Here is a 98,487-nt window from a genome sequence, read left to right as displayed (position 1 = left end):
ACGACTTGGTTGACTGCTTCTTGTTTAAATTCGCCTGAGTAACGGATACCTTTACCCATGATTTACCTCTTATGGTTTAAGTTACATTTTTACCATAAAAAGTGTCTAAGGTTTTCAGGCCGTACCAATAGATAGTAATCCTAGAGCCAAGAGTTTGTATGAAACTAAAGGTTTTGTGGCTACCCATAAAGAACACTTTCCTTATCTAGAGTGGCTAATAGGTTTTACAGGCTCAACAACGATGGTAAAAGAAGTAGTTAAATATGCTTAGAAAAACCTGTATTTAACAAAAAGCTTTATTTGTAACCTGTTGTTTAGGCTGTAGGAGTGATGCGTTATTTTTATTTTATTCTGGTATCTAAAAAGTGATCAAAATGGTTAAAGAGTTCTTAAATGTATGCACTTTTGCTTTGATTGTCTATTTAATGCTTGCTTTGGCACTTTTTTTATTTCAACGGAGTTTCCTCTACTATCCTGATAGTGTTAAACCATCAGAAAAGCTATTAACTGCAGAAAGTTTGCGCTTTTGGCCATCATCTCAAAACTATCGAGGTGTGATAGCTGCAAGGGAGCTGGACAATACTAAAGGTACAGTTATCATTTTTCACGGAAATGCTGGATCAGCCTACCATCGTACTTATTATATAGATGCCTTATCACAGTACGGCTTTAGAGTTATTTTAGCTGAATACCCTGGATATGGTGGTCGAGATGGGCAACCCAGTGAGTCCGTACTAGTGGATGACGCTATAGAAACAATTAAGCTTGCACATCAGACTTATGATGAGCCTTTATATCTTTGGGGAGAGTCTTTAGGTAGCGGCGTGGTTTCGAGTGCAGTTGCCAAACTGGATGTTCCAATAGCAGGATTGGTTTTGTTTACACCTTGGGATTCATTACCTAGTTTGGCACAAACACACTACTGGTATTTGCCGGCACGTTGGTTGGTTTTAGATCAGTATAACAGCGTAGAGAACCTCGAAAAATTTAAGGGTAAGGTCGCAGTTGTTTTAGCTGAAATGGATGAAGTTATTCCGGTAAAACACGGTAAAGCACTATATGATGCAATAGGAACACAAAAAAAGCTTTGGCTGTTTGAAAAGGCGGGACATAATTCTACACCAATAGCTGCAAGAGAGTTATGGTGGAAAGAAGTTAGCAATTTTCTTATCCAGTAAATCGACTATCCTGTGTGATTACATCTTTTAGAGTAGTCACGCTTAACTATACATATACAACTTATATCCTTCACAATTAGGGGAGCGAAGTTTGGCGCTATGAGTAGGAAAATAAAGTAATATGTACTCATATACCCAATACGAATGGTTTTTAGATGTGGCCATCGAGTGACGAAGCCCCATGAGCCTATATTAATAGGTGATTGGGGTGTGGAGTGAAGATAACAAAACCTAGAAATCATTCGTGAAGGGTATAGTTATGTGTCTACAAATAAAGAGAGGTTTCCCATTGCCTGTAGAGTCTGTTATTAGTTTTGCCATAATTGTTGCGCTTAGTGCGATGCTTCCTGGTCCTAATGGATTACTAATAGTTAACAATTCAGTTTCCTACGGTAGAAAAACAGCATTTGTGACTCTGGCTGGCACGCTGTCAGCCTTTTATGTGCATGGCTTATTCTCAGTCATTGGTGTTTCAGCGCTGATTATGAGTTCGGCTACAGCATTTACAGTGTTTAAATATATTGGTGTCGTCTATTTGCTGTATCTTGGAGTAAGCTCGCTAGTCCAAGCAGTGTCTAAACCTTCAGCAACATATACACCAGTTTCAGCATCCAGGGCATCTTGTCTTTCTTGGCGCAAGGCATGGTCGGCAGGTTTCATCACAAACCTGTTCAACCCAAAGGTATCAATGTTCTATCTAGCGCTGTTTCCTCAATTTGTCACAGAAACATCAAGCTTACTGTTAACGACCTTATTTCTTGTAACCTTGCAGGTAATTATTGTTGGGTGTTGGTTTTCTTCGGTAGCCATTGTAGCGGAGTCTGTTGCCAAAAAAGCTAGTGGTAACTTGTCGCGTATTGTAAAGGGAGCAGCTGGATCGGTAATGGTCTGGTTCGGTATCAGCCTCGCGCAGGTTCAAACGCGGACATAACTTTCGGTTCAAATGGAGTTTTGAAAAGGTCGTGACCATTTGGCCTAGTTATTAATTGAATAAGGAAAGGTTGATGATGGTGCTTAAAATTGATGAATCGAAACTATTGACTGATATGTACTCGGATGAGTATTTTCCAAATCACCTTGTTGATAAGGTTAAAAGTATTCTTCTGACGGCTTGCAAAGAAATTGAATCTCAAAAACCAAAAAAGCTAGAAGAACTTTATACAATAACCTGCCAAGCAACTGAACTCATTAATGATTTACAAGGTGAGTTCGAAGAAAGTGATAGTGAAATAGAGACTGTAGCAAGAGATGATATCGTTTCATCATTTGAGTATATTGCGACAATGTATGGTTTTACGAATGCAGATGTAGAGGGATTAGTAGCAACGCGAGACTGGTAGTTTAGGGCCTTTTAACACACCACTGCTTACGACGTACTCGACAGGCGTTATGTATACCCAATACGAATGGTTTTTAGGTGCGACCATCGAGTGACGAAGTCCCATGAGCCTATATAAATAGGTGATTGGGGTGTGGAGTGAAGATAACAAAACCTAGAAATCATTCGTGAAGGGTATAGAACGAACGGTTGCTGCCTTGTTGGACAAGGGACAGGAAAAACCTTAAGGAGGAGTTTATGGAAACGAGCTTTAAGGAGATAATTACGATTGCAGGATATGCGATTGAGGCATTTGGTGTTTTGGTCGTGATAATTGGGTCGTGGGTATCTACTTTTGCTTACCTCAGAACGTATAAAAAGCTCCACGAAGGTAGTGCTTATAAAAAATATCGGCAAGAGCTTGGCAGGTCGATCATCCTAGGATTAGAGTTTCTTATTGCTGGAGACATAATACGAACAGTTGTTGTTGCAGACTCTTTAGAAAATGTAGGAATACTAGCATTAATCATAGTGATCAGAAGCTTTTTAAGTATTACGTTACATTTAGAAGTCGAGGGAAGGTTACCATGGAAAAAAGAGCAAGTGTCGTGACATACTCACTCTGGCTACTACAGTATAAATAGCTAAAAGAATAATGTAACTAATTTAACGAGTAGTTCTGGTTGTAAAATCATTAGCCCATAAAAATTCAAGGAAGAATAAAGTTATGCCATGGAAAAGGTTTGGGTATATATGTAGAAAAGCAAGTGCTGACTATAAAGATCATGAGGATATTTCTGCTTGTTTAAAGAGAGCGGAAAATGATGATTCTTGAAATTTATACGATGGTATTATAGTTGTTGATAACTGACCCGTTTGAGTAAAGCGCTATGGATAAAGCGCTTAAAAATGATTCGTGAAGGATATACGACAGTTATAGTTAGTGTTATCGTTATAGTGTCGCTCATTAGTAGTATATAGTAGGAGTTTTCTACAAGATGGAAATTGAATCGAAGCGTTTGAAAATGAGGCCCATTAGAGAAGCTGACTGGGTACTATTCCTTCAGCTTCATACGGATCCGAATGTTATCTCACTGTGCTTTGATGAGCCTGAAATTGAGGTTATTCGAGATAAGTTTGAGGCCCGTCTAGTAACTTGGAGTCCAACCTCGAACGCTTGGCTGTGCTTAGTCATAATAGACAAAGTAACAGATAATGTAATGGGAATAACAGGCTTTATTGTTGAGGATAATACTGCTCATGTGGGATATCTTTTATTGCCAGAGTTTCATGGTAAGCAGTATGGTACAGAATCGCTTTTAGCGTTATTGGATTGGGCGGAATCAATCGATACAATCACTCATTATAAAGCAGTGGTTACCGAAGGCAACGTTAGCTCAGAAAGGGTACTGGTTAAGTGTGGCTTTCAGCTTCAAAGTGTGATACCTGAAGCTTATGAAATAAGTGGTAAGTTATACGCTGACCACATCTATACCCGAGATGCTAAAGTTACATAACAATGATATTCAAATAGTGTTAACAGGCCCTAGCTTGGTTTGTGTTTTGGTGACTATTCGGTGTTAGGTGCTGGCTATCTTCATATTATTGATCAATCTCATGGGTCAAAAAATATGTTAAAAAAAGAAATTTCCGGAGGGGTGGTTCATAGTATTCCAGAGGATTTAGAACAGGCCCTTGTTGACGATAGTAATGCTTTAGTTATGTGGGAGGACATAACGCCTATCGCTCGTAATGAGTGGATTTGCTGGATTAATGATGCTAAAAAACTCGATACAAGACAGCGTCGAATAGCAAGAACTAGAAGTGAATTAAAAGAGGGAAAGCGTCGGCCTTGCTGCTGGCCAGGCTGCTCTCATCGATAGAAAAGTGGGTGTGAACAGTATCAATATACCTACCTTGTTGATATCACGAATTAAGTTGACTCTCGAATGATGCTTTAGTATTTGAGTAGTTTTTAATAAGGTAAAGTCATTGAGCCATCAAAAATATCCCTTGGTTACGATTATAATATCCCTGGTGACAGTCATTTATTCTCTGTATGTTAATTATGAGATTAGTGGATCTTTATTAGGTAAAATTAAAATTACACAGCTAGAGCAATATGGTGGTATAACATTTGAGCATCTTTGGAATTTAGAGCTATGGCGTTTATTTGTATCTCAGGTGGTTCATGTTAAGCAGCCTCATATGTTTTTTAACGTAGCTTCGTTTTTATTGCTTGGCATAATACTTGAGCGGTATATTGGTGCTATTCGTTTTTTTCTTCTCTGGTTTATATCTGGAGCAGTAGGTACTCTTATAAGTACATTGACGGTTGAACCACCTTGGAGTTTAGGTACTGGTGCTTCACAAGCTATATTAGGTGTAGCTGCGTTTGGTGTTTTATTACTTTATAAAAAAATTGATGCATCTTTGTTTTTAAAGTTTGCTGTTATATTTGCAATTCTACCAGCATTGCTTCTTGATTTGATTTTTGTTCACTATCCTAAGTTAGGACATGTTACAGGATTTATGGTTGGCTGGATAATAGCTTTTTTCTATTATTCACAAAGAGAAAAATCTTTAAAAATATTATTATGAATAATGCAGCTTTTCTAAGAAGTGTACACCAGCGCCTTATATCTGAAGGGGTGAATAACTATGTCTTTGGTGGTTGGGCTGAGGAGTTTCATAATATTAGAGAGCCCGGTTTACATAGTGATATCGATCTTCTGGTAAAAGCTGATGATTTTGAAGTTGTCGATGACTTAATCAAATCTGCAAGTGATTTTTATGAAATTATAGAGAAAAGGTTTACCCATAAACGTGCTTTTGAGTTTAACAGTATTCGTATTGAATTGTTTATTGTTAGTCCAAAGTCGTTAACTACTAACTTTTTTTCTGGCAGTTATATTTTTCGATGGCCTTGTGATACTTTTGTCGACAAGCTAGGCGTTAAAGGCTTACAAATATGTAGTAAGCATGCTTTGGTTGCATATCGACAAGCACATAAAAAAATTGTTTCCTTACGAAGCAAGTTAGACCATAGCTAGTATCATGTATTACTCATTGAGGAGGGGATATGTACAAAGTCATTGAGGAAGTTATTGATGTCGAAAACTTTCTTCGATTGAGAGTCGTTACAGGTTTAACGCCTAGAACAAAAGAAGCTGCTGTAAAAGCGCTGCCAAATAGCATCTATGGTGTACATATTCTGTATGATGGCAAACCTATTGCTATGGGTCGTGTTGTGGGGGACGGTGCTCTAAACCTTGAAATAGTAGATGTTGCTGTTGATCCTGAACATCAAGGTAAAGGTTTAGGCCGTAAAGTAATGGAGTATATTATGAGTTATTTTGAAAAATATATTCCAAAAGGCGCTTACATTACGTTAATGGCAGATGTACCTGAGCTTTATGAAAAGTTTGGATTTAAACTAACAAGGCCTGGTAGTGAAGGAATGTATATTCTCAATTAATTTATGGGCACCTCTAAAAATGCACTTTTTTTCGTAATAGCTGTGTTAACAGGCCCTAGCGCGTTTATAAAATACTTAAGGTTACTATCGCTAAGCCTACAACAGTTGCTTAGCCCTCATGTATTCCTTAAACACTGCTGTTCTCCGTGCAGTGCTTCCTTGCTCTTGCAAAAAAATCACTATTTTTAGAGGTACCCTTACAGTTATTTTTCTATTTGGATGAGTGGGTATTATACTTCAGCACCACCTCCAAGCACTTTAAATAGTGTTACTCGATTACTGTATTCTGTTCGTTGTAATAAAATCAGTGACTGTTGTGCACTATACAACGCTCGTTGTGAATCTAAGGCATCAAGATAACTGTCTAATCCGTTACGATAACGAGAGCTGGATAAAGTAAAGCTTTGTGAGTTTGCATCAACCAGGGCTGTTTGGGCTTTCATTTGTGCATCGAGTGATGCACGTACGGCTAGCACATCAGCCACTTCTTTGAATGCAGTTTGGATCGTTTGCTCATATTCTGCAACAGCAATATCACGTTTAATTTTAGACTCTTTAAGAGACGCTTTTAAACTACCAGCATTAAAAATGGGTAAGTTAATACTGGGGGTAAATGACCAGCTACGATTTTTGCTGCTAAATAAATCGTTTAACTGATTGCTGCTGCGTCCTGCTGATGCTGTGAGAGAAATACTCGGAAAAAAAGCTGCGCGAGCTGCACCAATATTCGCATTAGCTGCTTTTAAACTATGTTCTGCTGCAAGCACATCAGGCCGCTTTAAGAGCACATTAGAATTCAGGTTTGCAGGAATGGGTGCTAATGCAATAGGTTTATCAAGTTGAGTAGAAGGAAGATAAGCCTCTTCTATTTTATTACCGACTAATAACTCCAACGCATTTCGGTCTTGGGCTACTTGAGACTGATAAGCTGCCACATCAACGCGAGCACTTTCGACACTGGACTGTACTTGAGTTAAATCCAGTTTTGAGGCAACCCCTTGGTTGTACATTTTCTGTGTCAGTTTAAGTGTAGATAATTGGCTATTCAGCGTCTGTTGAGCCAGTGCTTGCAGTTGTAAATTGGTTGCCAGTGTTAGCCAACTGTTTGCAACTTCAGCAATTAAGCTTATACGGGTGCTGTGTTGAGTTTCCACTGTGGATAAAAAGTTTTCCAAAGCCTCATCTTTAAGACTGTTTATACGACCAAACAAGTCTAATTCATAGCTACTAAAGCCAATACCTGCTTCATACTGATGGCTGATTGTTGCGCTGTTACTGTTGTTCACTGAGCCTGGAGTGCGAGACGCGGTCTTGCTGCTACTGACAGATACGGAGGGCCATGAGTCTGCTTGTTGAATACCGTATTGAGCACGTGCCTGCTCAATATTAAGCAGTGCAATCCGAAGATCGCGGTTATTTTCAAGCGCCAGGGAAATCACCTGGCGCAATTTAGGATCTTGAAAATAAGTCTGCCACTGAATGTCAGCAACAGCATTATGGTTTTGGGTGACACCAGAACCTTGGTGTGCGGCTTTAGTATCACGCCATTCAGCTGTTACTGGTGAGTCAGGTCGCTGGTAGTCGGGGGCGAGGCTGATACAGCCTGCTAATGTTAAGGTTGGTATTAGGCTACAGGCTTTATAAAGTGCTCTCATACTTCAGCCTCCGAGGTATAAACTGCTTGATTTTTAGGCTTTTTGGAAAATAGCGAGCGGATAATCATGTAAAACAAGGGGACAAAAAAGATGCCTAAAAATGTGGAAAATAAAGTCCCACCCAATACCCCTGTGCCTAAAGCATGACGCCCACCTGATCCCGCACCAGTACTGATAACCATTGGCAGAACACCCAGCAGGAAGGCTAAGGAGGTCATAATTATGGGGCGAAGTCGCTGGTGAGCGGCTTGTAAGATGGACGATAGTAATGACTCACCTTTTGCTTCAAGGTCTTTGGCGAACTCAACAATCAGAATGCCGTTTTTTGCTGCTAGCCCCATTGTCGCTAATAAACCGACCTGGAAATAAATATCATTGGATAGATCTCTTAACCAGGTTGCGAGTAAGGCCCCCACAATGCCAACAGGGACTGCCATGATGACTGAGACCGGAATTGACCAGCTCTCATATAGTGCCGCCAGACACAAGAATACGAATACCAGAGATACGGCATAAAGTAACCAGGTTTGCGTGCCAGCCGCTTGCTCTTGGTAAGACATATCAGACCAGGAATAGCTTATACCGTCGGGTAATTGGCTGACTAAGCTGGCAATTTCGTCCATGGCAACACCAGAGCTGACACCTGATGCTGCACTGCCTGTTATTTCCATGGACTCAGTACCATTAAAGCGGCTCAAAACTTGGGGTTTATAACTCCACTTTCCATTGGAAAATACCGAAAAAGGCACCATTTCACCGTTATCATTTCGCACATACCAGCGCTTAATATCCTGAGGTAACATGCGTGCTGATGCCTCACCTTGTACATACACTTTCTTCACCCGACTCTTATTGATGAAGTCGTTGACATATGAACTACCTAAGACTGTCGATAACGTATCATTAATATCCGATGATGCCAGGCCTAGTGCTCCAGCTTTTTGGTCATCAATATTTACGTGGTAAACAGGCGCATCATTCAAGCCATTGTAGCGAACGGAGGTTAGCTTGTTATTTTGGGCGGCTAGCTCAAGAAGCTGGTTTTTGGCTGCAACCAGCGTTTCATGTCCACTGCCCCCTAAGTCTTGTAACTGCAGCGTAAAGCCAGAGCTAGTACCTAAACCTGCGATGGCTGGAGGGTTAACGACAAAGACCTGAGCATCTTTAATGGTTGACATCATTTTCTGGGTAATGCGGCCGGCAATCTCTTGGGCTGAGGCTTCCCGTTCACTCCAGTCTTTCAGTTTAATAAACCCCATCCCAGCATTTTGGCTATTACCTGCCATACTGAAGCCAGCTACGTTGAAGATACCCTCAACTTCTGGTTGCTGGAGAACATAGTCAGCGACTTTGTCCATACTTTGCTGGGTACGTTGTTGGGTTGCGCCAACAGGGGCATTGTAAATAACCATCAACATACCTTGATCTTCTTCAGGCACAAACGAAGTTGGCAGGCGCATAAACAGCAGGCTCATGACTCCGATGATGGCAAAGTAGCACAACATGCTGGTTTTCGGATGGTTTACAACATGTTTTACGCCGTTGCGGTAACGGTTTGCACTAAGATTGAAGGCTTGATTGAACCAAGTAAAAAAGCGTCCTAATGGTCCTTTGCTTGAGGTATGTCCACCTTTTGCAATGGGCTTTAAAAGTGTGGCGCACAGGGCAGGACTAAGCGTTAAGGCTACCACCACAGACAGCATCATAGACGCTGCAATCGTGACTGAAAACTGTCGATAGATAGCACCCGTTGAACCTTCAAAAAAGGCCATTGGAATAAATACCGCAGTTAATACCATGGCTATTCCGATTAAGGCGCCTGTAATTTGGCCCATGGACTTGCGGGTAGCATCACGGGGAGAAAGGCCCTCTTCTGACATTACCCGCTCTACGTTTTCTACTACGACAATGGCATCATCCACCAATAGGCCAATGGCGAGTACCATGCTAAACATCGTCAGGGTATTGATGGAGTAGCCGAGTAGTGCTAACACACCAAATGTTCCTAGCAGTACGACAGGTACAGCAATGGCGGGAATTAATGTTGCTCGCCAATTTTGTAGGAACAGGAACATGATTAATATGACAAGGCTAATAGCCTCAAGCAGGGTTTGAACAACTTCTTCGATAGAAATTTTGACAAATGGGGTGGTGTCATAAGCAATGGTGTAATCCAAGCTATCCGGAAAGTAAGGCTCAAGTGTCTTCAGTTTAGCTTTGACAGCCTCAGCCACATCCAGAGCATTAGCGCCTGTTGCCAGTTCTAAGCCCATGCCTGCGGCCGGTTTACCGTTAAACTTGGCTGATGAGCTATAGCTTTCGGCGCCTAGCTCTATGTTAGCAACATCACGTAAGAAGACAGTTGCACCACTGGTGTCAGACTTGAGCACAATGGCTTCAAACTGCTCTACCGTTTGCAGCTTACTGCGGGAGGTGACGGTAGCATTAAGTTGCTGACTATTGACGCTAGGTAAGTCACCCAATGAGCCAGAGCTGACATCGGTGTTTTGCTCTGAAATGGCCTTGGAAACATCGGAAGGCATCAATGCATATTTGCGCATTTTTTCTGGGTCAAGCCAAATACGCATGGCATATTCTGAACCAAATACATTGACGCTACCTACACCACTGACCCGACTTATAGAGTCTTGCAAGCTGGATACCATGTAGTCAGCAATGTCAGTATCACTCATGCTGCCATCATCAGAGGTGAATGCCAGCACCATAAACATGCTGCTGCCACCGGATTTGGATACGGTAACCCCAGCATTTTTAACTGTGTCGGGTAGCATAGATTCAGCTTGGGATACTTTGTTCTGCACCTGAACTTGCGCAGTATCGGCATCGGTACCCGCTGCAAATGTTAAGGTAATGCTCGCACTACCTGATGAGCTGCTAGAAGATGACATGTAAAGCAGGTTATCCAGGCCCGTCATCTGTTGTTCAAGGATTTGGGTAACCGAGTTTTGTACGGTTTCTGCTGAAGCACCTGTGTAGGTTGCACTGACTGAAATGGTCGGCGGTGCAATATCTGGGTATTGCTTGAGTGGTAGACTAAAGATAGATAATAAGCCGCCCAGCATGATGGTAATGGCGATCACCCAGGCGAATATCGGTCGGTCAATAAAAAATCGAGCCATGAATACTACTCCTAATTCGCTAGCTGATCTTTGCTGGAGGTAGTGTCAGTGGAAACACTTTCCGCCACTTCTATATCATCTTGCTTAAAAGCTATTGTCTTAACGGTTTGGCCTGTCCTGATTTTTTGTACACCTTCTACAACAATGCGTTCGTCTACGTTCAATCCAGAGCTGATCAGCCACAGGTCTTTTACGGCTTTACTTGTTGTGATAACACGCTGCTTTACGGTGTTGTCATCAGCAACGACCCAAACTGTTGCTTCTCCTTTTGAGTTACGGGTAACGGCTTGCTGAGGGATTAGAATGGCTTGCTCATCAGTGCCGACATAGAGTGTGGCATTAACATACATGCCAGGTAGTAACCGGTATTGAGCGTTTTTAAAAATGGCTCGTAATTCAACAGTGCCTGTAGTTTCATCTACAGCATTGCCAATAAATTCCAGAGAGCCTTCTTCGCTGTAATCTGAGCCATCTTCCAGCTTTAACTTAACTTGAACTTTGCCATCCGTCTTTTTCAGCTTGCCTGAATCCAGCTGACGCTGAAGTTTGAGGCCATCCACACTGGCAAAACTGAGGTCGACGTTGATGGGATCGAGCTGATTTATGGTGGTCAGCGCTGCTGCCTGATCGGCAGTAACTAAGGCGCCAGGTGTGGCAGAGGATTTACCAATACGACCTGATATAGGTGCTTTAATTTGCGCATATTCAAGGTTGATCTTGGCGCTTTGGAGCTTGGCCTCTGCGGCGACCACAGCTGCTTCGGCTTCTCTCAGCGTGGCAACAGCTTCATCTTTATCCTGTTTACTCACAGCACCTTGTTTGACGAGTCGTTGATAACGCTCTGCTTTTGGCTTTGCAGACTGTACAGCTGCTTTAGCCTGCGCCAGTTCGGCCTGGGCGCTGTCAAAACTTGCTTGATAGGAGGCAGGATCAATTTGATAGAGCACTTGGCCTGCTTCTACATTTTGTCCCTCAGTAAACAGGCGTTTTTGTAAAATACCGCTAACTTGTGGTCGGACATCAGAGGTTTGATAAGCTTGAGTACGACCAGGTAACTCAACCGTAACAGGAAAGGTTTGGGCTTTTAGTGTCACAACACTGACCTCGGTGGTTGGCATTGCGCCAGGACCAGCACCAGCACCAGGCCCTGCAGCAGGTGCTGAATCCTGTTCTAAACAGCCACTTAAACCAAACAGTAATATGGGAATAAGCAACAATTGCCGGTGAACACCAGCACAGGTACTGATTTTAAAAGGCATGGGCAAAATCTTCTCTAAGTAAACTTAAACGCTGCCAAGTTGATTAATTTGCATAAATGTTGAAGCGGGTTAGTCAACGTAGGCATGACTACTTTTGTTGTAAGCTTTGGGCTGGGTATACCTGCACAAGCTTACGTTAGCAATTTACAGAAGGGTGGGTTAATGGAAGGTTAACTAGTTAAATAAAAGTATGAGGTGTTTGTTAAATTCATTTTGTGTCTGGAAATACCAGTGTAACGGAGTGACCCATTGCTTGCTGCTCATTTTGATAGTGCCAAGCCAAACGCTGGCATAATCGTTCAGTAAGTTGTAAGCCTAAGCCAAACCCAAGGTCTTCTTGCTCCGAGTTGGCATGTTGTTCGTTAATTATTTTTACGGTGTTTTTTTCTTGGATAATATTAACGTTCCCTTCCCATGTATGCTGGAATGCATTGCGGATTAAATTACCTAGTACAATTCGGGCTGCTGCCTCTGGTAAATAAAGGGTATAGGGTTTTGTTTCTATAGTTACGGTAACTTTTTTTGACGCTAACAGATAGCGCATATCATCCACTAGATGCTGTATAACATCATTGAGTTGACATTCTTTCATCGGAAGTTGCTCAGCTCGATCATGATGAAGCCAAAGCAATGTTTCTGTCAGGTGCTTCATTGTTAGGCTGGCGCGATCGATACGCTCAATAGCCAACTGTTGATGGCGTTGATTTGATTTTGCATCCAGTTTTTTTAACAGCTCCACATTACTGCGTATGGTGGTGATGGGGGTGCGTAGCTCATGACTGGTATGACGAAGAAAATGTTGTTCTCGCTCGGTGGTTTCTTGAACGGCTTTCAAGTTGCTACGAATGAGTTCTGCGAATGCATTAAGTTCCGGGTAGTTAAAGTTTGGTGTGGGCTGATTAAGCTTTTCTGAAGTAAGGGTTCTGGCCCATTGTCCGAGACGAGTAATTGGACGACCTAGGCGCCAACTCAGTAAAAGAATGACTAAGGCTAAAGATAGTGCGCTTAACATACTAATTATGATTAATGTTCGAAAGTCGCTGGCGATATTTTGTAATGTTAAAGCAGAGGTTGTATTACGAGACATACCATAGGAAACGTAGACTTTTTGATCATGAATAATGGCATGAAATAAAAATTTTACCCTTGGTGGACTTTCTTCTGGTAAATGGGCTTTGTAGAGCTTGCTAGGCATTATTTCTGACTGTTTAAAAAGACCTTTTATATCCTCTGGTAACTCAGACCATTGAGATGTCACCACATAGTTATAGTATTTTTGGGGACGTTTTATAGTATCATTAGCTGTTTCAAGTGCAAAATGATCAGCGACATGCTCCATATTGCTGATAACAATATTATCCATCCCTTGAATTAAGTAGTGAGCGGTCAAAAAAGAATAACCCACTACCAGTATTAATCCTTGCACTAAGAACGCAATGACAACAAGCCACTTTAAGCTGAGGCCTCTTTTCATTGGTTGTCCTTATAGGCATCGATCACTTTAATAGCAAATCCTTGTCGGGCGACCGTATGAAGCAAAGGGGTCTTGAATGGCATATCAATGGCTTTGCGTAAATTAAATAAATGAACTTTTAAGCTGTTACTGTCGGGTATTTCATCCCCCCATAATGCCTGTTCTAATTGTTTTCGTGAGACTACTGATGGCGATGCACGTAATAAGGTTTCAAGTAAGGTCCATCCTGTTGGTGAAAGTTTTATGGGCTGTCCTTGGCGCGTTAGGGTTTTGTTGGTGAGATCCATGCTTAAGTCACCACAACTAAGCTTACGCACTTGTCCACTCCGGCGCTTGGCAAGTGCCCGAACACGAACGACAAGCTCCTGCATTTCAAAGGGTTTGACTAAATAGTCATCCGTACCAGCATCGAAACCAAGCAGTTTATCGTTGATTTGATCGCGAGCGGTTAGCATCAGTATTGGTGTGTCATCACCTGCTGTTCGTAGTCGCTGACAGACAGACAATCCATCGAGCCGTGGTAGGTTTAGATCTAAGAGCAAGGTGTCATAGTGGTGTTGCGACATGAGTTCTAGCCCTGCTACACCATTGCTAGCATAATCACAACTAATGTCTTCTAATGCGAGATACTGAATCAAGGTATCAGCTAAATCCCGATCATCTTCCACCAATAATACAGTTAACATGTGATTTTGACTTTTCTCTTTTATCAAAACAGCGTAATAGCAGCCAGCAGCCAGCAGCCAGCAGCCAGCAGCCAGCAGCCAGCAGCCAGCAGGGCCAGTTATATTCTCAACGAAAGATATATGATCCTCAAGGGTAGTAGCACACCCCGCTTGGAGTACGCTATGATCACTATATACCCTTCACGAATGATTTCTAGGTTTTGTTATCTTCACTCCTCACCCCAATCACCTATTAATATAGGCTCATGGGGTAATATAGTCTCATGGGGCTTCGTCACTCGATGGCCGCACCTAAAAACCATTCGTATTGGGTATAGCTTTCGTTGTATGTACTAGATTAGTGAAGGTTTAAAGTGCTGTTAATCTTTGGTGCACTTTAAAGGGGGGTAGGTTAATAAAAGGTTAACATATACTTAAATTTGGTCATCTCGTTTTAGTGCTTTGAATCTGGTTTAATCAATCATTCGACAATAAGGACTTGCTCAGCTAGTTCCCCTTTTAAACAGCGTGGAATATTTACAGGGTCATTACTTGCAGCATGATAATGATAAATGCCCCAAGGATAATGTAGGGTTGATGTAATATGACCACTGCATTGATCCAGGTTATCTGGTTCTTTACCAAATAAATCTGCAGATCCATAAATGGGGAATCCATCCATAGCATAGCCAATCAGCTCACTATCATACTTTTGGTAAATAGCTTCGCACTGTACTTCAAAAATATTGTTTTTTATTAGTTTTTGATTAATGGTTTCTGGGAAAATATGTGAGTGATAGAAACCTTCGTTGATATGCCCACCACAAGGGTCAAGAGCGGGTAAGCCTGATGGAGCATTAGGTATACCATCAATTACGGAAGGTGGTGTTCCGTTAATAGGGACACCATTAAAGGATAGACCTACAATATTGCTGGCACCTTCCATTGAGGTAGGTTCCGTTGCAAAACGAGGTAAGGCTGGGATAAAGTAATGAAGTTTTAAACGTAAATCTTTTACAGCTTCAATACAGTATGTATACTCTGAACTTATAGGTTTATCTCGAGTATCTATCAATTGAATTCTAATATTTCCTTCATTATCAATAATATCTAAACCATCATTTTCCATATCTTCAAATAAAGCACGACTTAATAAGCGCAGGCCAGGGTTTGTAGGTCCATCATAGGGATAAATTCCGCCTATATCATGAATTGTTTTGGGGCAATAGGGACCATCTTCAATAGGTGTACTTTTTACACTCATTTTAAAACAAAGGCTGTTGATTTTGTTTGCTAACGTGCATGGAACCAATGTGATATCAGCCAGGAAATTTTGATTATCATAATATCCAGGATTTAATATGAAAAAATTTGGCTGGTTGAAGGCAAATACATTGAATGAATAGCTGGAAAAATAAAAAGCTATTGTTGTAAATGTAAAAAATTTATTTTTTGCCATGAAGTCCACCCTATGACTTTGCCACACTCCTACCGTGAATCCTAAAACTCATTTTTTATGAAAGATAAAAATGAATTGGCTATGTGGAAAAACTAGATTAAGTTGACCTGACTACCCAGAATAAAAATGTATTGTTATTTAGTGAATTGTTTAAAAGTGTGTCAGTGTGAGAGTAATAAAAAGAAAAGCCTATGGAAATCATTGTTTGCATAGGCTTTGTATTGTTTGAATATCGACTTGGATATGCAGATAATCACATGGTGACCAAGGATTATTTATCGGGTGACAAAACCTCCATTGATCAATAAGGTCTGTCCAGTGACCCAGCGTGATTTTTCTGAGGCTAAAAACTCTATCATAGGAACAATATCAGCTATTTGACCTAAGCGGCCAACCACGCTGGCTGATTTTAGGTAAGCGACAGTTTGTTCGTTTTCTTCTCCATGAAAAAAAGGCGTGTCGATGGGGCCTGGTGCTACGGTATTAACGGTTATTCCACGGCTGCCTATTTCTTTAGCCAGTGCGCGAGTAAAATCTTCCAAAGGTGCTTTTGATCCCGCATACACTCCATAGAAGCCAGTAAAGGCTGCAAGTAGTGATGTTCCTATATTAATGATACGACCTCCCTCTTGCAGGTGAATTGCTGCTTGTTGCATGACTAAAAAGGGTGCTTTTGCATTAATTGCAAAGGAACGATCGAAGTCTTCTTCAGAATATTCTATTAGCGGTTTTTTTATGACCATCCCAGCATTATTAATGACGATATCTACTCTGCCAAAAGTTTGTAAGATATCGTTGAAAATACCTTCAACAACTTGGGGTTTAGCAAGGTCCCCTTGTACTAAGAGTGCACGTTGACCTTGGTCTTGAATCAGACGTGCTGTTTCTTCTGCATCTGCAGCTGAATTATTTGAGTGATAATGAACAACAATATCTGCACCCTGAGCTGCTAATGCTGCAGCAAATGCTCTTCCCATATTACGTGCAGCGCCAGTAATTAATGCAACTTTACCTGTGAGTTCGTGTGAACTATTCATGTTCAGTTCCTTTATTGCTTGCTTGGTATGAGTGATGGTTTCATCTTAATTGCTTGAACTAGATTCAGGTAGAGACCAAAATTGCATTTACTAATTGCAAAATTTGCAAAAAGTATCCGTAATCAATCGATGGGATCAAAGGATGTGGCATGGAGTCTCCTGAGCAAATCTATTTACGTGTCGTCGAGGCAGGAAGCCTAAAGGTAGCTGCAGAGCAGTTAGGAACGGATCCTTCTTCCATAAGCCGAAAAGTTGCAACGTTAGAAGCTCGCCTTGGGATAAAGTTATTGCAGCGATCAACGCGACGTTCTTCTCCAACAGAGGCTGGACAGATTTATTATGAAGGTATGCGTCGCCTGCAGGATGAACAGGCAGCACTGGAGGCAATGGTTGCCGGGGAAGCGGATACCCCTAAAGGTCTATTACGGGTTACTGCGCCTTTAGATTTTGGCGCTCGCTTTGTGGCACCTGTTTTAAAAGATATGTTGCAGGAATTTCCTTCACTCAACGTTGAGCTGGTGTTGGGCAGTGTTTTTGAAGATATCACTGCACAAAATATTGATGTGGCCATTCGGATTGGTCAGTTACCTGATTCTAGTTTGATTTGTCGGCGTTTAGGTGAGGTACCAAGAGTATTGGTTGCATCACGTGCTTATCTTGCACAGTTTGGTACCCCCACAACGCCAAAATCTTTGATGGACCATTCGTTTGTCTTTTACTCGCATCGACAAAAGCAGCGTCAGATTGAGTTTTTAGGGCCAAATGGCAGTGAATCTATCATTGTTTCTGGGCACTTTACGGTTAATAGTGTCACGGCAGTTAAAGTATTGGTGGAGGAAGGTATGGGTATGCATGTTGGACCCGTATGGGCTTTTAAGGAAGGTTTACGAAGTGGAGACTTGGTAAGCGTGTTACCGGAGTATAAACTTGCCGCATTTCCACTTCATGCGCTCTACACGTCGACCGCATTTGTGCCTGCCAAAGTACGCTCTTTTATTGATGCTATGATTAAAAGTGAAATCAGTAAGAAATGTGCTTTATAGCGTGTAAATATCGAAAGTGACGTTTTTTAAAAGCCCAGAAGAACATACCTTCAATGGTGGGTATATATTTTATTTCGAAGAGGAAAATAACCCATGACTGATTTCCATATGTAATAATGGAAAAGGTTTCCCCATACCATCTTTTTCTGAGCGTCCAATAACTTTAAAACCTAGGTGCTGATAAAAACCTACTGCTTGGTCGTTTTGTTCATTTACATCCACTTTTGATGCACCTAGTTCACGAAGTGCGTATGAGAGTAACTTTTTACCTACGCCTTTACCTCGATGGGCTGGGTCAATAAATAGCATTTCAATATTATTTTCGGCGGTTCCGATAAATCCTAAAATTTGGTTATCAGTATTTTTGATACACGTGAGAGCGACCTGTGGAAAAAACTGGTCTACTAACATGGGCTTATAAAACTGAATATCATGTTCTGTTAGAAAGTCATGAGTTGCTCTTACTGATGATTCCCAAACGGATACTAACTCAGGGTAATCGTTTTGACTGGGAGTCGTTATTTCCATTGTTTAGCCTACTTCTAGAGTATTACGTTTTTATCCCCTCTCGCTGGGGATATGCTACTGGTAACAATTTAACAGGTCCTATCATTTATATAAGTATACTGACGTATAATTATATGTGTGTCACTGGGAATAAAAAAGTCCTGCGGCTAAGCGCAGGACAAGGGTTGCAGTAGTTATCTTGGACACACGGTTTGCAACAAAAAATTAGGCCACAGAAGGTGCTAAACGTGCTTCAGACTCCTCTGGTTCAAGATGTCGATGCGGATGGAATAGCATTGCAAGCATTAAACTAAGAACACTGCATACCGTGAGCAATAACCAGGCATTAGCAAAGCTTGTCATTACATCGCGTATCATGCCTGCAATCCATGGTGAAAATGCAGCTATTATATAGCCAATACCTTGAACAAAAGCGGCTAATTTTCCAGCACTTACTGGGTTGCTATGGTGGTCCATGGTGACAATTAATGACATTGGAAAGATACCGCCAATCGCTAAACCTAAGAACCCACTCCACAGCCATAAACCCTGCTCAGGTGCATAAGCTAATCCAGCAAAGCCTATTACCATCATGACACATAGCGTCATAATAACGGGGCGACGGTCTTTCCTACGAGCAGCAATAATAGGACAGATCAATCCTGAAACAACTTCAAGTGTCGTTAAAAAGCTTAACAGCCAGCCAGCGTCTTTTTGTGAATAACCAAATTCGATTGCGTAAGGGGATAACCACGCTAAAACGCACGTGTAAGCAGCTGTGCCTAAGCCAAAAAATAAGGCGAGTGTCCACGCACGATGTTTAGTCCAATAGTTTATTGGTGCAGTTTGTTTGCCTCTAACGCTATGAAAATGGAAGTGCTTGTGATTTATTTTCCACAAAACAAGTGCCACGATACCTAACAAACTCCAGCAGGCAAGACCTAGTCGCCAGTTGGTTGAAATATTTTCAACATAAGGGCTGCCTGCAGCAGCAATCGCTGCACCACTCATAATAGCAGTAATGTAAAAGCCCATTAGAACAGGCACTTTTGTTGGGAAGTTTGCTTTTATTAATGCAGGCATAAGGGCTTGAATTAACGCAATACCTACACCTGCTAAAAAAGCAGTTATGGTTAATATTAATGTTGAATCTACCCAGTAGCGTGCAGCGGTTGCAGCACTTAATAAAATAATTGAATACGTCAATAGTCGTGCTTCCCCCAGGCGTTTGGCTAAACTGAAGCCTGAAAAAATAGCCAATCCCATGGTCAGTACAGGTAGCGTGGTCAGGAGGGATGCAGCGCTAAACGATAACTGAATATCCGCTTGAATAGAGCCTAACAAGGGGCCAATTGAGGCTAGACTGGGTCTTAAATTCAGACCTATGAGAATAATGGTCAGTAATATGATAAAACCCGCTGACTGAGGTTTATCAAATGATTGTTGTTTACTCATAAGGGGGGCTCCGGAAAATAGCTTCTCCATTAGCTATCTATCTTAATATAATATATCTTTATATAAAGATAAATTCACTATAAGGCATAATCAGCTGTTGGTAAAGTATCTTTATATAAAGATACTTGCACAGTTTATAAGGTTTTAATTAAGATTCGGTATTGGCAGTGAGTGACCTTGTAGAGGCAAATGAATGAAAAACAACAAGTTGCAAGCAGATGATATTGACCGATTGGTAATTCAGTGGCAGCAACAGGGCATATCAGAAGACTTGCTACCGATGGCTATTTATGGACGCTTAGCCCGAATTTACAAACAACTTGAGCGTGTTATACAACAGTGTCATGCAGCGTGTGGATTAAAACCTGGGGAGTTTGATGTATTGGCATCATTAAGACGCTCTGGAGAACCATTTTCGCTCTCACCTACGCAGTTATATCAGTCGATGTTGCTTAGTTCGGGGGCGATGACCAACCGTTTAGATAAGTTAGAAGAGAAGGGGTTAATTAAGCGCAGTCATTGCAGTGATGACCGGCGTTCGGTGCAAGTAAAGTTGACTAATGAAGGTAAAGCATTAATAGATGAAGCTTTTCAAAGTCACTTGTCCTTACAGCATGATTTTATTGCTGGGCTTTCAAAGAGTGACCAAAAAAGCCTTAACACGTTGCTAAAGCATTGGCTGGTTGAGTTAACTAAATAGAAAGAAAGTTTGTGAAGAAATCTCAGGCATAAAAAAACCTGCTGAATAAGCAGGTTTTTAGATTAACCTTCCTAGCGGCTAGTCCTTTTAGCCAATCCTTTCACCTAAAGCGACTTAGGTTTTTTCGCTGGATTTCCTGGTGCTTCCTTTCTCTAAGCTCCTGTGGCCTTCCTGACCCTCAGCGATTTGTTGAGTACATGATGCTACAAATTACGCTGAGAGCAAACGGCTAAATGTTAGTACGGTTTGTAGGAAATCTGCCATATTAATGTAAGTAATTAGTCATATAGTCTGTATTGCCTATGAGTTTAAGAGGGTCGTACCTGAAACCCTAAAGAACATTTGGTTTGCTTTTCATCATTCTAAGTCCTTCTCGTTTAAGGCATTCCGCTAGTGGGTTTTCAACCATATCGATACGCCATATAAATGATAATGTTCGTTCCATATTAAGTTCTGGAACATTGAGCGTAACCAGTTGGCCTTGTTCAATAAATTGCTCAACATCCAAGTAAGGTAGACACGTCAGGTAAGGTCCATTTGCAACCATGCTACGTAATACGGGAACGTGCTCATATTCTCGCCAGACATCAAGGTCTGAAATTAAGTGGTGAATTGAGCTATCAAAAATTTTTCTTGTACCTGAGCCATGTTCTCGCAAGACCCATTTTGCTTGTTCCAGTTGAGCTAAGCTAACCTGCTTGCATTGAGCAAAAGGATGATGAGAGGCTGCTATGACAGTTAAGTGGTCTCTGCACCAGACGTCTTGGGCTATCCGGTTATCATCGCAACGACCTTCTATAATACCCAAATCGTACTGATAGTCGAGAACGCCATTAATGATGCTATCAGTACTTTGTACTCCTAGTTTTATTCTAATTTCCGGAAAGTCATTATCAATAATACTGATCAGGTCAGGTACCAGGTGTTCAGCGGGCGTTTGGCTGGCACCCAGTTTAATTTCGCCACTTAAAAGGTGTTGCCCATGAAAACCATACTCAATTTGCTGTGCGTCTTGTAAAAGCTTTTTAGCCTTGGGCCTTAACCACATTCCCCAGTGTGTAAGTGTCATCATTTTTCCTTGTCGTTCAAACAAAGGATGCCCCAGCATTTTTTCTAACTGGGCGAGTGACATGCTGGTAGCGGACTGAGTGAGTGACAATTTTTCAGCGGCTTGACTGACACTTCCTGAATCTGCAACAGCATCAAATACAGCTAATTGCTTTAATGAATAACGCACGCTCTTACCTTAAACGCTAACAAATGACTAACTTTTTTAAAGCATATTTCTTAAAACGGTTTCGACGTGAAAAAGTTTGTGTCCTATTGTACACGCAATTTAAGGCCTATCAATAAAGTTGATATACCCTTTAAAAATTATAAATTTTACCGATGGTAAAATACGCCGTAATCTTAAATTACCCACAACCGAGGGTATAAAGGCCTAAAAAATAAGCAGCTGCTGACTCACTATTAATCTTAACAGGAGACATGTTATGCATATATGGGAGAGTAGTGCCTATGTCAGTACCTAGCTCATTATCTAATCAGTTCTTCTCACCACCTGAAATGATGGGAGAAGCAGAAAAGTTTGCGTTAAGTAAAACAAGTAAAAGTACAACCGTTAGCATCTGTCTAGCGATAATGGCTGGGCTGTTTATTGGTTTGGCTTTTCTTTTTTATATTACAGTAACAACAGGTAGTACAGAACAGGTCGGGTGGGGGTTAAGTCGTCTCGCGGGTGGAATTGCTTTTAGCTTAGGGCTGATTTTGATCGTTATTTGTGGTGGTGAACTGTTTACCAGTACCGTCTTGTCGAGTATTGCGTTGGCCAATAAACAAATTACTTTTAAAAAAATGTTCTCTATTTGGAGTAAAGTTTATTTAGGAAATTTTATTGGTGCTTCAATACTATTGATTTTAGTAACAGCTGCTGGTCTTTATCAAATGGACCATGGGCAGTGGGGTGTGAATGCATTGATGATTGCACAACATAAGTTACATCATACGCCTATACAAGCTTTTGCCCTGGGAGTGTTGTGTAATCTTTTAGTATGTCTTGCTATTTGGATGAGCTTTAGTGCTGCAAATGCTTTAACGAAAGCTTTTATGGTGATTTTACCTGTTGCTATGTTTGTCAGTAGCGGTTTTGAACACTGTGTAGCGAATATGTTTATGGTACCTCTTGGCATTAGTATTCAAAGCATGGCTCCTCCTGAGTTTTGGACTCAAGTTGGTTTAAGTCCAGATCAATTTACTGATTTAAATTGGCTGCAATTTATTTCAGCAAACTTAATCCCTGTAACCTTGGGGAACATTATCGGTGGTGCAGTATTAGTAGGCTTGGCCAATTGGTTTATTTATCGACAAGTACAATGTAAAGCTGTTATCACCCAATCTAATGTTTCAATTATAAAAACCCAACCTACACAAAACTTGCCTAAAAAGGAGTCCACTATAATGACCGCAAAGCAAACTGTTAAATCAATTCTACAGCACCAAGCTTTTTCACTTAATACTGATATGTTAACAGCTACAGCGTTAGATAAACTATTGAAAAACAATTTGGAAGGTGCGCCTGTTATTGATAAAAATGGTCAGTTGGTGGGCTTTATGTCATTACATGATGTGCTTGTTGATTTATGGTGTCAGGGTTATATCCCCGTTGAAGGTCAGAAAGTGGTCGACTTAATGAGTCGAGAAATAGTTGCGATTAACGCTAATGATTCATTAATCGACTTGGTTGAGTTTATGTGTATTGATAAGGAAAAACTATTTCCTGTCACAGACAGTGGCATAGCGACACATTTATCTACTTTATCTTTAGAAGAGCGGGCTAAGCAAATGCATGTTTCGCGTCCTCATATCTTACCTGTGGTTGAAGAGGGTAAATTAATTGGCGTTGTTACTAGATCTGATGTTGTAAGAGCACTTCGATCTGTCTATGGAGAAAACTTAAAAGACGTGAGTAAAAATGCCAGTCTAGAAATAGCTTAAATATGATCAACTGCCCTCGATGAGTTATTTTGATAGGGGGCAGTTGATCATATCTACTATGAAAAATTAAAAAAAGAAACTATAAGCTAACCCTGGCCATTAAAAAAACATCTGCATACTCACCATTTTTATAAGCAAATGCTTTTGCGGTCCCTTCAATATTAAACCCTAGTTTTTTATAGAGCTTAATGGCTGGTTCATTATCCGTGTACACTTCTAACTCAATACGTTTGATAGCTAACCATTTAGTTGAAAGCTCAATTGCTGCGTTTAAAAGTGCAGAACCTGTACCTTTATTTTGAAACTCTTCACTGACAGCCATACCTATGCTTGCCACATGTTTGCGTCGAGGAGATGGATTAACTGTTAGGCCAAGCTGTCCAATGATTTTACCCTCAACTTCTGCGACCAGGCTATATACATCATTATCAAGTTGCGTTAAACGTTTTTCCCAAAGCTGTTCAGAAGGAAAAGGGAGCTGAAGTGTGCCGGTAAAACAAGAGAGTTGCTCATAAATTTTCTTAATGGCGTTAATATCATTAGCTTCACTGTGTCTTATTGTTATTTCCACACTTTACTCCTTAATAAGGGTGAAGGGCAGTCTCATATAAATTTGCGTGTAAAAAGATTTTTTGAGCCCCTTTGTCCTGTCAGACTATACACCGAAATATCACAGTTGTTTATTTATGCAGGGTTGGAGGGTTGAGCAAATGGGTTTGCTATGGAAAATGGTTTTTCTTAAGATGACGCCAAACCCTATTTGTGAAGAGGGGGGTAATTATGCAAATGATTAAAAACTATAGACATAAAAAAACCTGCTATTTAAGCAGGTTTTTTTAACGACCACCTTCCTGGTGGCTCGTCCTTGTAGCCGGTCCTTCAACCCATTCACTTGGGTTATACGCTGGAAATCCTTTTGCTTCCTTTCGCTTTGTTTCCTTTGAGCTTTCCTAGCTGCCAGCGCTTCGATGGGTATATGATCCTACAACTCGTGATTTGAGCCAACCGACAAACGCCAGAAGAGTTTGTAGGATATTTGCCATTCCTTTGTAGGTTGATTGCCTGCTTTCATGGCGGGTATACCATTCTAGTAGGTATTCCTAGCTCTCTGGCGTTGTTTCAAATTCTTTTTTAAGCAGCTTTCCTATGCAGTTGGTGAAGGGGATCACTCGTTGCATCTCTGCTTCTGTCTGTTTGTTTGGGTTGAGGTTTGAAATGCTAAAGTCTCCGGTAGACTCTGGCTTTGATTGATTTTGAGTATCAATGGTTGCTTCAAGAAACAGCTTGTACTTTTCACCTGCAGGTAACAGTTGAGTACATTTTTCTAGCGGAGCTAAATTCTCATCGCTGATGCCAGGCTTTGATGGGTTGCTGAAGCAACCACTTAATAATGCAGCACATACTAAGCTAAGTGTCAGTTTGATCATTCTCATTACAAAATACCTTATATTTACTTCTGTAAGCTGCAGTAACCCTCAGTGGATTGGCTGCAAGCATCACTTTTGGTTACCTAAAAGCTAGAGCACATAATTTAGTTGCCAGCAGGGATTTGTTGGGTGATGCAGTGAATATTGCCTCCACCAAGCAGAATTTCTCTAGCGGGGATACCTACTATTCGATGCTCAGGGAAAATCGCTTGTAACTGTTGCTGTACTAGGCCATCTTGCTGTGGGTCCAAAAAAGGCATTACTATAAGCTGGTTGGTTATCAGAAAGTTGACATAAGAGGCTGCGAGTCGGTCATCTGCTTGTCTAGGCCAAGTAGAGTCACAAGAGAGTAAACCACGAGCTTCAACGTCCGTCATGTACAGAGGACCTGGCTGAGGTATCTTATGTACGACTAATGAGCGGCCTTGAGCATCTTTGCTGTTACTTAACACTTCATAAGCTTTTACTGAACGAGCGTATTGAGGGTCATTTTCATCATCGGTCCAGCTGAGTAACACTTCCCCTGGCCGCGCAAAGCAACAAAGGTTGTCTATGTGGCCATCGGTTTCATCATGGTAAACACCTTCAGGCAGCCAAATTATTTTTTTGATGCCAAGATAGTCTTTTAAGAACCCTTCAATTTCTGCACGACTTAAATGAGGGTTGCGGTTTGGGTTGAGTAAGCATTCTTCTGTGGTAATAAGTGTACCTTCACCATCCACATGAATGGCACCACCTTCAAGTACAAAAGGTGCATCATAACAAGCAAAGCCATGTACCGCTGAGACTTTGTGCGCAACAAGTTGGTCTTGATCCCAGGGAAAGTAAAGACCAGAGTCTAACCCTCCCCAGGCATTAAACTGCCAGTTTATTGCACGGCGCTCACCTTGATCATTCACTACTATTGTCGGGCCTGTATCACGAAGCCAAGCATCATTTGTACTTAGCTCAACTACGCGTATTTTTTCTGACAGTACCTGTCGTGCAAAAGGGTAAGCTTTTGCAGATACACCCACATATACTGTCGTTGCTTCAGCAATAGCTTGGGCAACAGCAGCAAAAGCACGTTGTGCAGGCTGGGCGCCAAGTCGCCAGTTATCGGGTCGCTCGGGCCAGGCTAACCATACTGCTTGTTGTGGTGTAAATTCGCCAGGCATATAAAAACCATCTTGGCGAGGCGTTGAGCATAAGGTTTTGTTCATGTCACTTGCACATCGTGAATTTAAGTGAAAGCCAAATAATATAGTGAAATAATAGGATAATAAAATTGTAAATTATGCAACTTTGCTTTTTGCGGTTGACATAATATGGTCAACACATTCAATGGTGGTTTGCTTAACTAATTTTCTAAACCAAATATGGTCTGTATCTTCGTCCAGTCGAGAGTGCCACATTAATCCATAATCCAGGCTGGCAGGTACAGGACAGGAAAACATTTGTAGTTTAGGGTTTTGTAGTAGAAGAAGGTGGCATAGAGGAGTGGGTAAAGTCAAAATTAAATCACTGGACTCTACTAAACCAAGAACTGCTGTTACAAGAGGTATTTCTAAGGCTATATCGCGCTGGTAACCTTGTTCTGCTAAGGCTTTATCAATAACACGCCAATAGTTGGCATTTCCGGTATTGGCAATGTGTTTATAGTCGAGATAATCCTCTAGGGTAATTGAAGGCGACTTTTGAAGTATAGGATGTTGACTATTGACTACACAGGCAAGCTCTGTGGTACCTATTTTATCAAGAATAAGACCGCTGTGTTCATCCTCAAAAACACAAAGCGCTACATCGACTTTGCCTTGAACCAAACTTTCTGGGTTATATTCTTGCCAAGGAGTCAGTGAGATAATGGCTTGAGGTGCGTCTTTTAAAAATGCTTTCATCAGCTGGGGAAAGCCAAAGGTGACGCTAACATCACTGGCTGCAAGTGTGAACCGACGTTTGCAAAGGTTATTGCCAGGGACCCCGGAGGAGAATACTTCCTGGGCATTTTGCACTATAAATGCAACCTTATCTCTTATCGAGTGAGAAAGAGGAGTCAGTTTAAGTGTGTTGTCCTCACGATATAGTAAGTGGTCGTGCATTAGGCGCCGAAGTTGAGACAGGGATTTACTCACATTTGACTGGGTCATATTTAACCGGTGTGCTGCACGGGTTACATTGCGTTCCTCATACAGTGCGTGGAGGCATACTAAAAGATTTAAGTTAATTTCATGCAAAGGTTTTGTACTGTTGAACATTCTCATTATCCTTGAACAGGCCAAACCCATTGACATTACTGCAGTGGCGACGGTGTCACTTGGGTTTGCTTTTCATCCATGCATTTAAGTGTTTTTGTGTCCTGTTGGTGTAAAAATTAGCTATTCAGTATTTTCTTAACTTGGTTATATACACTACAAACCGCTTTTTTATGATTGCTAATGTCACTCTTTATTAAAAAGAATCTTCTGACAGGCCACTTGATACTATTCAGTACCATATACCCTTCACGAATCATTTTTAGGGTTTGTTGTCAGCACTCTTGACCACCAAGGATGGTGGGAATGCAGTTTATGCAGGAGCATTCAACTGCCACCCCAGTCACTTATTAATATAAGCTCCAGGGGCTTCATCGCTTGACGGCCGCCCCTAAAAACCCTTCATTTTGGGTATAGTATATCGTTTTTCTACAAAATTATGAAAATTCAGTTTTAAATATGTGTGTAGCCTCATTAATACAGATGTTAAGGTGTTAGCTGGCGATGTTTTTCTGTGTTGTATTAATGTGTGTATCATTGATTAATGTGTGCTGCCATGGTAACGGGTTTATCTTAACTTCAGCGTATCTGGCCATGTGGGTGATTATAATATACGAAACATGATTTATATTAAAAAGGCTTTATGCTTTTGCTCTTGTTGTTAATGTGGATAGCATGCGTTGGTATTTAATACACTCTTAATAATGTATTTATTGAGTGGTTAGGTAGCTACGCAAAAAACAAGCTATGATCATGCCATTATCTTTAATTTTATGAGTGCTATTTGATCAAGTGTAAAGTAAGCAGGTAGCAGAATTACTTTTTTCTGGCATTGCTTAATACGGCGTGATACTGAATCATATGATAGTCCTTATCTTTAGACGTTATGTAAGGGAATACGGTTGAATGAAGCTTATTTAAATGTTTAATTTTAACCGCCTTGTTAACTTACCTTATGGTGCAATTGGTAAACGACATCATAAAAAAGGCGAATGATAACTACAAAAAGCAACTTGTTAAAGTGAATTACTGGTTATTTTGTTTAAAATAAATAGTTCAGACAAGTTTCCCTATACTATGAATTGCTAACAGGGGTGTAAAGCTTTCCAGTAAAATTGAGCAAGTACTGTATGAATTTTAGGGTGATATCTCACAATTGAAATGATACTGAAAGGTCGTAATGGGTAGTTGAAGGAATGTTAGAACGCCCCCTTCAACTATATTTCAGTATTAATATCTTATTTCAACGACTTGCGTATTATAAAAAAATCGTCTTAGCTAATACATTGAAGTATGTTGAGAAAAGTACAATATAATTAGCGACTGAATGGTCAATAACCTCGACTTACTTGTAACAATAATCAATAGAATTTACTTGAGTGTACTAAGATATTGTCTATTGGGGCTAGCTATGAAAAGCGAAACTTCTGCCAATGAAAAAGCAAAGCAGCGAGTAGAAATCCAAAATCACATTGAAGAGTATATACAAGGTGGGGGGGTAATCACTGAGGTGCCAGCACCTAGCTATGAAGAAATTTTAGATACTATTCGTAATAAGTATCAAAATGCATGGGGGAGGGATCAGCTTACTAACTATGACAAAGCTTAATTGAGTTGATGTGCATGCCAAGGATGGCTAGGACTTTGAAAGGCTGAGATCCCAGTTACATAACTTAGCTTTCGTGCTTGTTTTTATGGGTTGATGGTATACGTACTTCAATTTATACAATTGATGTCTTTCCCACTTTTTCGTTCAGCTTGCAACTTGAGTAATACAGCATCACAAACTGTATAATATTTGCTCAGTTGTGGGTCTGCCTACCGTTATGATGAGTTCTGACAAACACACTTGATGTATTTCTAAGTCAGCACTCATGAACAAGTTGAGTTTACCTTTCTCTAAGATCATAACGTACCACCATGTACGCCAGTTTTTTTTATTGCCTGGTAGATGTTGGTATTTAGCACTGATATGTACATTGGCTTTTATATTAATCGTGCTATTGGCTTTGTGGGGTAGCCACCGAGATTGGTTATCCAGCTGGTATCAGCCTTCATTAGAGGAATTACAAGATGATTACCTCACGGCTCATGTGTATTGGGTTAATTGTGAGGCGAGAGCGAGTATTGCATTTGAAGTGAGAGGGCCTAAGGCTGCAGAACAGATTACTCAGCAGCCAAAGTGTATTATGGCGAGGCAAACTACTTTACAGCCTCAAGGGTGAGATGCATTTAAAGTAATTTATCTTTCTGTATGAGGTTTAGGTTAGCCTGCTTTAATGTGATACCCAGAAGCTTGATATCACTTTAAGGACTCGCCTCGCCTTCACTGTGTTGATATTCAAAAATATCTTTATAACTGGTATATATTGTGCAGAAAATGATCGGGTTGAATATGATATAAAGAAAAAAGACTGCAATCAGCCAATACCAGCTAACCAGTACGGGCAGCATAATTACAACACCGATAACTAAGAGTACCAAACCATAAACTAGGAAGGGCAGCATATTACGAAGACAGCCAAGAAAACTGAGCTTTATTGCATCCCAAAATGGTTTTTGGTCAAGCACGATTAACGTAGGCGCAAACCATATTGCCATTAAAACCGGTATCATCAGTGCCATGACAATGAGTAAGGCAGTTACACCCAGCAGGAATAAACGCTCATCAGATACAGCAGGCATACCCGAGCTGGACTGAAGCCCAAAAATAAAATCCATGCCGACTGTAAAAATGAGAAACATCCCAGCAATCATAAAAATAAGCATTATGGCGACAAGATAAACTGCAGCAAGCAGGAGTAATGGCCCAGTTTGTTGGTTAAAGCCGACAAAAAACTGGTTAAATGAAAACTGTCCATGTTTTTCTAAATTGTCACAGCAGTACATAAAGCCTGCCCATAACAGGATGGTAAGTAAGGAGGAGATTATCCAGCCAATGAAAGGTATAAACTGCGAAACAATTGAAAGGATTACAAAGGTAAACCCAATCGCTATGAATAATCCCCATTGTTGGCTAAAAAGCTTTACACCCGATGTGCACCATGCAATGCCATGTCCACTGGGGCGTTTTATCGGCTGTATCTCACTGGTTTCAGGTAACACTTGAGAGGTTGGGGTATTGTATGGCGATGGGGAAGTCATTTAAGGCTCCAACTGAAAAAGCACATTCTAATGAGTGTGGGGTATTAAAGCACAGTTTGTAAGCAAGCAATGAAAATGAACTCGTTCGGGCTGTGCTTATCAATACTAGTGTTAATTACGTTGAGCTCAACATGAATTGTGATGTGTTTATGTTATTTAATAATAGTAGTGCTGATGTTATACACAGACATTTACTCAGCGTTTTAGGGGGAATATAAAGCGTGCGACATTTCTTTAAGTGGTTAGTTTCCTGTAGTCTTTTACTGGCTGTCAGTGTGCCTTCTTATGCCTTACGCTGTGGTAACCGCCTAATTTCAGACGGTGATTCGATTGGTAAGGTACTAAAGCGCTGTGGGCAGCCTACAGAGCAAGATTCTTTTCAAGTAGAGCTTATTTTAAAACAAGGCGATGTTTTGGCTGAAACACGCTTTATTGATGTTACTTATTTCGTTTATGCTCAAAGTAGTAATCAGTTCGTACGTGTTTTACGTTTTGAAGATGATGACCTGGTATCAATTGAGAGCAAGGATTATGGAGGTAAATCGAGTGACTCTGCACTATGCAAGGATTTATCTAGTGTCGTGAGTGTAGGTGATGTAATGCCTTATATTCGTTATCGCTGTGGTCCTCCAAGTAGGGAGAAACGTGTCGGTAGAAGAGTCAAACGAATAGCAGGTAGCAGTCAGGTTGGCCAGTTCAAAGATCAAGATGTGTTTGAATGGCATTACTATTTTTCCCGAGATGACGAAAAGGCAGTTTTGCAGTTTGTAAACGGTAGGTTGCGTACTTTGTACCGTGAAGAAATTGAAGATGATGACTAGTTTGATGTAATTTACCTTTGCATACTTAACTCATATTGATATAGCTCGTTATTAATCATTTTGGAGGCTGTCGCAAAACTATTGTACTGGCAAATGCTGCGTTATAAAGTCAGCTCAAAATGCTCATTTATGAGCTATAAACTCTGCTTTTTCACTGACTTTTGCCTAGTCTTTGCCTCACTTCTGAGCTTGTGCGATACCCTCTTTGGGGAAAAGATTGCAGTACAACTTTTGCTGTCTGTTATTGGATACATTGTATTGGACCCTTAGTTTGCAAAGAAGCAACGGCTAATACGCTGTATCAGAAAGCTTTTCCTAAAAATGCTTGGTAGATGGTTAAGTTTATACTTACATAGCTTTTATTCATGGCGGAAAACTCAATGGATGTTGCAACTTATATGCAAGATGTAGGAAAGCGTGCACGAAGCGCTTCCCGGTTAATGGCTCAAGCCACAACAGAACAAAAAAATGCAGCATTAAATGCAATCGCTAGTGTGATTAATGATCAGCAAAAAATGATCATGGATGCTAACCATCAGGACCTTGAGCAAGGAAGCGCTAATGGTTTGGATTCAGCGCTTTTAGACAGGTTGGCACTAACGCCGCCTCGAATAGATAGTATGGTAGAAGGTATTCATCATGTTGCAGCATTAGATGACCCAATAGGGGCTGTTGATGACATGCGTTATTTACCGAGTGGTATTCAGCTAGGCAAGATGAGAGTGCCACTGGGTGTTATTGGAATCATCTACGAGTCTCGCCCTAATGTAACCATTGATGCAGCTGCACTGTGCTTGAAGTCAGGCAATGCAACGATTTTGCGGGGTGGTTCTGAGTCTATTCATTCTAATCAAGCAATAGCCAAGTGTATTCAGCAAGGTTTGAGTATGTCAGGTGTTTCTGCTGATGCAGTGCAAGTAGTTGCAACCACTGATAGAGCAGCCGTTGGACACCTGATTACGATGGCAGAGCATGTGGATGTTATCGTGCCTCGGGGAGGGAAAGGACTCATTGAACGTATTAGCCGAGAGGCAACAATACCAGTAATAAAGCACCTGGATGGTATTTGCCATGTCTATATTGATGATGGTGCTGACTTAGAGAAGGCTCTGGCTATTGCTGTTAATGCAAAAACACATCGTTATGGTGTGTGTAATGCGATGGAAACATTGTTGGTTGCGGAGTCTGTGGCTCCTACTATCTTGCCTAGACTTGCTTCTGCATATACCGAACATGGTGTTGAACTTCGGGGGTGTATTAAAACACGAGCAATTATCTCTGAAGCAAAGCCTGCAACCGATGAAGATTGGGCAACAGAATATCTTGCGCCAATTTTAGCAATAAAAGTTGTGGCTGATGTCAGTGAGGCTATTGAGCATATCAATACCTTTGGCTCACATCATACAGATGCAATTGTCACGGAAGATTACCAGCGCTCTCGACAATTTTTGGCTGAAGTGGACTCCAGTTCTGTGATGGTAAATGCATCTACTCGGTTCGCGGATGGTTTTGAATATGGGTTGGGAGCTGAAATTGGCATTTCTACGGATAAAATCCATGCCCGCGGACCCGTAGGTCTTGAAGGGCTGACTTCACAAAAGTACATCGTCTTTGGCAACGGACATATTCGAAAATAATCTGCAGTTATGCTGTCAGTCTTGGCTGGCTGACAGTATAATGTAATTTAATATGATAAAAGAGAGGACTAAATAAGGCTTTATGCAATCAGATGAACTTAAGCAGGTAGTTATATCTGCACTTGAAGATCTGAAAGGTAACGACATCACTTGCCTTGATGTAAAAAATCTCACCAGCGTCACTGATCATATGATCATTGCCTCCGGAACCTCCAACCGCCACGTCAAATCCCTTGCTGATAACGTGATTGAACAAGCCAAAGCCAATGGCGTTCGTCCTATGGGGATAGAAGGTGAAGATGGTGCTGAATGGGTACTGGTGGATTTAGGAGATGTTGTCACACACATCATGTTGCCTTCAACACGTCAGTTTTTTGATTTGGAGCGGTTGTGGGAAACATCATCATCTGATCTTGAGCACCAACAGGCGTAGCTTTTTTTGATTTAACAAAAGGCTTGTCATGAAAATTCGCCTCATTGCAGTGGGTACTAAAATGCCTGCATGGGTTGTTAGTGGCTATTCTGAATATGCCAAGCGTCTTCCCAATGAAGTGTCACTGGAGTGCCGGGAAATTCCTCTTTCCAAACGAAGCAAATCTCTTGATGTTGAACGTGCCATTCAGCGAGAGGGAGACGCTATGTTAGCGGCTGTTGGAAAAGGGGATAAAATTATTGCATTAGATGTCAATGCTAAGATGTGGGATACCCATCAGCTTGCACACCAGTTAGGGGATTGGCAGTTGTCTGGGCGAAATATCAGTTTGCTAATAGGGGGGCCTGAAGGTCTCTCTTCTCAATGTCGCCAAGCGGCTGAACAGCGTTGGTCGCTTTCACCGTTAACCCTGCCCCATCCTTTGGTTAGAGTGTTGGTAGCTGAACAGCTTTATCGCGCTTGGACCATTCTAAATAATCACCCATATCATCGTTAATCTGGAGGTTGGAAAACCCAGGATGACTGTATGACTGATTCAGTGACTTTTAAAGATCACAGTAAAGAAATTCGTATTTTTAATAGTCGAATTCTAAAAGCATCCATTATTTTAGTAATATTGACCGGGATATTAATATCCCGGCTTTTTTATTTGCAAGTCGTGGAGCATGAGAAATATTCAACGCAGTCTGATGAAAACCGAATCCATCTGCAATACATTCCTCCAATACGTGGTTTAATATACGACACTAATGGACTGCTTTTGGCAGACAATAAGCCAAGCTTTAACTTGACACTAACTCCTGAACGTATTGCTGATCTAGAGAAAACATTTAAAGATATAAATCAAATTATTCCAATTCAGCCAGAAGAAATTGCTCAGTTTAAAAAGAGACTGCGTAATAAGCCCCGAAAGCCTTTTGAGTCAGTACCCTTAAAGTTTCGCTTAACAGAAGAGGAAATTGCGCGCATTTCAGTGAATGAACACCTTATGGCGGGTGTTGAAGTAGAAGCTGATCTGATTCGTTATTACCCGCAAGGCGATATATACACCCACACTATAGGGTATGTTCAGAATATTAATGACCAAGAGCAAAAAAAACTTGATGAAAAGAAATATAAAGGTGTATCGACCATTGGTAAAATTGGTATAGAACGCTTTTATGAAGAGCAGTTGCTTGGCAAGGTTGGCTATCGAGAAGTAGAAGTTAATGCGCGTGGCAGAGTTTTGCGTGTACTTGATCAAAAAGAGCCAATTCCAGGCACAAATTTGACGCTTTATTTAGATACAGAGTTACAAAAAATCTCTATAGAAGCGCTTGATGGTCAAAGTGGTGCTATTGTCGCGCTTGACCCTAAAACGGGCGGCATTTTAGCCATGGTCAGTGAACCTTCCTATGATCCTAATCCCTTTGTGAGAGGTATCGGCTTTAAAGCTTATGAGGCCTTGCTCAATGATCCTGCCCGGCCCCTGTATAACCGAGCAAGTTCTGGTGAGTATCCTCCTGCATCAACGATCAAACCGTTTTTGGCAATTGCAGGCTTAAATACTGGGAGTGTGACACCTGCTAATCAGGTGTTTGATCCTGGCTGGTATCGGCTTCCAAACCAGAAGCGCCTGTATCGTAATTGGAAGCGGGGAGGGCATGGTTGGGTAAATCTGGAAAGAGCTGTTGTTGTGTCAAATGATACCTATTTTTATGATTTAGCATTAAAGCTTGGTATAGACACAATGCATGACTATTTACAGCGTTTTGGTATAGGTATTCGAACTGCGTTGGATGTCGGAGAGCAGCGCCCTGGGTTGATGCCTTCACGTGAGTGGAAAATGGGCGTACGTAATTTACCTTGGTTTCCTGGAGAAACAGTAATTACAGGTATAGGTCAAGGGTTTATGAAAGCAACACCCTTGCAGCTGGCTGCTGCTACCGCAGTACTTGCCAATAAGGGCAAATGGATTTACCCACGATTACTTAAGTCATCAACAAGTCCTATTGAACTGAAGCCCACTCACCCAATGAAGGATATAGAAGTCAATAACCCAGAGTATTGGACACAGGTTTATGAAGCCATGCGCAAAGTGGTTCATGATCGTTCAGGAACAGCCCACTACCGGATTGGAAAAGATATTCCTTATTTGATGGCAGGTAAAACCGGCACGGCACAAGTCGTTGGTATTAAACAGAACGAGCGCTATGATGCGTCAAAGCTTGCTAAAAAGCACCATGATCATGGTTTATTTATTGGTTTTGCGCCTCTAGATGATCCGCAAATTGCAATTGCAGTGATTGTTGAAAATGGGGGTGGGGGGAGTTCGGCAGCAGCGCCTGTTGCACGTAAAATCTTAGACGCCTATTTAATTCCCCGCCTGCAAAAGCAAGCCGTAGAGCAGGCTAAAAAGCACGAACAAAAAACACCTTCAGCAGGACAAGGGTAAAGCATTTATGTCATCGAGTAAGGATGTGCTGAAGCAAGAGCCTTCTATCTGGCAGCGCTTACATATTGATCCAGTTCTGCTGTTATTACTACTGCTGTTAACTAGCGGTGGTTTATTTGTACTCTACAGTGCGAGCGGTCGTAGTGTAGATATCATGACGCGCCAAATCATTTACTTGGGTATTGGTTTTGTCGTGATGATTGTGTTTGGACAGATTCCACCACGGATGTACGCTCGCTGGTCGCTACCTGTTTTTCTATTGGGAATTTTGCTGCTTGTGGGGGTGTTGCTGTTTGGGGTCGGTGCCATGGGCGCACAACGCTGGCTAGCGGTGCCAGGGATGTCTTCTGTACGCTTTCAACCATCTGAGCTTATGAAACTGGTGATGCCTATGGTGATTGCGTGGTTCATCAGTCGCTCAACTCTACCGCCAAAAATCAGGCATGTGATGGTGGCGTTAGCTTTAATAGCAATTCCAGTTGCTTTGATTGCTAAGCAACCTGACTTAGGTACCTCGTTACTGATTGCGGCCTCTGGCGTGTTTGTGCTGTTTCTTGGAGGATTAAGCTGGCAGCTTATTGGCTCAGCCGTTGTGCTTGCAATCCCCTCTGGCTGGGCAATGTGGCATTTTGTGATGCGGGAATACCAAAAAAAGCGGGTATTGACCTTTTTAGATCCTGAAAGTGATCGACTAGGTGCAGGGTGGAATATTACCCAATCAAAAGTAGCAATAGGCTCAGGGGGTATTCACGGAAAAGGTTGGATGTTGGGCACTCAATCTCACTTAGACTTTTTACCCGAAAGCCACACGGACTTTATTATTGCTGTGCTTGCAGAAGAATTTGGTTTGACGGGAGTGATGTGTTTGTTGCTTATTTATTTGGCCATCATTGTGCGTGGCCTGTTTATTTCCGTGCAGGCGCAAACCATTTTTGGACGACTGTTGAGTGGTAGTATTATTTTAACATTCTTTGTCTACATCTTTGTCAATATTGGTATGGTGAGTGGCCTTTTACCTGTGGTAGGGGTTCCATTACCCTTGGTCAGCCGTGGTGGAACATCAATCGTCACGTTGATGGCTGGTTTTGGCATAATGATGTCAGTGTATACACACCGCAACTTGATTGGACGATAATTGCCGGATAAATGAATCATTGTTTTTTATAAGTTGCTATGAAAGTATTTGTGTGAGAACTGCCTAATATAGTCGTGTGAACAAAATCAAATGTTGTAGGAATGAAGTCATTTTCCTTCTCTTGTGGTCACACATAAAAGCAATTGTTATTTTTCTATCAGACAAGCTCCTAGCCAACAGTTAGGTAGGGTGAAGCATGCTAAAGAAGCCTTACAAATTTGTAAAAACGTGTAAGCAAATGAATTATGGTTTTATCGCGCTCAATATAACCCTTGCAGCAATGGGTAGCACTAATGTGTGGGCAGGTGATTATTCAAACCACCCTGAGGCAAAGTCGTTTATTCAGCAAATGAAAAGCGAGCATAAAATGCCTGAGGAAAAGCTGACTAAGCTTTTAACAAATGCTAAACGTCAGCAAAGTATTCTCGATGCTATTTCCAGGCCTGCAGAAAAAACTAAAACATGGGGCGAGTATCAAAAGATTTTTTTGACACCTCAACGAGTAAAAGCAGCTGTCACGTTCTATCAAAATAACCTGAAGGCATTTAAGCTCGCCGAGCAGCGCTATGGTGTGCCAGCAGAGACTATTCTAGCGATTATTGGTGTTGAGACGTTCTACGGTAAAAATAAAGGCAGTTATCGTGTATTAGATGCGTTAGCCACACTTGGGTTTGATTATCCTCCCAGAGCTAAGTTTTTTAAATCTGAGCTAAAGCATTACTTACTGATGACTGAAGAGCAAAAAGTAGACCCTTTAAGTCTGAAGGGATCCTATGCTGGGGCAATGGGTTATCCCCAGTTTATTCCTAGCAGTTTTCGTCATTATGCTGTTGATTTTGACAATGATGGAAAAATCAACCTTTGGAATAATCCCACTGATGCGATTGGCAGTGTGGCCAACTACTTTCGTCGTCATGGCTGGCAGCCAGGAGAAGCAGTAGCATTCCCGGTATCTGTTAAAGGCAAACAGTTTGAGAAAGGCATAGGTAAAGACTTAAAACCTGCTTCAACTGTATCGGAATTACAACAGCTAGGCTGGCGTTACCAGCATGCTAATTTATCTGGGGAGGCCAAGGCTAGAGGCGTTGAGCTGCAAGGTGTTAAAGGCAAAGAATACTGGTTGACCCTAAATAATTTCTACGTAATTACCCGCTATAATCACAGCACGCTCTATGCTATGGCCGTGCATCAACTGAGTAACCAAATAAAAGCCAAAATAAAACCTAAGTCAAAGGCCAAAGCTAAAGAGGCTTAGCAATACTCTTTTTTAACAAGGTAGCCAATGTTGGCTATCCTTGTTGAAGGGTTTTTTGCTAACACTTATTGATAAATAGGTTTATTCAACGTGTTGATATCTAAATATGCAACAGGATTTTGCGGGTGTTCCCCTTATTCTGTTTCGCGCTTCGCTAAATACTTTCTGGTGTCGTTTTTATTGTTAAGTGGTTGCACTATGCCCATTAAGGATGTTAACGATGGCGCACCTAATGGTACTTTTGACGCCAGTCAAATACCTGATGCAGTACCACAAATACATAAAGGCCCAGTGAAAAACTCACCTTATACAGTATTAGGTAAAAAGTATTATCCACTAAAGACAGCTGTGGGCTATCAAGCACAAGGTATTGCCTCATGGTATGGCACAAAGTTTCATGGAAAAGCTACTGCTATTGGTGAAACATACAACATGTATAGCATGACAGCAGCCCATAAGACGCTGCCCATCCCTTCTTATGTACGGGTAACCAATCTCAAAAATGGTCGATCAGCTATTGTACGTGTTAATGACCGTGGACCGTTTGTCAAAGGCCGTGAAATTGATCTGTCGTATGCTGCCGCTTTAAAACTTGGCTTTCAACAGCAAGGTACTGCGAGCGTTCGAGTGGAAGGTATTGATCCTCGCACTTACAAGGCCAGTCAAACCTCTGTTACCAATAAGCCGTTACTGAAAACAGCGGTTAAGAAGGATGCAGGTTCATCACACTTGCTAAGTACATATCAAGCAGCAAAGCCCCAGGCAGACAGATACGCAGATACTCCTGGCAAAGCACATACTACAGGTGCTTCTTCGGCTCATTCTAAAAAGCTCTTTTTGCAGGTTGCTGCATTACAAGACCAACAGTCTGCTTTTAAACTAAGACATCGATTACAACAGCTGACGGGTATGCCAGTAAAAATCGTTGAAGGTACAGATACACAGCGACCTTTGCATAAAGTGCGTATTGGACCACTTCCATCCTCAACAGTAGTTAACAAAATACAGCAACAGCTAAATGAGGCCCGCTTAGGCAAACCTCATTTGGTGGTAGAGTAGTAAGCTTTGTATATTGACTGATTTATAATACAAGTAGCGATTTGCCAAACCTTCTGCAGGGTTCTTGAGTAGAGCCCTGCGTTAACGTTATTATTTCTTTACAGATGCATGGAGCTTATATACAGCTCTTAACTTAATCTAAAGCACTACAGTTGCCATGAATAAAAATTTTGTGACACGTTATATTGGGTTGATTCTCATACTATTGGTTGGCTCTGTACAGGCTGCCACCATTATTCCTTCACCACCACAGTTGGCGGCTAAAAGTTACTTATTGTTTGATGCAGATACCGGTAAGGTGCTTGTTGAACAAGACGCAGATAAACGTTTACCTCCAGCAAGCCTGACTAAGTTGATGACTGCCTATGTTGCGGACAATGAACTAAGAGCAGGAAATATTTCGCTTGATGATCAAGTATTGGTCAGTGAAAAAGCCTGGCGTATGAAAGGTTCCCTTATGTTTATTGAGGTGAACTCAAAGGTATCTGTTGGAGACTTATTGAAAGGCATTATTATTGTGTCAGGTAATGATGCAAGTGTTGCTTTAGCTGAGCATATTGCGGGTAGTGAAGAGTCTTTTGCTAGCTTGATGAATGCTACAGCGCAAAAGCTGGGTATGAGTAATTCGCATTTTGTTAATTCAACAGGTTGGCCGGCTGAAAACCATTACACGACAGCCCGTGATTTAGCCACGCTAGCAAAAGCGATTATTTATGAGCACCCTGACCGTTATGCCGTGTATAAAGAAAAATACTTTCAATATGGTACTGATAAGAAAACAGGTAATCCATTAAGACGCCAAGCTAACAGAAACTCACTGTTGTGGCGTGATGATGATGTTGATGGTTTAAAGACTGGACATACAGAAGAGGCTGGTTACTGTCTTGTATCATCGGCTAAAAAAGATGGTCGCAGGTTAATTGCAGTAGTTATGGGAACTAAAAGCCCTAAAGCTCGTGCGAGTGAGTCCCAAAAGCTACTTACCTATGGCTTTCGCTTTTTTGAAAATGTAGCAATTAAAAAAGGTGGCGTTCCACTACAGCAAGCTGAAATTTGGAAAGGAACAACCGATAAAGTATCTGTAGGTATTACTGAAGATTTAATTATCACTGTTCCCCGAGGTAAAACTGACAGTGTTAAAACTAATGTTCAGCTTAATACACTATTAGAGGCACCAGTTGCCAAAGGGCAAACTTTAGGCAGTATAGAGGTTAAGTTGGATGATAAAGTACTAGAGCAAGTGCCTATCGTTGCGCTAGATGCTGTGGATGAGGCGGGATTTTTCAAAGTGATTTGGGATGAAATCCGCTTATTTTTCTATAAATTATTTCTTTAAATTGGTGAGTGTACCCAACTAATGACGCAGGTTTATCTCAATGGACGTTTTATAAACCAGCAAGATGCTATGGTTTCTGTCATGGATCGTGGCTTTATGTTTGCTGATGGCGCATATGAAGTTATTCCTGCATTTTATCGGGTACCCTTCCGAATTGATCAGCACCTAGCACGTCTTGATTTTAGTTTATCAAGTATCCGTATTGAAAATCCCCTGACACATGAGCAATGGAGAGGTGTTTTTGATCAGCTTTTAGCTGAAAATGCTGGAGAACATCAATCCATTTATTTACAAGTGACGCGGGGTGTGGCTGCTGATCGTAACCATTTGTGGCCAAAAGGCTTGGTGCCAACTGTTCTGGTCATGACCTCCCCATTGAAAATGAGGCTAGATGAGTCGTTGTCAGATATTCAAGGAATAACTGCAATGACCACAGAGGACTTACGCTGGAAACGATGTGATATTAAAGCGATTGCACTATTACCTAATGTGCTTCATCGCCAACGTGCAGAAGAAGCTGGTGCAGATGAAGCTATTTTAATTAATGAGCAGGACCAGGTAACTGAAGGATCATCTAGCAATGTATTCATTGTGAAGGGCAATGAAATAGCAACCCCACCCAAAACTATGCCTATATTAGGTGGCATTACGCGTGATTTGGTCATTGAGCTGCTGCAGGCTGACACTCAGTATAAATTGTCAGAACGAATGGTGTTACAAAGTGAGCTACGTAATGCTGATGAAGTATGGATTACTAGCTCTACGAAAGAAATATGCCCAGTGACCATGCTGGATAGTCAGCCCGTTGGTAATGGGAACGTTGGTCCTGTGTGGCACGATATTGCGGCACGTTATCAGCAATACAAGTTACAGCTAGCAGCAGACTACAGAAAAAACCCGCCAATCTAAGGGTTCTTCCTTGAGAAGAATCATTTATAATTTACGCATACATAAATCTTCCTGCTGATTTACCATTGGTCTGTTTAATTCGAGCTTAAATGTTGTTATGCCTCAATCTACACCACCAGAACCACCTAAAATCGTTTTTCCCTGTGACTATCCTATCAAAGTCATTGGTGATGCAGCCCCTGACTACAAAGATTTTGTTTGCCGAATGATTCTCAAGCATGCTCCTGACTTCGATGGTAAGGCGATTGTGAAAGATAGTCGTAATGGTAAGTACATGTCTGTCAATGTCACAATTCGTGCGACAGGAGAAGATCAGTTAAAAGCCTTGTTTGAAGACCTTAAAGCCAGTGGTCGGGTATCGATGGTACTGTAATGTCCTTACCATTGATCGTACGGCATCTTGGATTGCAGCCCTATTTAGCGACTTGGCAACGTATGCAGGCTCATACTGCAGCACGGCATCAAGATGATATCGATGAAATTTGGTTACTAGAACACCCTCAGGTTTTTACCCAAGGTCAGGCTGGTAAGGCTGAGCATGTACTTGCACCTGGCGATATACCCATTGTCAGTGTAGACCGGGGAGGGCAGGTTACTTATCACGGTCCAGGTCAGCTGATTGTCTACCTGCTTATTAATGTTAAACGAAAACAGTTGGGTGTTAGGGCTTTAGTGACAGCATTGGAAAATGCAATTATTGAAACGCTCAAAGGTTACTCCATTAATGCTGTAGCAAAGCAAGATGCACCTGGCGTTTATGTTGATGAGGCCAAAATTGCCTCTTTAGGGCTAAGAATTCGCAAAGGTTGCTCTTATCATGGTTTAGCCCTGAATGTTAAGATGGACTTAGAACCCTTTAGTCGAATTAATCCATGTGGCTATGCAGGTATGGCAATGACTCAGCTTGCGCAATGGTTACCAAAAATAACTGTGGCGGAAGTAGGAGAACAGTTGCAACAGCAACTCACAACACACCTGGATTACCAAGAAGTAATCACAAAAAATGATTGGAATTAGCTGATGACTGATGCCTCTGTGAACAAACCTAAAGCGCAACGTGCTGTGCAGGGTGTGAAACTGCGTGGTGCTGAAAAGGTTGCTCGAATTCCAGTAAAGGTGATTCCTACTGAGAAGGAAGCAATGCCGAGAAAGCCGGATTGGGTTCGAGTCAGGTTGTCGGCATCACCTGAAGTTGAGCGTATTAAAAAGTTACTACGAAAGCACTCACTACATACTGTGTGTGAAGAAGCATCTTGCCCTAACTTAGGAGAATGCTTTGGTGGTGGTACAGCCACGTTTATGATTATGGGGGATATTTGTACCCGTCGCTGCCCATTCTGTGATGTTGCACATGGTCGGCCTAACCCCCTTGATGTGGATGAGCCGAAGAATCTAGCTGTGGCGATCGCCGATTTACGCTTAAAGTATGTGGTTATTACATCAGTTGACCGTGATGATTTACGTGATGGTGGAGCGCAGCATTTTGCTGACTGTATTCGTGAGATTCGTCAGCGCTGTCCAAAAACTGAAATTGAAGTACTGGTACCTGACTTCCGTGGGCGTATGGATGTGGCATTGGATATTTTGGGGGCTGAGCCACCTGATATATTCAATCATAATCTGGAGACTGTACCATCACTTTATAAAAAGTCTCGTCCAGGCTCTGACTATGCGTGGTCGCTACAACTGTTAAAGCGTTATAAACAGCAGGTGCCACATATCCCTACTAAATCTGGCATCATGTTGGGGCTAGGAGAGACTAAGGAAGAAGTGATTGAACTGATGCATGATATGCGTGAACATGACATCGAAATGATTACTCTTGGTCAATATTTACAGCCCAGCCGCCACCATCTTCCTGTAGATCGTTTTGTTCATCCTGATGAGTTTGCTGAATTAGCGGATATCGCTAAGTCATTAGGATTCAGTAAAGTTGCTAGTGGTGCTTTGGTTAGGTCTTCTTATCATGCAGATGAACAAGCTAAAGGCGATTTAATTGTGTAATTCTTGCCTGTAAAGTGAGGGGCTGCAAATCCCTCGCTTTTGGGCCATTGAATTCAGACTTATATACTACAAACACGGTTTAAAGTGTGCCGTAAAGTGGCGTAAAACGGGAGGTTCGTAACTGAAAGTTAAACCTCTAATCTCTTTTGCTCGTGCTTTTACTTTAACTAAACAGTCTGCAACATATTCCATATGGCTTTTGGTGTAAACACGTCGCGGGATTGCTAAGCGTAAGAATTCAAAGGGTGATATTTTCTGCTGTTTAGTTTGTGGGTCTCGGCCTAATAATAAAGAACCAATTTCAGTACCTCTAACGCCACCTTCTAAATACAGTTCATTTGCAAGTGCTTGAGCAGGAAATTGGTGACTGGGAATATGGGGTAATAAAATTTTTGCATCAACAAATACAGCATGCCCCCCCGTTGGATACTGTATTGGAATATCTGCTTTAAGCAATAAATTACCCAAGAACTGCACTTGTGCGATGCGATAGTTCAAAAAGTTTTCATCCATTGCTTCATGCAAACCGATAGCCAGTGCTTCCATATCTCGACCTGCCAGTCCGCCGTAGGTAATAAAACCTTCTTGTGGAATACAACGAATCTGAACATTACGGAAAAGTGTTTCATTATCTCTGATACAACATAAGCCGCCAATATTAACTAAACTGTCTTTTTTGGCAGAAAGAGTGAGCATATCACCATACTGAAACATTTCTTTTATAATAGCTGTGATAGTTTTATCTTGATATCCGCTTTCGCGTTGCTTGATAAACCAAGCATTTTCACAAAAGCGTGCAGCATCAATTACCACAGGAATATCATGATGTTGGGCTAGGCGATAAACTGCTCGCATGTTATCCATAGAAACAGGCTGTCCACCTGTACTATTACACGTAATAGTTGTAATAATAGCGGTAATACGGTTGGCTCCATATTGCTTGATGGTTGCTGCCAGTGCGTTTAAATCAAAGTTACCTTTCCAGTCATAAGATGAAGTTGTATCAAATGCATAAGGTGTGGGAGTATTAATTGCTTTTCCGCCAGAAATTTCTACGTGGGCAGCCGTGGTGTCAAAATGATAATTTGAAATAAAAATTGGATTTTGACAGTTGCGATACTCAATAAGTGCAGGAAACAGGATTTGCTCTGCCCCTCTGCCTTGGTGAGTGGGCAATATGTAGTGATAATTAAAGACGTCTTGTGCTTTCTTCTGGAGGTGAAAAAAACTTCGACTTCCTGCATAAGACTCATCACCAACCATTAACCCAGCCCACTGTTTATCACTCATAGCACCTGTGCCTGAGTCGGTTAATAAATCGATAAATACCTCATCACTGCCCAGTAAAAAAAGGTTATAATTAGCATTTTTTAGTGCTCTTTGACGTTGTTGAGAACTAATCAAGCTAATAGGTTCAACCATTTTAATGCGAAAGGGTTCTGGAATTATTTCCATATCGTAATTCCTTTTATAAAAGCTATATGTAATGAATTGTTAGAGAAATAATAAGCTTTTAATATGTGATGGCCGAGATTAGCTGGAACTGCTTTCTTATATACCCATAGCGAAATAATGATAATTGGCCGGGATATTCACATATCGACAACAAACCCAAAAAAATGATTCGCGAAGGCTATAAAGTATAAGTTAATGATTTTTTTGGAAGGACTGTATATTTATTGATGATTATAATTTTTTTGATATTGCTAAGCGTTATTTAACAAAGTGTTGTTGAATCTACAAAAAATATTTTATTAACAGGCCTTAATAAAGGCTTCCTCTAAAAACTATTGAGGAAAATCCTGAGTAACAGATACTCCAACTAGTTTTAATAGTAAAAACTGAAGCGAAGACCATATATTATCTTCAGAGAGTCCTTTGATGGCTTCGTCAACCTGACCGGCAGACATTAATATTTGTTCAAGGCTTTGTTCAGAGTTTCGCTTTAATGCTTGGCGAATAAGCGGTTTTCGTTTTTCCCAAATACGTTGGTTTTGCATAGCTTGCTCAAGGGAGTGACCTTCGCGTTGTAATTGGATTAACTGTAGTAAAGTCCTGACTTCGCGAGTAATTGCCCATAGCATAACCGCCGGTTCAATGCCCTCTGCTTTTAATCCATTAAAAATGCGCAGACAGTGATTTATTGATCCTGCAAGTGCATTCTCAATTAAGTCGAAAACGGAATAGCGAGCACTATCCGCAACACACGCGTTAATAGTTTCTTCAGTAACATGCTGGTTTTCTGCATAAAGTGTTAGCTTTGCGATTTCTTGCGAAGCTGCCAGCAAGTTGCCTTCAACGCGTTCTGTGAGGAGCTGTATTGCTTGTGTGGTGGCAGTTAGACCTGCTTGCTGCATACGTTGCTTGATCCAACGAGGTAAGTGCTGAGCATCGATGGGCCAAATGGGAATAAAAATGCCAGACTTTTCTAATGCTTTAAACCATTTACTTTGTTGTGTAGCACTTTCTAGCTTAGGTGTAATCAGTAGTAACACATTGTCGAGTATGGGTGATTCTCCACAGGCTTTAAGTATTTTGCTAGCCTTCTCGTTAAATTTATTGTTTTGGCAGCGTACTTCAATGATTTTTTTATCACTAAATAATGACAAGCTATTCGTGTGCTCTTGGAGCGTTTCCCAATCAAAATTACCATCTACCTGCAACAAAATACGCTCATTAAATCCTTTGTCTCTGGCTTTTTGTCGAATTAAATCGCAACACTCCTGCTGAATAAGGGGTTCATCACCGCTGACAATATAAATGGGAGCTAATGTGTTTTGAGCTAGGTGTTGTTGAAGCTGGTCGTTGCGAATTTTCATTAAGAGGTAAGTACTATTGCGAATATGTGGCTGGTTAGAGCATTAATAGTGTTTATTGATATGAATAAGAAAATAGCCGTAAATATGAAATACACATAAAAAAACCAAGGTAGACGTAGGTTTTAGCTAAGCTTGAGTCAGGAGACTACCTTGGTTTTTGACTAAAAATGATTAAAGATTAGGTGGTGCTAGCTTTATAGCATTTCGCTTTGGCATGGGTTTTACATTTTTTTGCGCTTCCAGCTGTTTAGCTTTTTCTGCTTCAGCTTGCTTTTTGCGGGCATTGGCTTCAGCAACGTCAATTTTTTCATTGGTCATAACCTGCAAACGCTGGGTAATCTGGGTAATAATATCGCGCTCTAACTCTTCTCTAATTAAACGTTCTTCAGAATCAGAGGCTGTCTTATTACTGGATGAATAAAGGTAAACGCGTTCAGACATAGCGTCAAATGGTCCGAGTAGCAGTAAGCCTTCGCTATTTTCCAGTTGGAACTTAACCTGTTTGATTAAGCGATACTGAGCTGCCCGAGCATTACCAGTAAAGCTCGCAATTTTATTCTCATCCAGATTTTCAGTAATACGCAACACATAGGGTGCGCTGGCAATGATCTTTATGTTATTACTTTCTAAAGTACGGTTTAAGCGACGATTAAATACCCCGTAATTATCTGGTGATTGCACACTGAGTTGTTGCAAATGGCTGGCAACATCAACCATACCCCTGAGCTTGAATCCACAAGCAGTTAACAGCATAACCACGCTAAATAGCGTGGCCATCTTAAAGATAGGGGACATAAACAGTCGTTTTGATAATGACCGCATACCTTACTCCTCTATGAGGCGACAATATTGATCAGTTTATTAGGAACAACGATGACTTTTCGAACGGTTTTATCGGTCAAGAACTTTAGTACATTTTCATTCGTCATCGCTAAGGACTCAATGGTTTCTTTATCGGCATCAGCAGGAACTGTCAGCTTGGCTCGTACCTTGCCATTTACCTGAGCCACGATCAATACCGAGTCTGCTACCAGTGCATCTTCGTCACATTCAGGCCAGGGGGCATCAATAATTTCAGTTGAGTTACCCATCTGTTGCCAAATATGATGACAGATATGAGGTGTAATAGGCGCTAACAGTTTTATACAGGTTATCAAGGCTTCATGCATAACGGCTACGCCTTGAGGTGAGCGATCAGTAAATTTACCCATCGCATTGACCAGCTCCATCACGCGGGCAATGGCTGTATTAAAGGTCAGTCTGTTGCCGAAATCATTTGTAACATGCTTGATGGTACTGTGAGTAATTCTTCTTAGCGCTTTTTGTCCATCATTTAATTGACTGATGTCCAAAGCTGGAACTTCCGTTTGCTGGCTATGGTCTTGTGCTAGACGCCAGAAACGACGCAAGAAGCGATGAGCCCCTTCAACACCACTTGTTGACCATTCCAGGTCTTGATCCGGTGGCGCAGCAAACATGGTGAACAGGCGAACGGTATCAGCACCATACTGCTCTATGGTACCTTGAGGGTCGACGCCATTATTTTTTGACTTCGACATTTTACCCATGCCTGCATAGTGAACAGGTTGACCATCCTCTTTATGGTGTACTGCAACGATTTGTCCTTTTTCATCACGCTCAATGGTGACATCCCCTGGTGCTATCCATACTTTGCCGCCTTTGTCGTCTTCCCGATAATAGGTTTCGGCTAACACCATGCCTTGGCAAAGTAGCTGTTTGAAAGGCTCATCAGTATTAACCAGGCCTTCATCACGTAACAGTTTGTGGAAAAAACGGGAATACAATAGATGCATGACGGCATGTTCAATACCACCAATATACTGATCAACAGGTAACCAGTAATTGGCCTGCTCAGGATTGAGCATACCGTCTTGGTAATTTGCACTACAGTAGCGCGCGTAATACCAAGATGACTCCATAAAGGTGTCAAATGTGTCCGTTTCTCGTTTGGCTGGAGTACCATCTAAAGGACTGACTGTGGCTGACCATGATGAATCAGTTTTTAACGGAGATGTAGTGCCGTCAAGGGTGACATCAGTGGGCAAGGTTACGGGAAGCTCTTCAGCCGGTGCACCAATTGTTTCACCATTTTCCAGGTTAATCATGGGAATCGGTGTACCCCAATAGCGCTGGCGTGACACTCCCCAGTCACGCAAACGATAGTTAACCTTTCGCTGGCCCTTGCCTGCGTTAATAAGATGTTCAGCAATGGCATCAAAAGCCTCTTTGGAGTTTAAACCATCAAAGGCGCCAGAATTGACTAAAACGCCGTATTCAGTAAAGGCTTCTTGTGAAATGTCGGCTTTGATGCCTTCTTCCTGGCTTTCAATAACTTGCTTTATGGGTAGACCATATTTTGTAGCAAACTCCCAGTCACGCTGATCATGCCCTGGAACAGCCATGACGGCACCTGAGCCATACTCCATGAGTACAAAGTTTGCAATCCAAACAGGAACTTCCTCACCGGTAATAGGGTGGATTGCATGGAAGCCAGTAGCCATACCTTTCTTTTCCATGGTGGCCATTTCTGCTTCAGCAACGGCATTGTGCTTGCACTCTTCAATAAAGGCTGCAACTGCAGGATTATTTTTTGCTGCGGCCAAGGCAATGGGATGTCCTGCTGCAACCCCGACATAGGTCACACCCATCAAGGTATCAGGACGAGTGGTATAAATGGTAAATGAATCTTCAACGCCGGGAATAGTTTCCGCAAGGGAAAAGGTCATCTCTATCCCCTCAGAGCGGCCAATCCAATTGCGCTGCATGGTTTTGACCTGCTCAGGCCAATGCTCCAGCTGCTCTAAGCTTTCCAATAATTGATCAGCATAAGCTGTAATTTTGATAAACCATTGAGGGATTTCTTTACGTTCAACCAGCGCACCGGAACGCCAGCCGCGCCCATCAACCACTTGTTCATTAGCCAGAACAGTTTGATCAACAGGGTCCCAGTTGACAGTTGCCATTTTTTTATAAACCAAGCCTTTTTCATAAAGCTTAGTGAAGAACCATTGTTCCCAGCGGTAATAGTCTGGATCACAGGTAGTCACTTCACGGTTCCAGTCATAAGCAAAGCCTAGGCTTTTTAACTGCTCCCGCATGTAACCGATATTTTCATAGGTCCACTTAGCAGGGGCAACGCCATGTTTGATTGCGGCATTCTCTGCGGGTAAACCAAAAGCATCCCAGCCCATAGGTTGTAAGACATTTTTGCCCAGCATTCGCTGATAGCGTGAGATAACATCACCAATGGTGTAGTTTCTCACGTGCCCCATATGAAGTCGTCCACTGGGGTAGGGGAACATTGAGAGACAGTAGAATTTTTCTTTGTCAGGCGTTTCACTTACGGCAAAGGATTGATTGTCTTGCCAGTGTTGCTGTGCTTCACGCTCGATTTGCTGGTGTTGGTAATGTTCTTCCATTGTCTCTCTTTTTCTAAAGTAATCTAAAAAAAGCGCAGGGTTTAATAGTGATAAAGTCTAAGCAGCTTAGGATACATGACTCCATTTGTTACGGGTAGTCTTAATGAATAGTCTACGCTTATATTGAGTAGGTTGTACGAACCCTCATTAAAATATCCTGGCTTTACCCAAAACCTTCAATGCTGTTTAAACACGAGATTTTAAGGTATTTAGTAAGGCCTTCGCTTGCAGTGGTGTCATGCCAATGGAAAAAAAACAAGCAAGGAACCGTTTACCTGGACAAGGACAAAAGTCCAAAATAGATGCGTTGGAACAGCAGCATCCAACCTTATTTCTTTATGATCAACTGCTTCAACAAATTCAAATGGCTGTTAAAGGCTTTGAGCAACAGCTTTGGCATGAATTAATGCATGAGCTAAAGCCCTCGGCAGCCACCGTAACTGTTGAGCTGCAAGGGTTAACACGTCAACAACATCATTTATTAAAAGCTTATTTACGTAAAGATGCCACAGAGATCTGCAAGCTTTTAAATATTTCTTCACGCTAGCTTGAGTCAAACTTCATGCTCTCCTCACGATGAAGACCTCATGTTCCACACTCATATATGAGGCTGTCGCAAAATTACTGCGCTTGCAAATGCTGCGTCAAAAATCATATCAAAATGCTCATTTATGAGCTATAAACTCCACTTTGCCACTGATTTTTTCCTAGTCTTTGCTCCGCTCCTGACCTTTTGCGATACCCTCGTATTGGGGAAAATTGCTCTTATTTTTGCAAAATTAAGTAAATCCACTCTATTTAGTAATAGGTTATACCCATAGTGAAGGATATATTCTGTTTTATTCTGCAAGCTGCGCTACTTAGAGGAAAGCATGTTAATCATTAGCTTTGCTAAATATTTTTTATTACCACCCGTATTTAATATTGTTCTGATTGTTTTAGCATTTATTTCTAGGGCTTTTATACAGCGTTTTTGGTGGCGTTATATGACAATGATAATAATCTGGTTATCACTGATTAGCTTGTACTTATTATGTACTCCTGTTGTTTCATCTTATCTTATGTCGTTATTAGAGTCAGGGTACAGCGTATACGCTTCAGGGGAGGAAAAACCTGAGGCAATGGTAATACTGGGGGCTGGAAGGCATCGCAATGCGCAAGAGTTTGGAGGAAAAGATATCCCAAGTGCCTTTGAGTTAGAAAGAATGACGTATGCAGCCTATTTAAATAAACAGCTGAATTTGCCGATTTTGGTTACAGGAGGAAAATTATTAGGCAGCGATCAGCCTCCAGAAGCAAAGATTATGGCTGATTTTTTACAAGAAAATTATGGTGTTGAGGTACGATGGCAAGAAGATAAAAGTCGCAATACCTGGGAAAATGCGCTTTATACTCAGCAAATGCTTGCAAAAGAGGATATTCGTACTGTTGTATTGGTGACTCATGCTTGGCATATGAAAAGGTCAGTTGCCTCTTTTAAAAGGGCTGGGCTAAAAGTTTTACCTGCTCCAACCCGTTTTATCTCTGGTAGAAGTAAAAGCGTGATGTGGTACCACTGGCTACCTACTCCTAAGTCATTTACAAATGCGACCTATGCTTTGCATGAGTTTGTGGGCTTGCTTTGGTATCGTTGGAAATACTTTTAAATTGGTTAAGGTGTAGATGTCTGCTCCATAGCTAAGGACTGCTTTTGTCGTGCATTCCAACCAAACACCGCCAAAATAAACCCAATCATCAGAAGTAATGGGTAAGACTGCCAAATCATATAAGGCGTGTTCCCTTGTTTGGTTTGTACTTTACCTGTGAGTACGTCAGCTTGAAACTGAGGAAGTTGTGTAATTACATCACCTTGATCATTAATAATCGCACTTATACCATCATTGGTGGCACGAATAAGGTAACGTCCTGTCTCCAATGCTCGCATACGAGCCATTTGAAAATGCTGGTGTGGGCCAATCGAAGCGCCGAACCAGGAGTCATTACTAATGGTAATGAGTAAGTTTGATTGCTGGGCTTGTTTGGCAACAAAATCGCCATAAACAATTTCGTAACAAATAAAAGCGGCTATTTTCGTTTGATCAGCGATTAAGTGAGGCTGATTACTGTCCCCTGAAGAAAATGACGACATTGGCAGGTTAAAGAACTTAATCAGTCCACGTAATAAATCCTCTAAAGGAACATACTCGCCAAAGGGTACAAGTTTTTGTTTGTGGTAGCTGCCACTGCCATTACCAGCAGCAATGATGCCATTATAAAAAGTGCGATAGGGTTGCCCGTCAATGACTTTTTGATTCATGAAGGGTAAACCAGTGATTAACGTGTTTTGATACTTGTTGGCTTCCTCAGCGAACATATCAACAAATGACTTTGCTTGCAGTGGATAAACGAGTGGAATGGCATTTTCTGGCCAAATAATGAGATCACTTTTCCAGTGGTCTTTACTAAGCATGCGATAAGTGGCTAATGTTGTATGTGCATACTCTTTATTCCACTTTAGTTGTTGTGGAATATTAGCCTGAACTGCACTCACTGTGAGTGTTTTGGTCTGTGCATTGTCAGTCCACTGCTGGTTAGATAGCAGTGCTCCTGCAACCCATAGCAACGTTGTACAAGCAAGCACACATTGCCAGAGCTTAGAGGTCCACTGTTTACGTTGGATAGTAAGCCAGGTTAATCCCAACCAACTTGCTAAGACGAGAGCTGATAGGCCTAAACTACCAATGACAGGACTCCAGTTGGCCAAGGGCGTATCAATATAGGCGTATCCCAGTAACAACCAGGGAAAACCTGTCAGAAACCAGGTTTTTAGCCACTCAAACACTAGCCAAAGTAGACCAAACAAGACAAGTCGTGAGCCTAGAGTAGAAGCTTTAAACCGTTGAGTTAGCCAGGCATAGGTCCAGCCCAAAGGTGCAAAAAATAAGAATGATAGAAAAATAACGAATAAGCTGGTTAAGAAGACTGCCAGCGCTATGGGAGCTGAGCCATATTGATGAATACTCACATAAACCCATGACACTCCAACGCCATAGAAACCAATGCCATACCACCAGGCTCGCCATAGTGCTTGTCGACGCGTTAATGACTGCAATGAGAAAAAGAAGCCCAGCAGTGATAAGCCTGTAAGTGGCCAAATATTGAAGGGGGCAAAGCCAAATGCCCAGATGATTCCTACGCTAAGGGCCAGGAAATGACCTGGCCAGCCAACAAGTTTTTTGGTCATGGGGTTTTAGTCATGATGTTTAAACGGGGGTGACTCGAAGTAAGCGAATGCGTCGGTTATCTGCATTGAGCACCTGGAACTCAAAACCTTCAATCGTGACAGATTCACTTCGCTTGGGTAAGTGTCCAAAGTTTTGCATCACTATACCACCAATGGTGTCATAGTCTTTGTCACTGAACTGACTTTGAAAGTGCTCGTTAAAGTCTTCAATAGGAGTCAAAGCTTTTACAATGAAATTATTCTCATTGAGCTGTTTAATGTAGTAGTCCTCTTCTACATCGTGCTCATCTTCAATATCGCCGACTATTTGCTCAAGTACGTCTTCGATAGTCACGAGACCAGAGACACCGCCATACTCATCAACCACAATGGCCATATGATTGCGATTAGTTCGAAATTCATTTAATAAGACGATTAAACGTTTACTTTCAGGAACAAATGTTGCTGGGCGGAGAATATCTTTAAGACAAAACTGATCTTTTGTATCTTGGAGGTCTTTAAGTGCTAAAGAAAGTAAATCTTTGGCAAGCAAAATACCAATTACTTCATCTTTGTTTTCCCCAATCACAGGGTAGCGGGAGTGGGCTGTTTTAATGATTTGAGGAATAAACTCTATGGGTGGTTGAGATAATTCCACGCATTCCATTTGAGCGCGTGGAATCATAATTTCTCGAACCTGCATTTCAGAAACTTGCATTGCCCCTTCAATGATACTTAATGACTCAGGATCTAACACTTGATTAGACTGAGCCTCACGAAGTTGGTCTAGCAGTTCTGTTCGATTCTTGGGATCACCCGAAAATGCTTGGGTTAATTTCTCAAGCCATGTTTTAGCAGAGGCTGTTCCGTTCACACTCGATCGATCATCACTCATTGTTGTTGGTCTCTAGTGGTACACTCGTCAGCAATGGTCCACACATATGGGTCATTAAAGCCTAACTGTTTAAGCAGTTGAACTTCTAGCGACTCCATCAAAGTAGCTTCATCATCATTAATATGGTCATACCCAAGCAGATGCAAGACACCATGGATAACCATGTGGGCCCAGTGGGCTTGTAATGGTTTTCCTTGAATAGTGGCTTCACTGGCAACAATATCTGCACAAATGGCTAAGTCGCCAAGTAGAGGTAGATCTAGCTCTTCGGGTAAGTCAGCAGGAAAGGAAAGCACGTTGGTGGCATAGTGTTTTTGGCGATAGGTGCCATTTAACTCAGCACTTTCGGCTGTATTCACAACTCGAATACTGAGCTCGGCATCATTAACAGACTCATTGACTAAGACGGTTTCTACCCAGCACTCAATATCTTCTTGGCTGGGTAGTTGTGCTGTTTCGTCACATGCTATTTGCAAATCAACGGTAAGCACATCAAGCATCCTTTTGCTTTTTAGAGGCTTGCTTGCTGTCGAATGTATCGTAAGCCTCAACAATACGTTGTACTAAAGGATGACGTACAACATCTTTAGCACTGAAATAGGTAAAGCCAATCCCTTTGACCTTCTTAAGTACTTCTGCACTGTGAGCTAATCCAGAGCGAGTGCCTCGAGGTAAGTCGACCTGAGTAGTGTCGCCTGTGATCACTGCAGTAGAACCAAAGCCGATACGGGTAAGGAACATTTTCATTTGTTCCATCGTAGTGTTTTGACTTTCATCTAAAATAATAAATGAATTATTGAGTGTTCGCCCACGCATGTAAGCCAGAGGCGCTACCTCAATAACATTTTTCTCTATAAGCTTTTCGACCCGCTCAAAACCGAGCATTTCATAAAGCGCATCATAAAGAGGCCTTAAGTAAGGGTCGATTTTCTGAGCTAGATCACCGGGCAAGAAGCCCAGCTTTTCACCTGCTTCTACGGCAGGCCTAACAAGCAGAATTCGTCGAATTTGATCATTCTCCAGAGCAGCAACAGCACAGGCAACGGCTAGGTAGGTTTTTCCCGTTCCTGCAGGTCCTATACCAAAGTTAATATCGTGCTGCAGAATGCGTTTGACGTACTCTTGTTGGTTGGGTCCTCTGGGCTTGATCACACAACGCTTGATTTTAATAACAACACTTTCTGTTTTACCTTGTTGCGGATTTTCAATATCAGCCTCTTGTAAATAAAGATGGACAATATCGGGTGATATATCACCACCGTTTTCAAGTTCTTGAGAAAGTGTTTTGAGAATTCGCTCTGCTGCATGGACATTGGTTTGTGAGCCAGTAAGCTCAAAGTGATTACCACGGTTACTGATGCGAATATCTAAGCGCTGTTCGATTTGCTTTAAGTGCTCATTAAATTGGCCACAAAGTTGCGCAAAGTGTTGAGCATCTTCGACGTTGAGAGTGAACTTGTGGGGGGGTAATTCTGTATTCAAAACCTTATTCATTAGCCGGACACGGCACCCTACTTATTTTTTAGAATATACCTTCTCTATGGGGAAGGAAAGCACCTTTTTTTGTTTAAGTGGCGGATTGAGTTTCATAAAAAAATAGCACTTCGCTCAAGAGGGTCATTACAGTTTAGAGTACCAAAACCCTAAGAATAACTTGAGGCTTGAAAGCACAACTCGCCACTGAGTTAGCTTGTGCACTTTACAGTGACAGTGCAGGTTTAAAATAACCAGCACTTGGCAACGCGTTAATCAACGGTGATTGACTTAGTCATCCCTGTAAAGTGTACTAACTCGTATATAACAGAGTATTGTTATTGCGAATTAATATAGCTCGTCGTTTATCATATCACCTCGTAGCGAGTTGGGTAATGCTTCTGTAATAACGACGTCGACAAGTTTGCCAATGATTCTTGGATTAGCTGCAGCAAAGTTCACAACACGATTATTTTCTGTTCGCCCTTGCAGCTGACCTGGGTCTTTCTTGGAAAAGCCTGTTACTAGAATGCGCTGCGTTGTGCCAACCATTCTTCGACTAATTTCCTGGGCCTGTTGATTGATTCGCTGTTGCAGTATTTGTAAGCGCTGTTTTTTAACGTCTTCAGGGGTATCGTCTGGCAAGTCAGCAGCAGGTGTGCCTGGACGAGGGCTATAGATAAAGCTAAATGAGATATCAAAGCCAATGTCCTGGATAAGGTTCATGGTGTTTTCAAAATCTTTATCTGTTTCACCCGGGAAGCCCACAATAAAATCTGAAGAGAAGCAAATATCTGGACGTAGCTTGCGAATCTTACGTAACTTAGATTTGTATTCGAGTACGGTATGGCCGCGCTTCATTGCTGCAAGAACGCGGTCAGAGCCACTTTGGACAGGCAAGTGCAGATGGCTGACAAGCTCGGGTACATGTGCATAAACATCAATCAAGCTTTCAGTGAACTCAACAGGGTGTGATGTTGTGAAGCGAATCCGAGCAATACCATCAATTGCTGCGATGATGGTAATAAGCTCGGCTAAGTCAGCAGTATCATCATCAGCGTCAGACTTTTTACCACGATAAGCATTAACATTTTGGCCAAGCAAATTAATTTCTCTAACGCCTTGTTCAGCCAAGTGCACGCATTCTGCGATTACATCATCAAAAGGCCGGCTGACTTCTTCACCGCGGGTATAGGGAACAACACAGAAAGTACAATACTTGCTGCAGCCTTCCATCACCGAGACAAATGCTGTTGGGCCATCGACGCTGGGCTCTGGTAAGTGATCAAACTTTTCAATTTCTGGAAAGCTCACATCCACAACGGCTTGCTTACCCGTTTCAGAGGCATCGATCATTTCTGGCAGACGGTGCAGTGTTTGTGGACCGAAAACCATATCGACGTAGGGTGCTCTGTCTCGAATGGCTTGACCTTCCTGACTGGCAACGCACCCTCCAACACCAATAATCAGGTTGGGGTTTTGATCTTTAAGAGCACGCCAACGACCTAATTGGTGAAAAACTTTTTCCTGAGCTTTTTCCCGAATAGAGCAGGTATTTAGTAGCAATACATCAGCTTCTTCTGGGTTGTCAGTTATTTCAAGCTGATGGCTTTCATTGAGTAAGTCTGCCATGCGCGATGAATCATAATCATTCATCTGACAACCATGGGTTTTAATAAAGAGCTTCTTAGCCATCGAAATCTACCTACACACGTTTTTCACACAGTCAGGGGGTAAAAATTAGCGCAGCATTATATCGAGGTCTGTGGTGAAAGCCCAGTGCTGTACTGATGTATGGTTTATAGTCCCTGGGTTTTTAGGTAACTGCCTAGTGCTCAGCCTGCAATGAATATTAATAGAAGACGGGGTCGAAAAACATCATGAGGTGATGGATGTCTAGCAACGGATCAGATAAGAAATGAATAACGTTGGCATTTGCCTTGAACTGCAGCTCTGGTATTCTAGCGCTCTTTTCGCGTACGGCTGCTCAATACTCTTTGGTGAGATGGTATTAACATGGCTAAACCAATTTTTCGAGTGACATTCTTAAATCAAGGCAAGGTTTATGAGGTATATGTCAAGCAAATCTTTCAAAGTGATTTGTATGGCTTTATTGAAATAGAAGAGTTTATTTTTGGTGAAAGAAGTCAGCTCGTAGTTGATCCGGGTGAAGAGAAGCTCAAGTCTGAGTTTGCGGAAGTAAAGCGTAGCTTTATTCCCATTACTTCTGTTATTCGGATTGATGAGGTTGAAAAAGAAGGTGTGGGTAAAATCAGTGAAGTTAAAGGGGATAAGGTGACGCCTTTTCCATTTCCGCCGGGCACACCACCAAAGAAAGACGCATAAGTATGGCCATATCCTGCTCCAAATAAAGTTAAAAAGGCAAAGATGATAGTACATCTCGCACAAGTAAAAGCTTGAACCTCTAATATTGCTGTGCCTTGTCGAGGGCTAGACTGAACATATGGAAGAATGGCCACAGGGAGCATGGCACCGATGTTCGCAAATATACCCGCAGAAGATGGCCTATCTGAGCATCAAGATACTCAAGAGATAGGCATGAACAGTGCAGTGATGCACACTATTAAAGCCAGTGAGGATTGGTCAGACCAGAAGCAGAAGCTTAAAAGCAAGCTAGCCACAGAGATTTATCAAATAGAAGAGCGAATCGAGAACGTTAAGCAGTCTGCAGGGCAGTCGAAAATAGCAATGCTGAAAACACTGCGTGAAATGCTGATTACCCGAAAGCGCTTACTTAACTTGCTTGTAGGTTAAAACAATTTGGTCTGTCTTAACCTAATTTTTAAGGATTGGCCTCTTGATGGGTGCTGTGTCCACTGTTCTGTGGCTTAGAATGTAACTCCAGGTGAGATGGCGTTGTTTGCTTAAGCTGCTGAGCAAAATCCTGAAAAATTTTGCTTAAGGTATAAAAGGCTAAGGCTCGCTGGTCCCTGTCCATTAAGCTGCCAATTTCATCACTTACATCAATCGCATCTGTATAGCCATTGACCGCTGCCATTTTCATCATAATGTAGGCTTGAGTGTAGTCTTGCTTCATTCCCTCTCCACGGTAGTACATAAAAGCAAGTTGATATTGCGCCTTAGCATGGCCATTGGTTGAGGCTTTTTCAAACCAGAGTTTTGCTTTGTCATAATCTTGAGGAATAACCTGGCCAATAAGGTAAAGCTCACCGAGTAAAAACTGAGCTTGTGGGTCCCCTTGGCTTGCAGCCTCTTCGCAGGCTACAACGGCGGCAGCAAGGTTAGGTTCTTCAGGAAGAATATTGCAGCGTTCAGAAGCAGGAATAAGGAGCTCACTCAGGCCATACTGGAATCCATTAATCTCAGTGGCCTGCACCAGTTGTGTGACATGGAATGTTAGTAGAAAGCCAGTCCATAGTAGTAGGAGTCGCATATAACGTGCCTATAGGCAAAATGGGCAAGTTGTAGAATTCAGTTTTTGCTTGTGTGGTGAATATACCCTTGGTGTTAGGTATATTTTACCCTGTTCATTGAAGGCATTTTATCATGAAACGTGTTGAGCCATTTTTTTAATAGCATAAACAGCTATTGTCATCAGTTGTATAATTTTAGTTAACACTTCTACCTTTTTTACAGTATGTAACTGAACTGCGTTTGTAGTTTACACGTTTACGGTTAACTGCATTTTTGGCTGACAGGGCATTAAGTAAGCAATTAGCCTGATACTCTAATGAAATCACAAGATTGATACAAATTATAAAATGATACTGTGAGCTAGTTGTCAAATTCGCAGATAGAGTGATATAGCGTGCAGCACTTGAAAATCTTTATGTCTTGTACGACTGTTCTTTATATTTAAAAGAGATGGCTCCCAGGCAATTTTACACATTAATTTACATTCGCTTTTCACAAATTAAAGTGAGAGTTGGGGAGAGCCTTGAGGTTTTCGGACAAATAGAAAATAGCCTGTACCAAGGCTGAGTGATCCAAGTGCTAATAGGTAATGAAATAAGTCTAGGCGTAAAAAGCCAGCAAGATAACCGTGAGTACCAATAACCAGGCCAGCAACAGAAAAGCTTGCTGAGCCAACCAAAATATAAATAAAAAAACTTGGCTTTTGACGGATAAACTTAAATCCGACTAATAAAATAACAAGTAAACTCATTATGCCAATGGCTGTATATGTTGTTTCAATCGCTTGGAATCGACGCGCAATTTCAAAACAAATCATCAAAGCAATGATTAGCCTTCCCCACATAGGTTTATGCCAATTGAGAGGCCAGGCTAAATGTGCATAGGCACCTGCAATAAGTGGTAGCGCTAAAAAGGTTGCAGCATGGGTAAATAGGCGATGGATATCCGCCCAGATGGGCGAAAATCCATAGTAGAGCGTGCCAAAAAAAGAGGCCAACGACATGAGTATAAAGCCAATTAATGCTGCAGTGGCCGGTAGCTTTTGGTCATTGGAAAAAGTCTTTTGTTGTAGCAATAAAAAAACGGAATAGCTACAACTAAAGCAAAGTATGGCATCAGAAACGGCAAGAGAGGTCATGTGTTCCTCAAGTTAAACTGCTAAAACTGGTCTCAGCAGCTACCAGTGTTTTTTCTATCTCTTCGCTACCATGAGCTTGTGAGATAAATCCAGCTTCATACGCCGAAGGGGCTAGGTAAATGCCTTGCTTCAGCATATTTTGGAAAAACTGATTAAAGTGCTCCAGGTTACAAGCCATAACTGCATCAAAGCGTGAAGGGGCTGTTTTGTCTGTAAAGAATAAGCCAAACATGCCACCTACACGAGAGGTTGCGAGTGGAACGCCTACCTTATTGGCAACAGCTTCCAGCCCTTCGGTCAGTTTTTGGACTTTTGCAGACAGTAGTGTATAAAAACCAGGCTGGCTTATTTTATTGAGTGTTGCCAGTCCCGCAGCCATGGCTACAGGGTTACCTGATAATGTGCCTGCCTGATAGACAGGCCCTGTTGGAGCAATGGCTTGCATGATGTTGCGCTTTCCGCCAAAGGCGCCTACAGGCATACCACCACCAATAATTTTGCCCAACGTTGTCAGGTCTGGGGTCACATTATAAAGTGCTTGAGCTCCACCTAAAGCAACACGGAAACCAGTCATAACCTCATCAAAAATCAGCAAGCTACCATACTGATCACAAATACGACGTAAGCCTTCCAGAAAGCCTGGGGCAGGAGGGATACAGTTCATGTTGCCAGCAACAGGCTCAATAATGATACATGCAATTTGTTCCCCTACCTCAGCAAAGACCGATTCAACTTCACTTAAATCGTTATAGGCTAGTGTTAGCGTTTGTTCTGCTAAAGCCGCAGGAACCCCAGGTGAAGTGGGAACACCTAACGTCAATGCTCCAGAGCCAGCTTTGACAAGCAAGGAGTCAACATGTCCATGATAACAGCCCGCAAATTTAACAACTTTATCGCGGCCGGTATAACCTCGGGCTAATCGAATGGCACTCATTGTTGCTTCAGTACCAGAGTTAACCATGCGGACTTGCTCAATACTGGGCATCAAGCTACATACTTTTTCAGCAATAGCAACTTCAAGTGCCGTAGGTGCACCAAAGCTTAATCCCTGTTTTAGTTGCTGCTCAATAGCCGCTATAACATCAGGGTCATTGTGACCTAAAATCATGGGGCCCCATGAACCAATATAATCAATATAGGATTTACCATCCTCATCATATAAATAAGCCCCCTGCGCTTTTTGAAAAAAAACAGGGTTGCCACCAACACTTTTGAATGCTCGAACTGGGGAGTTAACACCACCAGGAATAAACTGTTGTGCTTTATCAAATAATTCAGTTGATCGAGACATAACAAACTCTTTGTAATTAGTGGCTTAGACTTAGCTTAAAATAATGACTTAAAACGAGCTGCCTGAGCAAATACATCTGCTGCTGTAAACAGGTCATGAATGACTGCAACCATGGAAATGCCTTGGGCAATAAGTTGAGAGGCATTATCTATGGTGACACCACCAATGGCTACGCTAGGGGTATCCAGCGTGTGAATATTAGCCAACATGTTAAGTGACGCGGTGGGTGCTTCAGGTTTGGTCTTAGATGTAAAAAAGCGACCAAATGCAACATAATCAGCACTTTGCGAAACAGCTTGCTTTGCCAGCTCCATGGACCCGTGGCAAGTGGCGCCAATTATAGCCTGATTACCAAGGGTATGGCGAGCTTGAGCAATGGCTATATCACTTTGACCAAGATGAACACCATCAGCTCCAATGGTGTGAGCGAGCTTTATATCATCATTAATAATCAAAGGAACATGGTAGTGATGGCACAATTTTTTTAGTGCTAATGCTTGTTGAAGACGTAAGCTTGGGCTTCCTTGCTTGTTACGATATTGAAGCACCTGAGCGCCACCTGCTAATGCAGCATCAACTTTTGCAACGAGCTGGTTTGGCGGCAATAAATGCTCATCTGTGATGGCATATAATCCTTTTAAAATAAATGAGCTTTTCATGCTGTATATAAATGGTTCAAATTGAATTGCAGGTTTCGAAAGCAGCAGGTGATTGTAAAAATACAAGACCCTTGTTTTGGAGAAGGGTTTGCTTGTTAGATAGCCTCTAAGGCTTCAGCAAGTTTACTAATACCTACTACTTCCATGCCATCAATTGCTTTCTTGGGGGCATTGGCTTTTGGCACTATGGCTTTTTTAAAGCCATGTTTGGCTGCTTCATAAATGCGTTCTTGTCCATAAGCTACGGGCCGAATTTCACCGGATAAACCTACTTCTCCAAAGGCAATAATGTGTTGGTCAATAATACTGTCTCGTAGGCTAGACACAATTGCTAATATTGAAGCTAAATCAGCACTGGTTTCTGACACTCTGACACCACCCACAACATTCACAAAGACATCCTGATCACTGGTGAAAATACCGCCATGGCGGGTTAATACGGCAAGTAGCATGGCCAGGCGGTTTTGTTCTAAGCCTACAGTGACGCGCCTGGGATTGCCTAGTTGAGACTCGACGACCAGTGCTTGGATTTCTACCAGCAAGGGGCGGGTACCTTCCCAAAGTACATTAATAATACTGCCAGGGGTGGGGTGTTCTGTCCGTGAAAGGAAGATGGCTGAGGGGTTGAGGACTTCGCGAAGTCCTTTTTCGGTCATCGCAAATAAGCCAAGTTCGTTGACTTGGCCAAACCGGTTTTTGGTGGCTCGCATAATACGAAAACGAGAGTCATCAGTATTGCTGAGCATAAGCTGGGTATCAATGATGTGTGATAAGGTCATCGGACCTGCCAAAGAATTATCTTTGGTGACATGGCCTACAATCAATAAGACAGTATTCGTTTGTTTAGCGAAGCGGGTTAAATGTGCTGCACTTTCTCGAACTTGAGCAACACCACCAGGTGCAGCTTCGACTGTATCCGTATACATCACTTGTATTGAGTCAATGACAATTACACCGGGCTTTTCCTGTTGGGCTATAGCAATGACCTGTTCCACAGAAGTTTCTGCCAGCATTTTAAGCTGACCTGTGGGTAAGCCTAAGCGGTGTGCTCGTGCGGCAATTTGCTGTAAAGATTCCTCACCTGATACATATAAGGCGGGCATGTTTTGCGCGGTATGACAGAGTGTTTGTAATAACAGGGTACTTTTGCCTGCACCAGGGTTACCACCTATTAATACTGCACTGCCGGGTACAAAACCACCTCCCAGTACTCGATCAAACTCACTGATCCCGCTGGAAAATCTTGGTGTGTCACTAATGTCAACATCTTCCAGCAAGGTGACACTGGATAGACTTCCAGCAAAACCAGCACGTTGAGCGGTAGTGGCTTGTCGTGAATTGCCTAAACTAAACTCTTTAAAACTGTTCCAGGCCTTACAGTCAGGGCACTGGCCCTGCCATTTTGCAGATTCACTGCCACATTCACTGCAAACGAAGACTTTTTTTGCTTTAGCCATAAGGGGGTATGTTAGTCATTGCTAGAAAGTCGAAGGATATTTGAGGCTACTATACTGTACTTTTAACCAGTAAAAAAGGCTTTGATTTATAGCTTTAAATACGGGCTATACAACGAATAGATTATTATCTGGTGGGTGTGGAGCTGCTTTGAAAATGCTAAATATCTCGGCTTAACGCGGATAGTTCTCTTTGTAATAACTGTGAGTCCCCTAGATTTAGCTCTGTTAGTCGTTTGAGCAGTGAAATACTATCAATATCAATTGATATGCACTCAAACCCAGCGTGGTTTTCTTCCTGGTGGGCAAAACGGACCTTCATGGTGATAACTTTCTCATCATCAAGGTGGATAAAGGCAGTGAAGGGTGACTGTGGATCAATTTGCCAGTCTTTTGGAGGAATGACTAATATTCCGCGAAGTGAAATATCATGCAGCTCTACAGGCCAGGTTTTGTCGCCTTGGCGAAGCTCGGTACGCGCATCAAAGCTAATTCGCGTAAATTTGCGGCGTTCTGTAGTGGCTGTGCTCATACGTTTCGCTTATATGTTAAATAAAAGATTACTTGTTTCTTAACAGCGAATGGTGCGGTATTTAAACCTTTAGTGTGTATGAGTAACTATAGTGGGTTTTAAAGGGTAAGCAAGGACTGCCTACCCCTTAAAATAGACCAAAAAACACTTCGTTTTTTAAGCTAGTTTTTTGTATTTAATACGATGAGGTTGATCAGCAGCGACACCCAGGCGCGCTTTACGATCAGCTTCGTACTCGCTGTAGTTGCCTTCAAAAAAGACGACTTGGCTGTCACCTTCATAAGCCATAATATGTGTGGCAATACGATCCAGGAACCAACGGTCGTGAGAAATCACCATGGCACAACCTGGGAAGGCAAGTAAAGCTTCTTCTAGTGCACGCAATGTTTCAACATCCAGGTCGTTACTAGGTTCGTCCAGCAATAGAACGTTAGCACCTTGCTTAAGCAGCTTGGCTAAATGCAAGCGATTTCGTTCACCACCTGATAAGTCCTTGACGAACTTTTGTTGGTCGCTGCCTTTGAAGTTAAATCGACCAATGTAAGCACGTGAAGGAATTTCATAGTTGCCAATGCGGAGGATATCCTGACCATCAGAGATTTCTTCCCATACTGTTTTACTACCGTCCAGGCTATCTCTGCTTTGATCAACATAAGCCAGTTCTACGGTGTCACCAATGCGAATAGTACCGCTATCTGGTTGTTCTTTGCCGGCAATCATCTTAAATAGGGTAGATTTACCTGCACCATTACCACCAATGATGCCTACGATGCTGCCTTTGGGTACATTGAAGCTTAAATCTTCAATCAGCATTTCATGATTAAAGCCTTTGTTGACATGGTTAAACTCAATAACCAAGTCACCTAGACGTGGACCAGGTGGAATGTAGATTTCGTTGGTTTCATTCCGCTTTTGTACGTCTTGCGAACTTAACTCTTCAAAACGGGCAAGACGTGCTTTGCTTTTTGCTTGGCGGCCTTTAGCGTTAGAGCGGACCCACTCCAGTTCGTGCTTAATGGTTTTTTCGCGGGCTTGCTGCTGTTTTTCTTCAATCGCTAAGCGCTTTTCTTTATTTTCGAGCCAGGCGGTGTAGTTACCTTCAAACGGAATACCATGTCCGCGGTCGAGTTCAAGTATCCAGCCTGCGGCATTATCCAGGAAGTAGCGATCGTGGGTAACAGCAACGACAGTACCGTTATAGTCATGGAGGAAGCGCTCAAGCCAGGCCACACTTTCTGCATCCAGGTGGTTGGTCGGCTCGTCAAGCAACAACATATCTGGGCTTGAGAGCAATAGTCGACACAGTGCTACACGACGTTTTTCACCTCCTGACAGATGCTCAACTTTGGCATCCCAGGGCGGAAGACGCAGGGCATCAGCAGCCACTTCAAGTTTTCTTTCTAAGTTGTGGGCGTCAGAAGCCTGAATAATATTTTCCAGCTTGCCTTGTTCTGCCGCTAATGCGTCAAAGTCTGCATCAGGCTCTGCATAGGCCGCGTATACTTCATCCAGGCGCTTCAAAGCATCTTTAATCTCTTGAACGCTTTCTTCAACAATGTCGCGAACTGTTTTTTGGTTGTCCAGTATCGGCTCTTGAGGAAGATAACCTACATTGATACCTGGCTGAGGTCGTGCCTCACCGTCAATTTCTTTATCAACGCCAGCCATGATGCGCAGTAAGCTTGATTTACCTGCACCATTGAGACCTAAAACACCGATTTTGGCACCGGGGAAGAAAGATAGAGAGATATCTTTAAGGATTTCTCGCTTGGGTGGCACCACTTTGCTCACCCGATTCATGGTATAGACGTACTGAGCCATATCCTCTACATGTGATTCTGTTGGAAGTGAATGAAAATTGCCGTCAAATTACCGGAAGCCTGTTATGAAGGCAAACGATTCGCTGTGTAATTCATAAAAAAGTCATAACGATATCCTGTGTTTAAGGGAGGAAATGTTATGAGGAGAGGATTCTACCTTACTGATAGCGACAGAGTGACGACAACACAAATAAATTATTTGCTGACCTGAAACGTAATAATAACGTCTACCTTACATAAGGCGCTATGCTGTGCATAGCACAATAAGGAACTTATGTTTCGTTATGAAGCAAATCACTGTTTATAATGTCGTTTATTCAAGTGCGCTGTGATTGCCCTTAGGGTACAATCAGCCTGCTTATACAACTTGAGTCAGTTGTCAATTTATGTTTCATGAGTCCCGTGAATTATGTGGCTCATGAAGTGTATGCCTGAGCCAGTTAGGATTGAAAGAGGACCTGCATGTTTACCTCCAATATGACCATTGCTGCCTATGACCCTGAGTTGCAATCTGCGATTGAAAGTGAAGCTCAGCGTCAGGAAGAACATATCGAACTTATAGCCTCAGAAAACTATGCTAGCCCACGAGTTATGGAAGCCCAGGGCTCTGTGTTAACTAACAAGTATGCAGAAGGCTATCCTGGTAAGCGTTACTATGGTGGCTGTGAGTTTGTTGATGACGTTGAGCGTATTGCTCAGGAGCGTGCCAAGCAGTTGTTTGGAGCTAGCTACGCTAATGTTCAACCTCATTCAGGCTCACAGGCAAATGCAGCCGTTTACATGGCACTGGTTAAACCTGGTGATACTATTCTTGGTATGAGCTTAGCCCATGGTGGACACTTGACCCATGGTGCGAAAGTAAGCTTCTCTGGTCGTATTTATCACGCAGTTCAATATGGAATAAACCCTGAGAGCGGTGAGGTGGATTATGATGAAGTTGAAGCACTGGCCCTAGAGCATAAGCCTAAAATGATTGTGGCTGGCTTTTCCGCTTATTCCCGAGTCATGGATTGGCAGCGTTTTAGAGCAATTGCCGATAAAGTAGGTGCATATCTCCTGGTGGATATGGCCCATGTAGCAGGTTTAATTGCTGCGGATGTTTATCCTAGCCCACTTCCTCATGCTCATGTTGTTACCACTACTACGCATAAAACACTGGGCGGTCCTCGTGGTGGTTTGATTTTGTCTAGCCAGGCTGATGAAGAGCTCCAAAAGAAACTTAATTTTGCCGTCTTTCCTGAGAGTCAGGGTGGGCCTTTGATGCACGTTATTGCTGCTAAAGCAATTTGTTTTAAAGAGGCAATGGAACCTGAGTTTAAAGCATATCAACAGCAAGTGGTTAACAATGCACAAGCTATGTGTAGTGTATTCCAAGCACGAGGTATCAAAATTGTTTCGAAAGGAACCGATGATCACCTGTTTTTAATGGACTTAATTGGTAAGGAATACACTGGTAAAGATGCGGATGAAGCTTTAGGACGCGCTAACATTACAGTCAATAAAAATGCAGTGCCGAATGATCCACGCTCACCGTTTGTCACAAGCGGGTTGCGAATTGGTACTCCTGCAATTACCCGTCGTGGCTTTCAGGAAGCTGAGAGTAAAGAGTTGGCGGGTTGGATTTGCGATGTATTAGAAAATATTAATGATGAGCAAGTTATCGCGAGTGTACGAGAAAAAGTAAAAGCTATTTGTGCTCGCTTTCCTGTGTATGGAAAATAATGAGCGAGTAACGAGCGTTACCCGTTCAATAAAAAAAGACCCAGTTTTTGCTGGGTTTTTTTATGGTGTTTCAGCAGCGGGAGAATAAGTTCGTTGTAAATATTTTGAAGGACTTTCACCCAGCTGGCGTTTAAACATGGTAGAAAAAGCAGATGAAGACTCGTAACCTAAGCTTAATGCAACATCTGTGATTGACTTTCCTAGGTCAAGTAATTCTAACCCATGCAAAATAACCAGCCGCTGTCGCCATTGGTTAAACCCCATACCTGTGTGTTGTTGAAATAAGCGACGTAAAGTACGAGCTGATGCGCCTACTTTATCTTCCCAATATTCAAGTGGCATCTTGTGAGTTGGATCTGCAAGTAACTCATTTATAATGGGCTGTAGTCGGCGCTCAGACGGTAGCGGGATATCATAGGGAATAATCGCTGAAGCGCTTAGCTGGTCCACTAAAACCTGCCAAATACGCTCTAAAAATAAGTCTGGGGATTGTGAACTAGGAAAGTTCATTACATGGAGTATAAGTTCTCTCACTAAAGGAGATATTTCAATAACACATGTTGGCTTGTCAATTTGCTGAGTCCAGATTAAATCTACATAAATACTTCGATACTGTGCGGCGGTTAGCGTAGTAACCTGGTGATCGACATGAGGAGGAATCCAGACTGCTCTATTTGGCGGTGAAATAAAGCGTCCTTCTGAGGTATCAACCTGTAGCACACCCCTAACAGCATATTGAAGTTGTCCCCATTCATGCTGATGGCGTGGACCCTTTTTGCCCATGGGAATGTCTTTCGTGCGGGGCATAATTCGTTGTAACAACTGCTGGGGTATGCTCATGGAAACTGTCCATTTTGCAAAGGTGGTTGGCCATTTGTAAAACGTTCTCAGAGCTAAAATCACGTATCATGTAATGTACGTGTGTTGCTCAGTACTCTCAATGTCTTTTTTGACAATCTAATCATAAACGTACTGATACCCCTTAACAACATGGCTTAAGAGATGGTTAGTCTGCACAGACTCGTAATCAATAGTTTCGAAAGTACTTATTATTAATGGGGTAAGCCATATAAAAAAATAGTACTTTAGTATAAGCATGATGTGTCTTTTATAAAAGTGACCTTAATGAGCAGGTAAGTGAATGAAGTTAGTAAAACTGCATAATCAGCCGTATTTATTTCTTGTATTATTAGCTGTTGCAATGCCATTTACATTTTCTGTATGGAATGTACAGCTAAATAATGCAGTTGTAGAGCTTGCCAACTTTACGGGTAAGGAAATTGGAATACTGCAAAGTATTCGAGAGATACCTGGGTTATTAGCAATATCAGCAATTTTATTTTTGCTTTTTATTTTAGAGCAGCGCTTTGCTGTTTTAGCGCTCGTGTTATTGAGTGCTGGGGTGGCATTAACAGGGCAGTTTACGAGTGTTTTGGGATTTTATCTCACTACGCTATTAATGAGTTTTGGGTTTCATTATTTAGAAACCACGAGAGACTCGTTAGCACTTCAATGGTTACCTAAAAAGACTGCACCTGCTCAGTTAGGTAAGTTGTTAGCAGTAACATCATATAGTTCCTTAGGGGCTTATGGAATGGTTTGGTTGCTCCAACAACTATCATTAAGCTATGAATTGATTTATCTGGTGGCAGGTGCTATTGGGTTATGCCTGGCGGGTTATCTTTGGTTGAAGTTCCCTGTTTTTCAACAGTCTGCACAACAGCATAAAAAATTAATTTTTAGAAGAAAGTATTGGCTTTTTTACTTATTAACATTTATGAGTGGGGCAAGACGGCAAATTTTTGTGGTGTTTGCTGCATTTATGATGGTTGAGAAATTTCACTATAGCGTAAGTGATATTACATTATTATTTATAATTAATCACCTGGTCAGTATTTGGCTAGCACCTAAAATAGGTAAAATGGTTCAGCACTTTGGAGAGCGTTTTACACTTTCTTTAGAGTATATTGGATTAATCATCGTTTTTACCGGCTACGCATGGGTAGAATCCAGTGAAATAGCTGCTATGTTATACGTGGTTGATCATATCTTTTTTGCCATGGCCATTGCTTTAAAAACGTACATGCAGAAAGTAGTCGATGAACAGGATATTGCAGCAACGGCAGCCATGAACTTTACGATTAATCATATTGCTGCGGTTTTTTTACCTGTCATTTTAGGTATAGTCTGGTTAACATCGCCTGAGTGGGTATTTTATATTGGCTCAGTATTGGCGCTACTATCATTTATGCTTGTTCAGCTGATTCCTTACACTCTACGACAAGTTACACCGATGGCTCAGCAGGTTGTCAATGCAGAAGGTTGATTTCTCATAAGATGGATACTGGTTAAAAGGCTAGTTGAGCAGCCTTTTAACTTCGTTTTCTTGACGAAATAGAAGTGAGTATTTCACTGAAACCTTTTATTATGCGAGAATTAATAATATACCCAATACGAATGGTTTTTAGGTGTGGCCATCGAGTGACGAAGCCCCATGAGCCTATATTAATAGGTGATTGGGGGGAGGAGAGAAGATAACAAAACCTAGAAATCCTTCGTGAAGGATATAAAAATAATACACTGGAGTGTGACATGTTAAAGGATTCATTTTATCCTCCGCAGCGAACTTTGATGGGACCTGGTCCTTCAGATATTCATCCTCGGGTTTTACAAGCACTAAGCCGTCCTACTATTGGTCACCTTGATCCCTGCTTTATTGGTATGATGGATGAAGTTAAACAGTTACTGAAATATGCTTTTGTTACTGAAAATGAAGTGACACTTGCAGTATCCGCACCGGGTTCGGCAGGTATGGAGGCTTGCTTTGTCAACTTGATTGAACCTGGTGAAAAGGTCATTGTTTGTATTAATGGAGTGTTTGGTCAGAGAATGGCTGAAAATGTAATACGCTGTGGTGGCCAGTTAATTAAAGTTGAGGATGAGTGGTGTCAGCCAGTCTCTTTAGAAAAACTGCAAGCAACATTAGAGCAGCATCCTGATACGACAGCTGTTGCCTGTGTTCATGCTGAAACCTCAACAGGTGTAAAGTCTGATATAGAAGCTATTTGCCAAATAGCCAAACAACATGATTGTTTAACAATTGTTGATACCGTAACGTCATTAGGTGGTATTCCACTCTACGTGGATCGATGGGATATTGATGCGGTTTATTCCGGGTCACAAAAATGCTTATCTTGTGTACCTGGACTTTCTCCTGTTAGCTTTAGCTCTAACGCTGTCGATAAAATTAAGTCTCGTAAAACAAAAGTGCAAAGCTGGTTTCTCGATCAAACATTGGTGATGGAATATTGGGGCAATAAAGCGGCGAGAACTTACCATCATACGGCACCTGTGAACGCGCTTTATGCTTTACATGAAGCCTTGTTGATGCTGAAAAAAGAGGGTTTGGAGCAAGCCTGGCAAAGACATGCAATGATGCATAACCGTCTTTATCAGGGGTTAACAGATTTAGGTATTAAGTTTTTAGTTGATGAGCAGCATCGGCTACCACAACTTAACTTAATTGCTATTCCAGAAGGCATTGATGATGCGGCCTTTCGTAACCACTTATTGCGACATTATAACTTGGAAGTAGGTGCTGCAATTGGAGACTTGGCAGGCAAAGCATGGCGGATTGGTTTGATGGGCTATGCTGCCAAGGCTGAAAATGTTGCTTTATGCCTAAAAGCATTTGAAGAGACATTAAACATGATGCGGCAGTGATAAATGATAACCCCATCTTTTGTGACGCCATCAAATGGTGGGGTAAAGAGCATAGCCTGGCGAAGGCAACAAACCCTAAAATTGATTCGCGAAGGGTATATGCTACTATAGCGCTCCTTTTGGCTTACTCTGAGAATCCTTGAGGCTAAGTAAAGCACTCAGCATCGCTCAGGGGATGGTATGGCCTAAATGTGGAGGGCTAGGGGTTGTTAGTTCAGGTCAAAAATAAAAGTGCATTGGGTGCCTTGCTGGTTTGTGTGGCGGCTGCAATGTGGGGTTTTGATGGCGTCGTGCTAACACCAAGACTTTGGGAGTTAGATGTTAGTTACGTTGTATTTATGGTTCATGCGTTGCCTTTTTTGGGGATGCAGTTCTTTTTATACCGACATTATAAATACCTTAAAAAGCTTTCTTGGGTAGATATTGTTTTCTTTATATTAATTGCAATATTTGGTGGGGCGTTAGGTACTCTTGCTATTGTCAAAGCACTTTTCCTTGTTAATTTTAATAATTTAACGGTTGTTGCTTTACTACAAAAAACACAACCTGTTTTTGCAATTATTCTAGCAAGGTTTATTTTAAAGGAACCGTTTAGCCGTCATTTTTTTCGTTGGGCGTTATTAGCTATTGTTGGAAGTTATTTGTTAACATTTGAGCTTAACTTGCCAGATACATCAAATAAGGATCTTTTGTTTGAAGCGGCTTGTTATGCTTTATTTGCGGCATTTTCATTTGGTAGTGCTACAGTTTTTGGTAAGCGAGTTTTGAATAAAGTACCTTTTCAAACAGCACTGTTTTTTCGCTATGGTTTTACGACGTTAGTGATGTTGATAATAGTATTGTCATTGGGAACTTATCAGCAGTTCGAAGTCACAACTAATACGCATTGGCTCTTTTTAATCATTATAGGTTTAACAACAGGTAGTGGCGCTATTTTACTATATTATTATGGGTTACGTTATATTCCAGCAAATGTATCAACGATTTGTGAACTATGCTTTCCACTATTTACAGTGATTTTTGACTATATATTTAATGGAAATATACTGTCGCCTATTCAATGTTTTAGTGCTTTGTTAATGCTATTTGCTATATATAGAATTAGCCGAATTCAGGCTTATGAGCAAGTGAAAAAAGATAACTCTCTGCCGCTTCAATCTAAGCTGACTACATAATGTTAGCGCAGAGAGTAAAGATATAAATATGCAGTTTTGGATATAAAGTGCGCTTAAGCAGGAAATATTTCCTCAAGCTTTTGAGCTACACCGTGTTCATCACTGCTTAAGGTGTTTTCATAGCGAGCTAATGATTGACGAAGACGGTCGTGTGCATTAGCCATGACCACTGGCATTCCGACTTGTGACAGCATTTCATAATCGTTCATACCATCACCAAATGCTACCGTTTGCTCAAGGGTGAAGCCTTTTATTTTCAGCACTTGTTGCAGTGCTTGTCCTTTATTAACCTCTTTGGCCATAACCTCTAGACAATCTGGAAGGCTAAACGCAGCATTCACTGAATCACCAAACAGATGATTAATCTTATTTTCTAGTGCTAAAAGTGTTTCATGTTTACCGACAAAAAATACTTTAGCGACATTGTTATGATCAGTTGTAAATAAATTCGTTATCGAATAATTAAAGCCTGAGCTTTTATTAAACTCAAGCAGTGCTTGGTTTGGCTTTGATATTAGCCACTGATCTTCTTTATAAATATTAAGTTGAGTATCTGTAGGCGCCATTTCCAATAAAGGTTGGACAATATGCTCTGGGATGTCTTGTCTAAAAATAGTTTGGCCTTGTTTATTATGGATTCGCGCACCATTGCTAGTGATGAGAAAAAGATCCAAGCCCAGGTTATTAGCAATATGTTTAACGTCTTGATAATGACGACCTGTGGCAATAATGAAGCGAATCCCTTGTTTGACAATGCGATGTACAGTGCTGATGGTTTGTTGACTAAGGGCGTGGTTTGAGTCAAGCAAAGTGCCATCTAGGTCTGAAACGACAACCTTATACATAAATTACCCCTATTCATTGAGGTGCAAATATTAGCATACGATAGTAATAATTGTCTAAATAAGGAATTATGCATAAATATGGCTAATCTATAAAATTGGTAAGCTTATTAGTGAAAATGCTTAGCACTAAAGAGCCTAGTATTAAAGTAGCTAGTATAAAGGCTGCTTTATCTGGCCTATAAAAAAAGCCCCTTTCTAGGGGCTTTTACAGTAGTGGTGTCGCTTTTTTTATAATTAAAAGGATAGTGGCGGACGAGCCGTACTCGCTTGGTCAATAACAGTAGGCATATGATTATGCTCTGTATGTGGTCGTGAACCTGACTCTGCAGGCACTTGATCGCCCATTGCATAAGGGTTTGCTTGTTTCCAGTTACTAATTAACTGGCCCAACCACTGCTGGTACTCACTCGCATAGTTACTTGCTAAGGTTTGTATATGACTGTTATAGGCTTCAAGCTGATTACTTCTTAGGTATTCAGCTAGCTTTAAGTGTTCTGCAGAATGTCTTTCTTGCAAGAATCTGTGCAGAGTATAAGACCAGTGGTAAACCATGGAGGTACCAGATGAGTAGTCCATGTTAACAATTTGTTGTAGTGAAGGGCGCGCAGAAGGGCTGACACTACTTACATCATTCATCCCACGTGGGAAATCATCACGCCATGCGATAAACTCGGCTAAACCTTCAGTCCACCATGTAGTTTTGTTTAATGGGTAGTAAGCAAAGCGTCCATATAAGTCGAATCGACCATCGAGGTAGTGTACATACTCATGGTTTAGATTCCATATATCCCACTTTTTGCCATTAGGGCGCTCATAGACGAACAGACGAGCTTGGTTATTGGCTTGATTGGGTTCACCTTCGATATAAATACCACCGTTGTTGGTTGCTATTTTGTAGAGTAATGCACCAAACTTTTTATACTCTGATGACTCGTTAAAAATCACAAGTTCTAAATCAGTATTATTATCTTCATCAACAGGTTTCCAGTTCGTTGCCATGAGTGAATGGAACTCATACTCTTGGCGTTTTAGTCTTTGACAGACTTCATTGACTTGATTGGTGTCTAGCTGTTGATAGCGCAAAGTAAGTGAGCTACTACACTGGTGGGTGTACGGTAATACTTCACTTATCTTGTATTGATAGCAGAAATTAGCAAACTCAGTAGAGCAGCTATTTTCTGGATTGCTTTTACGTGTTTTGGTCACGTAGTAACTGTAAAAGTTTGCTTTTAATTCTTTTTGATCACTATAGTCATTATGATCTTTAATTAGGCTGATTGCTGCATTATCTAAGCGCTTATTCCAGCTATTTTCATTATCGATAAATAAATTACCTAATGCTTCAATGGCATTCATAAGGATGAATGGATCTTTGCGTCCATAACGGTCTGACCAAATGCCCAAAGCTGAACGCTTGCCTAATTCAGCGATACTTTCAGGAAGGTTGGTTGCCAGTAAAGCAGATTTTAATGCACTACCCGTTTTGCTTGGTTGCGCAACCTGGAATCCTAAAATATCGATAGTCGTGGTGAGCTCAAAGATTGCAGAGCTGTAGCCCGCTGTACCATTGACTGAGTCAGCATTGCTAACTAAATGATCAACCAGTTGATTGAGTATGTCGACATGCTTTGCAAAAAATGAGTCCGTTTCAGGTATACGAATATAGCCATTAAGCGCAACAACATAGCCTTCCAATGCTGCAGCTGCATCAGGTTTTACTGTGTAGAAATCACTCATTTGAGTCACTTTCATCAGTGCTTGGTCCGCTATTTTGGCTACTGATGGCTTAATATTTTTGACTTCTCTAGAGTAATTCCAACCTCTTAAATAGGTGAAGAGCTGTTGCAGGTCTTTATCTGCAATATCATTCTGGTCTGCAAGAAACGCTAACGCCTGGAAAATCTCACTTAACCCATCAGTTGATACATGGTTAAAGTCATCGTTATAGAATAAGCGTGTATCATTCGTATTCAGTACACGTTGTACTAGAGCGGGAAAGTCATTTTTACTTGTCCATGACGAAGGATAAACTGACTGTGTTGGATTTGTTGTTTTAGGTTTTTCAGGATTAGTCGGTTTTGTTGGTTTATTTATTGTTGGTGTTTTTGGTTTTGTAGGTGTAGTGGGTTTCGATGTTGTTTTTGGTTTAGTGGGCGTGGTCGGCTTGTTTGTTGTGGTATTGCCAGTAAACAGTAAATGAACTTGAGAAACATTAGAGTCTGCTTGGCCATCATTTACCCGGAAACTAAAGATATCCTTAGCAACGTTTTGATTAGAAAAATAAGTAAAATCACCTGACTGGGGGTCAAGTCGTAGTTGTCCATATTTAGGCCAGGAAACAACGGTATAAGTCAGTTTATCTTTATCTGCATCTTCACCCCAAGCGTGGCTTTTTAAGAGCTGTCCAGCAGTAACATAGTTGCTTTGGCCTAGGGTTTTGGGTGGAGCGTTGTTTTTTGAGACAGTTTTAGATGGTTCAATGATTAGCTGGACAACAGATATATTAGAGTACTGTTTGCCATCGGATACACGAAACTTAAACTCATCGTACTTTGCGCTAGGTGAGGTTACTGTATAAGTAAAGGTGCCTTTATAATTATTAAATTGAAGCTTGCCATGGGCGGTAGTTGTCACTAATTCATAATAAAGCTTTTGTCCTTCTGGATCGTTGCCCCACACCCATGCATTAAGCATTTCACCAGCTTTAACCTGGTTACTTTGGCTCATGGTGATTGGTGCTTGATTAGCAAGTGCTGCATTGCTGAAGCTGGCACATGCAAAGGCACTAAGACATAAGGATATTGATAGACCAAGCGATTTCTTGCGGAAAACTGCCATTTTCTTAACCCTGAGTAATAATTATGTGTTTAGCGTGGCGCATTATGAATTGTTTAAAATGAATCGTGTTGAATTGGTTCACAGTTTAAACGTGCGTTTGTCGGTTTGTTGTGCAGGGCAATTAGTCAGGATAATTGTGATGAAGTTTGCTGAACTAAGGTGCATTAAATGGTGGTGGGGTTCAGATTGCTTTGTCTTCACAAAAAGTATTGTGAAAAGGTGATGCATTCAGCGTTCATGTATTGAAGTGCTTCGTTGGTCTATAGGTGCTAAAAAGCTAGAATAACCTGCCTTTACCCTAGAAATAGCAGGTTGTGATATAGGATGAACTGGTTAGTTAGAAATGTATTAATGTTGGAAGCAACTGAAATCAGTCTATTAAAGATATCAGGTATAGCAACCTTAATGTTAATAGCAACTCAAATAAGCATCAGTATATTTGGCTTAATTATTTAATAAAGAAGCACACTTAAATCAATTGTTTATCTAACTGTTAACCTCCTTCTCGATCTTTCTCTGTCTGTTGGAAGCGTAAATACTTTCGTTTTAACAGAATTTGTTCCTCAATGACATCCAATACATCACTGGCTTAAGTGTATAATAAAGTATTAAGCACTCCCTTAGCTTATCTAGAGAAGAATTGGGGCTGTGATATTGCAATGAAAATACAGTTGTTTAGTGACTTGCATTTGGAGTTTGGTGCTTATCTACTGCCCAAAATTGAAGCGGATGTAGTTATTTTGGCTGGTGATATTAATCTAGGTGTAAAGGGTGCTCAATGGGCCCTTGATACCTTCTCATCGCAACAAATTATCTATGTATTAGGAAACCACGAATATTATCTCCATAGTTATCCAGGGTTACTCTCAGAGCTATACAACTATTGCCAAGATACAAATATACACCTATTAGAAAATAGCTCTTTTCAGCTAGAAAATGTTGTTTTCTACGGTGCTACGCTGTGGACAGACTTTAATCTATTTGGTAGCGATTATAATGTAGCAAAAACTTGTCAACAAAGGATGAATGACTATAACTATATTTATCATTCTAATCATCAATCAGCATTGACTGTTAAAGATACTGCCATTATACATCAGCAGTCGGTCAACTGGTTAGATAAAAAACTGTCTGAAGATAAATTACTTTCTGCAAATAATGTAACTAACCCTTTAATTCGCATCGTTGTATCTCATCATGCACCTAGCTTTCAGTCAATTCCACTAAATCAAAATCAAGATTATATCAGTGCCGCGTATGCGTCGAACCTTGAATGGTTGATAAAGAAAACGCAACCAAATTACTGGTTTCATGGTCATATTCATAGATCACAAGACTATATGGTAGATAGCTGTAGGGTTATGTCCAATCCAAGAGGTTATCCCATAGCGATAAACCCTGGATTTAATGAACAATGGATAATAGATGTTTAAGAGTATGCGTAAAATAAAAAAATATTTATTACTAACAAATATAGTAACAGTATTTACATTAAGTTTTTGTCAAACGACTATAGCGAATCAGGCTCAGAAGTTAGTTGATGCTGCTATTGAGCGAACGAATCAAAAGGTAACCTATGATGGTCGTTATGTGAAAATCCCTTACCCTAATGGGGACGTACCCAATAATATAGGTGTGTGTACTGATGTTGTTATTAGGTCATATCGAAAGCTTGGAATTGATTTGCAAAAACTTGTGCATGAAGATATGAAGCGTGCATTTGATGTATATCCTAAATTATGGGGGCTAACAAAAACAGACACCAATATTGATCATCGAAGGGTTCCAAATCTGCAAACTTTTTTTAAACGGCACGGTACGGTTTTACCAGTTACTGACAATGCGAGTGATTATCGGCCAGGTGATATAGTAACTTGGTTATTACCTGGAAATTTAACTCATATCGGTATTATAATTGATAAGAAAAATATTTTTAGGAACAGACCATTGGTAGTGCATAATATTGGTCATGGAACCGTTGCAGAAGATATGTTATTTGATTATAAAATAACAGGACATTACCGATATAAATTAGAAAATAAATAACGAAGATAAAACCAGCAAAGTAAAAAATAACTACTTTGCTGAATCAAGTCAATTAAATGATGAACTTAGCTTTCAAAGCCTCTTTGACAATCTTTTGGCGATATTGACGATCTGTGCTCTTAATTAAGTCGATATTAATGGCGTAAAACCAGACAGCAGCTTTGGTCTTTACAAAGCCAACAAACCAGCCAATATCCATTCCTTTTTCTTCTTTCATAACCCAACCTGTTTTCCCGTATAAGGTATAAGTGGGAGTGTTTTCAACTATCATGATGTCTTTGGTTTTACGTTGGTATTCTTTTTTATAAGGTAATGCTTCTGCGTAAAGTTTTTTTAGAAATTCGACTTCTTGATAAGCTGTAATTCGTAAATCACCATTTAGCCAAAATGTAGTCAGATCTCCAAGCTTTTGATTACCATAGCTCATTTTATACAAATGCTGTTGGTACTTTAGTCTGCCAATATCTTGAGCAACTTCTTGGTAACACCATATGCATGAATTTTGTAAAGCTGATTTTAATGTATGGTTTTGATTCCAGATTTTCCAGCCTTTATCTTCGCCATCCCACTTGAATAGATGGTTATTTGCTTTGATTGCGCCTTCTTGAAGCCCAATAAGTGTGTTTGGGATTTTGAACGTTGATGCAGGTAAAAAAGCTTTATTGGCTCTTTTTTTATTGTGAATATAGGTGGTCTTTCCATTAGCCGATGAAATGACAAGTGTGCCATTTATTTTATATTTGTTAAAAATTGAAGACAGTTTTGCATCTTCAGTTGCCCAAGAAGAAAAACTTGTTAATAAAATGGCGGTGCCTATTAATAAATTTATTTTTGTTTTAAATGTTTTTTTCATGTTTTTCCTTTGTGTGCTCGTTAAGGGATCCGAATTTTAGTATAGGGTGAATTGAAGAAGGTGGCTTTTTTGCGATCAAATATGATCAATTATGGCAATATATTGAAGCTCTTTAAGAGGCTTATTAATATCAATAACCAAATACTTTGGTAATTAAAAAATGAATGCTTTCTTTAATGAAGAAAGCAAGCACAAAAAATTTACTTATTGATGCTGCGGTTGCCATGAAGAAAATATTTATCTGTACTCTTTTAGTACTTTGTTACAATGTGTCTGCGAAAAGTTTAAAAAATAACTATCGTGCAGTTAACTTGGGTAAAGAGAATAGTGTATTAGGTTTTGAAGAAGTATTGCTTGAGAAGAAGAGAGAGACAGATATAACAGAAAGAGGAGGGAATGAAAATCTAAAAAAATCAGATGTTGATCCGGGAAATTTAGTTTGGGTGATGAAGCATGAAGTGCAGTATGATCTATTTGAAGAGGTGTATTTATGGTCAAAGAAAAATGGATACTTTTTCGCGAATGGATGCAGTTACTCAAATAAAACAGAATGTACTCCTGAAAATACTCAAAATAAGATGATACCAGTAACCTTTGTGTCATGGATTGATGTTATTCTTTGGGCTAATGCTCTCAGTGAAAAAATGGGATTAGACCCTGTTTATAGAAATAAATCAGGCAAGGTCATAAAAAATGTAAGTGCAGGAAGTGATAAGGTTATTGAGCATAATGCGAAAGGTTTTCGTTTGCCATCAATACAAGAGTGGATACAGTTTGCAGAAGAGAGTATGGGTAAAAATAATACATCTAATCACAATGATTTTAATTTGATATTAAATGGTTATAAAAAGAAATGGAGTGAGGAGGGGAGCTACTTGGTAATAGAGGAAAATATAGCAGAAACTGAAATGGTAGGTATTAATAATGATATATTTGAATGGCTAGGTACAGCGTTTTCTTCTGATGATAGTATGGGCGTTAAATTATTTAATAAAATGTATTATTTTTGTGGTGCAGAATTAACAGATTCTACTAAAGATAAGGCTGTTTACTGTGATATTCATACGAGACAGTTTCGCTATAATGACCTTGGGTTTCGGTTGGTAAGGAAAAACTAGATGAGTATGTTATTACGGTTTGCAATAATGTATCTATGTTTGATCTCTATATGGGGTACTGCAAGTGAATATGAGGTGATAAAACTCAAGAATGGAAGCAATCAGCTGGATTTAAATGGAGATGGAGTTAAAGATATCGTTTTTAAAGGGATGTTTGATAATAATACCTCCTTTGTAAATTATTCATACACATTCTTTATAAAAACGAAGTATAATGATTTTATTCATGTGCCAATAGGAGAAAGCCATTCAGATATCATTTATTGGGATGGAAGGCTATCTGGAATAGGCTACTTATATCAAGACCTAAAGTTAATAAAATTTAAATCAATACTTTTATTGGTTACAGCAGTAAAAGAAAATCATGGGAGTTTTGATAAAGAAAAGGGTTTACTTAGCTTCTATTTTTTAAAAAAAGGTGCTCAACACCCGGGGCAGATTCCCTATCAATGGATAAGGTATAACTCTAAGCATAGTGAAAATAAATATTATTCTGTTGATGAAGCATTTGATGAAATAAGTGATGAGGATCTGGCTATTAATAATCGTATGGATAAAATTAAAAGTGAGCCTGCAATTTAATTTTATACACTGCATTACGATTGCGCTCAGCCCTGTGAGCTATGTGCAACGCCTTTAATTCTTCTTCTGTAAGCCAAAATCCTTTCATGGTCGCAAAGGATATACAATTTTTCTTGTTAAATTAAAAGATTAAACCTAATTCTCAAACGCTATAGGTATAGCTCATTTGAGAAGAAGTTTGCTAAATTTTAACAATAATATTATATCTAAAGTTGATAATATTTTTCGTAGTTAATATTTGTTAATAAATAATATGCTGTATTTAAAAAATATACAAAAACTCAGTTTATTAATATGCGATACAGGATAGCTGGTGTATTTCCACCATGGGTGATGGAAATACTATAGTCGAGGAGCATTAATGCTTCATACTCATTTATACAAAAGAAGTGTAGCATGACCACTAGCCCCTTTTTGCATACAAATATCAAAAGGGATTGATGATGAGTGTGAGCCTGTAAGTATTTTCTGGTGCCTTTGTTGATGAGAGTAATCAGTGTAGTTCAATTTAATTTGATATGAAGTAAAGTTTGGATTGATACTATTGAAACTATATCTACGACATGATGACTCGCGCTTACATTTTGATGTGACACAATTAAGAGGTTTTAAAGATAGCTCGTATCGCTTGGGCCAACCTTCTCTTGATCCTTCTAGAATAATATTTGCATTTCCTGATGCAGATTTTTGAAAACACTGGTTAACGCTGACTTGAGTTGACCCAAGTGGTTTGTAACCCTGATGAGTTTTGGTGATTGTTTGACCCCTTAAATGTCTAGGAAATTGTACTTGATATTGGATGTTTACTTTGTAATCGCCTGCTTCCGGTTGGAGGTTACTAAACGTAAAGTTTTTACAGTATTGCTCTGCTTTGCAGGTCCTTGTAACGCAGCCCAGGGGATAAAACCTAATTAATTGGTGTTGGGGCCACAGTTTAGTGAAAATACCGTGATCGTCAAGTTCATGAGGCCATGATGCGTTAGGCCCATGTAAGATAAGCTTAGCATTGCCCCCAGTCAGTGAGCAATGTTGAAAAGTAATGCTTTCGGCATTTGCGGCCTTTTGTCCTTTAATGACTCTGGAGAAATTTTGGTGGTTATTAGACCAGTTAAGGATGACTGAAAAGCTGGAAGGTCCAGTAGGGAGTTTATCAAAAGTCCATAACTGGCAGTGACTAGACGCGTTGAGTGATTGATTGAAAACGCCATATGGTACTTCTTTAGCGTCCTTAATACACGAGAACTGTTGTTGGTCACCACGCCCATAAAATGACTCTTTTAATGGGTAAAGCTCCCAGCCATTGATGCATCCACAGTATAATTTTCCGTAAAGACTTATAGCTTCAGCAGGAAATAATATGTTACGAATCGTATTTTTATTTAAAGAGCAGAGTCCTGCCAAGCTTCCCATTGGTAAATTATTAATAGTGCTACCAATTAAACCTGCTTCACCTCGATTACCCTTTTTACCTCTTACTCCTTGTGCTCCGATTTCTCCTTGTTTACCTTGAGAGCCTTTGGGCCCGGGATCTCCATCGGGACCTGGTTTGCCATCTTGACCAGCGTTACCTTGCTTTCCTGGAGGGCCTTGATCTCCTTGTGCACCAGGTTCACCTTGCGCACCTTGATTACCAATTGGACCTTGGTTGCCTTTTTCCCCAAGCAGCCCCATCAGACCTTGTTTACCTGCTTCGCCCTGTTCTCCTTCTTTGCCTCTTGAACCTTTTGGGCCTAACGCTTGTTGCCAACATAGCTCTTTTTTCTGGATGAGGCACAGTGTTTCATAATATGAGAAAGCTTTATTTGCAAAATATAAATCATCAATTAAGGCAGTATATTGGTTGCCTAACAAAATTCCATTAAAAGACGATTCATTATGATTAAGTGTGGGGGATGTATTAGTATCTTTAAATAAAACTGGCTTGCCATTTATACTTAAATAGATTTTTTTTCCCTTGCTTGTGAAACTAGTACTTATGTGAGTCCATTGGTTAAAATCGAACTTTTGTTGAGATACTAGTGTTCTTCCTTCATTGATTAATGATAGATAAATGTGTTGGTTTTTATATAAGAACTGATGGTTTGGTATTACGCTCTCTTGTGTGAAGTTATGGTTCAAGAGAACAAATTCTTGCTCTGTAGATTTATACCAAAATGCGATGGAATGTTCGACTTGTTCAATCCATGATTCAGGTATTAGTATAAAGTTATCATGATCAAGTTGTAGCGACTTACCAGAAATACTATCGTCTGATAGGTTTATATTCGATAAACTTATCGATTTAAGATTATTTGTGTCATTTAAGATAGCAGTATCGTCAGATTGATCAAATGTCCATCGTGAATATTTATTACTTGTTTCAGCATTGGTCAATGTTGAAACAAGTAATAAATAACTAAAAATTATAATTTTTGTTGTTTTCATATTGGATAAATAAAATGTTCAAGAGAGAATTATGCTAATAAAGATACATTTTTGATTGAATAAGGAAATGTATTACTTAACTGCTTGTATCGTTGTTTGTAATGAGAGTGACTTTCAGTTTCATGGGTGCATGGTAAGGTGTTCAGCCTTACCATGAACTTGTTGCTTTATTAGCCCAAAATTAAAATCAGTAGCCTATTAATTTAATAATATTAAATTAATAGCTGGGATTAATGCTGGAGTCCAGCGTCCTTCTTGATAAGGTGTAGACAGCTGCCAGGTATATGACCCGGAGGATTTCAAACAGGTTCCCTGAGTTGTACCTCTACTGGCGATAAAGGTCCATCCTTCAACACAACCACACTTGCCTTCTTTCATTATTGCAGGTTCGAGCAACCTAAAAGGCTTACCTTGGTAAAGCCAACAGTAACCAGCTGTTGCTCCATTAGGCAAATCAGCAAATGTTTGAGGAAGTGGTCCTTTTGGACCTTTTTCACCTTTAATTCCAGGTAGACCTGTTTCACCTTTAACGCCTTTAGGACCAGGGTCTCCGGCAGGTCCTTGTTTACCTTTAATGCCTTTTGATGAATCACTACCATCTGATCCATCAATACCAGCTATTCCATCTGGACCTTTTTTGCCAGATTCTCCTTGTTTTCCAGCATCGCCTTGTGGTCCATCTTCACCTTGAGGACCCTGTTCCCCTTTTTCCCCAGGCTCACCTGGGTCGCCTTGATCACCCTGTTCTCCAGGTTCCCCGATGATACCTGGTGCGCCAGGTAATGCTTCAGTAACACAAGTATTTGCGTAATTAAATGAAAAGTATAAGCATAGTGCTTCAGCATAAATCAGTGGTCGAGCATACATTCGAACTTCATCTATTTCACCACTAAAAGGTGCTAATAACCCTTGAGCATCACCACCTACTGCAAATGGACCCGCATGATGACTTTGTTTAAATATCATGCCATTGAATTCACCTTCATTAGCTAAAGGTACAATAGCCCCATTTAATGATAGTGATACAGGGTTTTGGTCTTTAGTATCAATATTGACTGTGAGTAATTGCCAGTCTGATCGTGTATTTACTTTGGAAAGTGAAGTGGCTATATAACTAGAATTATGATTACCACTTGCCTGTACTTTGACTTTAATAACGCCAGATGCGGTCAAGATAACCTGAATATTTCGTGAACTTTCTTCGTACTCATAGTGTTCACTTAAAAGGACTTCATCTGAAGTGTTACTAGTAGTCAGTTTAATCCAAACAGATAAACCTAAACCATCTCTTAACAACCAGTCATTTCGTTTTGGTAGTACAAGTGGATCACTGTTAACCACAAATGAAGCACCAGATTGTCCTGCAGCGTTAAAGTGGTTATCAGAAAGATGATTAACAGTAGCTTGCCATGGATTAAATGCCTGGCTATTTAATACCTGATCACTTTCATAATTATCAAAGGACCAATAACCTTGTAAGTTCGCAGCAAAACTCATGGGAGATGATGCTAAAGCACTTAATACTAAAGGATAAATTATTTTTTGTTTCATCACTAACTCACTTTGCATCATTTATGGCCACCGTGACGTATTTTTCTGCGGTATCTTGAAGGGTCACCCGTGTCACTAGCTTGCCATCCGTGGACAGGACCAAACATTTTAATACCACCAGATCCCCCTTGGTGAATACAATGATTGATTGTCACACTGGTTTGGCCGGCAGGTTTAAACCCTCTAATTCGGCGATGATAGCCACCATGGTTATACCAATGAATATTTATTTCGTAGGCACTGGCTTCGGGGTGAAAGCCGCTGAAAGTCCAATTACGACAGTTTGAACCACCACCACCACCCATACTGAGTGTCTTATACTGAGGCCATAAGATTAAGTGTCCATTGTCTCCTGAATCTTGAGCAGGCCATCCGTCATAAGGTCCGTGGAGGGTTAGGTTTGAAGAACCACCGTTTTGTGGGCAGTGATTAAATGTAACGCTGGTTTGTCCCTCTGGTTTCGTATTTTTGATGGTTCGGTGCTGGCTACCTTTACGTGATTGCCAATTAATATTTAATGTATAACTAGACGCTTCTGATGGTAAACCACTATAAGTCCAATCTTGGCAATTGTTTAGCGAAGTGCTAGGCATTGTTTGAGAAGCAGCATAATATGGTAATGGATCCGCGTCTTTTAGGCATGTAAAGTGGCTGATACCTGATTCACCAAATAACCCGGTAAGGGGAACAGCTTCCCATCCGGCTTCACAAGAACAGATATTTTTGCTGCCTTGTTGCAGTGTCATCGCAGGAGCTTCAACAGAAAGAACCTGGTTATTATTAATAACACAGGAGCCTGCTGTTGTATTTTTTGGTAACGCCAGAATAGTTTGTCCTTTTAAGCCAGTGTCTCCACGATCACCTTTTTCACCGCTAGGGCCTTTATCTCCAGAATCACCTTGTTTACCTCTAGGTCCCTGTGGTCCGGGATCACCATCTGGACCAGGCTTGCCATCTTGACCGGGTTGGCCCTGTTTTCCTGGTGGACCTTGTTCGCCTTGCGTACCTGTTTTACCTTGAGGGCCTGCATTACCTACAGGTCCTTGATTACCTTTAGCGCCATCTTCTCCTTGCGCTCCTTTTTTTCCTTCTTCACCTTTATTGCCTGGAATACCACGAGTGCCTTTAGGACCTTCAGCGAGTTGCCAACAGTTTTCGCCTTGATTAAAAAGGCATTGATTCTCGAAAAATGAAAGCGAGCGATCATAAATACTCAGCTGGTCTATTAAGCCAGTAAAGTTTTTAACTGTGCTATCTGTTGATAAACCTATTTCAATAGCGCTATCGTTTTTTAGTTGTGTACCGTTGAACTGGCTTGAATCCATGGTTTTGTTAAAGATAACAGGACGGCCATTAATGACTATATGTAAAGGTTGTGGTTGCTCTTTATCAAAAGAGATAGAAAAATGCTGCCAACGTTGCAAATCAGTAATAGTTTCGCTGTGTACTTTAGCTGTGATCCCTTGGCCTGATTTAAGTACTAATTCTAGTGTATTGTTTACAACTTGGAGTTGATAGCCAGTTTGAGTTTCATGATTCATTTTTCGAATCAATGAAAATGTTTTTTGGGTAGCATCAGGCTTAAACCAAAAACTCACGGCATGTGAATTATCGCCTAACCAGCTATTGGGAATAACAAGCGAGGCTAACTCTTGGTTGAACCTAAGGGATTTATTACGCTTTCCTTCCTCTGCAAGTAAAGCGTTCTCAGGTAACTGTAAATTATTTGCATTACTGCTTTGATCAATAATTTGCTGTGCTTCGATTTTATCAAAATTCCATAGTCCTACAGGTTTTTGCTGAGCACTAGCAGGAAAGGCTGCAGTTGTACAACTTAAAAATAAAAGTGTACTAAGTGTATTTTTTCGCATCTTTTAAAACTCATTCACTGTTCTTTGGTGCTTAACATAATTATTTAAAGTATTTTTAAAAGCTGATAATTAATTTTTAATACACCAAGAGGCATTAACATCCCCCACTCGAGTCCAGCCCGATGCACAGCTGCAGGCATTTAAGTACTGGTTATTATGACGATAAGTGTAGGTTGATGCTGCAGTGCCATAATGTAGCGTAATTGTTTGGTTAGCTTTATTTATTTGGCAAAAGCCTGATAAAGATCCTTTAGGTAAATCCTGGTAGGAATCTGCAATAGGACCTGCATCACCTCTTGGCCCTGGCTCACCTTGTGGACCTCTCACACCAGGTAAACCTTGCTGGCCATCTGGTCCTTTGGGACCTGTTTTACCCACGCCGGGTTGGCCTTCTAATCCTGGCAATCCTGATCTACCTTGTGGTCCTTGTGGGCCAGTTTCACCTTGAGGGCCTTGAGGGCCTCGTTCTCCTTGTTTACCAGCTTCCCCTTGTTTACCTCGGGGACCTTGCTCTCCCTTAGAGCCTTGAGGACCTTTGACTCCTTTTTCACCTTGTGGGCCTTGTTGGATAGGAATAAGGCAGTTTAAACCCAGCTGGCTTAAGCAGTATGACTCCACAGGATTAATGATATTTTGAAATAAATAGACCTCGTCAATTTTTCCTTGAAAATTTTCAGGTGGAGTCATTACATTGGATGAAAAAAATATACTAGGATCAGCATAACCTATATTAAAGGTTGATATTGATTCATGTGTTGGTGAGGTTGTTAAGGAATTATTGATGCTTTCAAGATTACTTTCAAAGCCATTAATCGTCACTAGGGTGGACTGTAAAGATAACCCAGTATTATAGCCAATACTAACATGCTGCCATTTACCTGGATGAAGTTTTTCTTTAGTTTTAACGTGTAGTGAGCCATACATAATATCAGTGATGACAATATTAATATATAACTCTTCATCAACAAATGTGGCTACACCTGAGCCATTAGTTGCAACGCGTGAAAAAATGCTTTGGCTTAAACCTGCTCCAGGAATATATATCCAGGCAGCAAATGCAAAGGGTTCTTCCAATGTCCAATTATCACCTACATTAAACTCCATAGATGAGCTGCTGTCGTTAAATTGTGCAGCATAACCTTGAATGCCTTCCGCAAAAGAAATATCGCCATTTAATATTGATGAATGGTTGAACTCACTGTGGTCTCGCACATCTTTATAGTCAAATGACCAGTAACCCACTTGTTTTTTTGGCCAGTTGCCTACATTGGATGGATCGAAAGGATCATTGGCTGATGTTATTGAAGCGCTACATAGTAAAGTGCTATAGCTTATTAACTTGCTTAATTTGCGTAAAAGACGCATACACAAAACCCTGGTAGTTGCAAAAGTTTTAACAGTTATAAGGCGCTTTGTATTCTTCATATCCATAGGTTTACTGAGATATGTTATGAAGGAAAACACCTAAACATAGTGAAATCATAAAATAATGAAGTGTTCAAAGGACATTGATCTAGTGTGTATTCAAGGTTTATGTGCAAATGAGAATTACACATCTTACACGCTAATGAGAGTTTAAGAGTTGATCTAACAACGGTGTGATTATTTTTCAGTGAGTGGCAGGTTGGTATGATACCTGATTCTAAATTTGTTGCAATTCTATACAACGCTATACAACAAGAAGTACCTGTGGAACTAAAGTTGCTGAGGATATTTTTTACCAGTTATCTTCTTATATACTCCGTTTATCCTGTGATTTTATTAAACTATTTAGTTAAGAAGTGCCAGTAAAATTATGATTAATAAGGATATTATTTTTATACTTGAATTCGTTGTGTAAAAGATAAACAAAAATAGCACTGAACAAAATTCTATAAATAATGGATATATAAAATAAGTAAGTGAAGTTTTTGTAAGACATGATACGACTGTACTAGCTGATTACGGTTTAACAACAGTATTGTGTTTTTATTTGACAGTGTTTGGTATTAATTAAGATGGCAAATATTTTTATCGATTAGGCTAATACCCTTCATAATTGTTTCTTCATTTTGATGCTCTACCCATCTTTAATTAAAAAATGTGCTTATCAGGTATTGATAAGTAAACAGCATACGTTGCTGTCACCAATTACCTTTATGAGAAAAGACTTTTATGGTTGCTTTAGTATCTGGATCTAATCTTGGGTTATTTAATCATTTAGTACTAGGAAATGGGGCTGGTAGTAAAGTAGGTCAGGGTAATAACCAAGTCTTTCTTAATGCAGCAACTGGTAACCTGATTTTACAACAACATTCTAATGAGCTTCCTGCATTAGGGTTGGATACCCAGCTAACACAAACCTATAACAGCCAGGGGCAGCATAACGATGCACGTAGCCAGTCCTGGTTATTGAATCAGCACCGCTATTTAACAGATCTTCCAGAAAAAGCCACTGTGGGAAGCAAGTTACGTCGAGCAAATGGTGATGGTAGCTTTAGTGAGTATCACTTTGATAGTGAAAAGCAGGCGTATATTTCCACTGATGGTAGTGGCGCTCATGATCAGATTAGGTTTGATGAAGCGAAAAAACTATGGATTTGGCAAGAAGGTACTTCAGGTGTAGTAGAGCACTATAATTCAGACGGTCAGCTGGTCAGTCGAAATGATAGAGATGGGCACCTTCTGAACTTTAGTTACGAAAATAATCTGTTAAGTCGTATTACGGATGCATCAGGTCAGCAGACAACGCTCAGTTATATTCAAGTATCAGGAAAAACACTGCTGAGCCAAATTGCAACGAGTTATGTTAATGACCAGGGTAAAACACAAGAAACTATTAACCAGCGATTTGAATATGATCTGCAAGGCAGGTTATCAGCAGTTATTATCGATCTTACACCTGAAGATAATACAATTGCTGATGGCAATATCTTTCGTACTGACTATCAATATGACGGTAACAGTTTACGCATTAAGCAAGTTGAGCAGAGCGATGGTGTCATCCAACAATTCACCTATAAAAAAATGGGCGAACAGTATCGTATTGTTCGTATTGAAGATGGTAAGGGCGTTGGAGTTACTCTTGATTATAACACTACTCAGCGACTGACAACGGTCAGAAACGATAAAGGTGAAACATCCTTTTACCGCTTTGATGAACAGGATCGTTTAACATCAATCACTCAGCCTGCAGTTAATCACCAGCGACCCGTATTGTCTTATACCTATGATGACGCAGGTAATATTACCTCAGTAACAGATGCTAAAAATCAGGTTACACAACGACAGTATGATGATGCAGGCAATTTACTGACTGAAATTATTGGTAATCAGGTTAATTATTTTCGCTATAACGAGAATAATCAAATAATTGCTAAGGCAAACTATACATTAGCAAAACCTGGCACTATTGATGATATAGGCCATTTGGCAGACCTTCCTGAAAATGCTGCTATAACGAGAATGGTTTACGATCAACAAGGTCACTTACGTTATACAATCAGTGCAGAAGGGCGTATTCAGGCTTGGGATTATAATGCTCAGGGCTTAATGGTTGAGCACAGAGTTTATTCAAACGTACAATTTTCATTGGCTGATTACACGGCTGAGAAAAATATTTCGCTTTCAGCTATTGATACTTTTTTAAATGCACAGCCACAAGCACAGTATCAAAGAACGACCAATGATTATGATGCCCGTGGTATGGTGGCACGCATTACTCAATGGACTGGTAATCAAGCTCAGCAAAAAACACACTATATTTATAGCGCATTTGGTCAATTACTTAAAACCATTAATGATAAAGGTGTGGTAGAACAATTTACCTATGATGGACTGGGGCGTGTACTGAGTAAAGAAAAAGCAGGCCAGCGTTTAAGTACAGTACAATATAACGATGCGCAGCAGGCGATTGTCACCACAACGGCAAATGGTTTATCAACAACGCAAGTATTTGACTCTGCTGGGCGCTTAGTGACAGAGTCAACCGTCGCGACGGATGAAACCGTTACTGGAAAACAACGACTGTTTTATGATGAAGCAGGTCGTTTAGTGGCAAAAGAAGCTGCAGATGGTGCGCGTAGCTACCTCTTTTATAATGAGGCAGGACGAAAAGCAGGCACCATTGATGAAACGGGTAAAGTGACTCGTTTTAGTTATGATGCTAATGGTTTGCTCATTGCGACAAGAGAATACAGTACTCGCGTTGATACTTCTGCATTAGTCGCTCAACAAGGAGAAGTTAATTTAAAGCTGATGAAGCTTACGGCATGGCTACCTGCTGAATCAGCTGCAGACCGTAGCTCATATGCTATTTACGATGCACAAGGACGAGAGCAGTATGCGATTGATACTGAAGGATTTGTCACCGAAACGATTTATAACGCTCAAGGTAAACAGGTAGCTAAACATCGTTATGAGCAGCCATTATCCAGTGAGCAGTTAACTGATGCCGCCAATTATTCCGCTGGTGATATAAATCGTCTTATTGGTAGTTATAGCTATGTACTCATGGATAATACTACCTGGACGACAGATCGGCAGCCTGATCAGCCTTATGCTTATACATCAAGTGCATTACTGCAGCATAGAGAGCTACATGCTTATGAAGACGTATTGAAACTGTCTGGAGAGCGTGTAAATCGTAATCCAGTTCAGCCATACCCTGTACAAACAGGTTATGACTATACACTAAGATCAGTGCAAAAAGCTGGCGCACAAACCCTGCAATTAGTGGGTGCGCGCACTTCTGAGCAGCCTATGGTTAAGGTCGAAGGACAAGCTCAGCCCACTGCTTCTCCAGCAATATCCCTTGCATTAACCCGTGAAGGTGCTTTAGCAAAATTAACATTACTATCTACAGAGTTTAGTGCAAATAAAAGTAATGCGGCAGACTATTGGCAAGGTGACCAGCGTTTTATAAAGCCTACAGATCGAGGCTTTGAAATAACTCAACCAGGTAGAAAAAATACAGCCAGCGCAGTTAAGTCAAATAGTTCTTCAAGATATCTTACGGCTAAGGGATACCATTTTAAAACAGACGTAACCCTTTCTGATACTACAGGCCTCTTCTCGTTGGCGATCAAGGCTGATAATCGCAAACAACATATGCTACGTCTTATTTCGGGAAATACAGTTGCGCTAATAGGATTAGGAGCTGGAGGGGTTGAGAGACAACTCAATAAAGAACCTTACACGAAGGGTGAAACCTATACCATTGAGTTTGAAGTAAATGCAGATAGTTCAACCGTTTACTTTTACCCAAAAGGTAAGACACGTGCAGAAGGGTTTAGTCAACGGTTAGAAAATCATGGTTTTAAGTCAGTTAACGTTGAATTGATTGTAGGTAAGTCAAGAACTAATAATGATCAACGAGTTGACTTGACCCATTTCCAGGAAAAAGGCCAGTTGGCTTTAGATAACTATCAGTTACGCTATCGCGTAGCAGGTACAGAAAATTTCACTCCAGTAAGCCTTAATGAAGAACAGGAGTTTGCTTGGAATGACTGGCCTGACGGGCAAGCTTACGAGCTAGAGTTAACAGATAAAGAAACGGGTAAGGTATACCTTGCGCAAACTACGGGCACTGCAGAAACACTGCAGTTTAAACCTGAGCAGGATAATACAGCGCCTTCAACATCGGGTGTATTTATCAATAATATGGTGCCCAAAGGACAATGGGCACATTATCAACAAATTACCACTAAAGTATTTAATGCTGAAGGTCAGTTGGTAGGTGAAGGCACTATTTCGCCTGCTGATTTTGCCGAATACCAAGGTCAAATAAAAATTGGGGATCAGCTCTTATCCGCTGGGCAATATCAGCTTGAAATTATTTTTACGGATAACACTGGTAAACAATTAGCACCACTCAGTATGGGGTACCAAGTCGGTAATACTCATACACCCCTTCAGCAGTCTTTACAGTGGGCATCACCCAAACAAGCAGGTGAGCTTGATGTATTGCGTGTGCGAAAAGTGGGGAGTAATGATTGGCAAACATTAACGATTACCCAAGATGCTCAAGGTAAAAATAAGGCTGATTTAACACCATTAACGCCAGGCCAGTATGAATATCAAATTAATTATTTAAATGATCAAGGTCAGATTAGCTATCAATTAACAGGTAGTATTGATACGAATCGTTCTAGTGATACAACACACTCTGGTATTACAAATGTAGAAGCTGAAGCAGAAAACATAACGTACCAGCAAGTACATAATAAATATGATGTATTGCAAGGTGTAATATCAACAGAAGAACAACAAAATCTGGAAAAAATTGACTGTAATACTTATCGGAAGGATGGTCGCCATCCACTTGCCGAAAATACAATTACCATCGATGACTGGGTGAACTTTAAAGGCGACGTCACTTTACTTCCCCATCATGTCAATAATCGTCCTTTACTTAAGAACGGTGAAGCCTATCGCGTTGAAATTAATCTCCATTATAAAGATGGTTCTGTTGTTACCAAGGCACCGATTGAATTTGAGTTTGGGGATGATTTTTATACCGTCAATCAAACTTTACGCTGGCCCGTTGTTGAGACACATATTCCTTTTACAGAGCGTCATGAATTTCGCTATCGAGTAAATGGTTCGAAGGATGAGTTTATCTCTGTGCCTGTGGTACGAGAAGGCGATGAGTTTGTTGTTCAGCTGACAGGATTGATTCCAGGTGAAGGCTATGAATATCGCATTAAGCATCTTGATGACCAGTCAGCACACATTGGTGGGGGAGAGTATGATGTGGAGCTGTGGGGACTGTTTTCAGCTAAGTTAGGGCAGTCAACCAAAGATAGTAATGTTAGTTATGACCGCATCATTTCTGAACCTGCTGATAGTGGTGCATTAACAGGTGTTATTTCAGCCGAAGAAGCAAAGCTGATTGACTCTGTGGACGTTAGTGTTCGTCAAGAGCAGGCTGATGGTAGCGAAGAGACTTTGAGTCGTGCTGAAACTTACATTAGTAGTTATAAAAATTATCAGGGTGAAGTTAACTTAGGCATGCCTGGCGGGTTAAAACCCGGAAAATACACTATCGTCGTACAAAAATTCTATCGAAATGGTGAAGTAAAACATGAGCGCTTTGACTATGAAGTAGGTGCTCAGCCACAGCTAAATAAAACACATCGGCTTCGTATTCCTGTGGCTAACTTGCCCGTTGATATTAATCAGCCAAATGTACAACTCAGCTATCGCTTAAAGCAATTAGGTGAGGCGTTTACTGCAATTGATGTAAATAGTATTCGCTCTTCAGATGGGCAATATCTTGAATTAAATTTAGACCAGTCTCGAGAAGCCGCTTATGATTTTGATTTAAAAATTGTCAGTGATCAGGGGGAATTTCAAGGCCGTGCTTCGGTGATATTGGATGCTAATACGGATGGTAATTATTTACTGAAGTTTGGTGATAAGTTAGGGAATGATATTGCTGGGCGTTTTACTCATCGCTTGTACAGTCAAGATGGTTTATTGGTCGGTGAGTTGGATGCTGAAGGCTTTTTAGTTGAGCATCGTTATGATGCTGCAGGGCAAAAAATTAGCACGACACGTTATGCCAATGCTACAGGTTATCCAAGTAAACAGCAGTTATTTTTAGATATTAATACGCTGAGGCCAGAGGTTAGTGTTAATGATCAAACCACACATTTTATTTACGATGATTTAGGCCAGCATATTGCTACGGTCGATGCTGAAGGTTATTTGACGGAAACCGTTTACGATAGTTTAGGGCAAGTTGTACAAATTATTGGTTATCGACAACGGATTAATTATCAACAACAAACCCTGACTGAATTACGCGTATTAGCGACAGGTAGTGAACCTAACCGTGTGGAACACCACGAATATGATGATCGTGGACGTCTGATAAAACAGACGGCGGCAAATGGTTTGGTCACGCATAATGAATATGATGTGATGGGTAACTTAATCACTGTTACTCAAGGCCAGGCAAGTGATCATAGCCAGGTACGTTATCAAACTAAGCGTTATGATCAATTAGGTCGTGTCACGGCAGAATTAACGGCAACGGGTGCTAAACAGCTCGCAGCAGCTACCACAGATGCTGAACGTGAAATCATTTGGCAAAAACAAGCCACTTTATTTTCATATAATGAGCGTGGCTGGTTAATCAGTAAAACTTACCCAGAAGTTAATGCACTCGAAAATGGACAAAATAAAAGTCATTCTCAGCATTTAACACAATGGTTTTTTTATAATAAAGGTGGACAGCTTCGTTTTAGCATTAGTAGCCAAGGGGCAGTGAATGAACTGCGTTATAATACCCTTGGTGAAAAAATAGCGAGCATTGACTATGCCACGGCGTTACCCATAAATAATGCATTAACGGGGGGATTAGCAAGCACAGAATTAAGTGAAAAAATAAAAGGCATTGCAAATTCTGAGCAAGATCAGGTTACCCATTTTGAATATAACAAACGTGGTTTATTAGCTAAGTCGACAACCGCCAGTGGTAGTGTCAGTCAATATCAATACAACAGTTTTGGTGAAGTCAGCCAGCTGGCAAAAAGTATTCAAGCCGCAAACAAACAATTTCAAATCGCATCTTTTGAATATGATTTACGTGGGTTAGCCATTACTAAAACGCTTTCTGTTGAGGGTTTAACAGAAAGTGGCCTAAGGCAAACAGAGACCATCACCTACGATGCTTTTCAGCGAAAAACCAAGGTGCAACAAGGCGAGTTTATTTGTCAACAGTTTAGTTACAACCGCTTAAACCAACTTGTTAGTGAGCTTAATGCTGCCGGTGATACAACGCAGGTTGCGTATGATGCATTTGGCCGTAAAGTATCCATAACCGATCGCCAGGGCAATACCACTACTTATCACTATGACGATCAGCAACATCAGTTGAAAGTGGTGTCTGCTACAGGTGAGCAGCTCATTACACAATACGACCAGTTTGGTGAAAAAGCGGCGTTAATTGATGCCGTTGGGACACGCACTGAGTACCACTATGATGAAGCAGGACGTGTTCAGCAGGTTACTCAGCACAGTGCAGATGGTGAACTTTTAAAAACCGTTGAGCAGCATGAATACAATACACTTGGTTGGAAGCAGAAAACGGTAGCAGCTAATGGGCTCGTTACGACCTATCAATATGATGTGGCTGGAAAGCTGCTGCGACAAACTGTTGACCCTGAGGGTAAAGCACAAGTCACTTCTCATGAAGTCGATGTGCGTGGCCGAGTGATTAAAACCACCACGCCAAATGGTGTGCAAACGTTGACCGCTTATGATGCTGAAGGTCGGGTGAGTCAGATCACGCGACAGGCTGGAGAGCAGCAGCGTATTACTCGTTATCGCTATGATGAGCAAGGCAATAAAGTTGCTGAGCAAACGTATTCAGCATCAGTTGTCAATGGTCAGCAGCGTGGGTTAAAGCTCTGGCGAGAAACCCACTACCACTATGATGGTTTGGGTAGATTACAAGCCAAGATTGTTGACCCCAGTGGTTTAGCGCAAACCACCCGCTACCAATATGACGAGCAAAATAACCTTACTGCTGAAACCAATAGCTTGGGGCAAACCACTTACCATGCCTATAACACAGATAATCAGCGTATTTACTCAGTTGATGCTGAAGGTGGCGTAACGCTTGTTAAATACACCAAAACCGGTCAAGTCTGGTTAACAGAACAGCTGGCCAAACCAATCAATACCGAAGGGCTTGAGCTTGCACTTAAGCAGGCCCGTGAGCCAAGAGTGGTTATTGAGCAGCGTATTACTGATCGTAGCTCGCCACAGCAGACTGAGCATAATCACCGCAGTTATACCCTCTATGATGCTGATGGTCGTAAAGCCATGACCATCGATAACCTTGGGGGTGTTACTGAGTTTGTCTATAACAGCCGAGGTGCGTTGGCTCAAACCATACGCTATACACAGCGCCTGTCTGATATTCAGCAGTTGGCAGAAGCTCAGGATTTGGCAGCGACTAAAGCGCAAGTTCGTGCGGCGACTACAGATGACAAGCCTGCGTATACCCAAACTACGTTGTTTGATCAGTTGGGACAAGCTCGGTTTATGGTTGATGCCAACGGTAGCCTGACTGAAAAACAATACGATATCAGTGGGCAGGTGGTGCGTGAACTGAAGTATGACCTAGCTGCTGTTGAAGCGTTGAAATTGGATAAGGTCAACTTACTTGAACTCTCTGATCAGCAGTTAGAGGCTAAACTACAAGCCTGGCTGACTGCAAGTGAAACGACTGAAAGCGGAGAAACAGTTGAGCACCAGCTTAACTATCAGCAGACGGACTATATCTACAATCAGTTGGGCCAGACTTGCTTCACCATTGATGCGGCTGGTTACATAAACCGCTTGAGCTATGACCAGGCTGGTCAAGTGGTTGCCAGTTACCGTTACCAGCAACCATTGAGTAGTGACTTGCGGCAGGGGGGACGTTTAGGTCAACCATTAGCTTTAGCTCAGCTTACCGAGTATGTTGCAGAACATAATGCAACTGTTGAGGCCAAGCAGTATGTTTATGATGCGGCAGGGCGTAAACAATTTGAAATCGATAGCATGGGCTATGTTACGGCTTTCAGTTACGATGCCCTGGACCAGCTGCTCAGTACTACTCGTTATACACAGCCTATTAGTTATGACCCGTCACCCACTGAAGCATCTGTTAATCAGGCTACCCAAAAACTGCACGGTGTATCTACTCGCCAACACTATGATGCACTCGGCCATACCCTGTTAGAAATCGATGCCCTGGGCCATGTGACCGGCCATGAATACGATGCCTTAGGCCAATTGCGCCGCACCGTGCGTTATGCTCAAGCGTTGGATGAAGGGCTACGTAATGGATCGGCCTCGGAGATTGCTGCGCGGTTGTCGGGACTGAGTCATGCGCAGGACCAGGCGACGGTGTATCGCTATGATGCCGCCGGCCATAAAACCGCATTGATAACCGGGGCGGCCAGTGCGGTCACCTTAGGCTTGAGTGAGGACCAGCTGCAGGCGGGGTTAGCGTCAGGTCAGCTGCGCGCCGAATTCTATGAATACGATGCCCTGGGTCAACGGACTGTGTTACGCCAAGCCACGGCAGAGGGCGACTTCCGTACGCTGTTCTACTACGACAGCAAAGGCCAGTTGACCCGCGAGTTAAAACAGGTCAATGCCGAGCAGGGTTATCTGACGGTGTTCGACTACGATGCCTTCGGTAATAAAGTCTTCGAGAACCGCTACAGTGGTTTGCTCCCCATGGCGCTGGGTGCCAACCAGTCGCGTTCCTTGGTCTATGCCGACCGCATTGTCCGTTTCCGTTACGATGCGTTGAATCGTCTGGTCGCGGAAACCGTGCCCAGTGCCGATGGTAATGGCCACGAGACCCAGTATCAGTACGATGCCTTTGGTAACCTGACCTTAAAAACCGAAGCGGCGGGTATGCAGGCCGAGCGTCGCACGGCCTATCGCTATGACGAGCGTAACCAAAAAATCGCGGAGATCACCGCGCTGGGTACCGAGGCCGCGGCAGAGACCCAATACCGTTATGATGCGTTGGGTCGGGTCAGTGCCATTATCGATGCCCGGGGTGTGGCCCTGGTTCAAGACGACAGTGACTGGGCGCTGGCCGAGCGTGCACGGTTAGGCATCGTCAATACCATCACCACCGCAGACGGTCAAACGCAGCCGGGTGGGGCTAAGCGCGCGCATGAGCTGACCGAGGAGGATATCGCCACCCTGCAAGCGGCGTATACCAGCGAGCAAACCTTTGATGCGGCGGGGCGCAAGATTGCCGAGCGTGATCCACTCGGCCATGAGACGCACACCGTTTACGACGCCTTTGGCAACATCATCAAGGCCACTGATCCTCGCGGTCAGGTTGGTTACTTCTTCTACGATGCCAATAACCGCTTGCGATTACAGATTGATCCCAAAGGCTACGCCACCGAAACCCGCTACGATGCGTTCGGTCAGGTGGTCAGCACCTATCAGTATCAGCAGGCGCTGGATCTCAGTGGCGGTGCTATCACTGAACAGAGTGACCTGACCGCGCTGATCAGCCAGCTGCAAACCCAAATGGGGAGTGGTTCAGGCAGTGCTTCGGATAAGGTCATTGTCCAGCAGCATACCTTGAATGCCTTTGGTCAAATCCTGAGTTCGACACAAGCTGGCGTCACCACCACCTTCAGCTATGATGCCCAAGGCAATAAGGTCAGCGCCACCGATGGCAATGGCCACACCACCCACTATGCCTACGATGCCCAGGGGCGCTTGATTGAAGAAACCTCCCCCGAAGTGCGAGTAGTGACCGATGTCGAGCAAGGCGTGGTCAGTACCCAGGTAGTCGTGACGCGTCATCAGTACGATCAACTGGGCAATAAAACCCAGACCATCGTCGGCGCTAACAGTGATCAGCCACGGGTCACTGAGTTCCGCTATAACGCCCAGGGTCAGTTGATTCAACAACGCC

The 98,487-nt window shown here is 41.3% G+C and carries 79 protein-coding genes; 40 read left to right on the top strand and 39 right to left on the bottom strand.

The features are described 5' to 3' along the window. Positions 1–374 precede the first annotated feature (374 nt). From KHS79_RS21360 to KHS79_RS21320, 9 genes are all read left to right on the top strand, one after another. On the top strand, positions 375–1,178 hold the full coding sequence (locus KHS79_RS21360; protein ID WP_212721889.1) for an alpha/beta hydrolase: 804 nt from the start codon (positions 375–377) through the stop codon (positions 1,176–1,178). Between the two features lie 259 nt (positions 1,179–1,437). Further along, on the top strand, positions 1,438–2,109 hold the full coding sequence (locus tag KHS79_RS21355) for a LysE family translocator (protein WP_212721887.1): 672 nt from the start codon (positions 1,438–1,440) through the stop codon (positions 2,107–2,109). A 73-nt stretch (positions 2,110–2,182) separates the two neighbouring features. Beyond that, positions 2,183–2,518 carry a DUF5713 family protein gene (locus KHS79_RS21350; protein WP_212721885.1) on the top strand — a complete coding sequence of 112 codons (336 nt, stop codon included), beginning with the start codon at positions 2,183–2,185 and terminating at the stop codon, positions 2,516–2,518. Between the two features lie 236 nt (positions 2,519–2,754). Then, positions 2,755–3,108, top strand: a complete 354-nt coding sequence (locus KHS79_RS21345; RefSeq protein ID WP_212721883.1) for a DUF1622 domain-containing protein — start codon at positions 2,755–2,757, stop codon at positions 3,106–3,108. A gap of 386 nt (positions 3,109–3,494) precedes the next feature. Continuing rightward, on the top strand, positions 3,495–4,013 hold the full coding sequence (locus KHS79_RS21340; protein ID WP_212721880.1) for a GNAT family N-acetyltransferase: 519 nt from the start codon (positions 3,495–3,497) through the stop codon (positions 4,011–4,013). 114 nt (positions 4,014–4,127) lie between these two features. Beyond that, positions 4,128–4,379, top strand: a complete 252-nt coding sequence (locus KHS79_RS21335) for a YdeI/OmpD-associated family protein (RefSeq protein WP_027709548.1) — start codon at positions 4,128–4,130, stop codon at positions 4,377–4,379. Between the two features lie 109 nt (positions 4,380–4,488). Then, positions 4,489–5,097 carry a rhomboid family intramembrane serine protease gene (locus tag KHS79_RS21330; protein WP_212721876.1) on the top strand — a complete coding sequence of 203 codons (609 nt, stop codon included), beginning with the start codon at positions 4,489–4,491 and terminating at the stop codon, positions 5,095–5,097. Next, positions 5,094–5,549, top strand: coding sequence for a hypothetical protein (locus KHS79_RS21325; protein ID WP_212721874.1), 456 nt, complete (start codon positions 5,094–5,096; stop codon positions 5,547–5,549). Before KHS79_RS21330 ends, KHS79_RS21325 begins: the two co-directional genes overlap by 4 nt. Positions 5,550–5,578: 29 nt before the next feature. Further along, positions 5,579–5,974 (top strand): GNAT family N-acetyltransferase, encoded by a 396-nt coding sequence (locus tag KHS79_RS21320; protein WP_212721870.1) that lies wholly within the window; start codon positions 5,579–5,581, stop codon positions 5,972–5,974. A 230-nt stretch (positions 5,975–6,204) separates the two neighbouring features. On the opposite strand, the gene KHS79_RS21315 is transcribed toward KHS79_RS21320, so the two are convergent. The 7 genes from KHS79_RS21315 to KHS79_RS21285 all read right to left on the bottom strand — a co-directional run bounded on the left by KHS79_RS21315 (position 6,205) and on the right by KHS79_RS21285 (position 16,663). Further along, the gene (locus KHS79_RS21315; RefSeq protein WP_212721867.1) at positions 6,205–7,629 is read right to left on the bottom strand and encodes an efflux transporter outer membrane subunit; all 1,425 of its coding nucleotides are present in this window, start codon (positions 7,627–7,629) and stop codon (positions 6,205–6,207) included. Continuing rightward, positions 7,626–10,769, bottom strand: coding sequence for an efflux RND transporter permease subunit (locus KHS79_RS21310; RefSeq protein WP_212721864.1), 3,144 nt, complete (start codon positions 10,767–10,769; stop codon positions 7,626–7,628). The genes KHS79_RS21315 and KHS79_RS21310 overlap by 4 nt, the downstream gene beginning before the upstream one ends. A gap of 11 nt (positions 10,770–10,780) precedes the next feature. Continuing rightward, positions 10,781–12,028, bottom strand: coding sequence for an efflux RND transporter periplasmic adaptor subunit (locus KHS79_RS21305; protein WP_212721860.1), 1,248 nt, complete (start codon positions 12,026–12,028; stop codon positions 10,781–10,783). Positions 12,029–12,236: 208 nt separating this feature from the next. Next, a complete protein-coding gene (locus tag KHS79_RS21300; protein WP_212721851.1) occupies positions 12,237–13,502 on the bottom strand; it encodes a sensor histidine kinase in 1,266 nt (421 codons plus the stop codon). Then, positions 13,499–14,188, bottom strand: a complete 690-nt coding sequence (locus KHS79_RS21295; RefSeq protein WP_212721848.1) for a response regulator transcription factor — start codon at positions 14,186–14,188, stop codon at positions 13,499–13,501. The genes KHS79_RS21300 and KHS79_RS21295 overlap by 4 nt, the downstream gene beginning before the upstream one ends. A gap of 460 nt (positions 14,189–14,648) precedes the next feature. Further along, complete coding sequence (locus tag KHS79_RS21290) at positions 14,649–15,626, bottom strand: YHYH protein (RefSeq protein WP_212721845.1); 978 nt, start codon at positions 15,624–15,626, stop codon at positions 14,649–14,651. Positions 15,627–15,901: 275 nt separating this feature from the next. Beyond that, positions 15,902–16,663, bottom strand: coding sequence for an SDR family oxidoreductase (locus KHS79_RS21285; protein WP_212721842.1), 762 nt, complete (start codon positions 16,661–16,663; stop codon positions 15,902–15,904). 149 nt (positions 16,664–16,812) lie between these two features. On the opposite strand from KHS79_RS21285, the gene KHS79_RS21280 reads away from it, so the two are divergent. Continuing rightward, positions 16,813–17,706 (top strand): LysR family transcriptional regulator, encoded by an 894-nt coding sequence (locus KHS79_RS21280; RefSeq protein ID WP_212721839.1) that lies wholly within the window; start codon positions 16,813–16,815, stop codon positions 17,704–17,706. A 69-nt stretch (positions 17,707–17,775) separates the two neighbouring features. On the opposite strand, the gene KHS79_RS21275 is transcribed toward KHS79_RS21280, so the two are convergent. Continuing rightward, positions 17,776–18,234 carry an acetyltransferase gene (locus KHS79_RS21275; RefSeq protein WP_212721836.1) on the bottom strand — a complete coding sequence of 153 codons (459 nt, stop codon included), beginning with the start codon at positions 18,232–18,234 and terminating at the stop codon, positions 17,776–17,778. 204 nt (positions 18,235–18,438) lie between these two features. Continuing rightward, positions 18,439–19,668: a cyanate transporter gene (locus KHS79_RS21270; RefSeq protein WP_212721833.1), complete on the bottom strand. Its 1,230-nt coding sequence runs from the start codon at positions 19,666–19,668 to the stop codon at positions 18,439–18,441. Positions 19,669–19,861: 193 nt separating this feature from the next. On the opposite strand from KHS79_RS21270, the gene KHS79_RS21265 reads away from it, so the two are divergent. After that, positions 19,862–20,368: a MarR family winged helix-turn-helix transcriptional regulator gene (locus KHS79_RS21265; protein ID WP_212721831.1), complete on the top strand. Its 507-nt coding sequence runs from the start codon at positions 19,862–19,864 to the stop codon at positions 20,366–20,368. Between the two features lie 331 nt (positions 20,369–20,699). Here KHS79_RS21265 and KHS79_RS21260 read toward each other — a convergent pair whose 3' ends face one another. Next, positions 20,700–21,605, bottom strand: coding sequence for a LysR substrate-binding domain-containing protein (locus KHS79_RS21260; protein WP_212721829.1), 906 nt, complete (start codon positions 21,603–21,605; stop codon positions 20,700–20,702). A gap of 281 nt (positions 21,606–21,886) precedes the next feature. Here KHS79_RS21260 and focA point away from each other — a divergent pair, with 281 nt between their 5' ends. After that, the gene (gene focA / locus KHS79_RS21255) at positions 21,887–23,362 is read left to right on the top strand and encodes a formate transporter FocA (protein WP_212721827.1); all 1,476 of its coding nucleotides are present in this window, start codon (positions 21,887–21,889) and stop codon (positions 23,360–23,362) included. A 79-nt stretch (positions 23,363–23,441) separates the two neighbouring features. On the opposite strand, the gene KHS79_RS21250 is transcribed toward focA, so the two are convergent. The 4 genes from KHS79_RS21250 to KHS79_RS21235 all read right to left on the bottom strand — a co-directional run bounded on the left by KHS79_RS21250 (position 23,442) and on the right by KHS79_RS21235 (position 27,023). After that, complete coding sequence (locus tag KHS79_RS21250; RefSeq protein ID WP_212721825.1) at positions 23,442–23,933, bottom strand: GNAT family N-acetyltransferase; 492 nt, start codon at positions 23,931–23,933, stop codon at positions 23,442–23,444. 529 nt (positions 23,934–24,462) lie between these two features. After that, on the bottom strand, positions 24,463–24,795 hold the full coding sequence (locus KHS79_RS21245) for a hypothetical protein (RefSeq protein WP_094786092.1): 333 nt from the start codon (positions 24,793–24,795) through the stop codon (positions 24,463–24,465). A gap of 98 nt (positions 24,796–24,893) precedes the next feature. Continuing rightward, positions 24,894–25,991 carry an agmatine deiminase gene (gene aguA, locus KHS79_RS21240; RefSeq protein ID WP_094786093.1) on the bottom strand — a complete coding sequence of 366 codons (1,098 nt, stop codon included), beginning with the start codon at positions 25,989–25,991 and terminating at the stop codon, positions 24,894–24,896. 72 nt (positions 25,992–26,063) lie between these two features. Further along, on the bottom strand, positions 26,064–27,023 hold the full coding sequence (locus KHS79_RS21235; protein WP_165773269.1) for a LysR family transcriptional regulator: 960 nt from the start codon (positions 27,021–27,023) through the stop codon (positions 26,064–26,066). Positions 27,024–28,431: 1,408 nt separating this feature from the next. Here KHS79_RS21235 and KHS79_RS21230 point away from each other — a divergent pair. Further along, positions 28,432–28,629 (top strand): hypothetical protein, encoded by a 198-nt coding sequence (locus KHS79_RS21230; protein WP_027707671.1) that lies wholly within the window; start codon positions 28,432–28,434, stop codon positions 28,627–28,629. 265 nt (positions 28,630–28,894) lie between these two features. Continuing rightward, the gene (locus KHS79_RS21225) at positions 28,895–29,245 is read left to right on the top strand and encodes an SET domain-containing protein (protein WP_212721823.1); all 351 of its coding nucleotides are present in this window, start codon (positions 28,895–28,897) and stop codon (positions 29,243–29,245) included. Positions 29,246–29,327: 82 nt separating this feature from the next. On the opposite strand, the gene KHS79_RS21220 is transcribed toward KHS79_RS21225, so the two are convergent. Further along, a complete protein-coding gene (locus KHS79_RS21220; protein WP_212721821.1) occupies positions 29,328–30,164 on the bottom strand; it encodes a BPSS1780 family membrane protein in 837 nt (278 codons plus the stop codon). 221 nt (positions 30,165–30,385) lie between these two features. Between KHS79_RS21220 and KHS79_RS21215 the strand changes: the two genes are divergently transcribed. From KHS79_RS21215 to lipA, 13 genes are all read left to right on the top strand, one after another. Beyond that, entirely contained in the window at positions 30,386–30,985 is a 600-nt protein-coding gene (locus tag KHS79_RS21215; protein ID WP_212721820.1) for a DUF2845 domain-containing protein, read from the top strand. A 380-nt stretch (positions 30,986–31,365) separates the two neighbouring features. Continuing rightward, positions 31,366–32,622 (top strand): glutamate-5-semialdehyde dehydrogenase, encoded by a 1,257-nt coding sequence (locus tag KHS79_RS21210; RefSeq protein WP_212721894.1) that lies wholly within the window; start codon positions 31,366–31,368, stop codon positions 32,620–32,622. An 82-nt stretch (positions 32,623–32,704) separates the two neighbouring features. Next, positions 32,705–33,055 carry a ribosome silencing factor gene (gene rsfS, locus KHS79_RS21205; RefSeq protein ID WP_027707675.1) on the top strand — a complete coding sequence of 117 codons (351 nt, stop codon included), beginning with the start codon at positions 32,705–32,707 and terminating at the stop codon, positions 33,053–33,055. 28 nt (positions 33,056–33,083) lie between these two features. Beyond that, the gene (rlmH, locus tag KHS79_RS21200) at positions 33,084–33,551 is read left to right on the top strand and encodes a 23S rRNA (pseudouridine(1915)-N(3))-methyltransferase RlmH (RefSeq protein WP_212721818.1); all 468 of its coding nucleotides are present in this window, start codon (positions 33,084–33,086) and stop codon (positions 33,549–33,551) included. Between the two features lie 30 nt (positions 33,552–33,581). Further along, positions 33,582–35,489, top strand: coding sequence for a penicillin-binding protein 2 (gene mrdA, locus KHS79_RS21195; protein WP_212721812.1), 1,908 nt, complete (start codon positions 33,582–33,584; stop codon positions 35,487–35,489). A 7-nt stretch (positions 35,490–35,496) separates the two neighbouring features. Then, complete coding sequence (rodA, locus tag KHS79_RS21190) at positions 35,497–36,624, top strand: rod shape-determining protein RodA (RefSeq protein WP_212721808.1); 1,128 nt, start codon at positions 35,497–35,499, stop codon at positions 36,622–36,624. A gap of 196 nt (positions 36,625–36,820) precedes the next feature. After that, positions 36,821–37,879 (top strand): lytic murein transglycosylase B, encoded by a 1,059-nt coding sequence (gene mltB, locus KHS79_RS21185; RefSeq protein WP_212721805.1) that lies wholly within the window; start codon positions 36,821–36,823, stop codon positions 37,877–37,879. A 198-nt stretch (positions 37,880–38,077) separates the two neighbouring features. Then, positions 38,078–38,938 carry a septal ring lytic transglycosylase RlpA family protein gene (locus tag KHS79_RS21180; RefSeq protein WP_212721802.1) on the top strand — a complete coding sequence of 287 codons (861 nt, stop codon included), beginning with the start codon at positions 38,078–38,080 and terminating at the stop codon, positions 38,936–38,938. 157 nt (positions 38,939–39,095) lie between these two features. Further along, positions 39,096–40,274, top strand: coding sequence for a D-alanyl-D-alanine carboxypeptidase family protein (locus tag KHS79_RS21175; RefSeq protein WP_212721799.1), 1,179 nt, complete (start codon positions 39,096–39,098; stop codon positions 40,272–40,274). A gap of 21 nt (positions 40,275–40,295) precedes the next feature. Then, positions 40,296–41,183 carry a D-amino acid aminotransferase gene (locus tag KHS79_RS21170; RefSeq protein WP_212721784.1) on the top strand — a complete coding sequence of 296 codons (888 nt, stop codon included), beginning with the start codon at positions 40,296–40,298 and terminating at the stop codon, positions 41,181–41,183. Positions 41,184–41,280: 97 nt separating this feature from the next. Next, positions 41,281–41,556 carry an HP0495 family protein gene (locus tag KHS79_RS21165; RefSeq protein ID WP_027707680.1) on the top strand — a complete coding sequence of 92 codons (276 nt, stop codon included), beginning with the start codon at positions 41,281–41,283 and terminating at the stop codon, positions 41,554–41,556. Beyond that, the gene (lipB, locus tag KHS79_RS21160) at positions 41,556–42,200 is read left to right on the top strand and encodes a lipoyl(octanoyl) transferase LipB (RefSeq protein ID WP_212721780.1); all 645 of its coding nucleotides are present in this window, start codon (positions 41,556–41,558) and stop codon (positions 42,198–42,200) included. The genes KHS79_RS21165 and lipB overlap by 1 nt, the downstream gene beginning before the upstream one ends. Before the next feature lie 3 nt (positions 42,201–42,203). Next, on the top strand, positions 42,204–43,187 hold the full coding sequence (gene lipA / locus KHS79_RS21155; protein WP_094786105.1) for a lipoyl synthase: 984 nt from the start codon (positions 42,204–42,206) through the stop codon (positions 43,185–43,187). Between the two features lie 66 nt (positions 43,188–43,253). On the opposite strand, the gene KHS79_RS21150 is transcribed toward lipA, so the two are convergent. The 4 genes from KHS79_RS21150 to leuS form a co-directional block, all read right to left on the bottom strand. Next, positions 43,254–44,642: a tryptophanase gene (locus tag KHS79_RS21150; RefSeq protein ID WP_212721778.1), complete on the bottom strand. Its 1,389-nt coding sequence runs from the start codon at positions 44,640–44,642 to the stop codon at positions 43,254–43,256. 332 nt (positions 44,643–44,974) lie between these two features. Next, complete coding sequence (gene holA, locus KHS79_RS21145; protein ID WP_094786108.1) at positions 44,975–46,006, bottom strand: DNA polymerase III subunit delta; 1,032 nt, start codon at positions 46,004–46,006, stop codon at positions 44,975–44,977. A 171-nt stretch (positions 46,007–46,177) separates the two neighbouring features. Then, positions 46,178–46,828 carry an LPS-assembly lipoprotein LptE gene (locus tag KHS79_RS21140; protein WP_094786109.1) on the bottom strand — a complete coding sequence of 217 codons (651 nt, stop codon included), beginning with the start codon at positions 46,826–46,828 and terminating at the stop codon, positions 46,178–46,180. 11 nt (positions 46,829–46,839) lie between these two features. After that, the gene (gene leuS, locus KHS79_RS21135; RefSeq protein WP_212721767.1) at positions 46,840–49,446 is read right to left on the bottom strand and encodes a leucine--tRNA ligase; all 2,607 of its coding nucleotides are present in this window, start codon (positions 49,444–49,446) and stop codon (positions 46,840–46,842) included. A gap of 244 nt (positions 49,447–49,690) precedes the next feature. Between leuS and KHS79_RS21130 the strand changes: the two genes are divergently transcribed. Next, a complete protein-coding gene (locus tag KHS79_RS21130) occupies positions 49,691–49,993 on the top strand; it encodes a hypothetical protein (protein ID WP_094786111.1) in 303 nt (100 codons plus the stop codon). Positions 49,994–50,318: 325 nt separating this feature from the next. Beyond that, entirely contained in the window at positions 50,319–51,092 is a 774-nt protein-coding gene (locus KHS79_RS21125; RefSeq protein WP_212721765.1) for a YdcF family protein, read from the top strand. A gap of 5 nt (positions 51,093–51,097) precedes the next feature. Here the strand turns inward: KHS79_RS21125 and lnt are convergent, their stop codons facing one another. The 5 genes from lnt to miaB all read right to left on the bottom strand — a co-directional run bounded on the left by lnt (position 51,098) and on the right by miaB (position 56,711). Beyond that, positions 51,098–52,669 (bottom strand): apolipoprotein N-acyltransferase, encoded by a 1,572-nt coding sequence (gene lnt, locus KHS79_RS21120; protein WP_212721763.1) that lies wholly within the window; start codon positions 52,667–52,669, stop codon positions 51,098–51,100. A 19-nt stretch (positions 52,670–52,688) separates the two neighbouring features. Further along, positions 52,689–53,543 carry an HlyC/CorC family transporter gene (locus KHS79_RS21115; protein ID WP_027707689.1) on the bottom strand — a complete coding sequence of 285 codons (855 nt, stop codon included), beginning with the start codon at positions 53,541–53,543 and terminating at the stop codon, positions 52,689–52,691. Then, entirely contained in the window at positions 53,540–54,034 is a 495-nt protein-coding gene (gene ybeY, locus KHS79_RS21110) for an rRNA maturation RNase YbeY (protein WP_407704240.1), read from the bottom strand. The genes KHS79_RS21115 and ybeY overlap by 4 nt, the downstream gene beginning before the upstream one ends. 1 nt (position 54,035) lies before the next feature. Beyond that, positions 54,036–55,037, bottom strand: a complete 1,002-nt coding sequence (locus tag KHS79_RS21105) for a PhoH family protein (RefSeq protein WP_212721754.1) — start codon at positions 55,035–55,037, stop codon at positions 54,036–54,038. Positions 55,038–55,364: 327 nt separating this feature from the next. Then, positions 55,365–56,711, bottom strand: coding sequence for a tRNA (N6-isopentenyl adenosine(37)-C2)-methylthiotransferase MiaB (gene miaB, locus KHS79_RS21100; RefSeq protein WP_094786115.1), 1,347 nt, complete (start codon positions 56,709–56,711; stop codon positions 55,365–55,367). Between the two features lie 321 nt (positions 56,712–57,032). On the opposite strand from miaB, the gene KHS79_RS21095 reads away from it, so the two are divergent. Together KHS79_RS21095 and KHS79_RS21090 are read left to right on the top strand one after the other, a co-directional pair. Next, positions 57,033–57,362, top strand: coding sequence for a DUF1820 family protein (locus KHS79_RS21095; protein ID WP_038290597.1), 330 nt, complete (start codon positions 57,033–57,035; stop codon positions 57,360–57,362). 141 nt (positions 57,363–57,503) lie between these two features. Then, positions 57,504–57,791: a hypothetical protein gene (locus KHS79_RS21090; protein ID WP_133296007.1), complete on the top strand. Its 288-nt coding sequence runs from the start codon at positions 57,504–57,506 to the stop codon at positions 57,789–57,791. 28 nt (positions 57,792–57,819) lie between these two features. Here KHS79_RS21090 and KHS79_RS21085 read toward each other — a convergent pair whose 3' ends face one another. The 7 genes from KHS79_RS21085 to ettA all read right to left on the bottom strand — a co-directional run bounded on the left by KHS79_RS21085 (position 57,820) and on the right by ettA (position 65,307). Further along, positions 57,820–58,431 carry a tetratricopeptide repeat protein gene (locus KHS79_RS21085; protein WP_212721753.1) on the bottom strand — a complete coding sequence of 204 codons (612 nt, stop codon included), beginning with the start codon at positions 58,429–58,431 and terminating at the stop codon, positions 57,820–57,822. Between the two features lie 480 nt (positions 58,432–58,911). Beyond that, positions 58,912–59,550 carry a DUF6962 family protein gene (locus KHS79_RS21080; protein WP_212721750.1) on the bottom strand — a complete coding sequence of 213 codons (639 nt, stop codon included), beginning with the start codon at positions 59,548–59,550 and terminating at the stop codon, positions 58,912–58,914. A gap of 7 nt (positions 59,551–59,557) precedes the next feature. Beyond that, positions 59,558–60,841, bottom strand: coding sequence for a glutamate-1-semialdehyde 2,1-aminomutase (gene hemL, locus KHS79_RS21075; RefSeq protein WP_212721748.1), 1,284 nt, complete (start codon positions 60,839–60,841; stop codon positions 59,558–59,560). 35 nt (positions 60,842–60,876) lie between these two features. After that, complete coding sequence (thiE, locus tag KHS79_RS21070; RefSeq protein WP_038290601.1) at positions 60,877–61,500, bottom strand: thiamine phosphate synthase; 624 nt, start codon at positions 61,498–61,500, stop codon at positions 60,877–60,879. Between the two features lie 95 nt (positions 61,501–61,595). Further along, positions 61,596–62,957, bottom strand: coding sequence for a DNA repair protein RadA (radA, locus tag KHS79_RS21065; RefSeq protein ID WP_212721746.1), 1,362 nt, complete (start codon positions 62,955–62,957; stop codon positions 61,596–61,598). Between the two features lie 157 nt (positions 62,958–63,114). After that, entirely contained in the window at positions 63,115–63,486 is a 372-nt protein-coding gene (locus KHS79_RS21060; RefSeq protein ID WP_027707699.1) for a PilZ domain-containing protein, read from the bottom strand. 156 nt (positions 63,487–63,642) lie between these two features. Then, a complete protein-coding gene (gene ettA, locus KHS79_RS21055; protein WP_027707700.1) occupies positions 63,643–65,307 on the bottom strand; it encodes an energy-dependent translational throttle protein EttA in 1,665 nt (554 codons plus the stop codon). A 461-nt stretch (positions 65,308–65,768) separates the two neighbouring features. On the opposite strand from ettA, the gene glyA reads away from it, so the two are divergent. Continuing rightward, positions 65,769–67,028: a serine hydroxymethyltransferase gene (gene glyA, locus KHS79_RS21050; protein ID WP_212721743.1), complete on the top strand. Its 1,260-nt coding sequence runs from the start codon at positions 65,769–65,771 to the stop codon at positions 67,026–67,028. Between the two features lie 60 nt (positions 67,029–67,088). On the opposite strand, the gene KHS79_RS21045 is transcribed toward glyA, so the two are convergent. Then, positions 67,089–67,868, bottom strand: coding sequence for an AraC family transcriptional regulator (locus KHS79_RS21045; RefSeq protein WP_212721733.1), 780 nt, complete (start codon positions 67,866–67,868; stop codon positions 67,089–67,091). A 301-nt stretch (positions 67,869–68,169) separates the two neighbouring features. Between KHS79_RS21045 and KHS79_RS21040 the strand changes: the two genes are divergently transcribed. The 3 genes from KHS79_RS21040 to KHS79_RS21030 all read left to right on the top strand — a co-directional run bounded on the left by KHS79_RS21040 (position 68,170) and on the right by KHS79_RS21030 (position 71,926). Next, complete coding sequence (locus KHS79_RS21040; RefSeq protein WP_212721731.1) at positions 68,170–69,354, top strand: MFS transporter; 1,185 nt, start codon at positions 68,170–68,172, stop codon at positions 69,352–69,354. Between the two features lie 266 nt (positions 69,355–69,620). Continuing rightward, positions 69,621–70,751 carry a pyridoxal-phosphate-dependent aminotransferase family protein gene (locus KHS79_RS21035; RefSeq protein ID WP_233468542.1) on the top strand — a complete coding sequence of 377 codons (1,131 nt, stop codon included), beginning with the start codon at positions 69,621–69,623 and terminating at the stop codon, positions 70,749–70,751. A gap of 206 nt (positions 70,752–70,957) precedes the next feature. Further along, positions 70,958–71,926 carry a DMT family transporter gene (locus tag KHS79_RS21030; protein ID WP_212721730.1) on the top strand — a complete coding sequence of 323 codons (969 nt, stop codon included), beginning with the start codon at positions 70,958–70,960 and terminating at the stop codon, positions 71,924–71,926. A 53-nt stretch (positions 71,927–71,979) separates the two neighbouring features. Here the strand turns inward: KHS79_RS21030 and KHS79_RS21025 are convergent, their stop codons facing one another. Further along, positions 71,980–72,771: a Cof-type HAD-IIB family hydrolase gene (locus KHS79_RS21025; RefSeq protein ID WP_212721728.1), complete on the bottom strand. Its 792-nt coding sequence runs from the start codon at positions 72,769–72,771 to the stop codon at positions 71,980–71,982. A gap of 234 nt (positions 72,772–73,005) precedes the next feature. After that, on the bottom strand, positions 73,006–75,609 hold the full coding sequence (locus KHS79_RS21020; protein WP_212721726.1) for a collagenase: 2,604 nt from the start codon (positions 75,607–75,609) through the stop codon (positions 73,006–73,008). A 659-nt stretch (positions 75,610–76,268) separates the two neighbouring features. Between KHS79_RS21020 and KHS79_RS21015 the strand changes: the two genes are divergently transcribed. Together KHS79_RS21015 and KHS79_RS21010 are read left to right on the top strand one after the other, a co-directional pair. Then, complete coding sequence (locus KHS79_RS21015; RefSeq protein WP_212721725.1) at positions 76,269–77,042, top strand: metallophosphoesterase; 774 nt, start codon at positions 76,269–76,271, stop codon at positions 77,040–77,042. A 4-nt stretch (positions 77,043–77,046) separates the two neighbouring features. After that, entirely contained in the window at positions 77,047–77,655 is a 609-nt protein-coding gene (locus tag KHS79_RS21010; RefSeq protein ID WP_212721723.1) for a DUF1287 domain-containing protein, read from the top strand. Between the two features lie 52 nt (positions 77,656–77,707). On the opposite strand, the gene blaOXA is transcribed toward KHS79_RS21010, so the two are convergent. Continuing rightward, positions 77,708–78,508 (bottom strand): class D beta-lactamase, encoded by an 801-nt coding sequence (gene blaOXA / locus KHS79_RS21005; RefSeq protein WP_212721720.1) that lies wholly within the window; start codon positions 78,506–78,508, stop codon positions 77,708–77,710. 176 nt (positions 78,509–78,684) lie between these two features. Between blaOXA and KHS79_RS21000 the strand changes: the two genes are divergently transcribed. Both KHS79_RS21000 and KHS79_RS20995 read left to right on the top strand, forming a co-directional pair. After that, positions 78,685–79,626: an SUMF1/EgtB/PvdO family nonheme iron enzyme gene (locus KHS79_RS21000; RefSeq protein WP_212721717.1), complete on the top strand. Its 942-nt coding sequence runs from the start codon at positions 78,685–78,687 to the stop codon at positions 79,624–79,626. Then, positions 79,627–80,208, top strand: a complete 582-nt coding sequence (locus tag KHS79_RS20995; protein ID WP_212721705.1) for a carbapenem self-resistance protein CarG family protein — start codon at positions 79,627–79,629, stop codon at positions 80,206–80,208. Positions 80,209–80,580: 372 nt separating this feature from the next. Here KHS79_RS20995 and KHS79_RS20990 read toward each other — a convergent pair whose 3' ends face one another. The 4 genes from KHS79_RS20990 to KHS79_RS20975 form a co-directional block, all read right to left on the bottom strand. Continuing rightward, complete coding sequence (locus KHS79_RS20990; RefSeq protein ID WP_212721704.1) at positions 80,581–82,632, bottom strand: collagen-like protein; 2,052 nt, start codon at positions 82,630–82,632, stop codon at positions 80,581–80,583. A gap of 198 nt (positions 82,633–82,830) precedes the next feature. Beyond that, positions 82,831–84,183 carry a LamG-like jellyroll fold domain-containing protein gene (locus KHS79_RS20985; RefSeq protein WP_212721701.1) on the bottom strand — a complete coding sequence of 451 codons (1,353 nt, stop codon included), beginning with the start codon at positions 84,181–84,183 and terminating at the stop codon, positions 82,831–82,833. Positions 84,184–84,200: 17 nt separating this feature from the next. Beyond that, positions 84,201–86,054, bottom strand: a complete 1,854-nt coding sequence (locus tag KHS79_RS26170) for a LamG-like jellyroll fold domain-containing protein (protein WP_215817538.1) — start codon at positions 86,052–86,054, stop codon at positions 84,201–84,203. A 69-nt stretch (positions 86,055–86,123) separates the two neighbouring features. Continuing rightward, positions 86,124–87,419 carry a LamG-like jellyroll fold domain-containing protein gene (locus tag KHS79_RS20975; RefSeq protein WP_212721697.1) on the bottom strand — a complete coding sequence of 432 codons (1,296 nt, stop codon included), beginning with the start codon at positions 87,417–87,419 and terminating at the stop codon, positions 86,124–86,126. Between the two features lie 789 nt (positions 87,420–88,208). Here KHS79_RS20975 and KHS79_RS20970 point away from each other — a divergent pair. Further along, positions 88,209–98,487: RHS repeat protein (locus KHS79_RS20970; RefSeq protein WP_212721695.1), on the top strand; the 10,279-nt coding region annotated here is incomplete at its 3' end.

Origin of the sequence: Zooshikella ganghwensis, from assembly GCF_018263875.1 — a bacterium.
Taxonomy (GTDB): domain Bacteria; phylum Pseudomonadota; class Gammaproteobacteria; order Pseudomonadales; family Zooshikellaceae; genus Zooshikella; species Zooshikella ganghwensis.
This window is presented reverse-complemented; position numbering and strand designations above follow the sequence as displayed.

What these genes read in the sequence shown, in the direction of transcription:
- KHS79_RS21360 (WP_212721889.1), top strand. Translation starts at nt 375, where the DNA reads ATGGTTAAAGAGTTCTTAAATGTATGCACTTTTGCTTTGATTGTCTAT.
- KHS79_RS21355 (WP_212721887.1), top strand. Translation starts at nt 1,438, where the DNA reads ATGTGTCTACAAATAAAGAGAGGTTTCCCATTGCCTGTAGAGTCTGTT.
- KHS79_RS21350 (WP_212721885.1), top strand. Translation starts at nt 2,183, where the DNA reads ATGATGGTGCTTAAAATTGATGAATCGAAACTATTGACTGATATGTAC.
- KHS79_RS21345 (WP_212721883.1), top strand. Translation starts at nt 2,755, where the DNA reads ATGGAAACGAGCTTTAAGGAGATAATTACGATTGCAGGATATGCGATT.
- KHS79_RS21340 (WP_212721880.1), top strand. Translation starts at nt 3,495, where the DNA reads ATGGAAATTGAATCGAAGCGTTTGAAAATGAGGCCCATTAGAGAAGCT.
- KHS79_RS21335 (WP_027709548.1), top strand. Translation starts at nt 4,128, where the DNA reads ATGTTAAAAAAAGAAATTTCCGGAGGGGTGGTTCATAGTATTCCAGAG.
- KHS79_RS21325 (WP_212721874.1), top strand. Translation starts at nt 5,094, where the DNA reads ATGAATAATGCAGCTTTTCTAAGAAGTGTACACCAGCGCCTTATATCT.
- KHS79_RS21320 (WP_212721870.1), top strand. Translation starts at nt 5,579, where the DNA reads ATGTACAAAGTCATTGAGGAAGTTATTGATGTCGAAAACTTTCTTCGA.
- KHS79_RS21315 (WP_212721867.1), bottom strand. Translation starts at nt 7,629, where the DNA reads ATGAGAGCACTTTATAAAGCCTGTAGCCTAATACCAACCTTAACATTA.
- KHS79_RS21310 (WP_212721864.1), bottom strand. Translation starts at nt 10,769, where the DNA reads ATGGCTCGATTTTTTATTGACCGACCGATATTCGCCTGGGTGATCGCC.
- KHS79_RS21305 (WP_212721860.1), bottom strand. Translation starts at nt 12,028, where the DNA reads ATGCCTTTTAAAATCAGTACCTGTGCTGGTGTTCACCGGCAATTGTTG.
- KHS79_RS21300 (WP_212721851.1), bottom strand. Translation starts at nt 13,502, where the DNA reads ATGAAAAGAGGCCTCAGCTTAAAGTGGCTTGTTGTCATTGCGTTCTTA.
- KHS79_RS21295 (WP_212721848.1), bottom strand. Translation starts at nt 14,188, where the DNA reads ATGTTAACTGTATTATTGGTGGAAGATGATCGGGATTTAGCTGATACC.
- KHS79_RS21290 (WP_212721845.1), bottom strand. Translation starts at nt 15,626, where the DNA reads ATGGCAAAAAATAAATTTTTTACATTTACAACAATAGCTTTTTATTTT.
- KHS79_RS21285 (WP_212721842.1), bottom strand. Translation starts at nt 16,663, where the DNA reads ATGAATAGTTCACACGAACTCACAGGTAAAGTTGCATTAATTACTGGC.
- KHS79_RS21280 (WP_212721839.1), top strand. Translation starts at nt 16,813, where the DNA reads ATGGAGTCTCCTGAGCAAATCTATTTACGTGTCGTCGAGGCAGGAAGC.
- KHS79_RS21275 (WP_212721836.1), bottom strand. Translation starts at nt 18,234, where the DNA reads ATGGAAATAACGACTCCCAGTCAAAACGATTACCCTGAGTTAGTATCC.
- KHS79_RS21270 (WP_212721833.1), bottom strand. Translation starts at nt 19,668, where the DNA reads ATGAGTAAACAACAATCATTTGATAAACCTCAGTCAGCGGGTTTTATC.
- KHS79_RS21265 (WP_212721831.1), top strand. Translation starts at nt 19,862, where the DNA reads ATGAAAAACAACAAGTTGCAAGCAGATGATATTGACCGATTGGTAATT.
- focA (WP_212721827.1), top strand. Translation starts at nt 21,887, where the DNA reads ATGTCAGTACCTAGCTCATTATCTAATCAGTTCTTCTCACCACCTGAA.
- KHS79_RS21245 (WP_094786092.1), bottom strand. Translation starts at nt 24,795, where the DNA reads ATGAGAATGATCAAACTGACACTTAGCTTAGTATGTGCTGCATTATTA.
- aguA (WP_094786093.1), bottom strand. Translation starts at nt 25,991, where the DNA reads ATGAACAAAACCTTATGCTCAACGCCTCGCCAAGATGGTTTTTATATG.
- KHS79_RS21235 (WP_165773269.1), bottom strand. Translation starts at nt 27,023, where the DNA reads ATGTTCAACAGTACAAAACCTTTGCATGAAATTAACTTAAATCTTTTA.
- KHS79_RS21230 (WP_027707671.1), top strand. Translation starts at nt 28,432, where the DNA reads ATGAAAAGCGAAACTTCTGCCAATGAAAAAGCAAAGCAGCGAGTAGAA.
- KHS79_RS21225 (WP_212721823.1), top strand. Translation starts at nt 28,895, where the DNA reads ATGAACAAGTTGAGTTTACCTTTCTCTAAGATCATAACGTACCACCAT.
- KHS79_RS21220 (WP_212721821.1), bottom strand. Translation starts at nt 30,164, where the DNA reads ATGACTTCCCCATCGCCATACAATACCCCAACCTCTCAAGTGTTACCT.
- KHS79_RS21210 (WP_212721894.1), top strand. Translation starts at nt 31,366, where the DNA reads ATGGATGTTGCAACTTATATGCAAGATGTAGGAAAGCGTGCACGAAGC.
- rsfS (WP_027707675.1), top strand. Translation starts at nt 32,705, where the DNA reads ATGCAATCAGATGAACTTAAGCAGGTAGTTATATCTGCACTTGAAGAT.
- rlmH (WP_212721818.1), top strand. Translation starts at nt 33,084, where the DNA reads ATGAAAATTCGCCTCATTGCAGTGGGTACTAAAATGCCTGCATGGGTT.
- mrdA (WP_212721812.1), top strand. Translation starts at nt 33,582, where the DNA reads ATGACTGATTCAGTGACTTTTAAAGATCACAGTAAAGAAATTCGTATT.
- rodA (WP_212721808.1), top strand. Translation starts at nt 35,497, where the DNA reads ATGTCATCGAGTAAGGATGTGCTGAAGCAAGAGCCTTCTATCTGGCAG.
- mltB (WP_212721805.1), top strand. Translation starts at nt 36,821, where the DNA reads ATGCTAAAGAAGCCTTACAAATTTGTAAAAACGTGTAAGCAAATGAAT.
- KHS79_RS21180 (WP_212721802.1), top strand. Translation starts at nt 38,078, where the DNA reads ATGCCCATTAAGGATGTTAACGATGGCGCACCTAATGGTACTTTTGAC.
- KHS79_RS21175 (WP_212721799.1), top strand. Translation starts at nt 39,096, where the DNA reads ATGAATAAAAATTTTGTGACACGTTATATTGGGTTGATTCTCATACTA.
- KHS79_RS21170 (WP_212721784.1), top strand. Translation starts at nt 40,296, where the DNA reads ATGACGCAGGTTTATCTCAATGGACGTTTTATAAACCAGCAAGATGCT.
- KHS79_RS21165 (WP_027707680.1), top strand. Translation starts at nt 41,281, where the DNA reads ATGCCTCAATCTACACCACCAGAACCACCTAAAATCGTTTTTCCCTGT.
- lipB (WP_212721780.1), top strand. Translation starts at nt 41,556, where the DNA reads ATGTCCTTACCATTGATCGTACGGCATCTTGGATTGCAGCCCTATTTA.
- lipA (WP_094786105.1), top strand. Translation starts at nt 42,204, where the DNA reads ATGACTGATGCCTCTGTGAACAAACCTAAAGCGCAACGTGCTGTGCAG.
- KHS79_RS21150 (WP_212721778.1), bottom strand. Translation starts at nt 44,642, where the DNA reads ATGGAAATAATTCCAGAACCCTTTCGCATTAAAATGGTTGAACCTATT.
- holA (WP_094786108.1), bottom strand. Translation starts at nt 46,006, where the DNA reads ATGAAAATTCGCAACGACCAGCTTCAACAACACCTAGCTCAAAACACA.
- KHS79_RS21140 (WP_094786109.1), bottom strand. Translation starts at nt 46,828, where the DNA reads ATGCGGTCATTATCAAAACGACTGTTTATGTCCCCTATCTTTAAGATG.
- leuS (WP_212721767.1), bottom strand. Translation starts at nt 49,446, where the DNA reads ATGGAAGAACATTACCAACACCAGCAAATCGAGCGTGAAGCACAGCAA.
- KHS79_RS21130 (WP_094786111.1), top strand. Translation starts at nt 49,691, where the DNA reads ATGGAAAAAAAACAAGCAAGGAACCGTTTACCTGGACAAGGACAAAAG.
- KHS79_RS21125 (WP_212721765.1), top strand. Translation starts at nt 50,319, where the DNA reads ATGTTAATCATTAGCTTTGCTAAATATTTTTTATTACCACCCGTATTT.
- lnt (WP_212721763.1), bottom strand. Translation starts at nt 52,669, where the DNA reads ATGACCAAAAAACTTGTTGGCTGGCCAGGTCATTTCCTGGCCCTTAGC.
- KHS79_RS21115 (WP_027707689.1), bottom strand. Translation starts at nt 53,543, where the DNA reads ATGAGTGATGATCGATCGAGTGTGAACGGAACAGCCTCTGCTAAAACA.
- KHS79_RS21105 (WP_212721754.1), bottom strand. Translation starts at nt 55,037, where the DNA reads ATGAATAAGGTTTTGAATACAGAATTACCCCCCCACAAGTTCACTCTC.
- miaB (WP_094786115.1), bottom strand. Translation starts at nt 56,711, where the DNA reads ATGGCTAAGAAGCTCTTTATTAAAACCCATGGTTGTCAGATGAATGAT.
- KHS79_RS21095 (WP_038290597.1), top strand. Translation starts at nt 57,033, where the DNA reads ATGGCTAAACCAATTTTTCGAGTGACATTCTTAAATCAAGGCAAGGTT.
- KHS79_RS21090 (WP_133296007.1), top strand. Translation starts at nt 57,504, where the DNA reads ATGGCACCGATGTTCGCAAATATACCCGCAGAAGATGGCCTATCTGAG.
- KHS79_RS21085 (WP_212721753.1), bottom strand. Translation starts at nt 58,431, where the DNA reads ATGCGACTCCTACTACTATGGACTGGCTTTCTACTAACATTCCATGTC.
- KHS79_RS21080 (WP_212721750.1), bottom strand. Translation starts at nt 59,550, where the DNA reads ATGACCTCTCTTGCCGTTTCTGATGCCATACTTTGCTTTAGTTGTAGC.
- hemL (WP_212721748.1), bottom strand. Translation starts at nt 60,841, where the DNA reads ATGTCTCGATCAACTGAATTATTTGATAAAGCACAACAGTTTATTCCT.
- thiE (WP_038290601.1), bottom strand. Translation starts at nt 61,500, where the DNA reads ATGAAAAGCTCATTTATTTTAAAAGGATTATATGCCATCACAGATGAG.
- radA (WP_212721746.1), bottom strand. Translation starts at nt 62,957, where the DNA reads ATGGCTAAAGCAAAAAAAGTCTTCGTTTGCAGTGAATGTGGCAGTGAA.
- KHS79_RS21060 (WP_027707699.1), bottom strand. Translation starts at nt 63,486, where the DNA reads ATGAGCACAGCCACTACAGAACGCCGCAAATTTACGCGAATTAGCTTT.
- ettA (WP_027707700.1), bottom strand. Translation starts at nt 65,307, where the DNA reads ATGGCTCAGTACGTCTATACCATGAATCGGGTGAGCAAAGTGGTGCCA.
- glyA (WP_212721743.1), top strand. Translation starts at nt 65,769, where the DNA reads ATGTTTACCTCCAATATGACCATTGCTGCCTATGACCCTGAGTTGCAA.
- KHS79_RS21045 (WP_212721733.1), bottom strand. Translation starts at nt 67,868, where the DNA reads ATGAGCATACCCCAGCAGTTGTTACAACGAATTATGCCCCGCACGAAA.
- KHS79_RS21040 (WP_212721731.1), top strand. Translation starts at nt 68,170, where the DNA reads ATGAAGTTAGTAAAACTGCATAATCAGCCGTATTTATTTCTTGTATTA.
- KHS79_RS21035 (WP_233468542.1), top strand. Translation starts at nt 69,621, where the DNA reads ATGTTAAAGGATTCATTTTATCCTCCGCAGCGAACTTTGATGGGACCT.
- KHS79_RS21025 (WP_212721728.1), bottom strand. Translation starts at nt 72,771, where the DNA reads ATGTATAAGGTTGTCGTTTCAGACCTAGATGGCACTTTGCTTGACTCA.
- KHS79_RS21020 (WP_212721726.1), bottom strand. Translation starts at nt 75,609, where the DNA reads ATGGCAGTTTTCCGCAAGAAATCGCTTGGTCTATCAATATCCTTATGT.
- KHS79_RS21015 (WP_212721725.1), top strand. Translation starts at nt 76,269, where the DNA reads ATGAAAATACAGTTGTTTAGTGACTTGCATTTGGAGTTTGGTGCTTAT.
- KHS79_RS21010 (WP_212721723.1), top strand. Translation starts at nt 77,047, where the DNA reads ATGCGTAAAATAAAAAAATATTTATTACTAACAAATATAGTAACAGTA.
- blaOXA (WP_212721720.1), bottom strand. Translation starts at nt 78,508, where the DNA reads ATGAAAAAAACATTTAAAACAAAAATAAATTTATTAATAGGCACCGCC.
- KHS79_RS21000 (WP_212721717.1), top strand. Translation starts at nt 78,685, where the DNA reads ATGAAGAAAGCAAGCACAAAAAATTTACTTATTGATGCTGCGGTTGCC.
- KHS79_RS20995 (WP_212721705.1), top strand. Translation starts at nt 79,627, where the DNA reads ATGAGTATGTTATTACGGTTTGCAATAATGTATCTATGTTTGATCTCT.
- KHS79_RS20990 (WP_212721704.1), bottom strand. Translation starts at nt 82,632, where the DNA reads ATGAAAACAACAAAAATTATAATTTTTAGTTATTTATTACTTGTTTCA.
- KHS79_RS20985 (WP_212721701.1), bottom strand. Translation starts at nt 84,183, where the DNA reads ATGAAACAAAAAATAATTTATCCTTTAGTATTAAGTGCTTTAGCATCA.
- KHS79_RS26170 (WP_215817538.1), bottom strand. Translation starts at nt 86,054, where the DNA reads ATGCGAAAAAATACACTTAGTACACTTTTATTTTTAAGTTGTACAACT.
- KHS79_RS20975 (WP_212721697.1), bottom strand. Translation starts at nt 87,419, where the DNA reads ATGCGTCTTTTACGCAAATTAAGCAAGTTAATAAGCTATAGCACTTTA.